This window comes from Pseudoalteromonas sp. PA2MD11 (assembly GCF_017808125.1).
In the GTDB taxonomy this organism is placed as follows: domain Bacteria; phylum Pseudomonadota; class Gammaproteobacteria; order Enterobacterales; family Alteromonadaceae; genus Pseudoalteromonas; species Pseudoalteromonas simplex.
This window is the reverse complement of sequence record NZ_JADKNF010000003.1, coordinates 242504-351932: the sequence shown is the minus strand read 5'-3', so window position 1 is coordinate 351932 and position 109429 is coordinate 242504. Positions and strand designations below refer to the sequence as shown.

General features: G+C 39.1%; 87 protein-coding genes, 1 tRNA gene, 1 other RNA gene and 5 pseudogenes (1 of these 94 only partly in view). 40 read left to right on the top strand and 54 right to left on the bottom strand.

Going from position 1 to position 109429, the window contains the following annotated elements:
• The first annotated feature begins 1 nt into the window (after position 1).
• The 4 genes from ISP07_RS06325 to ISP07_RS06310 all read left to right on the top strand — a co-directional run bounded on the left by ISP07_RS06325 (position 2) and on the right by ISP07_RS06310 (position 5548).
• Positions 2 to 77: transfer RNA gene (locus ISP07_RS06325), tRNA-Val, on the top strand.
• Positions 78 to 584: 507 nt separating this feature from the next.
• Positions 585 to 2219: a response regulator gene (locus tag ISP07_RS06320; RefSeq protein ID WP_209327123.1), complete on the top strand. Its 1635-nt coding sequence runs from the start codon at positions 585 to 587 to the stop codon at positions 2217 to 2219.
• A 21-nt stretch (positions 2220 to 2240) separates the two neighbouring features.
• Complete coding sequence (locus tag ISP07_RS06315; protein WP_138599981.1) at positions 2241 to 3602, top strand: extracellular solute-binding protein; 1362 nt, start codon at positions 2241 to 2243, stop codon at positions 3600 to 3602.
• The gene (locus tag ISP07_RS06310; RefSeq protein WP_054553708.1) at positions 3599 to 5548 is read left to right on the top strand and encodes an ATP-binding protein; all 1950 of its coding nucleotides are present in this window, start codon (positions 3599 to 3601) and stop codon (positions 5546 to 5548) included. Before ISP07_RS06315 ends, ISP07_RS06310 begins: the two co-directional genes overlap by 4 nt.
• 18 nt (positions 5549 to 5566) lie before the next feature.
• On the opposite strand, the gene msrB is transcribed toward ISP07_RS06310, so the two are convergent.
• The 11 genes from msrB to ISP07_RS06255 all read right to left on the bottom strand — a co-directional run bounded on the left by msrB (position 5567) and on the right by ISP07_RS06255 (position 16072).
• Complete coding sequence (msrB, locus tag ISP07_RS06305; protein WP_199529538.1) at positions 5567 to 6010, bottom strand: peptide-methionine (R)-S-oxide reductase MsrB; 444 nt, start codon at positions 6008 to 6010, stop codon at positions 5567 to 5569.
• 80 nt (positions 6011 to 6090) lie between these two features.
• The gene (locus ISP07_RS06300; RefSeq protein WP_138617750.1) at positions 6091 to 6543 is read right to left on the bottom strand and encodes a hypothetical protein; all 453 of its coding nucleotides are present in this window, start codon (positions 6541 to 6543) and stop codon (positions 6091 to 6093) included.
• Positions 6544 to 6552: 9 nt separating this feature from the next.
• Positions 6553 to 7041, bottom strand: a complete 489-nt coding sequence (locus ISP07_RS06295) for a DUF2919 domain-containing protein (RefSeq protein ID WP_054553711.1) — start codon at positions 7039 to 7041, stop codon at positions 6553 to 6555.
• Complete coding sequence (locus ISP07_RS06290) at positions 7038 to 7382, bottom strand: DUF3392 family protein (RefSeq protein ID WP_054553712.1); 345 nt, start codon at positions 7380 to 7382, stop codon at positions 7038 to 7040. Before ISP07_RS06290 ends, ISP07_RS06295 begins: the two co-directional genes overlap by 4 nt.
• Positions 7375 to 9396 carry an NAD-dependent DNA ligase LigA gene (gene ligA, locus ISP07_RS06285; RefSeq protein WP_166341481.1) on the bottom strand — a complete coding sequence of 674 codons (2022 nt, stop codon included), beginning with the start codon at positions 9394 to 9396 and terminating at the stop codon, positions 7375 to 7377. Before ligA ends, ISP07_RS06290 begins: the two co-directional genes overlap by 8 nt.
• Positions 9397 to 9478: 82 nt before the next feature.
• Positions 9479 to 10207 carry a cell division protein ZipA gene (gene zipA / locus ISP07_RS06280; RefSeq protein ID WP_166341483.1) on the bottom strand — a complete coding sequence of 243 codons (729 nt, stop codon included), beginning with the start codon at positions 10205 to 10207 and terminating at the stop codon, positions 9479 to 9481.
• 33 nt (positions 10208 to 10240) lie between these two features.
• Positions 10241 to 13639 carry a chromosome segregation SMC family protein gene (locus ISP07_RS06275; RefSeq protein WP_209327122.1) on the bottom strand — a complete coding sequence of 1133 codons (3399 nt, stop codon included), beginning with the start codon at positions 13637 to 13639 and terminating at the stop codon, positions 10241 to 10243.
• A gap of 60 nt (positions 13640 to 13699) precedes the next feature.
• A complete protein-coding gene (locus tag ISP07_RS06270) occupies positions 13700 to 14431 on the bottom strand; it encodes an RNA methyltransferase (RefSeq protein ID WP_209327121.1) in 732 nt (243 codons plus the stop codon).
• 118 nt (positions 14432 to 14549) lie between these two features.
• Complete coding sequence (locus ISP07_RS06265; protein WP_054553717.1) at positions 14550 to 14996, bottom strand: flavodoxin; 447 nt, start codon at positions 14994 to 14996, stop codon at positions 14550 to 14552.
• Entirely contained in the window at positions 14983 to 15756 is a 774-nt protein-coding gene (gene truC / locus ISP07_RS06260; RefSeq protein ID WP_055021913.1) for a tRNA pseudouridine(65) synthase TruC, read from the bottom strand. Before truC ends, ISP07_RS06265 begins: the two co-directional genes overlap by 14 nt.
• Before the next feature lies 1 nt (position 15757).
• Entirely contained in the window at positions 15758 to 16072 is a 315-nt protein-coding gene (locus ISP07_RS06255) for a YqcC family protein (RefSeq protein ID WP_138599991.1), read from the bottom strand.
• Between the two features lie 106 nt (positions 16073 to 16178).
• On the opposite strand from ISP07_RS06255, the gene ISP07_RS06250 reads away from it, so the two are divergent.
• Both ISP07_RS06250 and ISP07_RS06245 read left to right on the top strand, forming a co-directional pair.
• A complete protein-coding gene (locus ISP07_RS06250) occupies positions 16179 to 17207 on the top strand; it encodes a DUF3549 family protein (protein ID WP_209327120.1) in 1029 nt (342 codons plus the stop codon).
• Positions 17208 to 17507 (top strand): DUF3301 domain-containing protein, encoded by a 300-nt coding sequence (locus tag ISP07_RS06245; protein WP_054553721.1) that lies wholly within the window; start codon positions 17208 to 17210, stop codon positions 17505 to 17507.
• Positions 17508 to 18190: 683 nt separating this feature from the next.
• On the opposite strand, the gene ISP07_RS06240 is transcribed toward ISP07_RS06245, so the two are convergent.
• Complete coding sequence (locus tag ISP07_RS06240) at positions 18191 to 18838, bottom strand: GNAT family N-acetyltransferase (protein ID WP_209327119.1); 648 nt, start codon at positions 18836 to 18838, stop codon at positions 18191 to 18193.
• A 147-nt stretch (positions 18839 to 18985) separates the two neighbouring features.
• Here ISP07_RS06240 and ISP07_RS06235 point away from each other — a divergent pair, with 147 nt between their 5' ends.
• From ISP07_RS06235 to ISP07_RS06225, 3 genes are all read left to right on the top strand, one after another.
• Positions 18986 to 19216 (top strand): DUF2789 domain-containing protein, encoded by a 231-nt coding sequence (locus tag ISP07_RS06235; protein ID WP_036969581.1) that lies wholly within the window; start codon positions 18986 to 18988, stop codon positions 19214 to 19216.
• Between the two features lie 155 nt (positions 19217 to 19371).
• Positions 19372 to 19638, top strand: coding sequence for a hypothetical protein (locus tag ISP07_RS06230; protein ID WP_054553723.1), 267 nt, complete (start codon positions 19372 to 19374; stop codon positions 19636 to 19638).
• The gene (locus ISP07_RS06225) at positions 19638 to 20411 is read left to right on the top strand and encodes a Zn-ribbon-containing protein (protein WP_054553724.1); all 774 of its coding nucleotides are present in this window, start codon (positions 19638 to 19640) and stop codon (positions 20409 to 20411) included. Before ISP07_RS06230 ends, ISP07_RS06225 begins: the two co-directional genes overlap by 1 nt.
• Positions 20412 to 20467: 56 nt before the next feature.
• On the opposite strand, the gene syd is transcribed toward ISP07_RS06225, so the two are convergent.
• The gene (syd, locus tag ISP07_RS06220; RefSeq protein ID WP_054553725.1) at positions 20468 to 21007 is read right to left on the bottom strand and encodes a SecY-interacting protein; all 540 of its coding nucleotides are present in this window, start codon (positions 21005 to 21007) and stop codon (positions 20468 to 20470) included.
• Positions 21008 to 21066: 59 nt separating this feature from the next.
• Between syd and queF the strand changes: the two genes are divergently transcribed.
• Complete coding sequence (gene queF / locus ISP07_RS06215; protein ID WP_054553726.1) at positions 21067 to 21912, top strand: NADPH-dependent 7-cyano-7-deazaguanine reductase QueF; 846 nt, start codon at positions 21067 to 21069, stop codon at positions 21910 to 21912.
• A gap of 69 nt (positions 21913 to 21981) precedes the next feature.
• On the opposite strand, the gene ISP07_RS06210 is transcribed toward queF, so the two are convergent.
• Both ISP07_RS06210 and ISP07_RS06205 read right to left on the bottom strand, forming a co-directional pair.
• Positions 21982 to 22989 (bottom strand): isoaspartyl peptidase/L-asparaginase family protein, encoded by a 1008-nt coding sequence (locus ISP07_RS06210; protein ID WP_209327118.1) that lies wholly within the window; start codon positions 22987 to 22989, stop codon positions 21982 to 21984.
• A gap of 125 nt (positions 22990 to 23114) precedes the next feature.
• Positions 23115 to 23819 carry a SapC family protein gene (locus ISP07_RS06205; RefSeq protein WP_054563614.1) on the bottom strand — a complete coding sequence of 235 codons (705 nt, stop codon included), beginning with the start codon at positions 23817 to 23819 and terminating at the stop codon, positions 23115 to 23117.
• A 243-nt stretch (positions 23820 to 24062) separates the two neighbouring features.
• On the opposite strand from ISP07_RS06205, the gene ISP07_RS06200 reads away from it, so the two are divergent.
• Positions 24063 to 24773 carry a DUF6445 family protein gene (locus tag ISP07_RS06200; RefSeq protein WP_209327117.1) on the top strand — a complete coding sequence of 237 codons (711 nt, stop codon included), beginning with the start codon at positions 24063 to 24065 and terminating at the stop codon, positions 24771 to 24773.
• Positions 24774 to 24811: 38 nt separating this feature from the next.
• On the opposite strand, the gene ISP07_RS06195 is transcribed toward ISP07_RS06200, so the two are convergent.
• The 5 genes from ISP07_RS06195 to pgi all read right to left on the bottom strand — a co-directional run bounded on the left by ISP07_RS06195 (position 24812) and on the right by pgi (position 33922).
• On the bottom strand, positions 24812 to 26323 hold the full coding sequence (locus tag ISP07_RS06195; RefSeq protein WP_209327116.1) for a tryptophan halogenase family protein: 1512 nt from the start codon (positions 26321 to 26323) through the stop codon (positions 24812 to 24814).
• Positions 26324 to 26399: 76 nt separating this feature from the next.
• On the bottom strand, positions 26400 to 28997 hold the full coding sequence (locus ISP07_RS06190; protein WP_209327115.1) for a TonB-dependent receptor: 2598 nt from the start codon (positions 28995 to 28997) through the stop codon (positions 26400 to 26402).
• Positions 28998 to 29816: 819 nt separating this feature from the next.
• On the bottom strand, positions 29817 to 30527 hold the full coding sequence (pgl, locus tag ISP07_RS06185; RefSeq protein ID WP_138600000.1) for a 6-phosphogluconolactonase: 711 nt from the start codon (positions 30525 to 30527) through the stop codon (positions 29817 to 29819).
• 5 nt (positions 30528 to 30532) lie between these two features.
• Positions 30533 to 32005 carry a glucose-6-phosphate dehydrogenase gene (gene zwf, locus ISP07_RS06180; RefSeq protein WP_209327114.1) on the bottom strand — a complete coding sequence of 491 codons (1473 nt, stop codon included), beginning with the start codon at positions 32003 to 32005 and terminating at the stop codon, positions 30533 to 30535.
• 270 nt (positions 32006 to 32275) lie between these two features.
• A complete protein-coding gene (pgi, locus tag ISP07_RS06175; RefSeq protein ID WP_209327113.1) occupies positions 32276 to 33922 on the bottom strand; it encodes a glucose-6-phosphate isomerase in 1647 nt (548 codons plus the stop codon).
• 348 nt (positions 33923 to 34270) lie between these two features.
• Between pgi and ISP07_RS06170 the strand changes: the two genes are divergently transcribed.
• Positions 34271 to 35302, top strand: a complete 1032-nt coding sequence (locus ISP07_RS06170; RefSeq protein ID WP_138617776.1) for a LacI family DNA-binding transcriptional regulator — start codon at positions 34271 to 34273, stop codon at positions 35300 to 35302.
• 67 nt (positions 35303 to 35369) lie between these two features.
• On the opposite strand, the gene ISP07_RS06165 is transcribed toward ISP07_RS06170, so the two are convergent.
• The 3 genes from ISP07_RS06165 to ISP07_RS06155 form a co-directional block, all read right to left on the bottom strand.
• Entirely contained in the window at positions 35370 to 37625 is a 2256-nt protein-coding gene (locus ISP07_RS06165) for an aminotransferase class V-fold PLP-dependent enzyme (protein ID WP_209327112.1), read from the bottom strand.
• Between the two features lie 118 nt (positions 37626 to 37743).
• Positions 37744 to 38811, bottom strand: coding sequence for an AI-2E family transporter (locus ISP07_RS06160; RefSeq protein WP_054553734.1), 1068 nt, complete (start codon positions 38809 to 38811; stop codon positions 37744 to 37746).
• Entirely contained in the window at positions 38804 to 39022 is a 219-nt protein-coding gene (locus tag ISP07_RS06155; RefSeq protein ID WP_054553735.1) for a hypothetical protein, read from the bottom strand. The genes ISP07_RS06160 and ISP07_RS06155 overlap by 8 nt, the downstream gene beginning before the upstream one ends.
• Positions 39023 to 39177: 155 nt before the next feature.
• On the opposite strand from ISP07_RS06155, the gene ISP07_RS06150 reads away from it, so the two are divergent.
• Genes ISP07_RS06150 through ISP07_RS06130 form a run of 5 tightly spaced genes read left to right on the top strand, consistent with a single transcriptional unit; the run spans position 39178 to position 42713 of the window.
• Positions 39178 to 39843, top strand: coding sequence for a hypothetical protein (locus tag ISP07_RS06150; RefSeq protein WP_054553736.1), 666 nt, complete (start codon positions 39178 to 39180; stop codon positions 39841 to 39843).
• Position 39844: 1 nt separating this feature from the next.
• Positions 39845 to 41305 (top strand): M48 family metalloprotease, encoded by a 1461-nt coding sequence (locus tag ISP07_RS06145; RefSeq protein ID WP_187490484.1) that lies wholly within the window; start codon positions 39845 to 39847, stop codon positions 41303 to 41305.
• Between the two features lie 54 nt (positions 41306 to 41359).
• Entirely contained in the window at positions 41360 to 41707 is a 348-nt protein-coding gene (gene arsC / locus ISP07_RS06140) for an arsenate reductase (glutaredoxin) (RefSeq protein WP_209327111.1), read from the top strand.
• On the top strand, positions 41707 to 42261 hold the full coding sequence (gene wrbA, locus ISP07_RS06135; RefSeq protein WP_209327110.1) for an NAD(P)H:quinone oxidoreductase: 555 nt from the start codon (positions 41707 to 41709) through the stop codon (positions 42259 to 42261). Before arsC ends, wrbA begins: the two co-directional genes overlap by 1 nt.
• Positions 42258 to 42713 (top strand): DUF2069 domain-containing protein, encoded by a 456-nt coding sequence (locus tag ISP07_RS06130; RefSeq protein WP_209327109.1) that lies wholly within the window; start codon positions 42258 to 42260, stop codon positions 42711 to 42713. The genes wrbA and ISP07_RS06130 overlap by 4 nt, the downstream gene beginning before the upstream one ends.
• Before the next feature lie 84 nt (positions 42714 to 42797).
• On the opposite strand, the gene ISP07_RS06125 is transcribed toward ISP07_RS06130, so the two are convergent.
• Positions 42798 to 44135 (bottom strand): ankyrin repeat domain-containing protein, encoded by a 1338-nt coding sequence (locus ISP07_RS06125; RefSeq protein ID WP_209327108.1) that lies wholly within the window; start codon positions 44133 to 44135, stop codon positions 42798 to 42800.
• A 300-nt stretch (positions 44136 to 44435) separates the two neighbouring features.
• Positions 44436 to 45029: an MlaC/ttg2D family ABC transporter substrate-binding protein gene (locus ISP07_RS06120; RefSeq protein ID WP_138600008.1), complete on the bottom strand. Its 594-nt coding sequence runs from the start codon at positions 45027 to 45029 to the stop codon at positions 44436 to 44438.
• 234 nt (positions 45030 to 45263) lie between these two features.
• Between ISP07_RS06120 and ISP07_RS06115 the strand changes: the two genes are divergently transcribed.
• Both ISP07_RS06115 and ISP07_RS06110 read left to right on the top strand, forming a co-directional pair.
• On the top strand, positions 45264 to 45800 hold the full coding sequence (locus ISP07_RS06115; RefSeq protein WP_054553743.1) for an acyloxyacyl hydrolase: 537 nt from the start codon (positions 45264 to 45266) through the stop codon (positions 45798 to 45800).
• A 39-nt stretch (positions 45801 to 45839) separates the two neighbouring features.
• Positions 45840 to 45986, top strand: a complete 147-nt coding sequence (locus tag ISP07_RS06110) for a DUF2897 family protein (RefSeq protein ID WP_082389286.1) — start codon at positions 45840 to 45842, stop codon at positions 45984 to 45986.
• Positions 45987 to 46019: 33 nt separating this feature from the next.
• Here the strand turns inward: ISP07_RS06110 and ISP07_RS06105 are convergent, their stop codons facing one another.
• Both ISP07_RS06105 and bamC read right to left on the bottom strand, forming a co-directional pair.
• On the bottom strand, positions 46020 to 47387 hold the full coding sequence (locus tag ISP07_RS06105) for a YjiH family protein (RefSeq protein WP_138600010.1): 1368 nt from the start codon (positions 47385 to 47387) through the stop codon (positions 46020 to 46022).
• Positions 47388 to 47458: 71 nt separating this feature from the next.
• A complete protein-coding gene (gene bamC / locus ISP07_RS06100) occupies positions 47459 to 48520 on the bottom strand; it encodes an outer membrane protein assembly factor BamC (RefSeq protein WP_187490480.1) in 1062 nt (353 codons plus the stop codon).
• A 368-nt stretch (positions 48521 to 48888) separates the two neighbouring features.
• Here bamC and ISP07_RS06095 point away from each other — a divergent pair, with 368 nt between their 5' ends.
• The 9 genes and pseudogenes from ISP07_RS06095 (at position 48889) to bcp (ISP07_RS06055) (ending at position 59655) form a co-directional block, all read left to right on the top strand.
• Positions 48889 to 49422, top strand: coding sequence for a glycine cleavage system protein R (locus ISP07_RS06095; protein ID WP_054553746.1), 534 nt, complete (start codon positions 48889 to 48891; stop codon positions 49420 to 49422).
• A gap of 10 nt (positions 49423 to 49432) precedes the next feature.
• Positions 49433 to 49804 (top strand): annotated as a pseudogene (gene bcp / locus ISP07_RS06090) (thioredoxin-dependent thiol peroxidase); the annotation flags it as partial.
• Between the two features lie 117 nt (positions 49805 to 49921).
• Complete coding sequence (locus ISP07_RS06085) at positions 49922 to 51169, top strand: tyrosine-type recombinase/integrase (protein WP_209327107.1); 1248 nt, start codon at positions 49922 to 49924, stop codon at positions 51167 to 51169.
• Positions 51166 to 52977: a site-specific integrase gene (locus ISP07_RS06080; protein WP_209327106.1), complete on the top strand. Its 1812-nt coding sequence runs from the start codon at positions 51166 to 51168 to the stop codon at positions 52975 to 52977. Before ISP07_RS06085 ends, ISP07_RS06080 begins: the two co-directional genes overlap by 4 nt.
• A 9-nt stretch (positions 52978 to 52986) precedes the next feature.
• The gene (locus ISP07_RS06075) at positions 52987 to 55041 is read left to right on the top strand and encodes a site-specific integrase (RefSeq protein WP_209327105.1); all 2055 of its coding nucleotides are present in this window, start codon (positions 52987 to 52989) and stop codon (positions 55039 to 55041) included.
• Positions 55034 to 55504 carry a hypothetical protein gene (locus ISP07_RS06070; protein ID WP_209327104.1) on the top strand — a complete coding sequence of 157 codons (471 nt, stop codon included), beginning with the start codon at positions 55034 to 55036 and terminating at the stop codon, positions 55502 to 55504. The genes ISP07_RS06075 and ISP07_RS06070 overlap by 8 nt, the downstream gene beginning before the upstream one ends.
• A 78-nt stretch (positions 55505 to 55582) precedes the next feature.
• Positions 55583 to 57823: a retron Eco8 family effector endonuclease gene (locus tag ISP07_RS06065; protein WP_209327103.1), complete on the top strand. Its 2241-nt coding sequence runs from the start codon at positions 55583 to 55585 to the stop codon at positions 57821 to 57823.
• A gap of 121 nt (positions 57824 to 57944) precedes the next feature.
• A complete protein-coding gene (locus ISP07_RS06060) occupies positions 57945 to 59141 on the top strand; it encodes a reverse transcriptase family protein (protein ID WP_228290531.1) in 1197 nt (398 codons plus the stop codon).
• 55 nt (positions 59142 to 59196) lie between these two features.
• Positions 59197 to 59655, top strand: coding sequence for a thioredoxin-dependent thiol peroxidase (bcp, locus tag ISP07_RS06055; protein ID WP_209327102.1), 459 nt, complete (start codon positions 59197 to 59199; stop codon positions 59653 to 59655).
• A gap of 74 nt (positions 59656 to 59729) precedes the next feature.
• On the opposite strand, the gene ISP07_RS06050 is transcribed toward bcp (ISP07_RS06055), so the two are convergent.
• The gene (locus ISP07_RS06050; RefSeq protein WP_209327101.1) at positions 59730 to 65084 is read right to left on the bottom strand and encodes an RNA-directed DNA polymerase; all 5355 of its coding nucleotides are present in this window, start codon (positions 65082 to 65084) and stop codon (positions 59730 to 59732) included.
• A gap of 176 nt (positions 65085 to 65260) precedes the next feature.
• Complete coding sequence (locus ISP07_RS06045) at positions 65261 to 65764, bottom strand: hypothetical protein (protein ID WP_209327100.1); 504 nt, start codon at positions 65762 to 65764, stop codon at positions 65261 to 65263.
• A 151-nt stretch (positions 65765 to 65915) separates the two neighbouring features.
• Here ISP07_RS06045 and ISP07_RS06040 point away from each other — a divergent pair, with 151 nt between their 5' ends.
• Entirely contained in the window at positions 65916 to 66179 is a 264-nt protein-coding gene (locus ISP07_RS06040) for a helix-turn-helix domain-containing protein (RefSeq protein ID WP_229634567.1), read from the top strand.
• A gap of 127 nt (positions 66180 to 66306) precedes the next feature.
• Here the strand turns inward: ISP07_RS06040 and ISP07_RS06035 are convergent, their stop codons facing one another.
• Together ISP07_RS06035 and ISP07_RS06030 are read right to left on the bottom strand one after the other, a co-directional pair.
• Complete coding sequence (locus tag ISP07_RS06035) at positions 66307 to 67707, bottom strand: DUF4145 domain-containing protein (RefSeq protein WP_209327098.1); 1401 nt, start codon at positions 67705 to 67707, stop codon at positions 66307 to 66309.
• Positions 67708 to 67955: 248 nt separating this feature from the next.
• Positions 67956 to 68651, bottom strand: a complete 696-nt coding sequence (locus ISP07_RS06030; RefSeq protein ID WP_209327097.1) for a hypothetical protein — start codon at positions 68649 to 68651, stop codon at positions 67956 to 67958.
• 370 nt (positions 68652 to 69021) lie between these two features.
• Between ISP07_RS06030 and ISP07_RS06025 the strand changes: the two are divergent.
• A pseudogene (locus ISP07_RS06025) lies at positions 69022 to 69132 on the top strand (thioredoxin-dependent thiol peroxidase); the annotation flags it as partial.
• Positions 69133 to 69288: 156 nt separating this feature from the next.
• On the opposite strand, the gene queE reads toward ISP07_RS06025, so the two are convergent.
• Positions 69289 to 69954 (bottom strand): 7-carboxy-7-deazaguanine synthase QueE, encoded by a 666-nt coding sequence (gene queE / locus ISP07_RS06020; protein ID WP_209327096.1) that lies wholly within the window; start codon positions 69952 to 69954, stop codon positions 69289 to 69291.
• Between the two features lie 122 nt (positions 69955 to 70076).
• Here queE and queC point away from each other — a divergent pair, with 122 nt between their 5' ends.
• Positions 70077 to 70757 carry a 7-cyano-7-deazaguanine synthase QueC gene (queC, locus tag ISP07_RS06015; RefSeq protein WP_268795049.1) on the top strand — a complete coding sequence of 227 codons (681 nt, stop codon included), beginning with the start codon at positions 70077 to 70079 and terminating at the stop codon, positions 70755 to 70757.
• Positions 70758 to 70797: 40 nt separating this feature from the next.
• Here queC and ISP07_RS06010 read toward each other — a convergent pair whose 3' ends face one another.
• The 4 genes from ISP07_RS06010 to ISP07_RS05995 form a co-directional block, all read right to left on the bottom strand.
• Positions 70798 to 72972 (bottom strand): exonuclease domain-containing protein, encoded by a 2175-nt coding sequence (locus ISP07_RS06010; RefSeq protein WP_209327095.1) that lies wholly within the window; start codon positions 72970 to 72972, stop codon positions 70798 to 70800.
• A 66-nt stretch (positions 72973 to 73038) separates the two neighbouring features.
• Positions 73039 to 73227: a DUF3185 family protein gene (locus ISP07_RS06005; protein WP_054553751.1), complete on the bottom strand. Its 189-nt coding sequence runs from the start codon at positions 73225 to 73227 to the stop codon at positions 73039 to 73041.
• A gap of 75 nt (positions 73228 to 73302) precedes the next feature.
• The gene (locus ISP07_RS06000; RefSeq protein WP_209327094.1) at positions 73303 to 74709 is read right to left on the bottom strand and encodes a sensor histidine kinase; all 1407 of its coding nucleotides are present in this window, start codon (positions 74707 to 74709) and stop codon (positions 73303 to 73305) included.
• Positions 74709 to 75383 carry a response regulator transcription factor gene (locus ISP07_RS05995; RefSeq protein ID WP_138600015.1) on the bottom strand — a complete coding sequence of 225 codons (675 nt, stop codon included), beginning with the start codon at positions 75381 to 75383 and terminating at the stop codon, positions 74709 to 74711. Before ISP07_RS05995 ends, ISP07_RS06000 begins: the two co-directional genes overlap by 1 nt.
• Positions 75384 to 75558: 175 nt before the next feature.
• On the opposite strand from ISP07_RS05995, the gene ISP07_RS05990 reads away from it, so the two are divergent.
• From ISP07_RS05990 to ISP07_RS05980, 3 genes are read left to right on the top strand one after another with little or no spacing between them, the layout of a single operon-like run.
• Positions 75559 to 77502 (top strand): LTA synthase family protein, encoded by a 1944-nt coding sequence (locus tag ISP07_RS05990; protein WP_209327093.1) that lies wholly within the window; start codon positions 75559 to 75561, stop codon positions 77500 to 77502.
• A 15-nt stretch (positions 77503 to 77517) separates the two neighbouring features.
• Positions 77518 to 79143: a phosphoethanolamine transferase gene (locus tag ISP07_RS05985; RefSeq protein WP_228290530.1), complete on the top strand. Its 1626-nt coding sequence runs from the start codon at positions 77518 to 77520 to the stop codon at positions 79141 to 79143.
• Positions 79144 to 79163: 20 nt separating this feature from the next.
• The gene (locus tag ISP07_RS05980; protein WP_199529522.1) at positions 79164 to 79544 is read left to right on the top strand and encodes a diacylglycerol kinase; all 381 of its coding nucleotides are present in this window, start codon (positions 79164 to 79166) and stop codon (positions 79542 to 79544) included.
• On the opposite strand, the gene ISP07_RS05975 is transcribed toward ISP07_RS05980, so the two are convergent.
• The 9 genes and pseudogenes from ISP07_RS05975 to ISP07_RS05935 form a co-directional block, all read right to left on the bottom strand.
• Complete coding sequence (locus tag ISP07_RS05975) at positions 79541 to 79774, bottom strand: hypothetical protein (protein WP_209327092.1); 234 nt, start codon at positions 79772 to 79774, stop codon at positions 79541 to 79543. The genes ISP07_RS05980 and ISP07_RS05975 overlap by 4 nt on opposite strands.
• A 63-nt stretch (positions 79775 to 79837) precedes the next feature.
• Complete coding sequence (locus ISP07_RS05970) at positions 79838 to 80581, bottom strand: hypothetical protein (RefSeq protein WP_209327091.1); 744 nt, start codon at positions 80579 to 80581, stop codon at positions 79838 to 79840.
• Positions 80582 to 80652: 71 nt separating this feature from the next.
• Complete coding sequence (locus ISP07_RS05965; protein WP_228290529.1) at positions 80653 to 82095, bottom strand: glycoside hydrolase family 10 protein; 1443 nt, start codon at positions 82093 to 82095, stop codon at positions 80653 to 80655.
• 144 nt (positions 82096 to 82239) lie between these two features.
• Positions 82240 to 84858 carry a TonB-dependent receptor gene (locus ISP07_RS05960; RefSeq protein ID WP_209327089.1) on the bottom strand — a complete coding sequence of 873 codons (2619 nt, stop codon included), beginning with the start codon at positions 84856 to 84858 and terminating at the stop codon, positions 82240 to 82242.
• Positions 84859 to 85184: 326 nt separating this feature from the next.
• Complete coding sequence (locus tag ISP07_RS05955; protein ID WP_209327088.1) at positions 85185 to 85907, bottom strand: SIMPL domain-containing protein; 723 nt, start codon at positions 85905 to 85907, stop codon at positions 85185 to 85187.
• A gap of 167 nt (positions 85908 to 86074) precedes the next feature.
• Positions 86075 to 86374, bottom strand: a complete 300-nt coding sequence (locus ISP07_RS05950; RefSeq protein ID WP_209327087.1) for a hypothetical protein — start codon at positions 86372 to 86374, stop codon at positions 86075 to 86077.
• A gap of 137 nt (positions 86375 to 86511) precedes the next feature.
• Positions 86512 to 87339, bottom strand: a complete 828-nt coding sequence (locus tag ISP07_RS05945) for a DUF4437 domain-containing protein (RefSeq protein WP_209327086.1) — start codon at positions 87337 to 87339, stop codon at positions 86512 to 86514.
• Between the two features lie 70 nt (positions 87340 to 87409).
• Positions 87410 to 88258, bottom strand: a pseudogene (locus tag ISP07_RS05940) (enoyl-CoA hydratase/isomerase family protein).
• A gap of 56 nt (positions 88259 to 88314) precedes the next feature.
• Positions 88315 to 89130, bottom strand: a pseudogene (locus tag ISP07_RS05935) (SDR family NAD(P)-dependent oxidoreductase).
• Positions 89131 to 89374: 244 nt separating this feature from the next.
• On the opposite strand from ISP07_RS05935, the pseudogene ISP07_RS20775 reads away from it, so the two are divergent.
• The 3 genes and pseudogenes from ISP07_RS20775 to ISP07_RS05915 all read left to right on the top strand — a co-directional run bounded on the left by ISP07_RS20775 (position 89375) and on the right by ISP07_RS05915 (position 94138).
• A pseudogene (locus ISP07_RS20775) lies at positions 89375 to 90267 on the top strand (LysR substrate-binding domain-containing protein).
• A gap of 333 nt (positions 90268 to 90600) precedes the next feature.
• A complete protein-coding gene (locus tag ISP07_RS05920; protein WP_209327083.1) occupies positions 90601 to 92391 on the top strand; it encodes an ATP-binding protein in 1791 nt (596 codons plus the stop codon).
• Positions 92392 to 93163: 772 nt separating this feature from the next.
• Positions 93164 to 94138 (top strand): transposase, encoded by a 975-nt coding sequence (locus tag ISP07_RS05915; protein WP_209327082.1) that lies wholly within the window; start codon positions 93164 to 93166, stop codon positions 94136 to 94138.
• A 423-nt stretch (positions 94139 to 94561) separates the two neighbouring features.
• On the opposite strand, the gene ffs is transcribed toward ISP07_RS05915, so the two are convergent.
• An RNA gene (ffs, locus tag ISP07_RS05910) (signal recognition particle sRNA small type) lies at positions 94562 to 94658 on the bottom strand.
• 136 nt (positions 94659 to 94794) lie between these two features.
• Entirely contained in the window at positions 94795 to 95658 is an 864-nt protein-coding gene (locus tag ISP07_RS05905; protein ID WP_209327081.1) for a DUF3014 domain-containing protein, read from the bottom strand.
• A 133-nt stretch (positions 95659 to 95791) separates the two neighbouring features.
• Here ISP07_RS05905 and ISP07_RS05900 point away from each other — a divergent pair, with 133 nt between their 5' ends.
• A complete protein-coding gene (locus ISP07_RS05900) occupies positions 95792 to 96937 on the top strand; it encodes a patatin-like phospholipase family protein (RefSeq protein ID WP_138599329.1) in 1146 nt (381 codons plus the stop codon).
• 7 nt (positions 96938 to 96944) lie between these two features.
• Here the strand turns inward: ISP07_RS05900 and ISP07_RS05895 are convergent, their stop codons facing one another.
• On the bottom strand, positions 96945 to 98918 hold the full coding sequence (locus tag ISP07_RS05895; protein ID WP_209327080.1) for a monovalent cation:proton antiporter family protein: 1974 nt from the start codon (positions 98916 to 98918) through the stop codon (positions 96945 to 96947).
• A gap of 138 nt (positions 98919 to 99056) precedes the next feature.
• Here ISP07_RS05895 and ISP07_RS05890 point away from each other — a divergent pair, with 138 nt between their 5' ends.
• Positions 99057 to 99953 carry a GGDEF domain-containing protein gene (locus ISP07_RS05890; protein ID WP_209327079.1) on the top strand — a complete coding sequence of 299 codons (897 nt, stop codon included), beginning with the start codon at positions 99057 to 99059 and terminating at the stop codon, positions 99951 to 99953.
• A 25-nt stretch (positions 99954 to 99978) separates the two neighbouring features.
• Here the strand turns inward: ISP07_RS05890 and ISP07_RS05885 are convergent, their stop codons facing one another.
• The 6 genes from ISP07_RS05885 to lpxB all read right to left on the bottom strand — a co-directional run bounded on the left by ISP07_RS05885 (position 99979) and on the right by lpxB (position 107934).
• A complete protein-coding gene (locus ISP07_RS05885; protein ID WP_209327078.1) occupies positions 99979 to 100323 on the bottom strand; it encodes a hypothetical protein in 345 nt (114 codons plus the stop codon).
• The gene (tilS, locus tag ISP07_RS05880) at positions 100316 to 101626 is read right to left on the bottom strand and encodes a tRNA lysidine(34) synthetase TilS (RefSeq protein WP_209327077.1); all 1311 of its coding nucleotides are present in this window, start codon (positions 101624 to 101626) and stop codon (positions 100316 to 100318) included. The genes ISP07_RS05885 and tilS overlap by 8 nt, the downstream gene beginning before the upstream one ends.
• Before the next feature lie 91 nt (positions 101627 to 101717).
• Positions 101718 to 102674 (bottom strand): acetyl-CoA carboxylase carboxyl transferase subunit alpha, encoded by a 957-nt coding sequence (gene accA / locus ISP07_RS05875; protein WP_054553102.1) that lies wholly within the window; start codon positions 102672 to 102674, stop codon positions 101718 to 101720.
• A gap of 16 nt (positions 102675 to 102690) precedes the next feature.
• Positions 102691 to 106182: a DNA polymerase III subunit alpha gene (gene dnaE / locus ISP07_RS05870; RefSeq protein ID WP_054553103.1), complete on the bottom strand. Its 3492-nt coding sequence runs from the start codon at positions 106180 to 106182 to the stop codon at positions 102691 to 102693.
• A complete protein-coding gene (gene rnhB / locus ISP07_RS05865) occupies positions 106182 to 106787 on the bottom strand; it encodes a ribonuclease HII (protein ID WP_138599325.1) in 606 nt (201 codons plus the stop codon). The genes dnaE and rnhB overlap by 1 nt, the downstream gene beginning before the upstream one ends.
• Entirely contained in the window at positions 106777 to 107934 is a 1158-nt protein-coding gene (gene lpxB, locus ISP07_RS05860; protein ID WP_054553105.1) for a lipid-A-disaccharide synthase, read from the bottom strand. The genes rnhB and lpxB overlap by 11 nt, the downstream gene beginning before the upstream one ends.
• 421 nt (positions 107935 to 108355) lie before the next feature.
• On the opposite strand from lpxB, the gene ISP07_RS05855 reads away from it, so the two are divergent.
• A protein-coding gene (locus ISP07_RS05855; protein WP_054553106.1) for a cytochrome ubiquinol oxidase subunit I crosses the window boundary here: on the top strand, positions 108356 to 109429 show its 5' portion. Its footprint extends 513 nt past the window's final position; the window shows 1074 of its 1587 coding nt (coding positions 1-1074); the start codon lies at positions 108356 to 108358; its stop codon lies beyond the right edge, outside the window.

Sequence of the window (109429 nt, the reverse complement as noted above, 5' to 3'; positions counted from 1 at the left end):
TGGGTCGTTAGCTCAGTTGGGAGAGCATCGCCCTTACAAGGCGAGGGTCACTGGTTCAAGTCCAGTACGACCCACCACATATAAATACTTCATTAAATACTTCCTTGTTTTCTATCTAAATTAAAAAAGCATCGCCACTCTTTACAAAACACAGGCTCGATGGTTCAAGTCCAGTACGACCCACCACATATAAACACTTCATTAAATACTTTCTTTAAAGCTTCCTTGTTTTATCTCTAGTTTTCAAAAGCATCGCCACCCTTTACAAAACACAGGCTCGATGATTCAGGTCCAGTACGACCCACCACATATAGCATTTCATTTAATACTTCCTTGTTTTTTTCTAAATTAAAAAAGCATCGCCACTCTTTACAAAACACAGGCTCGATGGTTCAAGCCCAGTACGACCCACCACATATAACAATCACTTCGACTATCTAACTTCTAAAGTCTAATACTCACTTCTCACTTTATTGATATAGCCCAAAGCTAAACTTAAAATCGTTGCAAAAGCTGTAATTTGCCTTGTCAGCAGCTAGACTGTTTATTATAGTCACTGTTAACAATACTCGGTCGCAAGTCTAATGCCCGCAAAGATTTTTTCGAAAGCCAAAATATTAATAGTCGAAGAGCAAGCACTTGCTCAAAGCTATATGAAGCAGTCTCTAGAGGGATTGGGGTTTCGTCAGTTGCGATTTGCAGAACACGCTATTGCTGCCAAAGAACAGTGTCAAATAGAACAGTTTGATCTCATTGTTTGTTCTTTTAATCTAAGTAAACACCAGGATGGCTATCAGCTTTATGAAGAACTTAAAGTTAAACGCCTAATTAAAAACTCCACAGGTTTTATATTTATATCTGCAGAAACCAGTGGTTCTTTGGTTCATAGTGTTTTAGAGCTGCAGCCAGATGACTTTCTTGTTAAACCTTTTACTATTTACGACTTAAAAAATAGAATTGAAAAAGTTTTATTGCGAAAGCATCATCTAAAAAATATATACCAGTTGATTGATGATGAAAACGACTCAAAAGCTATAAAAAGCATTGATCAATTACTACAAAACAAATCGAATAGTTACAGTGCGATTTTATTGAGATTAAAAGGCGATGCCCTACTTCGTTTAAACAGAAATGAACAAGCCAAAGCATTTTTCAAATCTGTGCTCGATATTCAAAAATTTACATGGGCAAAAGTTGGCTTAGTGGAAGCTTTAATTGCAAATAATGAGCATACTCTCGCTCATAGAATGTTGAGGACTATGCTACAAAGGAGTGAAACACGCTTAATAGCTCTGGATTTACTCGGAAAGTTAGAAATAAAGCTCAATAAATTTGATGATGCACAGCTTTTTTTCAGCCAAGCTGTTGAAATTGCACCTCGCAATATCGAGAGGCAAAAAACGCTTAGCCATGTTTCATTACTTAATCATGACTACGAAAAAAATTATTTAACCCAAAAAGATATAGCTAGTTATGCTAAACACTCAATTCACGACAACCCTGATGTGTACCTAAATGCGGCTCGTGCAGGGATTGATTTTGCCTTAACGACGGATCAAACCGATCAAGTTAATCGCATTTCAAGACAAACAAATCAATATTTGAGTGATTTAAAAAAACAATTTCCGAATAGTAATAATCAAACACAAATTGATGTTCTTAACGCACGTTTACATTATTTAAAAGATGAACATCAAAAGGCTAAAGCACTTATCAATCAACTTGATGAAAGTGACACTCAAATTCGTTCTGTAGATGGAGCGCTCGATAAAGCGAAAGCGTTTCATGAGCTTGGTTTTCACCACAAAGCACAGATGCTGTTTAACCAAATAATAACTCACTGTGAACGCCACCCGTCAGTAAGCGATCCAGTGTATTTACGTTATATTCAACAACAGCAAACTGAGCGACGTGATATTAAGCTTGGCCCGAAAGAGCTCAATAACCACGCTGTAACGCAGTTTAATAAAGGCCAGCTCAATACTGCGCTTGAGGCATTCACACAAGCATTTAGAATTATGCCTAAAAATGCCAGTATTGCGTTAAATCTGCTACAGTGTTTATTTGACACAAACAGTCAAGGGCAGTCTTTCAACTTAATGCTTGCAAGAAAGTGCTACACCCTCTTAGCGTCTCAGTCTTTAGAAGATGAACAAGCTATGAGGTTTGATAAAATAAAAGCACAAGCTGCCAAGTTAAATATCAAGCTTTCTGAATAACCCTCTTCGTGGAGCATCTTTTTGAAATTAATAAAGCATCTCCTTATTGCATCTTTCATAATTACAAGCCCTATTTGTTCAGCTTCTGCAATGTTGCAATATTGGCAGCAAGCCAAAATAAACTGGCAAAGTGAGTCTGGTACACATATCAACATATTAGCAGATGAGCAGCCTGCATTTTTGGCCCTAAAACCATATATCCCTCTATTTGAAGAGTTAACAGGGATATCTGTAGGTTTTCATGCCTTAGAACAATCTCAAATGCGTGTTCGTCGCCACCAAGATTTAAGTATGCATACAGGCCTCTATGATGTACTGCCAATGGGTATAACCTTTTTAGGTGAAGCACAAAGTCGAGGTTGGATAGATCCCCTACAACCCTATATTGATAACCCAAAACTCACAGACAAAGCTTGGTATCAGTTAGAAGATATTAGCGAACGTAGCTTGGCTCTTTGTAAAATCAATGGCGCTTTATACTCGTTACCATTTGATTTTTCTGCACCGATTTATTTTTATCGTAAAGATCTGTTCGAGCACTTTAACTTAGCGGTACCCGACACGTACGAGCAACTACAAGAGACTAAGATTAAGCTTCAAAAGGCAATTGACCGCACCCCATCTTTAAATGGCATGCACGCATTTGCCTCCCGAACTCTGCCAGGTGCAGGATTAAACACTTGGACAGTGTTACCCATTATGCGTGCTTATGGTGCTGAAGTAATTGACGCGCAAGGTCAGTCTGTTTTTGATAGCCCTCAAACAGCACAAAGTCTGCAAGCATACCGAGACCTTGTAACGGGATTCGGCAATCCTGATAACAGTCGCTTGCTGCACTTTTATGAAATTCGTCGACTATTTAAAGAAGGTCAACTTGCTTCGGCGTTTTTAGCCTCTCATTTTTATAATGAAATAGATACCGCTGAAGAGTCAGATATTTGGAATAAATGGGAAGCCGCGCCGTTACCAGCCGGTCCAGTCGCCCGTGAAACATCTCCTTGGTCTTGGGCATTCGCAATTAATAACCAATCAAATCAAAAAAAGGCAGCGTGGTTATTTATTCAGTGGGCAACCAGTGAGCAGACCGCCGCACTACTTAGTACAGGAGGTTCACCGCCTAGACAAAAAGTGTGGCACGAGAAACTATTTACTCTCGTAAACAAACCAGGCTTTAATAAAGCCATGTTATGGGTATTTGAGCATGCTACTCCTGACCGTTTGCAAGCTGGGATGGTTGAGTTTCCAGTTGTCGGTGAGCTTATATCGCAAACATTTAGTCAAATTTTTTATGGAGCAGACATAAAGCAATCAATAAAAGCTACTGATGCAAAAATTAATGTTAATATGCGGGCATTACAGACAAGGAGTGAAAATAAACAATGAGAGTCAGTATTGCTCATAAAATCCTACTCATTATTGGGTTTACTATTACGTTGATTTTAGGGGTAAGTACAACTTTACATGTTATTGAGTTAAAAGAGCAAACCTTGCTGAATATGAGTGAAAAAGCTAATGCCATCGTTTCACCTATGCTCTCAGAGATAAAGACCCTTACAAAAGACAATACAGTAGGTAGTTGGGTTTTAAAAATTCAAGGCATCACTCTTAAAGGTATTCTGGCAAATAATACATTTGATGATTTAAAGACAATCTACTTTATCGATCAGAATAACTTTATTGCCGCTCACCCTGATTACAGCAAAGTCGATACCTTAGAAACAAATCAAACGATAATAAAGCAGCTCAATCCAAAACAAAATTCTATCATCACTTTAGATCAACAATATGCTGTAGCAGTTCCAATCAATAACGCCCAAGATGAAAATATTGGCTATGTTATTGTTAGTTTTTCAGATATTGATTTAACATTAAAAACTAAATCAATTATCAGCAATGCTGTATCACTGTTCGCAATTTACTTACTTACTGCATTACTCATTGCTTATATCATTATACGCCGAATTATTTTACAGCCTATTGAGCAATTAGTTGAGTTTTCGCATGCAGTTACCACTGGCGATCTAAATTGCCCAATAAATATTAAAAGTCGTGATGAAATTGGCACTCTTGCCAGTGGTTTTAAAATGATGCGTGCTGCCGTAAGACAACAAATAAACAGCATGCATGAGCAACATAGTCAATTAGAAGAAACCGTTGCAAAACGAACCCAAGAATACTTGGATGCCAAAGAGCAAGCTGAGCAATCAAATCAGGCTAAAAGTCGCTTTTTAGCGAATATGTCGCATGAGTTAAGAACTCCTCTCAATGCAGTGCTAGGCTTCAGCCAATTACTCCAAGACAGTGAAACTGATAAAAATAAACGCCGCTATTTAGAAGCCATTTCGATCTCTGGCAGCTCTCTGCTAAACGTCCTCAATGATATTCTTGATTTATCTAAAATTGATGCAGGAAAAATGCAGCTGGACATGGAAAGGGTCGAAATTCCGACGATGTGCCATGAACTAAGTATGATGTTTTTGCAGCTCAGCGCTCAAAAGGATCTAGATTTACAGATCACTTCACACCCTGAATTTAAAACCCCTGTTTTACTTGATAGCAATAAAGTTCGACAGGTACTGACAAACTTGATCAGTAATGCGATTAAATTTACCTCACATGGTAGCGTTAAAGTTCACTTTGACTTTGAAGAACGTGAAAATGATGGCCACATTAATATAAAAATTCATGTCAAAGATACTGGCAAGGGGATCCCAACCGATCAACAAGCGCTGATTTTTAATGATTTTGAGCAAGTTCAAGGGCAACGCAGTTCTGAATTTGGTGGCACTGGGCTCGGTTTAGCTATATCTCATCGCTTTATAAAATTGATGGGTGGTGAACTATCTGTAATTAGTGAAAAAGATAAAGGTAGCGAGTTTATTGTATTGCTACCAAATATAGAATTTGCCGAATCAAAAACAGAGGTTAAACATCGAAATTACCCTGCTATTTCTAGCTATCATTTTAATCCAGCTCGTATATTGATAGTTGATGATATTCCATACAACCGTGAGTACTTGGAGTCATTTCTATCACGCTGGAGCTTTACAATAGATACAGCAATAAACGGTGAAGAGGCCTTGAAAAAGGTAGAAGAGAACCAACCTGATCTGATCATTATGGATCTAAAGATGCCAGTGATGGGTGGATTAGAAGCAAGTCAGCTAATTCGTAGTGATGATCGCTTTAAGCATATTCCAATCATTGCGGTTACAGCATCGGTATTAAAAGACGATAAGGCGCAATCGAGTATTTTGACAGACTACATAATTAGTAAGCCAATTCACCGTGAGCACCTTATTTTCATCATTGCCCAGTACCTAGATTAAGTATGAGTTAAACACGCATTAGTCGCGTTTTTTCATCGCTATGGCATTCATGCAATAGCGTAAACCACTTGGCGGCGGGCCATCGGGGAATACATGCCCTAAATGTGCATCGCAAACATTACATACGGCTTCAATTCGCTGCATACCATGGCTAGAGTCCGCAATATAGGCAATGCTTTCAACACTGCTTGGCTGAGTAAATGACGGCCAGCCGGTGCCACTATCGAACTTTTCATCACCGTCAAATAGTAAGTTGTCACAACATATACATGCATATTGACCAGGTTCAAATATCGTACATGAATCAGAGCTGTGAGGACGTTCGGTGCCTTTTAAGCGGGTAACATAGAATACATCTTGTTCGAGCTCGGCTTGCCATTCAGATGGCGATTTTTCGACTCGACGTGGAGGTGTTGGGTTGCCGTTATGGGCAAACTCTAAAATATCTTGCCAAGTTAACATAGTGCTCCCTCAGGGTTGAATACAACAGTTGCACAGTACATCACAAGCCCTACTAAGGGCAAGCAGCACGCATCTAGTGATTAATGTGTTTGCAGCCGGATATCTATTTGTGCACGTTCACGCTCAGAAAGTAGCTGTGCTAAATGGCTATTAATTTGGCTGCTAGCAACACTCAATACTGCAGTTATTTGCTGGTCGTTGACATCCGTTACATGGATTATACCTTCGCCGATTTCAATCTGCTTAATTTGGCCAATTAAAACAAACTCAGCTTTGCGTTTAAAATCGAATAAACCAGCCAGACTTATCAGCGCTAGCTGATTTACATCACGCTTTAGTAAATCAGTAATGGGGTTACGCGCTACAAATAACGGAGTCACTCGATATAAGCTTGATAACGTAATAAAGCCCCATAACATCACAAACAACGAAAATGCAGCACTGTGCCAAAGTGGCGTAAATACCCATAAAGCAATTAATACCAGCGCGATAGTGAGTGAAATTTTTGCTAAAAGCTTATTAATTGCCAACATATTGCAGCCCTACTTTTTTTCAATTGGATCTGGCCAATCATTAAAAAAGACCGACAGATATCTGCTTTTTAATAAATATAACAGTACCCATAACACCAGTACCATTTGACAGGCTAAAAAAAACGAAAACTGATAATGACTGTGCGCAGCCTGATAGGTTAACCAACTTAAATCTGTGATGGCACACAAAATTAATGGCCAGCGCATAAAGCGCCATATAGACGCGAGACGTTTTGCACTTTCAGCATTTTCTTGAGGTCGGCGTAAACAAAAGATCACCGCCGGTAATAAGGCGATTGCAGCTATGGCAATGGCTGTAAAGAAATCGCTTTTCGACTTAAAAAACAGCGACATGATATCTAAATCAGGGCGACGGCTGAGCGCCGCCATAATCCATATAAAGTAACTGCGTAACAATACTAACAAAGTTAAATGAAACGCCACTGGGGTTCGATAAGCGCCATGTTTATCCCAGTATTCTGGCCCGTAGCGATTCATATTTGGTTCTTCTTATCAGCAATGATGCCAAGTACCAAAAACGCAGCTGTAAGTGTAAGCGCAAGCCATTTAACACCAAGTAGCATTAACAACTTACTTAAAAATGGAGTTACAAATACCACAAGTAAGCCCATACCAAACCCAGTAACCAGCACAAAGCAAAGCACGCGTATAATAAAGTGACGACGCGCGACAAAGCGCTTGGTCACTTTAATAATGTCGTTTGCATACAAGGATAAAAAGCACACCACCAGCAGTAATGAAATATTGTAAAGGTGTGGTTGCAGCCAGCTGCCGATTGTTAAAGCAACTGACGACAGTGCCTGCAAGAGACTATCCATTGTGCTCACTTAAAAGCGCAATAAGATCAGCCTCAGTTAACACATCAATGCCTAGGTCTTGTGCTTTGGTTAATTTTGAGCCCGCTTTTTCACCTGCAATCAGCGCATCTGTTTTCGCCGATACACTACCCGATACTTTTGCACCTAACGCTTGTAAACGCGCTTTTGCATCATTACGGTTAAGCTCGCTTAATGTGCCAGTCAGCACGTAAGTTAAGCCCGCTAATGGCTGCGCATCGGCACTTGGCGCGGTTAATTCTGGCCAGTGAATACCTTGCTCAACTAACGCATTTACAACTGCCATATTGTGCTCTTCGCTAAAGAAGCCACGTACATGCTTGGCAACGATCTCACCCACGTCGCTTACTTCAGTTAACGCATCAACGCTTGCTTGAGTGATTTTTTCTAGTGTTAAAAAGTGGTTTGCTAAGTTTTGCGCGGTTGCTTCACCCACTTCGCGAATACCTAACGAGTATAGGAATTTAGCTAAGGTTGTTTGCTTAGCATCTTGCAGCGCATTAACTAAGTTCTTAGCAGACTTTGGACCCATTCGCTCTAGTGATTCAAAATGCCCTTGTTTAAGGATAAATAAATCAGCAGGTGTTTTGATAAGCTCACGGTCAACGAGTTGATCAACAATTTTGTCGCCTAAACCATCAACATCAAGGGCTTTACGTGACGCAAAATGTTTAATTGCTTGCTTGCGCTGCGCTTGGCACACTAAACCACCGGTACAGCGGGCAACCGCTTCACCTTCAATGCGCTCCACATGTGAGTCACAAATTGGGCAGGTAGCAGGGAATTCAATGTCTTTCGCATCGTCAGGGCGACGCTCAAGGACAACTTGGGTAATTTGCGGAATAACATCACCCGCACGGCGAATAATCACCGTATCGCCAATTTTAACGCCTAAACGGGCAATTTCATCACCATTATGCAGCGTTGCGTTAGATACCGTTACGCCACCCACAAATACCGGCTCTAATCGTGCTACAGGGGTAATTGCGCCAGTGCGCCCTACCTGAAACTCAACATCAAGTAATTGGGTGATTTCTTCTTGCGCAGGGAATTTAAAAGCAATTGCCCAGCGCGGCGCACGTGCCACAAAGCCTAAACGCTCTTGGTGTTTTTTGTCGTTAACTTTTATTACCACACCGTCAATTTCGTAGGCAAGGCTACTTCGACGCGTCAATATATCTTGGTAATAATCAAGTGCAGCTTGCTGGCCTTCAACCAGTTTTGTTTCTGGGCAAAGTGGTAAACCCCAATCGGTCAGTTTAGCCAGTTGTTGATAGTGATCTTCTGGTAACTGCCCATCGGCAACAAGCCCAGTGCTGTAGGCATAAAACATCAGTGGACGTTTTGCTGTTACTTTAGAGTCAAGCTGTCGTAAGCTACCAGCCGCAGCATTACGCGGGTTAACAAAGACTTTGTCGCCACGTTTTTCGGCTTCACTGTTTAGTTTGGCAAAACCGGCGCTGTCCATAAATACTTCACCGCGCACTTCAAGCTCTGCTGGAAAGTCATCGCCACGTAACTTAAGCGGCACATTACGAATTGTTTTCACGTTTTGGGTGATGTTTTCACCTACCATGCCATCGCCACGGGTAGCTGCTTGAACTAAAACCCCATCACGGTAAATAATTGATACCGCTAAACCATCAAGCTTTGGCTCACAACAAAAAGTCAGCTCCTTGTTATCCATTAAACGCTCTTTGATACGGCGGTTAAATGCAGCAAACTCTTCTTCTGAAAAGGCATTATCAAGTGACAGCATGGGCACTTGGTGAGTGACTTGCTCAAACTTATCAAGTGCTGCGCCACCGACTTTTTGGCTTGGTGAGTCTGGGCTTTGAAACTCAGGATTAGCTTGCTCAAGGGCGCTTAATTCGCGCATTAAACGGTCATATTCAGCATCAGGAATGCTCGGTGCATCCAGCACATAATAATTATGGTTATGCTCTTCTAACTGGGCACGAAGTTGGCTAATTTGCTCAAAGATAGGGCTGGACATGAAAACCTCAAAAATCTACATAAAAAAGCCACTTAGACGACTTAACGCCAAGTGGCCTAATACTTATACTCTGTGTGTGCGATTATGATGAAAAGCAGCGAACTTTCTCAACATACTCACGAACGCTTTCAACCGTCATTTCTTCACGGTTGCTATCTAAAATCGTTGCACCAAATTCATCTGCTAGCTTTTTAGCTGCACTGTGCAACATGTTGAATGCACTTAGACCGTCGCCATCACATGGTAAGGTCATAAATAAGCTAACACCTGCCGTACTAAACTGTTCCATATTATCAATATCGAACGTGCCTGGGTTGTACATATTCACTAAACGGAATAACACCGGGCCTGTACCTGCTGGGTCTAAGTGACGGTTAAAGAAACCTTCTTCAGAATACTTAAAGCCTAACATATTAACAGCTGGCAATAATTGGCTGCCATCCATTGTTAAACCTTCTGGCATTTGTAAATGCACAATAATGAAATCGGTTGGAGCTTGTGCATCAGCAGGTTCTTCTTCAACTTCTTGTTGCTCAGCTTCAGGCTCTTCAACAACCTGTTCTGAAACAGCTGGTTCGTCGTGACTTTCTGCTGAAAAGCTTAAATCACCAAACTCTGGCTCATCACGTTCTTGCGGTTTTGCAGTTGCAGCCTCTTGAACCTCGCTGGTTGTTTCGTTCGGTTCAACCCGTTCAACTGAAGGCGTATCTGGGTTGTCCTTTTTACGCACCGACCATAAGCCGTGAATTAATAAACCACCAATGACAAATACACTGATTACGATTAAAGCCCATCTTAATTCTTCGGCCATCCCCTCACCTTTATTATTTGATATGCCTAAATTTTATGCATGTGCCATTTGCACAGCTTGTTCTATATCTACAGCGACCATACGTGATACACCTGGTTCGGCCATAGTTACACCGGTCAATCTGCCTGCCATTTCCATGGCAATCTTGTTATGACTGATATAAATAAATTGTACTGATTGTGACATCTCTTCTACCAAACGGCAAAAACGACCCACGTTCGCATCATCCAATGGCGCATCCACTTCATCTAGCATACAGAATGGAGCTGGATTGAGCCTGAATATTGAAAACACCAATGATAATGCGGTCAGCGCTTTTTCTCCACCACTAAGCAGGTGAATTGTCGAATTTTTCTTGCCTGGTGGCCTTGCCATGATGCTCACCCCACTTTCAAGTAGATCATCACTGGTCAATTCAAGGTAAGCACTACCGCCACCAAACACTTTTGGGAATAACTCCCCAAAGTCTGTATTTACTTGTTCAAAGGTCGCCTTGAAACGATTTTTTGTTTCTCGGTCGATTTTTTGAATCGCCCCTTCAAGGGTATTTAATGCTTGCGTTAAGTCATCAAGCTGCTGATTTAAATAATCGCTGCGCTGTTTAGCCTGCTCAAACTCATCTATTGCCGCTAAGTTCACCGCGCCAAGTTCATTTAATGCTTGCGTGGTTTTTGTAAGCCTCGTTTGCATGCTATTTAAATTGGCATTGTCAGGCAGTTCTTCAAGTACTGTTTTTAAATTTTGTTCCAGTTCTTCAAGTGGCTCTAACGCAGCTTGCGCCTTCACGATTAAACTTTGCTCATCCAGCGCCAATGCTTGCAACTGCTCTTGTAACGTCACCAACTCAGATTGCGATGATTTCAGTGCTGTTTGCTTATCAGCAAGCTCCTTTTTAGCTTGACTCAAGGCCGCTTGCAAGTTTTTCAGCTCAACGTCACTTTGTTGATGCTTTTCAAGCAATAGCATAATCTGCTCTGCTAATTCTTCAAGCGGGATCACTAGCTCTTCTAGTTGCTCGTTGAGCTCTAATACAGCTTCACTGGCAGCACTTTGGGCGGCATTTGCATGCTGAAGTTTGGTTTCGCTAAGTTGACACTCACTGCGAGCTTTTTGTTCAGTCAAATTAGCTTGATGGGCTTGCGTTTTATATTGCTCAAGCTGAGAAGCCACTTGGCGATAGTTGTTATTTGCCTCAGCTTGTTGGTGTTTTGCTTGCTCTAACTCAGTTTCAAGTTCTAATTGCTGCTCTATCAATTGCTCAAGTAAACACTGCTGCGTTTGTTGCTGTTCGTCAGCATTTTGCTTTTGCTCAGCCAGTAAGGTTTGACGCTGTTGCAACTTAATAAGCTGGTTTTGCCACTGGGTTTGCTGCTCTAATAGCATATCGCGTCGAGTGCTGGCAGATGCAATCTGCTGAGCCGCTTGGTGAATTCGCTCTCTGTATTGCTCTTTATCGGCGGTAAGTGTTTTTTTGTGAGCTAGATGCTCATTTAGCAATTGCTGCTTAGTTTCTAATTGCTCGTTGAGCTCTTCATCTAACTGCTGTGCATCACTAAGCTGAGCATGCTTTAAAAGCAAAGAATTGTCGGCGTCTTTATTAGCATCGGTATGAAAGTTACGACCATGCATACAGCCTTCTTCATCAATCACAGCCAGCCAATATGGATCCGCCAAAATAGCGTCATCAAAACAAGGTTGAAATGCAAAGCGGGCTAATAAGTCAGGGTAAGCACCCGATTCGATATAATTAGCTAATGACTCTTTTGGTAACTCATCATCAGATGCAGGCCAAACACTGTTAGGCTCTTTATGTTGACTGACCTTTAGATGCTCAAGGCCAAGTAGGGCTTGTTCAATTAGTGGCTCAAAGCCAGAAGCCACCTTTAACTGCGCCAATAGAGAGACACTTTCGCTATCGGTTTGCTCTGATAACAAAGAGTTAAGCGCAGCTATGCTGGCTCTATTTTCATTGCTGTGCTGCTGAACCCGCTTTAAATCCTGCTCTAAGTGCTGTTGTTCTTTATCCGCTTGTTCTAGGTTTTGAGTGAGTTTATTTAGCGCACTTTGTTGCTGCGCAAGCTCCTTCGTCAGTGTTTGAATATGCTGTTGTTGCTCTGTAATTTGCGCTGCAACTGGGGTCGCTTCGAGTTCACTAATTTCAGCGGCAAGTTGTGTCTGCTGAGACTCAAGTTGCGCAACAGTCTGGGCAAAGTGAGCCTGTTGATTCTTTGCAACATTAATATCACTGCTATGAGCTTGGCTTTTCTGTAAGGTACTTTGATATTGCTCATTGGCGCTTTGCGTTTGTTGCTGCTGTAGAGCAACTTGCTCTTCAACCTCTGCAACTTGCTCAGCGCACAGTAAACTTTGCTCAATCGCTTCTTGTAGCTGCTCTTGTAAAATGGCGGCTGAAGCGTGTTGCTCTTCTTGCAGCTCTTTATTTTGTAACTGCAGTTGTTGCTGTTTGATAAGGTTTTGGCTAAGTGTTTGCTGTTGCTGCTTTAAACTTATCTGTTGCTGTTCTTTGCGGGTTAACTCTGTATGAGTTTGATGCTGAGCCTGCTGGGCGTCTTGCAGTTTTTGCTGCTCAAGTTGCACCTGATTTTCAAGACTTGCTAAAACATCATCGTGGCCAGAGTGCGCTTCTCTAAAGAACTGAATTTGCTCTTTAAGTTTATTAATTTGCTCAGCTTTATCGATTTGTTGTTGGTGTAACTTCTGCCATTTTAAAACCGCAATTTGCCCTTTTAAGGTGCGCTCAGTGGCTTTTAGCTCTCGGTATTTTTTTGCATCGACTGATTGCACTGCAAGTTTATCGAGCTGTGTTTGCAACTCCTGCCTTACATCAAGCAATCGCTCAAGGTTTTCGCGGGTACTTTTAATGCGGGTTTGCGTTTCACGACGACGCTCTTTGTATTTTGAAACCCCCGCTGCTTCTTCTAAAAAAACACGTAAATCAGCCGGTTTACTCTCAATTAAACGCGAGATCATGCCCTGCTCAATAATCGCATAACTGCGCGGGCCAAGACCTGTGCCTAAAAAGATGTCGGTAATATCACGCTTACGGCATTTGCTGCCATTTAGAAAATAAATTGACTGGCCATCTCGAGTCACTAAGCGTTTGATCGCCACTTGGTTTCGATCAGCAAAGGTATTCGGTAAATGACCACTGGTGTTATCAAACACCAACTCAACAGAGGCTTGTGAAATTGGCTTTCGATTAGTTGAGCCGTTAAAAATAACATCGGTCATGGCATCGCCACGTAAGTTTTTAGCTGAGCTTTCACCTAGCACCCAACGCACTGCATCGATGACATTTGATTTGCCACAGCCGTTCGGGCCGACAACACACGTCATCTGATCAGGGAATGGGATCTTAGTGGGTTCAACAAACGATTTGAAACCCGCTAATTTTATGGTGCTTAAGCGCATCTAATTGTTTTACCGATTTTTATTGTTATTCTTCAATTTAACCCATTTTAGGGTAAAAGGTTAAGCGTGGCGCTTAAAATTATCTAAAATAATACCCGTTGCCATTGCAACATTAAGCGATTCTGCTTGGCCATAAGCCGGAATGGTTATTTTATCAGTAACGAAGCTTTCGCAATCAGCACGAATACCATGCGATTCACTGCCCATGAGTAATACGGCATCTTGTTTAAGAGCAGTTTTATGGATGTTCTCACCTTCTAAAAATGCACCATACACAGGGAGCTTTAGGCTTGGTAAGTAACTGGTTAAATCAGTTTGTGAGACACACACGCGAGCAAATGAACCCATGGTTGCGCTAATAGTTTTCGGATTATAAGCATCGGCACTGTCTGTGCTGGTAACAATATGCTTAATACCATACCAGTCAGCAACACGAATAATCGTGCCCAAATTACCCGGATCCGACACACCGTCAAGGGCTAAAATAAGCCCTGATGTGGGTAATGCTTGCTGGCTTGGCATATCAACAACAGCAATGGCCGCGTTGTTACTAACAAGCGTACTGGCTTTAGTTAGGCTGTCTTCATCTGCTTCAATGACTTGATGGGCTGCAAGCGCTGTTTGATGCGCTGAAATAAATGCTGGGGTCGCAAAAATATGAGCAATACTTAAACCACTGTTTAGTAATTCAAGTACATTTTTTTCGCCTTGAACAAGGTACTGGTTATATTGCTTACGGTATTTCTTTTGACCTAATGCACGAATTAGTTTCAGTTGGTTTTTTGAAATCATAACAGCCTCATAAAATGATGGTTTAGTATATCAGATTCTGTACTCGAAAAACCAAGGGGAAAGTGCCAATTGCTTATTCAATCAGCACTTTTAAGAGACACTTGCTAATTAATAGACATTAACTAATTTTCGTCAGCCATTCGTTTAACCATGGCTCAGTAACAGGCCAAGGTTCAAAATCTTCACAGGCATCAATTTCTAAACGATGACCGACAGGTTTTGCCTGTAAATCACGAAACAGCTCATCAAAACTGCGACCTGCACCACAAAACGTATCGCCATAGCTGCGGTCACCCATAGCAATAATGCCGTATTGCTTGCCTGTTAACAGTGGGAATTGATCATTTAATTGGCTATATAAAGCGATTAAGTTATCAGGAATATCGCCCTGACCCGTCGTTGAAGTGATCACTAAAATATGTGACGCAGCCAGCATGTCATCAACCGTGGCATTTTCAACTAATTGCGCTTGATGCTCAGACTTTTCAATGACTTCAATAACTTGTTCGCTTAAACGCTCAGCACCGCCGTAAACACTGCCGACAAAAATACTAATGGTTGCCATAATAATCCTTTTCTTCTGTTGGCCAGCCAAGTTGCTGGCAAATCGTTAACATTGCATCGCCTAAAGGCGCTCTAATTGTTATTGGTTGCTTGCTATAAGGGTGCACAAACTTTAATTCAGAGGCAAATAACATTAACCGACGAAGTTTAAAATGCTCTCTAAAAAATTGATTATGCTGATTATCACCATGATTTACATCACCAATAATTGGCAATGATAAATGTTTTAAATGACGGCGTATTTGATGTTTGCGGCCAGTTTTTGGAAAACACTCCACCAGCGAGTAACGAACTGTTGGGTATTTACCAATTGGAATAGGCAAGCTTGCTTGGTGCAAACAATGAAATTGCGTTTGTGCTTCTTGCGGTGCTTTATTTTGATCAGCAAACTTGTCGGCGATTTTATCAAGCTCTTCTTTTAAAGGTTTATCTAAGAAGATTGATTCGTTTAAAAAGCCTCTTACTAGAGCTAAATAACGCTTTTCAATTTGCCCATCAATAAATAACTGATTCATATCACGGGCTGCTTCTGAACTTAACGCAAACAGTAATACGCCTGAGGTTGGTCTATCTAACCGATGTACAGGAAACACATGTTGACCAATTTGGTCACGCAGCATTTGCATCGCAAATTGGGTTTCGTGTTTGTCTAAAAACGAACGGTGAACCAATAAACCAGATGGTTTATCAATCGCAATGTAATTTTCATCGCGGTACAGAATCGTTAACTCATCAAATTGTGGCTTAACACTCTCTTGCATCTTAGTCATCACTCAAAAGTTGATCGAGTTTTTGTAAAACGTTAATCACATCATTACCGCCGTTGTGTTGTGCCAACATCATTTCAGCCATAGGTGCAATTGCAAAATTACGGGGTAAAGGCTGGGCATGTGCAATGAGGGTATGCATTTTGTCAAGAAAAACAAATTGCAGCCATTGCTCAAAAGCCATGGTGTCATGACAAAACGGCACACTAGAATTGAGTGCACTTGGGTCAATCGGTGTTGTTTGCCAAAGTGAATGGCGTTGTAATGTGGATTCTAATTCGCGCAGCAGCGCCAAAGTCTGTTGATGCATTGTAAAACTCTTAATACCTTTGTGCTTAGTATACCCTGTTCCAAGGCGCCATGGTATGGCGTATAATTCGCGGTTGATATAGATTAATTACGGTAATTGAGATTTTATGACTGAGCAGATCGCCACTTTAGGGCAACTTCTGGATGCAGCAGGTACCACTTGGCGTGCCTTCGATATTGGCAGACACATCACGAAATTAGACAAAAAACAATTTCTTGCCATTGAAGAAACAAAAATCCCTTACCCATACCCGCTTGCAGGTCATGCTTGGCTTGCTATTCAATTTTGGGATGTAAAAGCGTCTAAAGAACCTTATGTATGGTTTTTAAAATTCCCACTAGATGAGCAAAGCCGTCTTGTAAGCGCAAGCCGCGATCATTTCGCAAACATGGTAATTGAAGCGCTTGGTACAGAAATTACCGGTGAAAATGCCGAAGGCAAATTAGACAACAACCCGTATGTATTTACGCCAAACGCCAACAAGCTAGCGGCATTTAATGCACAGGTTAAATGCTTACTTAAACAAAGTGCTTCACAGTATTACGAATATGCGCAGCTGTATTTTTCAGGCAAACTGGGATTTGATAATTGGCAAAATGTTGCAGTACAAGGTATTGCAGACTTTGCGATGCGTTTAGATAACGACAACAATTTAGCAAATCTACAAGCCGCTTGGGGGCAATTACCAGTCGAAGTATTACAGCCGCTTAGTGCAATGCTTGAACATGTTGCAATCGAACCTGTGTTTGCAGAACAATTGTTAGCCTATGGTTTAAACGCCATAGAGCATAAAGACGACATCGCCCTTGTAGCAGCCCTCAGAAGCTTATCAAAAACACCAGCACAAGGTTTAACTGCGCAACTTGTAGATGCTGTATTACGCTCTGATATGAACACCCAGTCAGATGTACTATTAACGATTGCAGGGCGTTGTTTTAGCACGCTTGAAGACCCAGAACGCTTACATGTGTTTTTGGATTGCTGTGCACACCACACTGAAATTGAACAACTGTTTGTGAGTATTTTCACCGATTTAGTTGCAATTCCTAGTATTCGCCCTCACCTACTAGGTTTATTAAGAAAAGAAAATCGTAGCGAAACTCTCGCTCGCGCAATTGGAAGGTTATTCTCGTAAATGGCAGGCTTGTGGACACTCATCATCATTGGCAGCATCATCTATTTTTTTTGGTTAAACAGAAAAGTAGCCGAAGCAGCTAATCTTCATGCACAAAGACAAATTGAGCAATTAAATGTGCAATTGATGAGTGTTGCTTGCAATAAACGCCGACTTGGTATTTTAAAAAGCGGCAAACCAGGTATCAAAAGCGAATTTATTTTTGAGTTTTCAAGTGATGGACAAAACGTGTATCAAGGCGTTTTGATCATGGAAAATGAATTACTTAAAAGTGTCGTAATACCGCCACATAAGATTTAAGTTGCGAGTTGCGAGTTGCGAGTTGCGAGTTGCGAGTTATACAAGAATAATTGCAAGTGCGAGAAGTGCAACCTCCAGAAAGAACTAAGGCGTAGCTAATAGCCACGCCCCAATCTTGCTACTTCCATGATTAAGTATCCTTACTTATGCCGAAGCTGCCTTTTTATCTTTCCCCTGAACGGGTATACATCCGATACACCCACCATGCTACTTCATGTAACATTTAACACATCCTAGTGCCGTCCTCTTGCCGTCAATGGCTATCCACTTCGTTTTCCAAACGCTCCTTTAGCTTCCTGCTAAAATCATCCTTTGGTCAGTCCTTTTCAATCGCTCCGCGATTGTACTGCATCCTGGCAGTGTCCTCGTTCTTCCTTGCTTCCCTAGCTCTTGTCCCTTTGCTTCCTGCTAAGCATCTTGCTTTGTTGCCATAATCCTAATCCTTGGCATCAGTTCATTCATTGAACCTGCGTCTTCTTGACATGATTAAGTTTAGAGAAATGCGGGTATCTTGGTAGGCATAAAAAGTAATTTTTTCTAAGTCATAAAAATGACAAAAATAATAAATCCTTTAAAATCATTACAATAAGCAATTATGGGTACAAATTTAAAGGCATTAAACTGATAAAACGCACAGCAATGTGAGACTTATCGCACATTGCTATTTCCAAAACGTCCTTTGCTTAATTTGCAGCTTTGAACATCAAGTCACCTTCAACTTGGTTAAAGCTTAATGCTTTGAACACCTCAAACCCTTCAGAGCTAAAGAATTCACGCTGTTCAGAGCGGGTAACAAATACTGCTAAACCACTTGCTTGATTGCTTGACTCAACTAAATCATCAAGCCCTCGTAGCAGATATCTGCCTAAACCTTGCCCCTGAAAATGTGGGTCAACGGCTATAAAGGCTAAAAACAGATAATGGCCTTTGCTTGAAAGCGCTTCGCGAATAGTACGCTCTTTTTCTATAAGCTGATTGGTTTGCAAGTAACCTGCACTGAGCATCAGTTTTAAGCGCCAATGCCAGTATCGCTCAGCTTGTAGTTCACTTGCCGAATCAAATACACAGGCAATGGCTTTTAATCTACTTTGTGAGTAAAGACCTATTAGAGGCTGTTTTTCTTGCCAGAAACTTGCTAGCTCTTCACGTACTAAAGCACGTAATTTAGTTTCATATTTACTTGGGTTATCTGGTTGAAAACCTAATACATTCTGAAGAACGGGATCATCATGATAGGCTTGATAAATAAGGCTTGCGGCAGTGCTGATATCTTCAGCACTCAGGTATTGCACACTTAAGGTTTCGGGTTCAGCAACTGTCAAAATACTCATCCTTTTATTTGTTTTATTATTTTCGTACTAGACTATAAGGTATATACCCAACGGTGATTAAAGACAAATTCAGCGTAAGTTAAACTGCGGTTCATCATCATTAAGTTCAAGCAGTAATAATTATCGCCATACACAAGGAGCAGAACTATGGATACGACAAAACATGATATTTCGACCCTATTTGCACAACTTGGTTTACCGAGCAAAGAAAGTGAAATAGATGCTTTTATAGCATCTCATCAACTGTCTGATACAACCCTATTGCAGGAAGCGCCTTTTTGGGATGAAGCTCAGCAACACTTTTTAGCAGAATCACTTGCAGAAGATGGTGCTTGGAGCGAGGTGATTGATGAATTAGACGCAAGGTTACGCCAGTAACGCCTGCGACCTAATTTACGAGCTTAAATAACATTCTTTTAGCTCGTTAATTAGGAAAATAATTTCACTCCACATCTATTATTGCTACCATACGCGCGCACTGCAGCCCATATACTGCGGTGCTTTTTAGTCTTTATAAAAGAGTTTATACAAAAATGAATGCCGTTGTATTTGATGCAATTAAAACCCTTCTTGATGAAGGTAAAACCCCAACAGTTGCCTTAACTAAAAGTAAGTTAACCCAACCTATGCCGATGCCTGTGATCATCGCTGCGGTTAGCCAATATAAAAACAATCCGGATTCAATTAATAATTTCATCAATAACCCGTCAAATGAACAACTGAGTACACCAAAAGAAAGCCAATTGGATCGTATTGAAGCTAAATTAGATAGGTTATTAGCACTGCTTGAGAAAAAATAATGTTTGTTGTCGATCTGACTTTTGATTGCTACCAAGATACTACCCTAGAGCTTGCTGAGCAGGCGATAAACCGCCTAGTGAATGCGCTTCGTTTTAACGGCCAAATAATTGGTGATGAATTTCCAACGGTTTTAAAAGATGGATTTTTCATTACTCGTGTAATGTGCCCAACCGAAGATGCGATGCATCCGCTCAACCATAGCCCGTTTGTAAAACATAGCATTGAGCAATTAAACACTGCAGGCTTACTGGCACCAAAAGTTAAAGTGGTCGGCCAAGACATTCACTCAAATGGCGCAGACATGTGTCATGATCCGTCGTGCTATATTTTGTATACCACGTACGTGCACACCTGTAGCCCGCTTTATTGTGGTGATGACTTTTTGCCTGTGCCGTTATTTCGCATTCCAGCCATTGCCAATGGCGATTACAAAACACTCATTAAATGGCAAGAAGACTGGCAAGCGTGCGATCAAATTCAGATCAATGGTGCAACCCGTTGTGAATTTCCTGCGCTTGAAGAGCTAACTAGCATCAAGAGTGACTTATACCGCCGTGGTCGTGATATCACGAAACGTATTAGTTTTCTAACCAAGAAGCCGGTTTATTACTATTTATACCGTGTAGGCGGCGTTGATAAAGAGTCAGAGCTTAAACGTCGTTGCCCAAGCTGCGATGGCGAGTGGAAATTACCAGAACCATGGTTTGGCTTATTTGATTTTCGTTGCGAGCCCTGTGGCATTGTTTCGAATATTTCGTGGGACTTTCAATAATTTAATAAAGGCAATAATACACGAAAGGGGCAACCGCCCCTTTTTACTTTTTAAGCTTACACCGTTACTTTGTCTAAAAACTCACTGATGCTTTTCGCTAGCACATGATGTGGTTTTTTACCCACATACTCTAAGCAAACCTCACCGCTTTCGACTAATACAGTGATCAGCAGATCATCTTGCTCTGTAAGACCAATAAATACGGTTTCTGGCTGCTTTAGCTTGCGCTTCATTAATACGTGACCGGTAATATTTTGCTGTAAGCGGCTAAAATCATCTTCATTCCATGCTTGTAGCAACTCAATGTGATGATCATCAACACTCAATAACAAATTACCCGCATAGACATGACCAAACAATGGGCTTAAATCTTCAGGAAACGATAGCTCTAGCGCCTTGGCTAAGTCTTCTAAACTGCCAGCAGGTTGTTGTGGGGTTGCACACCACTGAATAAGCCCTTGCTCATCGACTTCGCCCTGCTCACAGGGACTTGGCCATGCTGTATCATGTTCAATAACAGGAAGCTTTCCTGTGCGTTCGAGGCATTTTTCACTAAATGCTTGATGTAACTTATCTAATTTTGTAGAAACAGACATACTGCGAAACTCATTGGCTTTAGGTATAATGCCGCCATTGTAACTACAAAAGTGTAAAGATGACAGATTACAGCAACTCACCCGAACTGAAAAACAGTGTTCTTGGTAAAAGCACAGAGTATGTAGATACCTACACACCCAGTTTACTGTTTCCTATTGCCCGTAAATTAAACCGTGATGCATTAGGTGTTAGCGAAGATAACTTACCGTTTAAAGGCCAAGATATTTGGACTGGCTATGAATTATCGTGGCTAAATAGCAAGGGTAAGCCAATGGTCGCTGTGGCAACGTTTGTATTTCCTTGTCAAAGCAGTCACATCATTGAGTCAAAGTCATTCAAATTGTACCTAAACAGCTTTAATCAAACACGTTTTGAGACGCCAGATGACGTACATCAAGCACTGAGCAAAGACTTATCCGATGCGGTAAATGCACCGGTGATCGTTACTTTATACCAAGCTGATGATTTCAATTGTTTGCCATTTTCAGCGTTACCGGGCGAATGTATTGATGATCTGGATATCGAAATCACTAGCTATGATATTGATGCCAGCTCACTTCGCCATAATGGTGATGAGATTGTCTCAGAAACCCTACATAGTCACTTACTAAAATCGAACTGTTTGATCACCTCACAGCCTGATTGGGCGAGTGTGATTATTCGTTATAAAGGCCAAGCGATTTGCCATGAAGCCTTATTAAAATATTTAATTTCGTTTAGAACTCACAACGAATTTCATGAACAATGTGTGGAGCGTATTTACTGCGATTTAATGCAGCAGTTAAACCTCGAAGAGCTTGAAGTGTATGCCCGTTATACACGCCGTGGCGGTTTAGATATCAACCCTTATCGCTCAACGAATCAAGATGAAACACCTTTCAAGGTAAAAATTAATCGCCAATAACTTTGGTGGCAATAAAAAACCGAGTTGTGAAACTCGGTTTTTTATTGCCTGAAGATTCGTTACAGGTAATTATTCGTCTTTAAAAATACCCACATACGTTGGTGATGTATTCGATTTACTCGCACGATACATACCAACGGTGTTAAACGGCAAGCTGATGTTACCTTTAGCATCAATGATGATCACACCACCAGTTCCCCCTACAGGCATTAATACATCGTGGATCACTTCGTTCCCTGCTTCCACAATGGTTTTACCTTGGTATTTTACGCGAGCACAAATATCAGCTGCCACATTGTAGCGAATAAAGTACTCGCCATGGCCTGTCGCAGATACTGCACATGATTCATTTTCAGCAAAGGTTCCTGCACCAATCACAGGTGAATCACCCACACGACCAAAACGTTTTGCTGTCATACCACCTGTAGAGGTACCTGCGGCGATATTACCGTTTTTATCAAGTGCAACCGCTCCAACAGTGCCCATTTTGTAATTAACTGGCAGGGCTTTGTGTGCAGCTTGGTAGTCTTTGCTGGTGACTTTTTGTTTATCGAGCTTTTCTTTTGCTTTTAATAACGCTTTGTAGCGATTTTCAGTATCGAAAAGATTGTTTTCAACCAGCGGCATACCTTGACCGCTGAGCATAACATGCACTGATTTTTCCATCACTAAGCGCGCCAAGTTAATTGGGTTTTCAATGTGTTTAACCCCAGCAACAGCTCCTGCTTGGCGTGTACGACCATCCATAATCGATGCGTCAAGCTCATGTGCACCGTCATAAGTATATACAGCACCGCGACCAGCGTTGAAATACGGCGAGTTCTCAAGCACATTAATTGCCGCAGTAATGGCATCTAGGCTCTCACCGCCTTTTTCGAGCACAGCATAGCCTGTTTCAACGGCTTCTTTTAGTTTTGCACGGTAAGCTTTTTCTTGCTCTGGCGTGAAGCGGCTTTTTTCAATTGTTCCAGCACCACCATGAATAGCAATAGCGAAAGGTTGATCACTACTATGGCTGAAAGTACTAAATGATAATGCGCTAAGCGCAATGGCTGAGGTGAGTAATGTTTTTAACATAGGGGCACTTATATTTATTTTAGTTTGTAAGCCCAATGTGAATAATTCGTCGCTGGTTTTCAAGCTTTAACAGACGAAAGAAACAAAAAAAGCGCCTAATGGCGCTTTTTTTCAGCAGTTTAAAATTAAGCTTGAGCTGCTTTTAAACGTGCTAAACGTGCTACTTGATGAGTAGACGTTAAGAAAGAGTAGATAGGTGCTAGGTAGCCGCGCTTACGAAGGTCTAAGAACTCTTCATCGCTTAGTGAGTTTAGTTTTTTCTCGTCAACAAGGTAGATACCGTTGATGTCTTTTTTCTCACCTTTGATTTCTACCGTTAGCGTTTGAGCTACTAGTAGTTCTTTGTCTGCAAGGTACTTAGTGAATGCTTCAGTTACCTGAGAGAACTCGATGAAAGAAACAAGTGCTTCTTTACGACGCTTAAGGTATTCAGTTTCTTCACCGTTTTCGAAAAGTGCATTACCTGTCTCTTCACTTACAAGCGGGCTTGCTTCGTCGATTACGATACCAAATTGGTCAGCTTCAGGGTGCTTAACAAGACCAAGTGGGTAACGAGTCATAGACATAGGTGCAAATGCAGCTGTCCATTTGTCGTCTTGAATGAAAAGGTTCTCGCCTGGCTCTAGACCAAATAAAGCAACTGCTTGGAATTGACCTGATTCGTTGTTTTTAACAAATGCCATTGGGAATTCATTTGCGATGCGTGCAAATTCGTGTGCAACCACAGGTACTAAGTGCTGAGTTTTCATGAACTCAATGTTGATGCCATTTTGAATTTTAGTGTTGGCATGTTTTTCGTTATGTAAAGGCTGTACTTGTTGCTCCGCCATGATACTGCTCCATTAATTTTATAATATGTTTTTGCTGTTAGTGCCCAAAGCCTATAGGTTTTGGCAACAAAAAGGAAGTGAAAATTTTGTGGCAGTTTGTACATTATAAATTAACAAATTTACCCACATTACCAATCAACCTCAAATGATGAAAAAACAAGCTATAAGCAAGTAAATATTATCACGCATAAGCCACTATTTTTGTTAGTATATTCAACTATTATGGAAAGACTGAGGCAAACAATGGAAGGCTATCAATTAAATAAAGACTATAAAGTAAGCAGCGTTTTCATTGCTGAAATTAATGAGACTGTCATTATTGTTGATGACTTTTTACACAGCCTTGAGCCTATTTATCAATTTGCTACACAGACAGCCTATTTCCAGCCTTTTGGCAGCGATGGCACACTTTACCCAGGCAAACGAGATGAAATGCCTGCGCCTTACTACCGAGCTTGTGAGCGGCTACTTAATGAGCTTTTAGAGCAAGAAATCATTACAAGCGGTGAAAATAATTTATATCTTCACCGCTGTAAGCTTTCATTAGTTACTCAAAATGCGGATGAATTAAATACCTTGCAGCGAATGCCACATATTGATTCAACGGATGATAAAACATTTGCTGCAGTGCATTATTTGTCTCCTAAAGAATGGGGCGGCACAGGCATATACAAATACCTGCCTGAGAATATTATTAAAGTGACAGCTGATAACCAAAATAGCGTGCATAACATGATTGCTGATACAGAAAAACACAGCGCAACTCATCAAGGCTATTTGAATGAAACAACAGCGCTTTTTGAAAAAGTGGTGGATATTGAAGCGAAGGTAAATAGGCTCGTAATTTATAAGAGCAACCTATTGCATAGCGCAGCTCTTTTTAATCACAAAGAGTACAGCAATGATCTAAGCAACAGCCGTTTATCTATCTCTTCGTTTTTTAGAATTAGCTAAGCTGGCTAATACTTTTTTAGCCAGCTCAGTTAATAAAATTAGTACTTCTGTAAGCCAAATTTCTTTATTTTATCTAACAGTTCTCTGTGCTTAGGTAGCTCGCTTAATAGCTGATTGACGCGCTGCTGTTTAAATTCAGTAACTTGTTGGTTGTCGCTCTGTTTAGATTGCTGCTTGGTGGGTACATAATGCATACCAAACAATACATATAAGTAGTTTTCTAAGTCGAACAAATCGAACTTACTGGCAAAGTCTTCTCGTACTGGTGTAAAACGCTGCCAGCGTGCTAGGTTATTTTTTAGTTTTTCTGATAACTGGTCGGTTTTTTTGTTATCACACCAAAAAGCCGAATCAGTTCTATCAGAAATACAGTAATGCATTTTTATAAAATCGAACGTTTGTTGCCATACATAATTCACTTGCTGATTATAATCATCAGCAACTAAGTTAATGTCATCTCGGGTACGCGGAAAACGCTTTGCTAATAAACCCGCAGAAAAGTCTGCAATTAAGATGGCAGTTGCTTCAAGTGGCTCAACAAATCCTTGCGACAACCCGATAGCCACACAGTTTTTGTGCCACATTTTTTCTCTGTGCCCTACTTTCATCGGGATCTTTCGTGGCGTTAAGTGCTCAAATTTATTACCTAAATAATGATGCAATTTAGCGTGCGCTTGCTCATCGCTCATATACTTAGATGAGTAAACAAACCCCACCCCTCTTCGCTCTGTGAGTGCAATATCCCAGATCCAACCAGCTTGGTGTGCCGTAGCAATAGTATAAGGTGGTATTTCATCATCGCTTTGTGTCGGCACTTGCAATGTAATTGCAGTATCAGTTAATAAACTATCTGACTTATCAACAAAGCCCACCCCTAGTTTTTGCCCAATAAAGGCAGCCGAAAAACCAGAGCAATCAATAATAAAGTCAAACTCTAATGCGTTACCTTCTGAGTCGATTAGGTGTGTAATAAAACCTTGCTCATCACAGCTGACATCTTTAATTTCTGCAAACAGGTGTTTTACAGCAAAATGTTGCGTGGCATGACTACCTAAGAATGCAGCAAACTTTTTAGCATCAAAATGATAAGCATAACCATTGATACCTGCATATTGTGGTGTTGCGATTGTTTTGGGTGCTAGGTTATTTTCACAACACGCATGTTGCTTAGAAACAAAGTCTGCGTAATCATTACCGTTACCCTCAGTAAGCCACTGCTGCGTTAACTCCTCACCGAATATATGTGGGTGATCAAATAAATGATGGTAAAAGTTAGCACCATGTTTGTGTTTATCTAGCCAATTTACAAACTTGATTGACTGCTTAAAAGTAACATCACATTCATTGATGAAGTCACTTTCACTGATACCAAACTTTTGCAAAGAGTTGCGCATCGAAGGAACAGTACCTTCACCGACACCTATGCTGGCAATATTAGGTGACTCGATTAACGTGATCTCAATGCCACTTTGCAAAAGCGCATGACCCAAATGGTTAGCGGCTAACCAACCTGCTGTTCCACCACCAACAATTGCGATTTTTTTTATCATTTTTACTCGCCCACTTTTTACTCACAAAAAAGCCCAGTACGAGCTGGGCTTTCTTAATTTCGTTATCTAAATCAAATTAGAAACGTAGTGATACACCTAGCTTGTAGCGTGCTTCACCTTCAAAGCTCCATGCTGGGTAGCCGTTACGAAGCTCAGGTTTAACATCTGCATCACCTGAGGCAGTACCAATTTGAATACTGTCTTCTTCAGTAATGTTAACCGCTTCAAATGTTAAGTCTAGATAGTCTGTTACTGAATACTTAGCCGTTAGGTCAAGTGTACCGTAGTCTTGATGCTCACGGTTACCATAGAAACCTGGTGCTTCACGAACCATGTACTCTGAACGCCAGTTATATGCTAAACGTACGCTGTAGAAATCAGCCTCATAGTAACCAACTAAGTTAACCGTATGCTCTGAAGAGTCAGAGAATAATTCAATACGGTCAGGGAAGTTTTCTGCAGGAGCTTCTGAATCGACGTAAGTATAATTAGCTTGGTAGCCGAAACCATTGTCAAAACCATCTTGAATTTGTAGCTCGATACCTTTAATCTCACCACCTGAGCCCGTCCCCTTAGAAGCAACTGTCCAGTCATCCTTTCCAGTGTTAGGGTCTGTTATACCAATACTTTGATTAGTCACTTCATCTACCTTAGTAAATGATGAGATATCTTTGATGAAGTAAGTAGCACTAACCATGCCGTCACCATCAAAGTAGTATTCAATACCAAAATCAGCTTGTGTTGCTTTGAATGGCTCCAGACCGATATTACCAGTAGTGATAACTTCATTACCATCTACATCATCTTCATAACCCGCTAATGATGAAGATGCAAACATGTCAGTGTAGTTAGCACGTGACATTACTTGCGCTGCTGAGAAACGTAGAATCATATCTTCAGTTAAATCAAATGCCACGTTAACACTTGGTAATACTTCGCTGTAATCAGCTTTATCAGTGCTTAGGCTGTTTGCGTAGTTACCATTCGCATCTAGTGCGAAGTAATCAGATGATGCATCTGTAGAGGTATAACGTAGGCCAAAGTTACCACGTATGCCTTCAGCAGAAAAATCAGCCATTGCGTAAAGTGAAAAATTCTCTTCATTTACTGTACCATAGCCAGCCTTATAAGCGATTGATGTATTATCAAAGCTAGTAATCGCTGCGTAACCATCAGAGAGCATTTGATCAAGGTTAGGTTTAGGTATAGTGAAACCCGCCCCTGAGGATACTGTGCCTGAATAATAATGAGATGCATCGTATGCCGCGATTGAGTCAACTAAATTCGCAGTATAAGTCTCTTGTTTAACATCGTGATCTGCCCAACGGAAACCTGTTTTGATTGCAGTAATTGCACCAAAATCAACAGGGAATGTTAAATCAAACTGTGCGTATGTTTCTTCATCAGAGTTAGGTTGCTTTTTGAGTGCCCAACCAGCTGAAGATAGTTGCCCTTGGAAGTCATCAGCAGTAAACGACTTATTCGCAATATCAATATCAATTACGTCACCTGTCGCATCGTATGTGCCTGCATAATCTGCAGGAGTACCTAACCAAAAACCATAGTTCGCAGTGAGGTCCGTACCACCTTCTGATTGTGTGTTACCAACTCGGCCTTTAAGCTCAAAATTATCACCAGCGTATTTGAATTCAAAATCAACCGTATCCGAAGTCATTGAACCTGCACGAGCCCACGTTTGTGCCCAGCCTGGGTTTGCACCTTCACCTGAACGACGGTAGAAAGTACACGTACCATCTACATTAACTTGTTCACAAGCTGCATCTTTATCGTCAGGGAATATTAAAAATAGAGAAGTATTTGCGTTATCAGCTGAAAGATCTAGGCTCATAACATTAAGACCTAGCTCTAAACTATCAGTTGGGCGATATTGGAAAACGGCATTGATAGCAGTACGTTCACGTTGTTGTTGGAATGTAGAAGGAACAATGTCACCCCAACCTACTAAAGATTCAATACCATTGCGCTGATAATTTGTTTCAGAAAATGCTGCTGAGACTAGTGCACCAAAGGTTTCTTCATCATTTTTCCAGCTATAAAGACCAGAGATTTCAGGATCTGTTTCTTCAGAGATCGTGCCGTAGTCAGCTTTCACACTTCCAAAAAGGGTATTCGCGTCAAGATCTAAAGGCTTACGAGTGTTTACGATTACCGTACCACCGATACCACCTTCGACAAGGTTTGCCTGAGATGATTTATAAACCTCAATACCACCAACCATTTCTGGTGGAAGTAATGTGTAGTTGAAGCTACGGTCGATTGACTGTTGGTCATACCAACCTGTTGAAGCGACTGAGTGCCCATTCAGTAAAGTACGCGTTAACTGTGCAGATGCACCACGAATAGACACTTGTTGACCCTGACCAAATGCGCGGTTAACAGCAATACCTGAAATACGGCCAAGCGCTTCACCTACATCGCTATCGGGAAACTTACCGACATCTTCTGCAGATACAGCATCGACAACGCTGTCAGCAAAGCGCTTAGTATTCATTGAAGCTTCAAGTGAACGGCGAATACCGCGAACCTCAATTACTTCAACATCTTCTTGAACTTTTGTTTCATCTGCTGCGTACGCAGCGCCAGTGAACCCAGCACTCATTACGAGGCCGATATTAACTGCTAATAAGCTTTTCTTAAAATTTTTAGCTAACACAGGATTCCCCTTGAATCATTTTGTTGGTTTTTTATATCACTTCTGCCCAGTGATGATGACAACGCTGTCATCTAGTAACAAACCATACACTCTAAATTACATTTGTGCTACATCTTTTTGGTTAATTTGTGCAAAAAATTTACAACGAAATAATCAAGTAATTGATATAACTAATATTTAATATTGAGTTTTTAAGAATTGTTACAAATAAACGGCGCAAATATAGCATGAGTGATATTGCAGATGAAAAGACCAAAAGGATGAGTTTTTGAAATTTGCTAAAAATTACATGTGTTTTTGTAAGCTTTAGTTTCCATTGGGCGTTTATTAACCATAACTAAAAGTTATATAAAACCTGTTATCTAACAATAAATTAGCTTAAAAAACTAACGTGTTTCTAAAAGCGCGCTGTCATGTACAAATTATTTTTAACTTTTTCTGGGCAGAATGAGTTAAAGGGAACATTGAGAATAACAATCAACAACAATGACAGCGCTGTCATTTTTAATTATATAGAGCCCTTTTGTACTTGTCTAACACTTTATCGGCTATTTAAAGAAAGTGTATTTATTCAATACTGTTTGTTATACCAATTCGCTTAATTAAGTGACCTATTTTGAGGCAATAAAACCTCGTTGATAACAAGGCAAAAATTTCGTTATTTAGTTGTTCTAAATCAGAAATTTTTAACGCCGTTAGCGACAGGTTTAATCCCTCAAAATGATGAAGTATTATTGCGGATTGGTATTCAAGGTGAGTATTTAAAAACAAAAAAACGAGCATAATAGCTCGCTTTTGGCATAGAGTTTTATTGGGCGATTAAGGTGCCCAATAAACTTCAATATTGATATGTGGGTGATTCAATACAGCACGTAAAGGCATGTCAGCAACTGCACCGCCCTCTTTCGCTTGCTTGTAAACAGCGAGTTTTTCTTCACCACTAATTAAAAGCTTCACAACTTTAGAATCTGCAATCGCAGATAAGGTTAACGTCATACGCTCAGTGATTTTACCTGTTACATCGCTTTCAATGGCATTAATTGCACATACTAAATCATCTGTTGCTAGACCGTGTTCAAGACCTTCGGCATGAGGGAAAAGAGAAGCCGTATGACCATCAGGGCCCATGCCTAAAATCGTCACATCAAAAGGACGCTTTAATGCTTTGTATGCAGCTTCACATTCAGCTACACCGTTTTGCGCCGTTAATGCGTCATTTTTCATTGTCACGAAATTAGCAGCTGCGCCATGGTTTTGTAATAGCGTGCTTTTGATAAATGCTTCATTACTTTTTTCATGATCAGCATCAACCCAACGCTCATCAACCATAGCAACATCAATGCTTGCCCAATCAAGTTCAAGGTTTGATAAGTGCTTATAAGCAGGTGCTGGCGATGAGCCACCCGACACCATCAATACAGCACGGCCATCTTCTTTAATACCAGCAACAAGGCTTTGTTCAAGGCTTGAAGAAAGTTCAGCTGTTAATTCGTCTTTGTTTGCAAAGAATTTTTCAACAATTGTTGCCATCTTAATTACGCCTTATCGCCTGTGTTAAACCAAACGTGGTTGTTTTCTTCTAAAAGCTCATCTGCATCTTCAGGGCCCCACGTACCTGCACGGTATAACGATGGTGCACCTTTTTCTTGCCAACGCTCAATGATTGGGTCAATCCATTTCCATGCTTGACGCACTTCATCACGGTGAATAAACAGCGACGGGTTGTTTGCTGCGGCATCTAACATTAAGCGCTTATAGGCATCTGAATGAAAACCATTACTGTACGCTTGCGATAACTCAATGTTCATGGTTACTGGTTCTAATTGCATCTCAAGGTTATCAAGGCGCTTAGACATCAGTGTTAATTGAATTGTTTCTTCTGGTTGCAGACGAATAACAAGACGATTTGGCTCAATGTTACCTACGTTGTCTGTATAAACATTGTGAGACACTTTTTTGTATTCAACAACGATTTCAGCACAACGCTTTTTCATACGTTTACCTGTACGAAGATAGAAAGGCACGCCAGCCCAGCGCCAGTTATCGATGTGCGCACGAATAGCAACAAAAGTTTCTGTTTTACTCGCACCTTCGTTTAATTCTTCTAAGTAACCAGGGACGATTTTACCGTCTAAGTTACCTGGTACGTACTGACCACGTACAATGTTTGCATCAACATCTTCAGCCACTAACGGACGTAACGACTCAAGTACTTTTAGTTTTTCAGTACGGATGCTGTTTGCGTTTAGTTTATTTGGTGATTCCATTGCCACTAAACAAAGTAATTGTAGCAAGTGGTTTTGTACCATATCGCGTAATGCACCCGCTTTATCGTAGAAACCAGCACGGCTTTCTAGGCCCACTGTTTCCGATAAGCTAATTTGGATGTTATCGATTGATTTTGCATCCCACAGGTTTTCAAACAATGAGTTTGAAAAACGTAGTGCCATTAAGTTTTGTACTGTTTCTTTACCTAAGTAATGGTCAATACGGAATACTTGCTCTTCTTTGAAGTATTCAGCAATTTTTGCATTGATTGCTTCAGCAGATTCACCACAGTAACCAATCGGTTTTTCAACAACAACACGAGATGTTTCTGTGATTAGACCTTTCTTTGATAAGATTTCACAGCAGCTACCATACACTGCAGGTGGTAAAGAAAGGTAAAAAACACGAGACTTGTCAGCGTCGTGTTCATCAAGAATATCTCTTAATTTGTCCCAGTCATCATCTGCTTCAGTCACATTTGATACAACTGGCACAAGGTAAGCTGAAAACGCTTTCCAATCTTTTGCGTTGTACTCACCTTTACCTAAAAAGTCTTGTAACGCTTTATGTGCTGTTTCGATGTATTCTTTACATTTGCTTTCTTCACGTACCGTAGGAAGGATACGAGAACCTTGAGGAAGGTTGCCCTCTTGATAAGCGCGATACATTGCAGGAAGTAACTTACGTAACGCAAGATCACCGCCGCCCCCAAAAATTACGATATCAAATGGATTTAACATATATCACTCTCTACATTGGCAATGCCATGTTCATCCAATTCATGCAATATGGCAGTGCGTGTTGTTATCTGGTTGATGTGGCCTGTTAGACAATATCCTTTAACAAAGCCTGTTGAATTTGTTTGTAAGTAGCTTACTCATTCTTTTTATGTTGGCTGAAGTAAATGAGTCTTAGGGGCTCTGTAAATCCTCTCACAAAAATACAGGCCCTAAGAACTCCAGCGCTACCCGTTCAAAGGTATTCGGTTTGCAGCTAATACTGCGAATCTTTTACTGCTTACGATGTGTCTTATAGTAAGCGATCAGTCCATTGGTTGAACTATCATGTGGATGACTGACTTCATCATCAAATAATTCAGCTTCAATTTTAGAGGCAAGTCCCTTACCTAGCTCTACACCCCATTGGTCAAATGAACAGATTTCTAAAATAATGCCTTGGCAGAAGATCTTGTGCTCATAAAGCGCAATTAATCGTCCTACCGTTTTCGCATCAACTTTATCTAATAACATTGACGTTGTTGGGCGATTGCCTTGGTGAATCTTGTGATTCAATAATTCTGAGATTTCTGCTTCAGATTTACCTTTCGCGGTTAAATCTGCAGTTACTTGCTCTGCATCAACACCGGCCATCATCGCTTCGGTTTGTGCAAAGAAGTTTGATAATAAAATATCATGATGCTTGCCTACATTGACTTGCGGCTCAATTGAAGCAATAAAGTCAGCAGGTACAATTACATTACCTTGGTGTAGACATTGGTAAAAAGCATGTTGACCATTGATACCTGTCATACCCCAAATAATTGGAACCGTCGTGTAAGGAACCGTTTCACCTGCAAAAGTAACATGCTTACCGTTACTTTCCATCTCACCTTGCTGTAAATACGCGGGTAACATGTGTAGTGCTTGGTCATACGGTAAAATAGCTTGCGCTGTATAACCTAAAAAGCTTGTGTTCCAAACACTTAAAAGCGCCATTAATAATGGTACGTTATTTTCAAATTCAGCATTTTTAAAATGCTCATCAATTTCAAACGCACCTTCTAGGATCTCTTCGAACGCGTCGAAGCCTAAGTACAGGGCGATTGGTAATCCTATCGCACTCCATAAAGAAAATCGACCGCCTACCCAATCCCACATTGTGAATACGTTTTCATCAGCGATACCAAAGGCCGCTGTTTTTTCTAAATTGGTGCTTACAGCTACAAAGTGCTTAGCAATGTGCTCTTGCGCTTGTGCCGTTTGTAAAAACCACTCAACAGCCGATTTAGCGTTAGTCATGGTTTCTGAGGTGGTAAACGTTTTTGACGAGATAACAAATAACGTTGTCTCAACGTCTAAACCTTGTAAAACAGATGCAATCTGAACACCATCAACATTTGATACATAATGCACATTTAATGTGCCATCAGCATAAGCAGCAAGCGCTTCTGTTGCCATTTGTGGGCCTAGATTTGAACCACCGACACCAATTGCAACCACATCTTTTACTGCTTTTCCTGTGTAGCCTAACCACTCACCACTGCGTACCTTACCAACAAAGGCTTTCATTTTAGCAAGCTCAGCGTTAACAGCATCTGTTACGTTTTCGCCATCAACCATTACAGCTGTGTTAGCGCGGTTACGTAAAGCAGTATGAAGTACAGCACGGTCTTCAGTAATGTTAATTTTCTCACCACTGAACATTTTTTCGCGCCATGCGCTAATATCACACTCTTTCGCTAAAGCAATTAATTGTTCAAAAACAGTTTTATCAATTTGTTGTTTCGAGTAATCGAATAATACACCCAGGATCTGAGCAGAGAATTGCTCGAAACGCGTGCTATTTTTGGCAAATAAATCTTTAAGATGAATTTGTTTCATCTTCTTGGCACTTTCAGATAGTGCTTGCCAACTAGCTAATTGCGAACGGCTGCTCATATATTTAATCCCCTTCAAAACTTGCAACAAACTGATTCTTAACTATCTTTTTATTATATTGAATAAAGACAGCAATTAAAAACACGGTGTGAAATCAACACTAAGTTAAAATGACAACGCTGTCAATGTTCTACTTTTACATTTTATAGTCGAGATAATAGCGCAATTTTTCTCTTTTGACACCGGTATCATAAAAATTATCTCAATTATTTTACTGCTAATTTGGTAGAACATTAGATACACTAACTAACTTATATTAAATATTGATGTACATATAAGAAAAAGCGTCTGGTGAATACCTGGCCAATAATATTATAATACAAATATAACCAACTATAAAGCAACAGTATGAAAGTAACCATTAATGATGTAGCCAAGCTCGCAGGTGTTTCAATGAAAACCGTTTCACGAGTGATTAATAAAGAGCCATCGGTCAGAAAAAAAACGTACGATATAGTGATGGACGCTGTTAACACGTTAAACTATCAACCAAACCTTGCTGCTCGAAACCTAGCAGGCACATCGTCTTTTACTGTTGGTTTAGTTTATGACAACCCGAATGCTTATTATGTCATCGACATGCAAAACGGTGTGTTATCGCGTTGTAAAGAAGAAGGCTATGAGCTGGTTATTCATCCATGTAACTATCTGGATGGCAACATGGAAGAAGACTTTAAAACCATGATCAAGCGCTCTCGCTTAGCTGGCCTTGTATTAACGCCACCGCTGTCAGAGCAAAATAGCATTATTGATATGCTAGATGAGATGGGCATTCATTATGTTCGCGTACTCTCTGGCCGCCCTACTGAAGAAGACCAAGACACTTGTATCTATGTGAACGATTACGCAGCTGCGTACGAAATCACCTCTCACCTACTGTCGCTTGGCCATAAAAATATTGGTTTTTTATGCGGTGACAAAGAGCATAAATCAACAACTGAACGTTTAGAGGGTTATCAGGCCGCGTTAAAAGATCACAGCATTCCATTGCATGACGCGCTGATCTACGAAGGCCAGTATTCTTTTGAATCAGGTGTAGAAGGCGCAAAAGCATTGTTAGGTGAGAATAACCCGAAAAACATCACAGCCCTACTTGGCGGTAACGATGAAATGGCAGCGGGCGCGTTATTCGCCTCACGCTTAATGGGTATCGAAATTCCACAGCAGCTATCAATTACGGGCTTCGAAGACTCACCGTTCTCGCGTCAAACTTGGCCTAAACTAACCACAGCACATCAGGCGAATGATGTAATTTCGCAGCATGCAGCCCGTTTACTGTTTAGAAAAACCCGTGGTGCACGTAATCAAGATAAAGACATCATCACGACCTTTACCCCTTCATTAGTGGTACGGGAAAGCTCAGGCCCTACAACGGCCTAATTTATACAAGTTACGAAAAAGCCGCTCTATAGCGGCTTTTTTTAATTAAGCGAATTGGAATTGCTTGTTAAAGCAATGCTAAACCACCATTTAAGTTATAAACATTTTCAAACCCTAACTGCGACAAATTGTTAGCCGCTTGTTTTGAACGATTACCACTTCGGCAAACCAAAATGTAGCTATGCGCTTTATCAAGCTGCCCTTGCACGATGGCGTTTGCCATGCGACTGAGTGGAATGTTAATCACTTTGCTCTCAGCAACAGTGAATAACTCTGCTAAATTATTCGCTCCATGCTCATACGGTTCACGTGTATCAATTAGGTAAGTTGCCTTATCATCTAACATTGATTTCGCATCGGTTGCGACTAGCTGTTTCATCGGCGCACTTTCAAGTGTTTCAACATAGCCACATAGAGAATGACTTACAGTATGCTTTTGCTCATCAGCTTGTTGCTTTAATTCAACAAACTCATCATCTGATACTAGCTCACTTAATAGTTGCGCAAGTAACGGCGTCGTTGCTTTTTGCGCATGCCAATCCATAGCAAAACACTGCTGATAATCATGACCAGAACAAACCACCGTTGAATCTTGTATTACCATAGCAAGCTGCTTTAAAGACTGAGCCATTTTCACAGCATCACCACCGCTAATTGCAGTGTTACCTAAGCCGCCTGGTAAGATTAAATCACCACAGAAGCAATAGCTGATATCACCGCTTTGCGTATCTGATAATAAATAGCTAACACTATCGTCACTGTGACCTGGTGTTGCTACTTTAGTTAAGCGCGCATCGCTTAATTCGATGGTTGCTGAATCTTTTGGCCAGCCAAGTTCGTCTATCTCATTAGCAACATAACGTTCTGCGAGCTCTTTTGATAATAAACAACGGGCCGATAAACGTTCTTGGTGGTTATGGGTATCGATAATCGCTTTTACTGTTAAACCTTGTGTCGCGACAATTTTCGCCATACGTGGAATAAGCTCAATGATAGGATCAATCACCACAGCGCTTTTATCACTGTCGACATAAAGCCAGCAGCACGCTGCTTGATGGCGAAGTTGTGTTAAGCCAATAGCACAAACTTCGTGTTGCGGCGATGTACTATCAGATACCACTAAGCAGTTTGCTTCTAGAATCGGCTTTAAAGAACGGATTTTGTCGCAAGCAAAATCAATCTCTTGTTGGTTAACCGCAGGGCCAAACGACATACGTATCGCGTTTTCACTTTGCCAATCACTGGCTCCCATCGCATCTAAAACAAAACTACGATTTGCACCTGAGCTGCATGCCGAGCCGCCACTTACACGGATACCCGCAGCATCAAATAAATCCATCACTTCTTTACTGGTTAATTCGTTCACCGCAAAATTCAACGTTGTTGGCACCGAATGCTCAAAACTGTGATTGAACGTGATGCTACCAAAGGTGTCTGTTAATGCAGCTAATAATTGCTCGCGAAAAGTATGTAGCTGCTCAATTGGCTTAAAAGTCTGGTTTTGTTTATCAAGTAATAACGAGAACAACTTATTCAAACCGGCAATGCCCGGTAAATTTTCGGTACCAGATCGCATACCACTTTCTTGGCCGCCGCCAGCAATAAATGGCGTATATGCACTGCCTTTACGAATATAAAGTACACCAATGCCTTTAGGCGCATACAATTTATGGCCAGAAAATGGGGCGTAATCAATGGTTGTTTGGCTTAGTGCTAAGTTGGTTTTGCCTAATGCTTGTACACAGTCAACCATCCAAGCCACATTATTGTTTTCACTACGAATAACTTGCTCAATAGCGCTTAAATCTTGGAATACACCGGTTTCGTTGTTTACTGCCATAGTACAAATCATCAGTGCATTCGCAGCATGTTTACGAATAAACTCGTGACCTAAAATACCGTTTTTATCTACTGGAATAGCTAATACCTGCGCGTTGATATCAAGTACGCTGTTCCAATGCTTTAGGGTATTTGGCACCGCTTTATGCTCTGTTGCCCCATAAAGTAATACCGGATTCTCGATTTGATGATTTTTTGCAGCAATAAGCGTAGAAACAACCGCTGTTTGAATACCTTCTGTTGCACCCGAGGTAAATAAAATATCGCCGTCGGTAGCGCCAATGACTTCACGTGCTTTGTTACGTGTTTGTTCTAATAAGTGTTTTGCTTGAATACCCGTAATATGAGAGCTTGATGGATTACCAAAACAGACTTGCATCGTGTGCGAAACCACATCGGCAATTTCAGGAAGTACAGGAGTCGTTGCATTCGCATCTAAATAAATTTGCTGATTAGCATCGTCAGGAAGGTAAAAATTTGCCATGAAAAACGCACCATATTACTAAAAGATATATCTTATAACCTATTTTACATTTTTCACGGCTAAATTATAATAATCAATTAGTCAGTAAAGTGCGTTTTCTATACTTTTTAAGACTAAGCTAATTTTCTATTAGCTCAACCTGCTTAGAAGACCAGGCATTGATAAGTGCTTTTACTAAAGAAGCCAGCGGTATTGCGAAAAACACGCCCCAAAAGCCCCATAAACCGCCAAAAAACAATACTGCAACGATGATGAACACTGGGTTTAAATCTACCGCTTCAGAGAACAATAACGGCACTAACACATTGCCATCAAGTGCTTGGATCACGCCATAGATGATTAATATGGTCCAAAATTGTGTTTCTAAACCAAACTGGAATAACGCCACTGCAGCGACAGGAATGGTCACCAATGCCGCCCCTACAAATGGAATAAGCACAGACAAGCCAACTAATACGCCTAGTAAAGCCGCATAGCGAAGGTCAAGCACTGCAAAAGCAATAAAAGATGCTGTACCAACAATTAAAATTTCAAATACCTTACCGCGGATATAATTCATGATTTGCTGATTCATTTCTTGCCAAACTTGAATGATCAAGCGACGTTGCTTAGGCAATAAACGCTCAGCACTTTGCGTGAGCTCTAATTTATCTTTAAGCATAAAGAACACTAAGAGCGGCACTAAAATAAGATAAATCAGCCAAGCTGCAACGTCTTTTATCGAAGTTAATGATACCGATAGCACCAACTGACCAAACTCAATCGCTTTGGTCTCAACACTGGTAACAATTGATTTAACCTGATCTTCAGTAATCAAACTTGGGTAATCTTCAGGAAGATGTAACAGCAGTGCTTTACCTTTTTCGATCATATAAGGCGTTTCTTGAACTAGATTGCTGGTTTGCTGCCAAAGCACAGGCCCCATGCCGACAATAATCATAATCATCAAGCCACTGAATACCAGCATAACTAGAATCGTTGCGGTAAACCGTTTCAAACCCAGCTTTTCTAAGTGAGCAACAGGCCAATCTAGTAAATAGGCAATTACCAAGGCAACTAAGACAGGCACGATTAACGAACCAAAAAAGTAGAAAAATGCAAAGGTTGCAATAAGCAATAACAACAAGGTTACTGAATGGGGATCAGAAAATTTATTTTCGTACCAGGCTTTTACATACTCAAACACGAATGGGCTCCACTGTTAGCACACCTAATTCTAGGTCAATTTTAAAATGGTAATGATGTTTTTCTAAAAATCGCTGCATATCGTCCGTTGCCTCAGCAGCATTAAATGTAAAAGTCACGGCTTGTTGAGCCGATACTGCCTTATTCAACCCTAATTTAAACTGAATAAATTGTTGAGGGCACTTATAGTCCCTTAAATCAACCGTTAACATAGCGAATCAACTGCGTTATTAATATGAATAATAAGTATAAGATGTAGGCACCTTGCTAAAATAAGTCTTTATAATGAGAAACAACTCATTTTTTTCTTAAAACACGCAAAACAATAGTTTATCCTTATTCAATAACTGGTAGTAAAGGAAACCTGATGCCTGGCTCGCATAATAAAGCGCAATTACCTGCGAATCCAACTCTTAAAGAGATAAACTGGTATAAAAAACAAATAAACTGGGGCGAGCTGCCGCCTTTTTATCATATGGTCGCATCATCGGTTAGCGAATCTGAAGGGATTTTAGACCACGGTTTTGATAATGCCGTTAAACAATTAATTGACCCACGCAACTGGAACCTTGATTTATTAGGTGGCCATGAAACCGATATGGGCGAAATTGTCTGTGAGCAAAAACCGCGCATTGCTTTGCATCAAAGCTTTACGGACCGAGGTTTTGAATTATGGGCCTACCCTTATGCAAAAGATGTGACGGTAGACCAATACATCAAAGACAACCGCTTTATGGAATTTAAGGTGTGGGATCCGCACACCATGAAAAACCTTATTCGTTTTAACCAGCTTCATAAATTCATCGCTTTTTACTTTGAAAGAGGTGACAAAGCTGACAAAGCCTTAATTCTGCATGCTCATAAAGTAGCGCATAAAATCATAACTTTTTTACAACGAGAGTTGAACGTTGTTAAGCTAGATGGAGTCACAATAAAAGATTTCTATCAATTGTGCGAAAAAGACAGCCGAGCATGCAGCGACGAAATAGATTTAGCAAAAGTCATGTTAGGTGAGCAAATCAACAAGGAATAAGATGCGACTAAAATTAGCCTTTATTACACTGTGTAGTGCATTACTGACATTTTCGATATTGCACAGTGAGCCGTTGAAGGCACAAACTAACTTTAAGCTGCCCGATTTAGGGACCTCGGCATTACAAGCCTTACCGATTGAAAAAGAACAAGCAATCGGTGAAGTGATGATGATGCAAATTCGTGGCTCATCACCCGTTGTCAATGACCCTGTTCTTGATGAGTATCTGACCACTTTGGGCCGCCGTTTAGTCGCAAACGCCAACGATGTTCGTTTTCCATTTTCTTTTTTCTGGGTTAATAACCCTGAAATCAACGCTTTTGCGTTCTATGGTGGTCATGTAGGTGTGCATACAGGGCTCATGGCACAAGCCGATAACGAAAGTCAATTTGCCTCAGTACTTGGGCACGAAATTGCCCACGTAACACAACGCCATTTAGCGCGTCGTATTCAACAACAGCAAGATAACAGCGCGTTAACCATCGCTGGTATGATTGCTGGTATTTTAGCTACCGTTGTTGCACCTGATGCCGGTATTGCTATTATCTCTGCAAACCAGACTCAAGCGGCATTTAGTCAATTAACTCATAGCCGTGCTGCTGAACAAGAAGCAGACCGAATTGGTATGCAGACCTTAAATAATGCTGGGTTTGATCCTCGCCAATCGAGTGAATTTTTAACTAAACTTGCTGCACAAATTCGCTACAAATATAAGCCGCCCGCATTTTTGCTGACTCACCCATTGCCAGAAAGCCGTGTCTCTGATGTGCGCTTACGTGCCGAGCAGTATCCAAAAAGGCACTACTCCGATAGCCTAGAGTTTAACTTAGCTAAGAGCCGTGTTATTGCTCGCTATCAGCAAAAGTCAAAAGCCGCGGAAGATTTATTTCGTAAATTAATGCGTGAAAATACCGTTCATAACGACACTGCACTTAAATATGGTTTGGGTATTAGCTTGTTGGATCAAAAAAAGCTTGATGAAGCAGCCAGCATTTTGAACCCATTGCTTGAGCAAGATCCAAAGAACTTATTTTATATAGACACACACACCGACTTACTCATTGCGCAAGGTAAAGCGAATGAAGCAGTAGAGTTTTTAGCTAAGCTAGATATCGATAGACCTAACAATCAGGTAATTGCCTTAAACTATGCAAATGCTGCGATGGAAGCAAAACAATTTGACCTTGCTGAACGTATTTTAAAATCTTACTTGTTAGCAAAACCTGAGAACAACCTTGCCAAAGAGCTGATTGCTGATGTCTACAAAAAGCAAGAGAATATGGCTTCTTATCATGAAGCGCATGCCAATGTACTGGCCCAGTATGGTGCTTATTTAAAGGCAGCTGATGAAATTCAAAAAGCACTAAACTTTGTTGAGCCTGAAGAATTAGTTAAACAACAACGTTTAAAAGCCCTACTCACGCAATACCGTCAATTACAAAAAGAGCTTGCGAGACTTTAAGTCTCGCGGCGCTTGCCCTAAAATAAGCCAAATTATTAAATGTGAGAACACACTATGTCTGTTACTATTTATCATAATCCACGTTGTTCAAAATCGCGTGAAACACTTGCCCTATTAGAAAGCAATAACGTACAACCAAGTATTGTTGAATACCTAAAAACACCGCTTAATGAACAACAAATCTCGACTTTAATTAGCCAACTGGGCTTTACTTCAGCGCGTGAATTAATGCGTACTAAAGAAGACATTTACAAAGAGCTTGAGCTTAAAAACGAACAAAACGAAGACAAATTAATTGCTGCAATGGCTGCCAATCCAAAGCTAATCGAGCGCCCAATTGTTGAAAATAACGGCAAAGCTGCTCTTGGTCGTCCACCAGAAAACGTATTAAGCGTACTTTAATGGCTATAAACATTGTTGTGCTATACCACTCAAGCCATGGCTCTGTAGAAGCAATGGCTCATGAGATAGCCGAGTCGATTGAGCAACAAGGTGCAACAGCTTTATTGCGCACGTTCGTTAAACGTCAGCCACACGATATTGTGATCAGTAAAGATGATCTAATTAATTGTGATGGCTTAGCCTTTGGCACCCCTACTCGATTTGGCATGATGGCCTCACAAGCTAAGAGCTTTTGGGAGACCACCAGTGATCTGTGGCTTAAAGGTCAGCTGATAGATAAACCTGCTTGCGTATTTTCGTCATCGAGCAGTATGCACGGTGGTAACGAAGCCACCTTATTGAATCTATCACTGCCGTTGTTACATCACGGCATGATGTTGCTTGGCGTGCCTTATGAGGTACCTGAGTTATTAGCAACTGAAACCGGTGGTACGCCATACGGTGCGACTCATGTGGCCGGTAGCAATAACAGCAATGTGTTAAGTAAAGACGAAATTAAAATTTGCCAAAGTGTTGGAAAACGCTTGGCACTGATTACGAGTAAATTACAATGAGCTTGGAACCAAAGCTAAATCAGCCTGTTGCCAAAAAGCCAATTACTAAACGATTCCAACGTTTTGCACTGATTGGTTATATCGGCTTATTAATTTTAATGCCAATTTGGTTGTTTTTAATTGCCCCAAGAGAAGGCCACAGTAACGGCTTTATCTTTGTTTTTTATATACTCCCTCTTCTATTACCACTGAAAGGGATTATTCAAGATAAGCCTTACACCTACGCGTGGGCAAACTTTATCGTGATGTTCTATTTTATCCATGGTTTTACATTACTATGGGTCGCACAAGAACAGCTGATTTGGGTATTACTTGAGTTAATCTTTGCCAGTCTGATGTTTATTGGTTGCACTTATTATGCTCGCCATCGCGGGCAAGAGCTTGGCCTTAAGATTCGTAAATTAAAAGAAGAGCTGGCCGAAGAAAAAGCGGCACATGAGCACGATAAATAAGCACTTTCGTTTAGCTTAATTAACACAAAAAACGGCAATCAAGGTTGCCGTTTTTTTATGTCACTTTATTTAGTTTTTATGCGTTCACACCAACTCTGCTAAGGTGGCTAGCGCGACAATACTTGCCAGACCCACTTGGCCAATTAAGCTAAATAGTGAAAACAGTCTTAAAATAAACAGCCCCCATGGGTGACGAATATGCGGGTATAGCGCACAGCGTTTTAAACTTGTAGCAAAGAAAAAGCATAAGATAGAAACTAATGTAAAGCCCAGCGTTAACTCACTTTTAATGGCAATGCTATCATCAAAAAAGAAGAACAACTGCACAGGTAGTAACACAGTTACAATCGCGTGGAGTAAGTGCACTTTTTTAACGCGATCAAACTGCCCTTCTGGCGAAAGCTCTTTAATGCCAAAGTCATGTTCAAGGCACTTCACTAAGTTATCTGCTTTAATGCTAACTGCTAATCGGTAGCAGCTTAGACCGTCTTTGTTACGAACCCTAAAGTCATAGCCCGCTTTTAAAAGCAACACCAGTAAAGGTCCATTCTCGGCTAATACGGCGTAATGTAATGCTGTATTCCCTTTATTGTCTTGGGCTTTTTTATCTTGATGTTCAAGTATTGTCTCAACCACATTCACATAGCCTTTTTCGGTTGCCCACATAAAGGCTGTTTTACCGTTTTCGTCAGCTAATGCACCTGTTGCGCCTTGCTCAATAAAACGCTTTGCCATGGTTTGTTTTGCATTTTCGTGGCTCAAGTGGGCAAGTAAAGCTTGTTCAAGTAACGATGCTGAGTCAACATCAGGTGATACAAGTTTTAGTAAGGTGAAGTAATCTTCACCGTGAGCAACTTTTTCAGCTGCAAGCGCCGTTAATGATTCAAGATCAGCCACTGAATCAGGGATAAAACCACTAAAGCGCTCTCTAAAGTCAACTTCGGTCCACAGTTCTAATACATCGTCCGCAGACATTTTCGCACCGTGATTAAGCACATGTTCAATCACAGTGAAATAGCGCCGATTAAATAACTGGTGAATCAAAGTTATAGGTGTTTTAACAGCCGATTGAGCAAATGCGCTAGCGTATTTCTCTAAGCGCTGGCATAACATTAAAACAAGACTCTCTGGGGTGTAGTCGTTTTCTAAAAAGTGCGCTTTCATAGCATTAATATAATGCAGCGCAGCTTCATCAAATTCAGAGATGTGTTGGAAATAACACTCTTCAAACGGTTCAAGAGGAGTCAACCAAGTAAGGTAGTAAATAGGCGGAAGAACCGTCGTACACACACCGTCATCTTCATTAGTAGAACGACATGCCGGCCAAGCTTCTAAAGCGTCTAAAATATAAGCCCCGTTTTGCTCAGCTAATCCTTTGATCAGTAACGGGTATTCCTTTGGCCAAATCAGTACATTTTCCATTAAAAAAACACAACTCCGCTGCACATTATTCGATGTCTAATTAAGCACTTAGTTATAGCAAAATTTACCTGACAGTTTGCTTAATATTGTCATCAATAACACAGTATCTGACAGATACTCTGGTAAACAAGAAAAGTAGTATGATTCTACCACAGAGGGTTACAGGTGCTAGCGCAAAGTAGGTGATTTTTAAAGAAAATAGAAAAGCAGCGGCACATGGACGGTACTCACTGCTTGGTTGGAGACTGAAAGTAACTAAAAAGCCCGATGAGGTGAAGGTAATCGCGCTTTTTAGCTGACTTACTTACTTGCTAATTCATGTGTCACTTCATCAATGCCAACTTGGCTAATGCGCTGCAGCACTTCTTTTTGCTTTGCACTTAACAGTGAGATACCTTCAGCAACAATATCGTATACTTTCCACTGCTTGTCTTTGCCTTGGCGTAATTTAAAGTGCAAATCTATAGCTGGCGCATTGTCATCAACAATTTGTGTCTTAACAGTTGCATAACCATCGTCGATTAGTTGTGATTGATCAAAAATTACTTTTTGGCCTGTGTATTTCATTAGCGCGCCAGCATAAGTCACTGTTAAGTAATGCTCAACCGCAGCAATAAAATCAACGGCTTGTTCACGGCGCAGCCCTTTAATATGCTTACCTAAAAGCTTGTACGATACAAACTTAATATCCATATGTGGTAATAAGCGTTTTTCAACAATATTCGCCATTGCTTCTGAGCTTGCATCACCTTTCGCATTCACATTTGCGATATCAACAAATAAATCAGCAGTGACTGATTCTAATAATTGCTTAGGCGAGCGGTCTTCACTGGCAAAAGCAGATGCAGCAAAAAATGCTGCAATTAGCAAAAATGAGTTAACTAGTTTGGTCATCGTGTTCACCTCTAAACGAAAATTTTCGCTAATATACCGATATTAAATCCACAAAAAAAGAAACAATCTGACATTGTTTTAATGCCAATTAAGCACCAATCGATTTTTTCCATAGTTTTCAGCTAATTGCTAAAAAATATGAGAATGTGCACAGCTTCTGTGTTTTTTTGCACATTGAAAAGCCCCTAACACCGCCTTATTTACTTGCTCATCGACATAATGAGAAGTACCGAAATGAAATTTAAAAAGCCATTAAAAGCACTTATTTTGAGTGCAGCTGCTCTTTTAGCAGCACCAAGTTATTCAGCTTCAAATCATGGTTATGCCATTGATTACATTCAAGGTGAAGGTGATGTAAAAGGTCTAAAGCTGGCCTATCAGTACCATGTACCCAATGAAAAGTTGCCCTTGCAACACGCCCGCTTGTACTTCGAATCTAGTTTTAATATTTGGCAGTATGGCAAAGACAACAAACATCAAACTAATATCGTGTTAGCTATGTCTCCGGTGATCCAATACCCTGTGTTTAATGTGAAAAACATGCCTGTTTATGTGGAGTTTGGGATTGGCGTTTCACTGTTGGACGACACCCGTTTTGCAGGCAAAAACGTTAGTACTCACTATCAGTTTGAAGATAGATTGGGTCTAGTTGCAGATTTAGGTGACGACTCAACCTTAGCACTTAGATATTTACATTACTCAAATGCGGGTTTCAAGAGCCCTAACCCTGGCCTTGATTTTATTTCACTGTCTTATGCAAGACGATTTTAAGTGCTACTATATCGCTGTGTATATCGGCAGGATTTCAAGATGGAAACTTGGCAAATTATAGCCATTGTTGTTGCTGTGTTTGGTGTAGTAATTGGTAACCTTATGTTGCTAAAACATGCAGCAAAAATGGACTTCAAAGTACCTAAAAGCGATGATAATGAAGATAAAAAAAGCCCTGATGAATAATCAGGGCTTTTCTATTTAATGCTTTAGCTAAGATTAAACTAACCAATGTGCCATTAAGACAATCACCGGTAATGTCACTAAAGTTCTTAAAATAAAGATGAAGAACAATTCGATAATATTAACCGGAATTTTACTACCTAAAAGCAGTGCTCCCACTTCCGACATATAAATCAATTGCGTCACACTCATTGCTGCGATAATAAACCGTGTTACATCACTTTCAATACTACCCGCTGCAAGAATTGACGGAATAAACATATCAGCAAATCCAACCATAATTGTTTGTGCCGCGGCCTCAGCTTCAGGTACTTGTAATAGCTCTAAAAATGGCACAAACGGCTTGCCCATATATTCAAAAATTGGCGTATATTCAGCAATAATCAAGGCAAATGTGCCCACAGCCATAACGACAGGTAACACAGCGAATACCATATCAAAGGCGTTATGTAGACCTTCTTTCACTGTACCAGCAAAACCCGGTGCAGTGCGTGCTTTAGCAAGCGCCACATCAAGTGAATGAGAGACTAATGTTTTACCTTCAGGCACTGATTCTGCGTCTTTATCTGGCTCTGAGCCATCAAAATATAGGTCTTTTTTGAAGCGTAATGGTGGTAAGCGAGGCACAATTAATGCCGCAACAAAACCCGCCAAACACACTGTTAAATAAAACGGTGCAAACAAGTGTTCAAGCTTTACTTGGCCAATAACAACTAAACAAAAGGTGATTGATACTGCAGAGAAAGTAGTACCAATAATGGCCGCTTCGCGTTGTGTATAGTGTTTATCTTCATACTGACGAGCGGTCATCAAAATACCCACACTACCATCACCTAACCAAGATGCTACACAGTTAACCGCACTGCGACCTGGCACACCAAAAAGTGGACGCATCACTTTAGTTAATAAGGTACCGACTAGCTCTAACAAGCCGAAGTTTAATAATAACGGTAATAGTAAGCCCGCTAAAACAAACACAGAAAACAACACTGGCAACAAGTCGTTTAAAACCAGTGCACCGGTATTACCGGAAATAATCATTTCTGGCCCTTGTTTTGTGTAGGTCAAAACGATAAAAACCATGCCTAATAAACGAACACTCAACCACAACCAACTAACATCAAATAAATGTTTAATTATAAAGAACTTAAGTAATGGCTGGGGTTTAAACAACTTTATCACTAAAGATAAAATACCGGTAATGCAAACAATGCTCGTAATTAAACCAAGCGCGAAAGGAGCTATCCACGCCTGCACAGCTTTTGCCATAACAGCAATCGGAATGGTCATTGCCTCACCTATGGGTACCGGCGTCATAAACAAGAAGACACCTATAAGTGAGGGAACGAAAAAGGTAAACAAGGTTCGCAAGTCACTGCGATGGGCTGTGTTTAAGTTAGACATATTTTCAACCTGTAAAAACCACAAAAAGAGCGGCTAAGCTCTTTTTGTGGTGGTTTTAACTATTATAATTATTAAATATTAATACCGCGCTGACGCAGTGCATTCTCTAATGCTTGCTGGAGATCATTCATTGTTCCTGGCTCAAGAATTGTGCCTGCAGAATCCATCCACGTTAAGCTTGTGCCACCTTCTTTAGTGCGACTAACAAGAATTTGATATTGGCCATCTTCAATTGGCAGCTCAGCTAACTCTTCACCCCAAATTGAGTCCCATACGCTTGATTCTGGCTTTTTATAATCAGCCGTGATCAAGCCACGATCTTGGTCAATTTCTACAATAGTGAAAGATAAGCGCTCTAAGAAACCTGAAAAACGCTCAAACACAGCAAAATAGTCCTGCTCAGTCACTAAAGCTGCATTCCCTTTGTCATCAAACCCCATCTCTAACGAGATAACACCTTGCTTTTTGCGCATTTCAACTTCAAGTTGACGATAGCGATAATCAAATTCAGCGACAACTTGGTTTAACGCACGCACTTCTAACTGTTGCTGTAAAAGCGGTGTAAGAGGTTGACTATCGCTTTTATAATCTACTAACTTAGCATTTAATGACGCAGTACGTTGGTGCGATTTTTCTTCAATAGTAAATAAGAAACGTTGTTGTGATACTTCGGTTTCGCTTTCCCAAAACCAACCATCTTCTGGCTTTATAATTGTGTACCAATCTGTTTCAACACTTCCTAAAAGCTTATCTTCTTTTATTGCAGAAGTATTTTTTTCGTTCAACACGGCGTGGATCGAGTCCCAAATAAACTCGTCTAAATCAACAATACCGTCGTTTTTATCAAAATAAACACGCGCATCTTTGTCACCCTCTTCGACCCAACTACCTTGAGCAATGGTAATAACCTGTGCTGGCGGACGGTAGTTTTTCGCTTCAGGGTTATTGTCGTATTGCGCAACGTCCATTTTATATGTCGGATCTTGAGCCGGTTGCGCTAAACCTTCAGGTGCTTTGACTGGTTGATTAGCACGATAATTGCGTTTGTGGTGCGCTTCGTCGGTAAATACACCGCACCCAGTTAAACTTACCATTACGCTTACAGCAAGCGCCTTTGAGATCCAATACTGCACAGATATTTCTCCTTAGCAAACCCTTAATTCTTTTAACAAATATATGAGTGGGTAATACCGATTTGGTTCACTGTAAAATCACTTTTAACTTTACATTTCTTGTTTTTATGCAAAAAACCCGAATAGATTGGGCTAGCGTAACGTGTTTGAATGCTTATCGCCTTGCAAAATTTTAACTATGGTACTTTCTGATGCCCCTAAAAACAAGAAAGAGCGCACTTTATTCACGGCTTAATTAATCGTCGCTATCGTTAACTAAGCAAATTATGTTAAACTTCGCCGCCGTGCGGTATTAAACTCACGTGAAATTAAAGCTTAATCAAGCTTATATCCATTGGTATTGTTAATTACTAGGTATTTAAAATTCCATGACTGCTTTTACAAATCATCAGATAGTACTCACTGCGATTGGCGAAGATAGACCCGGTATCGTCAGCGAATTAACTCAGTTAGTGAGTGATTGCCATTGCAATATAATTGACAGTCGCATTGCTATTTTGGGCAACGAGTTCACCTTTATCATGCTACTAGCAGGTGATATGTCGGCAATTAGCCGCATTGAACATACTTTGCCAACTAAAGGAATGGAACTAGGCCTTTTAACCATGATGAAACGCACTGCAAGTCATGTTGCATGTGAATTTTGTGCCGGTTACACCCTCGAATACACAGGTATTGATACACCAGGAACATTAAGTAAAGTTACACGCTTTTTTGCTGATAACAACATCAGCATTTGTTCTCTTAAATCGGACACTTATGATGAAGATGACGAGCTTAAAATGCGCTGTGAACTTGAGTTTAATATTCCTGTTGAAGTCGATATTGATAACTTTAAAGTGAGCTTTGAAGATCTTTCTCGTAGTTTGAACGTAGATTATATTTTCAGACGCATTCGCTAAGGAGCAAAGCATGAAAACAATTAATCCATTACAAGCAGGCGACACAGCCCCAGCTTTTAGTTTACAAAATCAAAATGACGAAACTATCGTACTCGCTGATCTTTTAAAAGAGCAGCAAGTACTGGTTTATTTCTACCCTAAAGCATCAACACCAGGTTGCACTGTGCAAGCAGAAAACTTACGTGATGAAAAAGCTGAGCTAGCTAAATTAAATACACGTGTTGTGGGTATCAGCCCTGATCCAATCAAGCGTTTAAAGAATTTTGAAACCAAAAAAGAGCTTAACTTTGATTTATTAGCCGACGAAGATCACGCGATTGCTGATGCCTTTGGTATTTGGGGTTACAAGAAGTTTATGGGTAAAGAATACGAAGGAATTCATTTATACCCCCATTAAATAGTTGCACACTTCACTATAAAAATTAAATCATCACCTATCCAATCATCTCATTTACTACTACATTTATAACTTGCACAGTTCTATTGGAAGTAGAATGTTATGGTCGAGTTTTTTTACTCACATTCATCTTATAAGGAAGAGTTAGATCTTTCTGAATCATTATTGAATGAGGAGGAAAAAGTTTGGATGTCAAAAAAGGTTGTGAGTACCGGAGTCTTGGTATTTGATAATGATTTTAGAGTCCTCCCTTTAATTTCAGAGTTTCTATCCACAAGTTTAAGAAATAACAAAATAAGCCAACATACAGCTAAGACCTATTCAAAAAACCTTATCTATTTCCTAACTTACCTTAAGCAACGGCCTGAGTTCAAAAACACTACTCTTGATGAGGCGTTTCTTACTGTAACAAAGTTTGTTATTGAGGAATATTTAGCCGATTTAAGAAATAACTCTAACCTATCAACAGCAACAGTTAGAAATAGAGACTCTACATTACAAGCGTTTATTCATAAGTTTCTATACCAGAACCAAGAGCTTCGTGACGCATACATAGACAAGAGCCCTTATGAAAATGGCTTAATTAGTGGTCCAGTCAAACAAAAGCTTGTTGTGTCATGCTCAATTGACGAACTTACAATCTTAATAGAGCAAAGCCCACATGAAAGAGAAAGGTTGATTCTGCAATTTATCTTTGATTCTGGGATTAGGAGATCTGAGTTACAAAATATTACTAAGCAAGACATAATGAATGCGAGTGAATTCAATAGCCAGAAGCTAATTTCCCGAAGAAATGATCTCCCAACTACTTCACCTTATGCACCTCTATCTGTCGAGGGTGTAAAAGGCCGGCATAACAACTCTAAACAACGAATGACCCTTGTGAGTCGACCTGTCTTAGGTCGTATAATTAAATACCACGCCTCACCACTATATAAAAAATACGCTAGAAAGTACTCTTCACCAGAGCAAACACCAGCTTTTTTTAATGGAGATGGAAAACCAATAACACCTAAGTGTTTATCTAAGTTATTAGAGCGACTGTCTAATCGCGCGATAAAAAAAGGAGCCATATCTTATCCTATTTCTCCCCATAAACTCAGGCATGGATATGCGTATGACCTACTTCAATCACCAGATATAGGTCAAACCTATGTTGACAGACTTGCCGTAGTTCAAAAATCTTTAGGGCATGCTTACTTAAGTAGCACAGAGGTCTATACTAAAATTCCAATAGAGTTATATAAAAAAATTACTGATAGCGATGGTCATTTGATTACAAAAGCAGAACGAATGGAACGTTTAGCTAACAAAACACATTTAAAGATAAATTTGAAGGATAAGAGATGAAAAAGGTGAAGCGCTTTTTCACGGAATGGGAAGAGCTACTATCAACGCCATTAAATAGTTTTAATGACTTGGCAAAACCCAACAAATCAAATCCGCATCGCCAGCTTATGCACCTATTCACATCAGTTTATAAAGTCAAAACAAGTACATCATATAAAAGCGACATTAAGTCGGCTTTCAATTATGTGTCTGCACTGATGGAAGAACAGTTTCATCGAGAACCTATTTATCTAAACAAAATACTAAATGAATTTTCATTAAATGAATTTCATTCTTACTTAAAACGTTGCATGCAGAGTGAAAAAATACATAATCGTCATGCAAATGTTTTACAAAGTGCTTATAAAACCGTTCTGAATAAAGCAATTGAAATTAAAGTTCCTAACTTTGATAGATTCTATTTACCAAGCCCGTTTTGTTATCAAACTAGGGTAACCGAGCGATACAAACCTTATAGTCTAAGTGACAGAAAACAAATTGAAGAAGCTATCGAAATTGAAATAGCTCGTGTAACGAGTCTCCTTAGCCCCTATGAAAAAACAGGTAAAGGAAGAGCTATACTCGATGAAAACTGTGCGCTTAAAAGAGGCATTAAAAACCTAACATTAGATGATGCGCGTTGGATTTTTGAAAATAAAATGGACTGCGAACCAATTCTTCACAGCTCGAATTTCCAAAGCACACGTGCAGGAAGAATTTTCTACAAGATTGTTAAGAAAAATAATGCTAACTATCGAGACGTTTATGAGTCCTGGGGAGTGTTAAGTAAGGTTACTATTAATCACCTAATACCGTTCCTACTTAAATTATTAAAAATCACAGGAATGAATGTAGAATCAATTTATAACCTAGAAATTAATGACCTAGTAGAGTCACACCCAGCAACAGGGAAACCTTGCTTAAGATATTGGAAAAACCGTTCAGATGGGCAGAAATTATATCACTTAGATATATTTAAAGCTGACCTTCAATGGTTAACTCAAAGCCAAGGCCAGCAAGTCCGAGCTATTTTTAATTGTATTTTGCAGTTAACTTCAAGGTTAAGGTCGGTAGCGCCTTTAAAGCATAAAAATCAACTATGGCTGTATGAAACACATGTAGGCCTAATTAAAAGCTTACCTAACACCTATATGGTCTCAATGGCTATAAAAACCTTTTCAAAAAAGTGTGGGCTTTTAAGGAAAGATAAGAAAAGCTCAATCATAGAGACAACAAGATTTAGGCCTACTTTTGTTAGCGACTTAGTAGCGCAAGGTGTATCAATTAGAGAGATTCAACTACTAATGGGGCATAAAAATCTATACACAACAATGCGCTATTTAGATATACATGACTTCGGACAAGCCTCAAGAGAAAGAATTAAAGAAAAATTGACAGAAATTCACATCAACTCACTTTCATCTAAAGGAAGAAATACAAAAACCGACACATCACTATCCAAAAAGAACATAGCGCCTATATCAACCCCCTTTGCAACATGTAAAAATATATTTAATCCTCCAGAGTCAGTTAAGAGCCTGCCCTCATACACAAAAGGGAAGCCTTGTAGCACATACAATATGTGCCTCAGCTGCCCGAATGTAATTATTACTAAAACGGATTTACCTAAACTCTTTGCTATGAAGCGAGATTATCTAACCAAAATCCAAAATAGTAGGGTTTTAGACACACCTTTCGGAAATGTAATAACTGACAACCTTGCATTACTCAACTCAATTTTAGATAGTCAGGACTCTGAATTTAGCAATCAGGAGCTAGAAGAGGCAGAAGGGTTTTCGCTATATATTGAAACAACTGAGCTTATTTAAGGGCACTTAATGGAAAGCCAACTAGAACAACTTAGTATTTTAAGAGCTGTTGCTCAGTTAAAAAAGTACAAATATAATTTTGAAAAGAGTAAATTCGATGAAGTTCTGAACGAAGGTAACACAGCGTACTTCACAAAATTACTTAGCCTACCAGTTTCACATTACTCTCATTTTTCAGATAATGAGTGGGACTTTAATTTTGAAAACCCTAATGCCTCAGCAAATATTATAGGCAGCAAACTTAAAATTAACTTCAGTAAATATAAGAACATTCCAGCTGTTGTAGTTATTGAGATTAAATGTTTACTTATGAGTGTTATGTTGACACCAGAAGTTTTTATCAATAATCGTAGAAAAGCTAAGAAAAGGTCAATTAGAAAGCTTGCAACTAGCACAATAATGGCTCACTTTAAGGCCGGCCTGCGATTTTTAGATGCCGTTTTTAACAAGTTAAAAGCTAAATTAGGGAATGAACATGTAGAAAAAAGTTATTCTTCAATAACACAAGTTCAAGCTGATGAATATCGACAGACAGCAAGGCTGTATTGTATTAATTATAATGATGATTTAAAGCAGTTTTTTTCTTACCTGCAGAACCCTTTCACATCAGAAAATATTCTTGCTGAAAAAGTTCCAGCTTTTGACACTGAACTATTTATTTGGAAAAAACGATATACAAAAAAGGTATCTAACCAAGTAATGCCTAATTGGGCATTCGATAAACTAATCAGAAGTGCGTCTGTAATTATACATGATTTTCTTCATACTATGGGACATGATGTATCAGACTCTTATGTAAGTCGATATGCGCAGCCAAACCAATTTAACTACTGTCATAATGCGGGAGTCACAATATATACTTTCCGCATATATAGGGCTTTTCGCCTTTTAAATGCCGGTTACTCTGAAAGTTATGTTGACTCAAACTATGGTATACCGAAAAGTTTAAAGAACTCCAAAGGAAAATACAATTCAAAGGATATGACTAATTTTCTTTCAAAGAGTCTAAAAACTAACTTATCGCTCTCGGCAGTTAATAACCATTTAGGACTAATAGCTGGAGCAGCAAGGTATATCATCGGTCAATATACAGGAATGCGACCATCCGAGTTAGCAGTAATAAAAATAAAAACTTGCATAACTGAAGAAAACGGGGTAAAGCTTCTTAATTCAAAAGTATTCAAGGGAAAGAATAGCTTATCCAAAGGTCTTTTTGATGACAAATGGGTTGTTATCCCCATCATTAACGATGCTATTGATTCGTTAAAAATATTGAGTTCAATTACACAAAGGGATTTACTATTCAGTTCTACACACACAAAAAAACCTCAAGAAAAGGAAAAGCCACAGACTTCTGTAACAATATGCTCTCATATAAAAGCGTTTATAAATTTTGCATTGCCTAAAGTTGACCTCGGCTTTAGTAACTATATGATGAGACATACGCTTGCATATCAACTTTACAGACTAGAAGCAGGCTTACCTCTAATTTCATTCCAACTAAAACATTTGGTCAATACCGTAGATAAGTTTCTATCAAGAGGATCTACAAGTGATGTCACAATGGGCTATGGTGGGATTGCAGACAGTTTAGTTGAAAGCCAAACTGCACAAAGACTTAGAAAACAGTCTGAAATTGAAGTAATTAAAGCGACTGCTGACCCAGATGGAAATTACCTCGGAGGCAAAGCAACCGAGCATAAAGAGAGGTTACGAAATGCTTTTAAAGGCTATATGGCAAGCGGGTATTCAAAGGATGAGATATTTGAAGCTATGGCTGAGCAAGGGCTCGGTGTAATCAATGTAGGGTTAGGTTATTGTTATGGCTCAGAAAATACAAATGAGAGCCTCCCCTGTATAGGATCACTCAGGTGTAATCCAAACAGGTGCTCAAATGCAATTGTAAGTGAAGCTAATGCACCATACTGGCGAGAGGTCTATTCAACGAATTTAGCCAACCTCAATAACCCCATTTATGCAGATAACGCAGATCAAATAAAAGAAGTTATTAGCGAAGCAAAAGAAGTTTTAAAGCTCCTTGGCCATGAGGTAAAGGATGAGTAATTATTTTGATGAAAAGAATAAACGTATTTTCGATGAAAATACTGAAAAGCTAGTATCAGCAATAGATAAAATAAAAAACACCCCCTCTCGACCAGCAACTATTGCCGAACTATCTAGATTAACTAATTTACATCGTAATGCTATTAGTAACAGAGGCTGGCCCTCTTTAAAATTGAAAGAAATCAAGAAACAAAGGCTTATACAAATTAAAGCAAACCCTGAGGCTGACCTTAATCATGATCCTTTAAAAGTTCTTGAAAAAAAGTTAGATAACGCTAAAAGTGAACTACTATATTGGTTCAATAAAAATCTTGATAATGAGAAGCAAATTAAGCAGCTAGAAATAAACTTAGAGCGAATGTCATTAGCGCGCAATGACTATGAAACTATGCTTAAAAATGAGAGGATGAAAAGTATGGAGCTAACTAAACAATTAGAGCAACTAAAAAATTTAATTTCATAAATCTCCAATAATCTAGCGATAACTTATCGTTTCCCATACTTTTATAATGATTACATTTTTACGGATCGAAATTGCAATATGGCCATCAAGTCAATAAGAATAAAAAACATACTTTCTTTCAGAGACTTTAAACTTCAAAACCTAGCAGACATAAACTGTTTAATTGGGAAAAACAACTCCGGGAAATCCAACTTATTAAAAGCTATAGATTTTTATTATAAGTCTCTCAATGATGAACCAGTAAACAACTTAAACTTACTATCCAGCTACTCGAATCATGGAGAGATAGAAATAACATTTGATACAAATAGACTAGAAGATGTCATTAGGACAAAAAAAGAAAATAGTTCTTACCAAAAACATATGTATAAGACAATGTTCAAGAGTGAATTAAGCGAGTGGGAATATTTGTATAAAAAAAGTGACAATAAAAAACAATATACTCTGACACTTAAAATTCATAAAAATAACTCCATATCATGGTCTAACCAAGATAAAAATATTAGAGAAATTATTCATCGAATTTATCCATTCTTTTCAATTGATACACGTAGAATAGACCTATATGACTGGAAGTATCTATGGAACATAATTACTAAGCTAAAGTTTCTTAACACATCAAACCTACCTAGAGAAGAGCTCATAAGTTTTATTGATAGTAAGATATCGTCAAAGAGTAATTCGTATAAAGAGTATGTAGAAAAAATTAATGATATTACTGATACAAGCCAGTACGATTATCAAGAGATGTTACTCAATTACATCAAAGTAGGCTTAAAGGGCCACACTTTTCTTATTGATGGATTTGATCTCACAAAACAGTCTGATGGAACTAATTCTTACAACTTCATTGAGATATTTCTTCATCTAGTTATCTCATTAACTAGGCGTGAGTTCATAACCCCAACAGTCTTTATTGATGAACCAGAAATAGGTTTACATCCAAAAAAAGCTGAACAACTAATTGATAGCCTACACATAATATACTCAAATTTTAAAAGCACTAGTGAAAAATGGGAAAAAGGTAAATATAAAACCCCCAACCCTAAATTCATATTTAGTACACATAACCCTTCAATACTAAAAACGACTGTTAAGCTTTTTAATAAAAAGGATGAACATAAAGTTTACCATTTGACATGCAAAAAAAACAAACACCATGCTGTAACTTCATGTTCTACAATGAACTCATACTTTGACGATGACAGATTTGTAAATGTTTTTGACGATAATGAGGCTAAACTTTTCTTTAGTAATTTTATACTATTTGTAGAAGGTGAGACTGAACTAGAGCTTTTTGGAAACCTATCTTTAAAAAGAATTTTCCCAGCATTAAATAAGATCGATGTATACAAAACAAATGAAGTGATGCTGAAAGCAATAAACCCAACAAAGTCAAATGTAGCAATACCATTCTTAATTTTATATGATGCTGACAAGATGATTAATGTAGACCTTAAAAATGGCGCCATTAATTTTTTATCAAAAGAAGTGGATATGTTTAAAATAAGAAATAGTCTTAAATACAGCTTCTGGGGCTCAAAAAATGCTTACTTACATAAAAGGTTGGGAAGCATATTAAAACTTAACGGAGTTAAGAATCACTTAACCGATAACAAATTAGCATTTAAGAAAAGGAATATTTCAGATCTTATTGAGAAAATAAATACAATTCTTCTCGAAAAAGAATGCATTCTTTTAGCACCTAACACAATCGAAGGGTTTCTGATAAGCTCTCGAAGCCAAAGAATTTTTATTAAGTGGATAAAAATAGAGTTTTTAAAAAACTCAGCCCCTGGATCCAAAGGTGATGTAAATGTAATAATCGAGAAGTATAAAAACACAATTTTAGATAAAACTAATTTAGAAAGATGCTTCCTATCAATATTTACTGGTTGGAATAGCAGCAAAGAAATATCTCAAGATAATATGATATTTGCTCATAAGATCAGAGCTATGATGCTAAATCATATCGTCAGTAAGTTTAAAGAAAGCCAAATAACAAAGTCTGAACGCTTAATTATTTTTAGAATGTTATTAAAAGGTAAATCTGACACACTATGTAGTATTGAAAACAATAATTACAACTATATTAGTAAAGAGACTAAAGAATTAATCAAATTTTTAGATAAAAATGTGATTAAGTTTATTCCTTCATGTAATTCGAAGACTGGTGGTTGGGTATCTAGCTTCCTTAACTTTTCGATTGAGGAGTTAAGAGGAACTACTACAAGCCCAGCAGAGCTTGAAAAAGCTTTCGCTTTTACATTCCCTCAAATATCCCGTATAATTGAAAATGTTTCTTCTTCGATAGATTAGGGGATTCTACATTTAGAATAAAGCCTAGTGCTTTCTAGCTCCTTTATTTACTTGCTTGGCGCCTTGTATCTCCTGTTGCCGCTTTTAAAGCACGTAAACGTGAAAAGATGTTCTTTGTGTCATGGAAGAAATAGAAATGAAAAAGATTACTTTATCTAAAACTGTATTTGATATATTAGATGATTATTCATTTTTCGATAAAGCTAAGGGGCTCACGCCCCTTAGCTTCGAAAATGTACATGAATTTAAAATTGGTAATAAATTTACATACACCCCAGAAAGAAATTTAAAAGCGCTCCACCAAAAATTATCTCGTTTTATTCTTAATAACTATCTATCACATATACCACTTAACCAATCTTCTATCGCATACCAAACTAAAAAGTCATATTTTGATTTTATTGAGCCGCATAGGAATAACTACTTTTTTATACGCATTGATCTAAAGAACTTTTTTCATTCAATTTCACCAGCTATTATAAAATCTAATTTCCTAAATCACTTTTCTGATGACCCGATATCAGAGTCTTGCCCTCAGTCTCACGCAGAACTAATGTATAATTTGATCACATTGAAACTTGATCACAATAGCAAAAATAAAACTTTCATGAACGAAGAAATACTACCTATGGGTTTTCCATTATCGCCGGTAGTATCAAATATCATATTCAGAAAAATAGATATTCTTATAGAAAAATTCTGTGATATTCATCACATCAAATATACTCGATATGCTGATGATATGCTCTTCTCTTCTAAAGGCTCTTTGATACCAAAGCCAATATTTGAGCCCATAGTCATGGGTCGAAAAGCAGTAACAAAAAGCTATAAACCTCACTTTATTCACTCCGAAAGATTTTTAGAGGAAATATCCATACTTTTAAATTTAGATGGGTTCAAATTAAACAGAAAAAAGACAACGAAAGCTGTGAACACTTTATCTCTAAATGGCTATACAATTACTGGTAGTAACTTTCCTGATAAAAACGGAACAATTAGAATATCAAATAAAAAAACTAAGTTAATATCTAAGCTGATACATGAGCTAAATTCTGAGGAACCCAAAACAGATGTAGAAATTTTCAAGCTTTGTTTTAGGCACGAATTCCCAAAAGCCAAATATAAGAAAAATGCAGGGAAATTTATAGAATCATTTTGTATTAACCAGATTAACAACAAGCTAATTGGTTACGTATCATATCTAAAGTCTATCATTTATTACCACGATGACCATAACTGTCTAAGTAATGAGTCTATTGATAAATACAGTAAAATTATAAATGAACTCAATACAATTATTTCTAAAAGAGTTAAGTAGCATAGCTTAAAATGGTAGGATAATGTCCTTACAAACAATAGTAGGAACTGCAAAAATGTTACATGAAGGTCAAAAAGCCCCTGATTTTACGTTACAAGATCAATACGATGAATCTGTATCACTTGCCTCTTTTAAAGGCAAAAAGGTATTAGTGTATTTTTACCCAAGAGCATCAACTCCAGGCTGTACAGTTCAAGCATGTGCATTGAGAGACTCTAAAGCAGAGCTTGACGAATTAAACGTCGTTGTTTTGGGTATTAGCCCCGACACACCAAAAAAACTAACTAATTTCACAAATAAACAAGACCTTAATTTCACTTTGCTTGCCGATGAAGATCATGCTGTTTGCGAAGCTTATGGTGTTTGGCAACTGAAGAAGTTCATGGGCCGTGAAAATATGGGCGTAGTTCGTACTTCATTTTTAGTAAATGAGAATGGTGATATAGAGCATGTTTTCAATAAATTCAAAACTAAAGACCATCATGAGGTAGTTTTAGAATATCTTAAAAGCTAATTAATTATTGAAACCTAACCCTTTGATGTTAGGTTTCAATCTTACTTAAGTTAATTTAAATCATTAATTGCAGATCAATCAAGTTCAGGAATAATTTCAAATGGCTTGCAATTGTGATCTGCTTTTAAGCCTACTTTCAATACACCAAAAGACATTTTAGGCAGGGACTTATACCTTGTTACTAAATCAAGTTCATCAATTTCCGTAATACTTAAAGGTAGTGGTGCTTGTCCGTTAAAGTGAAAGTGGTCATATAAATCAGACAGCTCATCTTTATTTGTAAAAATTTTCCTAATATTTGACTTGTTTTTTTCAGATAGCTTCTGACTAGAACCAAAATACGCATTTTCGCTAATTTCTCTCCCATACAAAACATTAAGAGTGATATTATTATTAAGAATAGCGCGTAACTTTAGTTGAATTCGCTCTATTCCTTCCTTTGTGTATAATACTGTATAAATATCTAATGTATCTAGACTCTTAAGAAAATCAAATAATGCATTGCGCTCACTTTCTGTATATTTAAAGTGGTTTAAAGATGAAGAAAAACTCACCTCTTTTGTTAAGTAATGCAAAAATGCATTGCTAACTTGAGAACCTGATAATATTAAATCTGCAATAAGCGTTGCACGTTTATGATTATAGTTTAATTTAAATGGATTAAACTTTTTTACCTTCCTCCCAAGTTGGGGGTTTTTATATAGAATCCTTTGAGTCCCATTAAAATCTTCCATAGACTTCATTAAAAAAATGTTGTCTTTTTGGCAATCTAATGAATCTACTTTCTTAATAAAATTATCTACCTCCTCCAACTTCATGTATTCATGTGCTTGTATAAGATTAATTAATGGCTCTCGAAACTTTTCAGGTATATGAAGAAGCCACTTAGCTAAAACATTTTCAGCATCTGCTTCAAGGAAATCTCTATGGTGGCTAATAACTTTTACAGCCTTTGAAAAGCCATCTATATACTTAATCGAATTTACAATGCTATCAGAACTTATTTCAGGATAGCTTTGAGTTCTTTTCTGTATATCAATAATTTCTTCATATCGTTTCTTAACACTAAAAAACATAGTGCTTATATGAGAATTCATTGTAATCAAGTATACAACACCAGGGGATGGCGAATTGCTATATATATGGTCAGAAGTATTTATTAAGCTAAGATTCGCAATTGTAAAAGGAGTAATCTCCATACTTTTTAAGTTAATTATTTTAACGTCTTCGAAGGAATATGATTCTGAATTAATTTTAACCTGCCTTGCCGTAAGCTGAGCACTTACTTCTGACAGCTCAAAACTTTCCACTCCACTAGTAATAATTTTAAGGTCACTATTATCAATTACTTCTTCGATTAAAGCTAAATAAGCTTCTATATTTTTGTCTAAATAAAACGGTGATTCTGGATGTGAGACCTTCCGACTCATAGATAGGGAATCAATGATAGTTTCGAGTAGAGCTTTTGGGTTTTGATCACTAATAACCATTCCTTTTCGAACTCCGAAAATATGCATTTTATCAACATCTTCGACGCCGAGGCTAAAGAACTTCTGGTATTGATTCATGAAGGCTTCAACCTGTCTAACTTTGCTTAAATCAAGATAGTTCAAGAATAATGCTGAAGCCATTGCCATGTCTTGATAATAACAACTACTTTCTTCTTCAGAAAGGATCAAGTTTGAATTAAACTTAGTTATCAGTTTAACTTTATCAATGTCCTTATCTAGCTTATTAAAGTAACGCTCTAGCAATACAGAAAAGTCACCATCAAAGTCAGAAAAATAGATAAAAAAGCAAGTAATTAAATTTTCTTTATTATTATCAAATGTGATAATTTCATTACCGCCTCTTTCAACTATCAATTTAGAGTGATAAGTTAACTCATTAGAAAAAACATTAAATTTTTCTTTACATAAAACTCTCTCTGGTAAAAAAATCATAGGTATATTATTGCCATTATTATAATCAGCTAATAACTTTATTAAATATGAAATTTTGCCCTTCATAGTAGCGTCTTTTAAATGCTCTCTAAGCTCAATCAAGTCAACCTTGTTGTATGTACATTTAAGTTCAGAAAAACCATTTTCACTATCATTAACAGGAGAAGTATTAAGAAAATCGTTGCTTTCTTTTCTAATTAGAACTACATTATCTTTTTTTAGCGCAGTAACTCCATTTTCAATAATATTTCTTTCAAACCATTTCTTATTATCGGGGAAAAACTTTACATCTTCAGGTTCTATTAACCATTTATAAAATTCTGATTTTTCTTTAAGTAAATTAAGCTTTTCTTCAATTTCTTTATTATTTGATTTCCAGCATTGATCATTAAGAGCTAAATAAACAAGAAAAGAATTATGATAATTCTCGAACACTTTCAAATTATCACTTTCACCTCGAAATATACAGCCATCAACAATCGAAGACACAATCCAGTTTGCACGCTGCATATCTAAACTAACAAGACTCAACTTATCTAGCCAATTAGGTCTAATAAAGTTTACAGGTACATTTTCATTTTTATTAAACAAGGAAACACAATATTTCCAAGAGCCAGAAATAACATCTTCCGATACATCTATATTTGATGAAGAGAATATACAAAGAAGAAAATAGAACTTACTAGTCGTCTCTAAATCAACTATCCCTCCAAATACTTTATCATGTTCAAAGTTACTATTAGCCATTTCAAGGCTCATCTTGGCAAAAAACATAGAAGTAATTTTTTCCAAACCATCTTTTGTAACCTTATCACTAAAGCTAAAGTAATATATTACTTTAACAAAATCAGTAAAAGACTTAATTCCATTAATATATGTATTCAAGTATGGGAGAAGTTCATTACTTATTTCTGCAACATTATGATCCGAAGATACGGCTACTTTTATAAAACACATTGGTGATATATCGTTAAATGGTATTTCACAACCATATTTGACTATCAAACTAGCAACGTGCTCTTCAACTAAATCAGTAAAAGTTAGCTGAGGTTGAACTTTTATTGCGACCTCAAGAAGTTGCTCTTTTTTATCTTTATTTAACTCTAATGCAGTTATTAAGCTTGAAGTTAAAACTTCAGACTGCAAGGCATCGTATTTAGGAACTTCATAAATAACTTCCCAACCTTGATTAAACTCGAATATAAAATTAAATAAATTTTTATAAAGGCTTCCTCTTCCAACTCCTTTGGTTAATGCCGGCAGAATTTTCTCGGTTTTAAGATCATCTAATTCCCTAACACCATCCAGGTGGGAAAATATAAAAGATAGGTCATCTTGGCATGAGTCTGCCTCCATTAGTGTAACAAACTCATTTATTGCTGAATTTTTCTTTTTATCACTGGAAGTATCGTACGACTTTGAAACTTGATCAATAGTATATTTTGATTGAGATCTATACTCATTAAAATCTTGATAGAATGAAGATATTTTAGATACGATTGTTTTCTCTTCGTTTATATTAAGACTTAGTATTTCTAACTTACTTTTTAGTATTGCTAGGAATTTTTCAGCTTCTGACTTTGACTTTGCAATAAAAAATATATCGTCAACATACCTCTGGTATAAATACACATCCCCTTTTGAGTAAAAGTCAATAAAGTCTCTATCAATAGAGTTTAAATATAACTCTGCAAAATAACGAGCATATGCAGGACCTTGAGGAAGTCCAACATTTTTTCCTACAATATCTTCAGTTAGGTTAAACATAAAATCGATACATTTTTTATACTTTGCTCGACAAGAGTCACTCATTGTTAAAATTTTAGACTTTATATCCCCCTCGCTACCACCAAGTAGAACCCTTTTTAAGGTGTCATGTGGTATTTTATCATAAAATTTTTCAATATCAGTTTTAACTATGTAGTAATCATAGAAGCATTCATCTTCTATAGCTTCTGTAATATTTTTAATAAATTTAAGCCAAAGGTATAACCATTGTTTAAATATATAACCACCTGAATATCCTTGACTTATTTGATAGCCATGTGAAAAGTCATTATTTTTAATATCTAAGAAATATGCAATTTGCTTCAATATAGTTGAGGTGCACACTCTGGTTGATGCAGAAAGAGTAACAAGCTCTCTTTCCTTGTTATCTTCATTCCTTAAGTGCTTATAGAAACTCCAATTTCTATGGCCTTTCAAAAACGCTTCTAACTCTTTTGAAAACTCCATTGAGCTTTTTAATGATAATTCATCAATAACGACCTTACATTGAACTTCATCATTCAAATATAGATATTGAAGCTCAGCGGCACGGGTTACTTCTACATCTCTAATAGAATAGTCAAAATTTGCCGACTCATATTCATGTACATTAGGTATACACTTTTTAATTAATATATCTAGAGATAATGAAGAGCCAAACTTTGCCTTTACTATATTTTCAATCTGTTCTTGACTTGGAAAGTTAAAGCCTTTAAATGATGCAATTGCTTTACTCGTTAGTTCTCGATTGTAGTTATCAAAGCTACTAAATATTTTATGAAGGATATCTTCTGCAAATGTTTTTGACTTCTTTGAGCTTATATTTCCAAAAATACCAACTAATAAAACTCGTTCTAGATTATTTAAACTTTCCTTCCTATTTATTTTTAATGCTAACTCTTGTAAAGGCTTTGATTCTTCCCAAAGAGTTAAAACATCCTCTAAATCAAAACCTTTATTATGGATCGATATAGACTTTACTCTATTATATTGAATTGACTCTGATTCACAAAACTCAAAAAAAACTTCTAACTGCCGACCTAGTTCAGCTTGGCTTGTTGAGTTATGCTGTTCTAAAACCTCTATATTAGACTGTATAAGATCATCATTTAGCTCATTGTAATTTTTTGTGTTTTTTACTTCTTTAATGTCTGATAAAAGGTAGGAATAATTTCCAGATACTTTATGTTTAGAAAGAGGTATCTTTACGCCTTTTCCAAGCCCGCCTGAGGGGGAAGCTGATTGTGGGAACAGATCTAAACCAACTAGGTTTGAGTCAAAATCGACTGAAGCATGACTCAATATTGCTTGTTGAATTTTATACCCTGCCTGATAGCTGATCGGCTTTTCGAAAGTTACCCAAATATGAAATCCCCTTCTCCCTGAGTACTCTATCAAAAATGGAATTTCTAATTTTTTTATGCTCCCTACAAATAAAGAAACAACTCTTTCTAATTCTGCTTCACCTTTTTTAGTATTATTACTTTCAATGCACTTTTTCAGAATATCAAAATCAAAGCAGATCCAGTTTATTTTAGAATCTATATTTTTTTGATATATGGCAATTGAGTCTTTATTTTTAAGTACATTCTCAATAAATTTAGGGTTCACAAAACCAGCTTTTTTTAGATATGAGCCATCACTTTGTTGCGCAACATAGTGGTGTTGGTCTGTCGCCAAAAATTTACAGATCAAATTTCCATATTTTTTAAATAACATTAGAATTCCTGATAGCAAGGATACTTAGACTAAAACATCATTGTATTAAGTTTAAATTTTTACTCTATCATATATTTCTGATGGTTATAACGATGGCAACTCTCTAAATAGAAAAATGGAAATACAATTAAAAAGTTTTTGCTTCAGAAAAGTAAGAGTACACAATGTATTTCCTATTATTTATTGCACTTATCTAAAATGTTTTCAAGTGCATTGAGCCTACCTAAACTTTGATATTTTTTTGCGCGAGCTAAAACCAGTTTTGTACTCAAAATTTCTCCCAAAAACGGGTAGCTCTGGATATATCGCTCATATTCCTCAACCTCTGCGGAGCTTGAAATTACTCGCTGTTCATAGTTTTCAAGCCGATTTGCTAAGCTAATAAGATTAATCTTTTCAAGTTCAGTATCAAGTACTAAATATTCACAATTGAAGTCCTGTCTAAACAGCTCAGTTCTTATATATCTGACTTTTTGAGTGTTTTTTTTACCTTCTTTAATTAGGTACCCTTTCTTTGTTAAAGAAAGTAATTGCCTATGGACATAACTTCGAAGACCCCTCCTGCTACAACAATCTGTATTACATTGATAATTATAGGCTTGCATAAACTCATTTACTGTAAAGTTATTTAGCTTTCTCAACACTAAGAGAAAGTGCTTATCTTTGAATATGCTTTTCATTTAAATTGTGACCCGCACAAACTTAGGATTACTAAGTATACAGTTATAGCATAAACTTAGAAAATCTAAGTACTGAAAAATGAATTAAGATGAATTATTGGAATTTACAAATTACCCGCTACCTAAGCGAATCAGGCAAGCAAGAACTTATATGGAACTTTCTCAGAAAGAACTCGGTATTAGAATTGGCCTTGACCCAAGTTCTGCGAGTAGCCGAATGAATCACTATGAAAAAGGTAGGCATACGCCTGACATTCCAACACTTAAAAGAATTGCTGAAGAGTTAGGTAAACCTTTAGCTTATTTTTTATGTGAGTCTGAAAGCACTGCAGAGTTAATTTGCCTCATAGAGAACTTATCTGAAACTGATAAAAAGCTTTTAATCCAAAGCCTAAAACAAGGCATTACTCCTTAACATGGCAAACATAATAATTTTTATTAACAATTGAAGTTTCATCGAAGTCAACTAAATATAACCATTTAAATGACTTCTAATTTACAACCGTATTTGATTGCAAAAAATTGAACCTACAATAATTAATTTATATCCAAGGAAGATGTATCTCAGAGCCTTTCTTTGAAACGCCGTTCTTGCAACACTTCTTGTATTTTAATTTAGAACCGCACGGGCATAATGAATTGGGTGGAATTTTTCCCTCAGCTCTGAAAGGTTTTGGTTTTCTTTCTTCAATAATTTTTAGAAGACTTTCACCAAATTTTGAAGCTTCTCCAGCTACTTTCTTAGCTAGGTTATTAAAATGAAGTATCATATAGTTCTTACCAATAATACTTCCTGCGATTATGGATTTCTCTAACAGCTCCCTTGCCTTAATGTCATTTTTATCCACCAAACTTCCCTTATGATACTCTATACCTAATAACGCTTCACAATCGGCATTACCTAGCTCCATACCACGTAGAAGAAAGCTTAATGCTTTTTCTATATTCGTATCACAGGCTTTTCCCTCAGAATAATAATAAAATAAATATCTAAGAGCTAATGGCTCCTCTTGATCTCCAGCTTTTATCAGATAACTTATTGCATGACTATATTCCCCCTCAGCGTAATAGTACGTGCCTAAAAATGCTTGTGCAGGAACAAACCCTCGCTCTGCTGATGATTTAAGTCTATTCAAAGATAAGGTTTTATCTATTAAACCCTCTTTACCTAAAGATAACGAAGCAAATCTGAAAAGAGCTTCTACATCGCTTTTATTTTGAATTATTTTCTCTTTATCTTTTAAATCACTACCAAGCCGAAACTGCAAGTCAAAATTTGCCGACATGCTACAGGCTGAATCATAAAACTGGATTGCATGGTTTTCTATGCCTTTAAGCTGTAAAGCTAATGACTCTGAAACAATTAAAGGGGAATCAGCATAGATCTCATTATATATTGATTCGCACATCACCCCTGCGTTAAGTTTTGTCTTGTAACAGTCTGTCATTAATGCACTATAGATAAGGTCTTTGAACTCTTGCTGCCCTGCAGCTACTGCTTCTGTTTCTTTTGCAGCAATACAACCATAAATAGAAAAGTAAACGTTTTCAAACGCTGATATTAAACACTTCCTAGCTTCGAAAGCTTTTTCTGTTAGTATTTGCTTCCTCTCTTTAATAAAACTACCACCATTAGAATTTTCATTGGAATAATGTACTGCTTTATTTCCAAGTTTCCTTATTTCATGAAGCTGGTTTTGGAGTGGGTTACTAATGATTTGGCATACACTAAGGTTTTTGATGCGCTCTTGTAAGTTTTTGGTAACAAGCTCAAGGTGGTTTTTTTTCTCAAGCATTGAAACTAACATTTCAACTATTTCTCTAAATTTTTGAAGAGCATAGTCAGGGTTTGCAGTTATAAACTCTAAACCTGTGATATAAGACTCTTGGATTTCATTCGAAAGCTTTAGACTAAGCACCAAATCTGTAATTTTTTCTTGCATATGAACTTATTCTTGATGTGAGTTAATGAAACCATAAAGTTTGAAAGCTCTTATTGAATGATATTCTTCCATTGCAAACATTACTTCAAACAATATCCTTATAATGATTTTTTGGTGCTGCATTTTGTAAACACTTCTAAATACTCTCAAGGTTCTACGTACCTCTTCCAGAACTATAAATTTATTGTTGAAGTATCTAAACAGAAAACCTTGAATTAAGTTAACTTGAAATAAACAGCTCACTTAAATTACATCTGATCTATATCCTCTTTACGAGAAGCGACAGTAATCATGCCAATAGAACTTTCACCCTTTCCTTTACTACTGTCCAAATTAATATGATGCTGATAACTATATATTAGAGACGCTCTTAAAGCGTATATGAAAGTCTCTTTTATTTCATTCATGATTTCATTTACTCTTGCATGTATTAAATCATCATTACTAGACTTGGATTCAGGAACTAATAAAAAAATATTCACAATTGCGAGCCCTTCTAAATCTAACTTTGTAGACTGCAATATTTCGTCCTGCTCAATTTGCTCTAGCTGATCGCTCGCTTCTTTCAACTTGTCTCTGATTTTATTTGTAATAGTTGTAGTATGGCCAAATAGCTTAACTCTACTAGCTTTTAACTCAATCAATTCAATATGCTTTTTTCCAATCAAAGCCAAATCTAAGCGGCCTTTACTGTTACCTCTATTGACTTGTATCTCTGCTGATGGAATATAACTAATCTTTTTTGCCGAATAAGCCTCAAAGGCTGCATGGTAAAACAAAGGGGTAATTGAAATTTCTCTACCTGATGTTGGTAACAAACAACATGGGATTTTAGTATTTTTTATGTATGTTTCTTCAATTGTCTCCAGTACATTTTTGATTAAAGGTCTGATGTAACTGAGTTCTGAGTAATATGGTGCAGTTATCGTAATTATTCCGCTCATAAGCCTTTCCTTCAAATTTTATCTATCCATAAATTAAAGTGCTAAATTTCACAGTACAGACATAGCCAGGTTTCACAGTGTGAAACCATTAAACCTACCCTATAGATACAGTAACAATTTTTAGGAGGTTAATATGACTGTTATTTCTTTAGATATTTTTATAAGCAATTTTTCCATTGAGCCCATCTTCAAATACCTATTTCTACAAGCAACATTTCTTAAAATATGCGTACTCTTAGAAGTTCAAGTTAAATGGAAATTTCTTAGTTGTGAAATAAAAGTGTGCTTAAATTAACCTGCACACACAATTAAATCTAGCCATATGCAAAGATTTTAGTTAAGTGTGCATTTTATGAGGGGTATAAATCAACATCGTATTAGCTTCCTTGTAGGCCAAGACGGTAAAATCAAACATGTGTTTGATAAGTTCAAAACCAAAGACCATCATCAGGTGGTGTTGGACTATTTAGCGCAGAATTGATAGTTACGAGTTACAAGAACATAGTATAAAAGCGTTGCCATGGTGCAACGCTTTTTTGTTTTTAACTAGAAATATTAAACCCCGTGTCTACTTTATCGGGGTCAGATCAGACGGCTGACGGCTGACGGCTGACGGCTGACGGCTGACGGCTAAACCCTAACTAATTCCTAAATATTTATGTACTTGAACCGATAAACGCCAGTTCTTTGCAATACAGGTTTCAATGGCAAGTTTAGTTGCTGAGATCTTTTGGCTAATTGGTTGTAGATACACTAAACGTGGATTCACACCTGTTTTTAAGAATAAGTCTTCGAGCTCTTCCACATGCTTTTGCATTGCCACTGGGTGTTTAATCTCATCAGCGCGCTGCATTGCACTGCGTAATACTTTATAGCCACCACGCATATTAATTTTTGGGGATACAGTCACCCATGTCTGCTCAGGGACTAAAATCTCAAATGTACCGCTGGTTTCAATTTGAGTCGAATAGCCATTTGCATGTAATAATTCACACACTGGATTTAAGTCGTACATGCAAGGCTCACCACCGGTGATCACCACATGTTTTGCGTTGTAGTCACGTTCTTTAAATAGCGCTAACACTTGCTCCGCTGTTGCTTCTGCCCAATGATCTGAGTCTGCTTTTTTCTCAACGGTGTCATCAAGTGACACTTTATACACATTATCAACGTCCCATGTTTGCTTTGTATCACACCAAGCACAACCCACAGGGCAGCCTTGTAAACGTAAAAAGATTGAAGGTGTACCCGTAAAACTCGCTTCACCTTGAATTGTTTCAAACACTTCGTTAATTTTGTACAAAAGACATCTCACTTACGACGCAACGGTATAAAATACATACCATCAAAAAAACCAAAAACACGCGCAAAAATTGTTATTTAGGCCCGAGCCGTGTAGTATATCGCGCCCTGAAGTAAACCTCTATCAAAAGTAAGAGCAAAACAGATATGACGCAAAAAGTAGTTGTGATTTATTCCGGCGGTATGGACTCATTTACCGTATTAAATAAAGCCCTGCAACAAGGCCATGAAGTATATGCCCTGTCTTTCGACTACGGCCAGCGTCATGTTAAAGAGCTTAAAGTAGCTGCTCAAGTATGTGAAAAGTTAGGTGTTTCTCACAAGATTGTTGATATTTCAGCAATCAACCAATTGATTGGTGGCTCATCACTAACTGATGATATCGAAGTACCAGAAGGTCACTACGAAGAAGAAAGCATGAAGAGCACAATTGTGCCTAACCGCAACATGATTTTACTCTCACTGGCTGTGGGTTATGCGGTGTCTTTAAAAGCTAGTAAAGTTTATTACGGTGCCCATTCAGGCGATCATGCAATTTATCCAGACTGTCGCCCTGAGTTCGTACAAAAAATGGATGATGTTTGCCGTATTGCCAACTACGACGCTGTTGAAATTTTCAGCCCATACTTAAACAATACCAAAATCGACATTTTGACAGACGGTTTGAAAATGGGCCTTGATTATAGCCAAACGTGGACCTGTTATAACGGTCGTGACAAGGCCTGTGGTAAATGTGGTGCTTGCCAAGAGCGCTTAGAAGCCTTTGCTTTAAATAACGTTACCGACCCTATCGAATACGAATAACCTAATTTAGAATGGGACAGTTTAAGTTTAAAAGGCGAGTTTAACTCGCCTTTTTTGATTGTGTTTGTTGAATCAGATTTAACAGCTCTGCTGTGGCGGTTGCATCAGCTAACGCTCTATGATGATTTGTTAAACTCAATTCAAAATGTGCTGCTAAGTTACCGAGCGAATATGACTTAAGCTTTGGAAATACTTTGCGAGATTCAACTACGGTACAGAGCTTTGGCATTTTAAAGCCTTGCCCGATTGCAGCGTATTCTTTGCGAATAAAGCCGTAATCAAAATTCACATTATGGGCAACAAATACACTGCCTTTTAATAGTGAGCGTAGTGTATCGGCAATCTCTTCAAAGCGAGGCGCATCACGTACCATAGCGGCATTTATCCCAGTTAACTTGGTGATAAAAGCAGGAATACTACGCTCAGGATTGATTAAACTCGCCCATTGATTGATTACTTCACCCGCTTGTAACTGCACAACCGCTATTTCGGTAATTTTATTATTACCTTGTACGCCGCCGGTGGTTTCTATATCCACCACACTATAAATACGATTCGGATCATTAAACCAATTTACCGCAACGATATTTACTGCAAAACCATGTTGCTTTAATACCTCAATACTGACAAGTTGGTTGCGTCTTAGTTTGTCGCCAGGGGCTTTCACTTCTTCAAAGGTGAGTGTATCCCCCTTTAGCACCATCAAGTCTGGGTAGCCATCTTTGAGCTGCTTAAAGGTTTTTGTCATTTGTAGTAAATGCGCTTTTAAATTTGTCAGCGGGCTGTGTTTTATTAATACCTCTAGCGGCTCTAACATATCGCTGTGCCACATAAACACAGCGTTAGGCGCTTCATAAAACTGCCCTGCGTTTTTGCAAATATATTTATATAAAGCTTCATTACTAGTGAATTTTGCCAGCTTTTGCTCAATTTGTGTTTGTTGCACTGTGTAAAAACAATCAGCCAGCAACACCTTTGGATAAAGATCAAATTCATTACACGGCGGGTGCGGGGTCTCTATAAAGAGCTCTTGCCAAAACGTTAAGGTAAAGAAGCTCAACCAAAGATTATTCTCGGTAAAAAATACCGTATTACCAAGCTGTTGATAATGCTCACACACTCCTTGCTCTACATCGCCACGGTAAATATCATCAACCTCTAATTGATGCTCTGTATCAATGAGCATTTGTGTTAAACGTGAGCGTTGTCGCTTATTATATTTACGCTGTAAAAAGTCCTCTGCAAAATACAAAATGCCATCATCAAGTGGGTCTTGAATAATTTGCTCAAGCTTTTGTTCAACCCAGCTTTTATCACCTTGTTTGTAACGCTGGCGAATTACAAGCTCTTGCGCTTCACTACAGCCTTCACTGTGCTCAAGTAATTCAAATGCAAATGCTAAGTCATGCTCTTTAAGCTGCTTATACAAGCGGATCAGTAACTTGTTTTTGATACTCTGGGCTAATTCATCTTCGCAGCTAATGGCTAAAAGCGCTTGGGCTAAATTTTGATACTGTGATTCTGAGTCACTTTCTTTGAACTGCATTCGCAGCTTATTTAATTGATAATGCGTTTGTGCTTCGGCTAGCGTTTGAAAACGAGAGATGCTCTCACTCACATCACCACGCACTTTTGCAATCCCTAAATCACGCATCACAAAACGATTTTGATGATTGATATCGCCGCCACTTAGTCGGCCGCTATGTAAAAACTCAAAGTATTCATAGTACTGGCTACGACTATTGACCACGAACTGACTAAACAACGCCTCTAATTCACTGTGGTTGCGATCAATATGCTCTTTACACAGTTGGGTCAAGCGCTGTTTACTGGCTGACTTTTTGTGATCAGGTTTAGTCGCCATTAACTCATCATTTGCTAATAAGGTTAACAGGGTTGGCTTGGTTAAATGCTCAAGCAATAGATCTAATTCGTCACTACTAGGATGTGCCACCAGCCCTTGCTGTTTTAGATTAAAGATAGCACCGTGCAGGTTGGGGATCTCTTCATAATTTAAAGATGACAACGCAACGATTTTTGGCTTTCGAGAAAAAATACGCAGCAAAGTACATAAGCTTTGCTCATCAAGCTGAAGGAGTTTTTCAAGAAATAACTGCTGCTCTGCTAGAAGCAGATGCTTGCACTGAGATTGTATAAATTCAGCAAGCTCAAAGAAGTGACTTAAATAATATTTTGCTGGTAATTGTGTTTTCATAGCCAAACCCGACACTGTATATAAAAACAGTATCAGGTATTAGCTAATTGATTTCAATGTTTGCGGTTATTTAACTTTTAAAATACCCACAATTGCGCAAATTGCGCCCCCGACCATACCGAGCCAAGCTTCAATTGGTGTATCACCACTAAAAGTACGGCTAATTTGCGCACTTGCAGAGTCATACACGTTATATCCCCATACGGCGAGCGCCACACCAATAACGATTAAAGCAATACCTATAATTTTTCCCATCGTGTTGTTCCTTATTGTTATTAATTTCTTTTTGATAACGTTAGTGTTGCACACATATTAAACGCCTGCAAAGCCTTAAGAAATAATCAAACTAAAGGTTATGTTTTGCCCACTTAACGACACCTGAAGTTCAGCATCAATTGCTTTACTTAACGATTTGGCAATAGATAAGCCTAACCCAAAGTTATCATTAGAGGTTCTGGCACTGTCTTTTTGCCAGAGTGGATCAAATAACTGGCTCAAATCATCTTCTGTTAATGGGACTTTTAATTCATTTGTAACAGAGAATTGCAACTTATCATCTTTACTAAATAGCGTGCTTACAGTCACGATGCTCTCATCGGGGCTGTATTGTTTTGCGTTATTTACAAGATTGGTGATAATTGATTCAAGGGCAAATAAGTTACTGACAATGGCAGGAATATCATCTTGAAACTCAAACTTAATTCGCTCTAAATCATATTTTTTTAAGGTACGTAAAATAACCTGATTTAAATCACATGCATCTTGCTTTGGGAGTGCTTCATCACTGTACTTATGCAGTAGTAATAAGTTCGACACAATACTCTTTAAGCGCTGGCTAATTTTTAGCACTTCGGGTTTGAAGTCTGCCTCAAGCTCTTTTTCATTTGGGAAACGAATGACCACTTCAGCCATATTTATAAGCTCAGCAATCGGCGTTTTTAACTCATGAGCAATATCTGAGGTTAAGCGTTTTTCTCGAAAATAAAGCTGGCGGTTTTCTTGGATAAAAGCATTTAAGCTATCAACAATGGGTTGCAACTCTTTGACAGGTTCTTCTATCGCGATTACAGCATTTTTATCGGCAATACTCAGCTGGCTAATATCCCGGTTTAGTTTATTCAGCGGCGCTAGAGAACTGTCGACTGATTTACGCACAAATAGACGAATGAATACAATTACCGACACAGTAGAAACAACAAAAATAACGTCGATTAGCCATAAAACAAAATCAACTTCTTCTGATGAAGCCGCATAAGCTAACGTAATGGGTTGTTGCAAAGAGGTGTTAACACCTTCAGTGAGGTCTTCATCATCTAGGTCTAAAGGCGGTATAAAGCGAGTATAAATAACTCGACCATTTCGACCATCTGGTAACTCGATATTGATGATTTTTGTCTCGCCCAGTTTAATTTTTTCTAAAGGTAAGCTTTTTTGTGAGAAAAGATCCAAACTTTCTGAACGCGCGAACACGCCAGACTGCGACCAAAGTTGAAAATACTCAGTTTCTGTATTGCCAGAAAACTCAGGCATAAACAGCCCTGAAAAATCAAAATCAATTCCTTCTTCGTCAATATCAATCAATGACATAAGCATACCGGCTTTGGATTTCATGCCACGATTAAATTCGTTATCAATCCAACTATCAACGGCGATATCAGTAGCAACTAAAATACTCAGCACTAGCCCCGTTATAGTAATCGATAATGTGGTTACTAACCTACTGCGAATTGACTTCATTATTTTCCTTGAATGATATAACCAAAACCACGCTTAGTTTGAATAGGTAGTTCACTACCTGCTGCCCTCACCTTTTTACGCGCTGAGGATAAATGCGCTTCAATAGAGTTTTTTGAAACTAGGTCATATTGCCCTGCAATATAAGTACTTAACTTTTCAGCAGTGATCACTTTATTTTGGTTACTAAACAAACACTCGACTATTTTATATTCGTTGGGGGTTAAATCGATTACAGTCTCATCAACTTGCAAGAGTTTTAATTGTAAATTTAAAGCCAAGTTATCGATGCGGATCACATCACTGATTGTTTTCAGGCCGCCGCGACGCATTAAATTTAATAACCTTGCGTGCAGCTCATCAAACGAAAATGGCTTGGTCAGGTAATCATCGGCCCCAGTGAGTAACCCTTTCACTCTGTCTTCTGGTTCTTGCTTGGCAGATAAAATTAGCACACGCACATCAAGCTGTTTTGCTCTTATGGTTTGTAATAACGTAATACCATCAATACTGGGTAACATAATATCGAGTATGATTAATTCGTACTCACCTGTCATTGCCATACTCAAACCTTCAGCACCATCGCCGGTTTCATCAATAGTAAAACCTAGGTTCTCAAGGCCAATTCGTAGACTACGTCTTAATGACACCGAGTCTTCTATAATCAACAATTTCATAAGTTACTCATTTAGGTAAAAACCGCTTTAGCGTCATCAGGTTACGCTTTTAATCTTAAGGTTCACTTAAGATTTACTGAAGTTTTTCTAGTTTAGAAAATATTAAGATTACCATCAGGGTTTCTTAAGTTTCGACTCCTAGTATTGCCGTAGTTTCGATTAAGTAAGTACGACTATGACAGCAAAACTCTCTGTTTTAAAACCTTTGTTCCGTTTTTCATTAATTTTAATGTCAGTTTTTATACTGTCGAGAATAGTCTTGCTTTTATGGCAACACCAAAGGTTAGCTGATGGCGATTGCCTTGCCGTTTTATTTGGCGGATTAAGAGTCGACTTAAGTAGTTTAGGCTACTTGTCAGCCTTGGCTGTTTTGATGTTACTCGCTGATCTGCTTGTGCGAAGCAAAACCGCTTTTTTTCAGCATGTTTTTACTCTTTATAGCAGCATAGTTGTGACTTTAATCGTGGTTGTTGAGGCTTCGACCCCCGCGTTTATTATCCAATACGATGTACGACCAAATCGTTTATTTGTTGAATACCTAGACTACCCTCAAGAAGTCTTTTCTATGCTATTACATGGCCACCTGTTTGCCATGATAAGCACTTTAATTATTGCAACGCTTAGCTGTGTACTTGCGTACCGTTATATAAATACAGCATTTAGCAAACAGCAAAATGCTAAAACGGTTGGCCAAGTGGTAATACTGGTTACCACTTTATTAGTTTGCTTAATTAGCGCAAGGGGCACAGTAAGCCATCGCCCATTAAATCCTGCGTTAGTGTACTTTTCAAGTGACTCACTGGTTAACTCCTTAGCCCTTAATTCAACTTACAGTGTCGCATTTGCTATTAAGAATATGGGCAATGAAAAAAATGCCAGTAGTTTATACGGCACCATGCCACGTGATGAGATTTTACAAACGGTTAAGCAAGCAGCCTATAAACAGCAGTTTATCACTGGAACTATTCCTACTCTTGCCAACAACACACCTTTTAACACAGGCAAACAAAAGAATTTAGTGATTATTTTAGAAGAAAGCTTAGGCGCACGCTTTGTTGGTGAACTAGGTGGCATTGGTGTGACTCCTGAACTAGATAAGCTTTATCAACAAGGCTGGGGGTTTGATAACTTATATGCCACTGGCACACGCTCTGTTCGAGGGATTGAAGCGATAACAACCGGGTTTACCCCGTCTCCTTCGCGCTCGGTGGTCAAACTTTCTAAATCTCAGCGTAACTTTTTCTCTCTTGCTGATGTATTAGCCCGTACAGGCTATACCACCCAGTTTATTTATGGCGGTGAAAGCCATTTCGATAATATGAAAAGCTTTTTCTTAGGGAATGGCTTTAGCGATATTGTAGATATTAATGACATACAAAGCCCAGAGTTTATCTCATCTTGGGGGGCAAGCGACGAAGACTTGTTTAATCAAGCTGATATAGAGCTAAGTGAGCTAAATAAATCAAGCAAACCATTTTTCAGCCTTGTGTTTACCTCAAGTAACCACGACCCATTCGATATTCCAGAGAGTAAAGTAACACTGCCTGAAGGCCACGACCCAGAAAACTACAAACGCGACCTAGCAATCAAATATGCTGACTATGCACTCGGTAAGTTCATCGCAAAGGCAAAAACGCAAGATTACTGGCAAGACACCGTCTTTTTAGTGGTTGCAGATCATGATGTGCGCGTGTTTGGTTCAGAGCCTGTGCCGCTTAAATCTTTCCATATCCCTGCTGTGATCTTAAATAGTGAAATGGATGCAAAGCGCGATACTCGCTTAGTCAGCCAAATTGATTTACCTGTAACTTTGTTGTCGTTATTAGGCGTTGAGCAAGCAACCCCTATGCTTGGTTATGATTTAACGAAACAATACCCTGTTGAGCGCGCCATGATGCAGTACTACGACAACTTTGCTTACGTAGAAAATGGTCAAGCCGTGATCCTGATGCCAAACCAAAAAGTGAGCTATTGGCGCTATGACCCTACAAGTAAAACCCAAGTTGCCATCGATAACACAGGTAGCAGTGTTGGGCTTGCCAAAAAAGCCTTAGCGCACGTCTTATTTAGCAATTTAGCTTATACCGAACAGTTGTATCGCTTACCAAATAAATCGTAGCGATGAGGAATCATTATGATCATGCAAATTAAACAACTCCTTACTAAAAAATGGCACGTTAGCTACAGCCAATTTGTCTGGTTGGTATCGTTGTACTTGGTGATTGCATTTAATGGCCTGTTTTTATTTAACACACTTGAAGAAGCCAGCAAACCTGAACATGTCAATTGGTTATTTATAGCAAGCGTGCCGTTTTTCTTATTAGCACTGACGGCAATGGTGTTAAGTTGGTTATCGTTAATCACCTTCGTAAAACCCGTGCTTTTAACAAGCATCGTGGTTTCATCATTGTTGTTTTATGCAACCTTAAATTACGGTGTTATCTTTGATAAAAGCATGCTGCAAAATATCTTAGAGACAAATACAGGCGAAGCATTCTCATATATTAATGTACAAGTTATCGCTTTTATTACTGTGCTAGGCGTACTGCCTGCTTACTTGTTTTGTCGCTTTAAAATTGTCGGAAACTTTCGTGTTCGCCTTAAAAGCTTTACGCTTCTTAACGTTACAGCGTTTATTGCTGTAGCTGTTATTGCCGTCCCATTTTATAAAGATTACGCCTCTGTAGGGCGTAATAATCGCCAATTAACCAGCTACATTACCCCTTTTGCATTTTATACTGCGGACTATAAGTACCTGCGCGATAATTATTTTTATCCACCTTTACCATTTAAAGTCTTAGATAAAACACCACACCTATTAGCTAAGCAACAAAGTTCACTGACGATTATGGTGGTAGGTGAAACTGCCCGTGCAGCAAATTTCTCACTGCAAGGTTACGACAAGCCAACTAATCAATATACCCCTAAACTTGGCGTTAAATATTTCAGTGATGTAAGTTCATGTGGCACCGCAACGGCCATTTCAGTGCCTTGCATGTTCTCGCGCTTAGACCGCAATCACTATGATTCGCGCATCGCGCAAAGCCAAGAAAATGCTCTAGATATCATTCAACGCAGTGGTGTCGAAGTAACGTGGATTGATAACAATAGCAGCTGTAAAGGTGTTTGCGCACGAGTAAACTCACAAACGGTAGAACCCACAAAGAGCAACCCACTTTGTGACGGACGTTATTGTTTTGATGAAGTATTGGTTGAAGCATTAGCTGCAAAGCTTGCCAAAAGTAGTGCAAAGTACCAACTAATAGTGTTACATATGATAGGTTCACACGGGCCAACCTACTATCGTCGCTATCCAGAAAAAGACAGTAAATTTTTGCCGGACTGCCCACGTAGCGATATTCAAAATTGTAACATTGAGCAACTGACAAACACGTATGACAATACCATTGCTTATACCGACCTAGTGCTGAGTAAGCTTATTAAATTACTGCAAAACAGTCCGGCGGATGACAAAGCTCTGCTGTATGTTTCTGATCATGGTGAATCACTGGGTGAAAAAGGCTTGTACTTACATGGCTTCCCATATGCATTAGCGCCTAAAGAGCAAACCCATGTGCCTATGCTATTTTGGAGTAATAAACTGGCCAATACCCGCTTTAATCAATGTATCGAACAATTGCGTAACCATGCTTTTTCACACGATAACATTTTTGACACCCTACTTGGCTTAACTCATATACAAAGCACTGAATATCGCCCAGAGCAAGATATTTTTAATACTTGCTCAACACAAAGCTAACGAAATAGAGATTTCAAACTATGCAATTTGATAGCACTAACAAACCCATTGGCATTAAACGTATTCGCCTCGCATTCAAAAACTCCCAACGAGCATTCACGTGGTTGGCAAAGCATGAGTCTGCTTTTAAACAAGAGCTGATACTGTTGGTCCTTGCCATAGCAGTGGTTTTTGTCTGGCAGATCAGCCTGTATGAGAAAATAATGCTGCTTGTATCAGTGCTATTTGTGATGTTTGCTGAAGTCGTCAATACGGCAATTGAAGCCGCCATAGACCGAATAGGCCTTGAAATTCATCCATTATCAGGCCTAGCTAAAGACTTAGGATCCGCAGCCGTACTGATTGCTCTAACAATTTGTGTGTTGGTCTGGGGCGGCGTGTTTATTAATAACCTAAGTTAGCTTACTTTTTTATCATCAGGGGTGTCATTACAAAGTGCACAGTAGCGCCCTTTTGATGAATGATATAAACGGGTTGCAATAAAAATGGCCGTGGCAATAAAAGACCAAAGTAGCGCAAAACCTAACGCGCTGAGTGTCTCGTGACCTTTTAGAATTTCTATCATAAATAATAAAATAGACACCAGCGTAAAAACTTTAGCGGCTCTGATCACCCAGAATTTTGTACCCATAACTTACTCCTTTAGAAAAACTCCTTTGGAAGAATAAGTGTAGTGCAAAATAAGAAGAACATACTAATAACTTAAAACAGGCTCAGACAATATCTGTACATTATTTTTAAACACCTCTAACAGCCCTGATGGCGAGTGTTCGGTACCAAGCGCAGTAACATGACAGACATAACGATAACCGTTGTTAGTAAAGGTATAAAAATGATTCCCTCCACTGCCATCAAAGCTTAATGTGCCCCCTGTGATCACCAGGCTTGGCTCATCTTGCATTGATTGATCCCTATTCCATGCCGCATAGCGGTATTGCTGATCAGCCAGTTCATCAATACGAATTAAATGCTTTTTTGTTTGCCACGTTAATATCGGCTTTGTGAATTCACGCAGGCTTTTGTGCAATGCTTGTTTTTGCTCGTCAATTAGCGCTTCGCGTTGTGCTTTTTCTGTCTCTGATTCATAGGGCACAGCCCAAATAGAGCCATCAAAATCCAGCCACAGTTTACCTGAATCAAACATAATGCCGCGCCAGCCCATCATTTCCCAATCATGGCGAATGTTGGAGTTAGCTATTTCTTCAACAAACTGTTTATCGAAAATTTGCTCAAACTTTTCTATAAACATTTGCTCATTTTCAATAGCTTGCAACGGCGCTTTGCGCTTTAGCGGGTAATGGACTCTTTTAGCAATGGTCGCTTTATCACCCGCCTTAAACGCAGCAACCACAGGTTTGACAATACTTATGTGCTTTGTTGCGGCAGCTGTTGAAAATGAGATAAAGCAACCTAAGAAAATGACCGCAAAATACTTCATTGTGTTCACTTTTATGTTTAAAAATTTGATTATTCAAAGCGTAACAAATTTTTGTATTTGCAGTACAGGTGCTATTTGATTAACAACTCAATCTCATCACTTTGGTTACCGAGCCTATCAATAGCAATTACCTTAATTGCCTCTAATGGTCGTTGTCCTTCAGAGGCCGCAACAGAAATTACACTCTCCTCACTTGAGTAGATATGGTATTGCCACTGCTGTGCATATTTTAGATAGACAAGTAACTGTGATACTTGCTCAGAATTAGAATGGCTCCAAGTAAGCTGGATGTCTTCGCCAACATAATTCATATCAACATTAACAGCCGCTAAGTGCGGCGCAGCTATCCACGAAGTTTCTGGTATTAATGCTTGATGCTGATAAACGCCTTGTGCAATCACATCACTCATCGATTGGCTGCCATCAAGTGCTGCTACATTCCAAAACACTGTACCGGGTGATGTTGATAAAAAACCACGATTAATCATGATTTGATTCACGACTTCATCAACGCCGGCCTCATCAAATGAGCGTAACGCATTAATACCAGGCCATAGATGCCGTTTATGCGTATTCTGAGATTGCCACCAACTTAATAAGAGCGGGTAACTTTGTGCATACTGGTTTATTGGCCAATAAAGTTGCGGCGAAAAATAGTCAAGCCATCCTTCATTAAGCCAAAGCTTAGCATCAGCAAACAGCTTGTCATATTGATCCATCCCGCGAATAGTTTCAGGTTTACCTGGTCTATAGATACCAAATGGGCTGATACCAACAAGAACATGAGGCTTCGATTGCTTTACTCGTTGATATAAGCGTTTAACGAACTGATTTACAGCTTCACGACGCCAATCACCTATCGATAGTGCCCCGCCTTCAGCCACATATTGCCTGTATTGTTCAGCATCAGGAAAATCTTCATCGTTGTTGTAAGAAGGGTAAGGATAAAAATAGTCATCGTAATGAATACCATCTAAATCATAGCTATCTACAAGTTCGGTTAATACATTTAATGTATGTGAAACCACGGCTTGATCGGTTGGTAAAAACCAATAGGTCTCATTATTGAGTTTTACTACCTTATCATTCATTTTTTCAACAACTGAGTGTTCTGAAATTGGGCCCCCTATATGATGATGAGCACGATAAGGGTTTATCCATGCATGCAACTTTAAACCTCGTTTATGTGCTTGCTCTATCCAAAATTTTAATGGGTCATAAAACGGCTCAGGCGCTTTACCTTGCTCACCAGAAAGGTAATAAGACCAAGGTTCGTAAGAGCTTTGATACAGACTATCGGCTTGCGGTCGAACCTGAAAAATAACCGTATTAAAGTTATGTTTTTGAAGTGAATTAAGAATTTGAATAGCTTGTTCTTTTTGCTCTATCACTGACAGCCCGGGCTCATTAGGCCAGTTAATATTGGCAACAGTAGCAACCCATGCCGCACGAAACTCCCTTGCAACATGATCTTGATGGATGTTACCTAACAACTGCTTTTCAGTATTAGACATCTCCTTTATTTGTACGAAACTGCACGCACTCAAAACAAAGCATATTATCAAAGAGAAAACGTTTTTAAAGTACATTGTATACCCCACAAAAAAGGCACAACAAAGACTTGCTGTGCCTACATGTATCAAATTCAAAAGGAAAAATTAAAACTTCATTTGTGCGCCAAGTAAGAAACGACGACCATAATCGTGTATCGCTAATGGGCGATTAGCATCTGACATGCCAGTGCTATTGCCCGACGTTGCTTCTTGCTCTTCATCCGTGAGGTTAATTGCTTGGAATACAAGGTTTAAATCTTCAGTAACATTGTAACTAATATTAAGATCATACTGACCAAAACCATCTTTATATTGGTTCAAACCAAGATAGTTAGTGTAGAAATACTCTGAACGATAAGTATAAGAAACACGGGCACTAAAGGTTGTGTTTTCATAATATACTGTCGCGTTAAAGGTATCTTCTGAATTATTAGGTAAAACGGCTTCTTCACCCGCCTCTTTTTGTTCCGCAGTTTGTTTTAACTGTGCATCTGAATAGGTGTAATTTGTCTGTACTCCAAATCCGTAAGGAAGTTTCTGCGTATAGTTAACTTCAAAACCTGAGTTCTCACCGCCTAAACCGTTCAGAGGCTGGGTCACTAAAAAATCACGAACTTCTTCCACGCCTGTATCAGGATCTGTCCAGGCCCATTGTTTTTCAATAGTGGCATTGGTTATGTATGAGTCGATATCTTTATAAAAATAAGCAAACGATAAAATAGATGATTCATTAAAGTACCACTCAGCAGATAAGTCATATTGAGTCGCACGGTAAGGCTTCAGGTTCGGGTTACCCTCAGAGCCTTTACAGCCTGTAGCTGCAGCACAATAACCACTTTTGCGGGCAGATAAGAAGTCATAATCCGGGCGAGACATGACTTTTGCCGCAGCAAAACGCACAACCACATCATCTGTAAAGTCGTAGTTGATATTCACACTCGGCAAAATATCATCGTAGCTATTAGAGCTATTGATATCTTGAATATTTTCAGGTGCAAAGCTGCGCCCTGTGTATTCAACAGAACGAGAATCTAGCTCTGTTTTCACAGCTCGAACCCCAAAATTACCGCGCCACTTATTATGATCGAACACCGCTTTTACATACCCTGCGGTGACGGTTTCTTCTAAATCAAATGTGTAATCAAGGTGTTCATATGGCGCTGTAGAAGGTGTTGTTGATGATATCCAATCAGCATATTTTGAATTATCAAACTGCCATAAAATTGCATTATCTGTCGAATCGCTTGCGAACATGCCTAAGTTAAATTGTTCACCATCTGATGATACTTTTGGATAATTCGCTTTTATTAAACTTGCAGCTTTTGAATGCTCTCGGTACTTAACCCCAGCCTTGATTGCTTTGAAGAAGTCACCATCTAATAGATACTCAAAATCTAGCTGCCCGTAAACTTCCTTTGAGTCGTTGTATATGTCATTTTTATGGTTGTAGTCTAAGCGATAATCATCAGCGCTTAAATCAGCGTCTAATGTTACATCTGGCGTTCCATTGTCTAATGTAAATGATGCGCTTGTATTTGCGTAATATTCTGAGTAAACATCACTTACTTCACCATCAGCCTTGCTATAACCTAGCTGACCTGTAACAGTGTAATTGTCTGCTTTATATGTCACTTTTAGATCGTGCGCTTGAGTTTTAAACTCCCCCTCATAACCTGCATTGCCATAATATCCTAAGTTATTATGGGCCGGCAGATCGCCCGAAATTAAAGTACCATCAACAATGACTGGATTTTCTACATTTGCAATGTTTTGCAAAATAAAGCCGCTTGAGTAAGTTCCGTATGACTCATGCTCAGATTTTGAATATAAGTTATTAAAAACAAAATCTATGTTGTCATTTGCTGCATATTGAAACGTCAAAGTTGCGGTATCTAAATCACTATCACTTGCGTATCGGTTATAGCCTACCGCGCCTGGATAAAACTCTGCGTTGCCATCTTGATCTGCATCGGTACTGCGATAGCCGAATCGAACTTCTTTGCTATCACGTTGGGTCGCAGTTTCTTTATGAACAAATCCTAGATTAAAACCAAAATCTTGTGCTTCATTTTTCCACGAATACAAACCAGAAAGGTACGGTTTAGTTTCTTCAGCATTTTCAAAATGATAAGCCTTAACAGAGGCCGCTGCGTAATTCGCTTCACTATCGAGCGGTTTACGAGTTTTTACAACAACGGTACCACCTATAGAGCCCTCATCAATGTCTGCTTCTGCCGACTTATATACTTCAAGCGTATCTACTAATTCAGCTGGTAGCAGCGAGTAGTTAAACCCTCGTGAAGGACGCGTAATTGAAGCTGAAGCAGTTGCTGAAGCAACGTTTTGCCCGTTTAACAAGGTAATATTTAAATGCGGTGCAGTACCACGAATACTAACTCGGTCGCTTTCACCACCTAGGTCTTTTTCAACTTGTACACCCGGAATGCGCTGTAGTGCATCAGCGACAGTTTGATCTGGAAATTTACCAATATCTTCAGCAGAAACGGCATCAACTACACTGTTTGAAAAGCGCTTCATATTAATGCTTTTCTCAACTGATGCAGCATAACTTCTTACTTCAATCTGCTCGATATCTTCTTTAGTTGCTTTTTTCTTTTCTGGCAGTTGACCCGCTGCATAAACAGATACTGATGTACTTAAAACTAAAGTAGGAATAAGTGCTTTTTTAACACCAGCCGCTAGCGCTGAGAATTTTTTATTCATGGAACTGTAACCTTATAGTTTTTGTAAAGTGAGAGATTTTGTGACTACAAACTACATAAATGCTCTTAAGAACAACAATTGGTAACAACTTTATTGTTACAATGCGGCTGCAATATTAGTAATAAACTATAAAATCAAGATATTTTATTCTAAAAAACACACGCGTGTTAAAATATTTAATTCTCAATTTTTAAGAGCTCACCACCCATAAAGAGATAAACTAAATACAATCAATACCTTGTTAGCAATGAAAAGAGAAGAAACAAAATCAAAGCTGCTTTTAAAGATTCATAGGCTGTCTTGATGTTTTAAAAACAGAGAATTAATTATTCCAAAACTAAATCAAACACAACATTGACACTTGCTCTGAAGGTAATCGATTCTTGTAAATACTTACCTTCTGGGACTGTATTAATACGTGAGCCCGTTACCATGATTCGTTCAATATTTGTGTTGCTGCCATAGCCAAAGTGGCTACCTACCTGTTGTGATTGAATACTATACACCCGACCAAGTTTCGCTTCGAATGCGCTAGCAAGGCTACTTCCCTGCTGTTTGGCATTCGCAACTGCTTTATCAAGAGCGGCTTGCTCGTAATCTGAGGCTTTGCTTGATAAAAGTTGAATTTGCTCGATTTGATTGACACCCACTTTAAGCGCAAAGTTTAAAAAGCCATCCAGAAGGGAGAGTTGTTTAAGGCTGACTTTGACCTTGCGGGTAGCGCGAAAACCATCTTTAACTTGGTTATCGTTTTCGTCATAGCGCATGTTCGGCTCTACGAAAATTCGCCCCGCAGAGATACTTTTTTCGTCTATTGAGAAATTATTTAAGCCCGCAAGGAGTTTATTTACTTGTTCATCGACTTGCTGCTTAGCCTGCACGCTTTCAGCTTTAACAGTTTCAAACTCTAACGTGATGTCAGCCCTGTCGGGGGCTGTAAGCACAACAGCCTCACCTTTAACAACAATATGACGATTATCCGGCAGACTTGTTGCAGCTATTGCAGAACTGGTACATAAAACCAGTGGTAACAAAGATTTAAGCATCATAACCTCTCCTTATAAAAAGTTATGATGCCTTGCTAGGGTGTGAATGTATAGCAATGTATGCTGTTTTTAAGTGTAAATAGTTGCGAAGAAAGGAAATTAATTAATGAAAAGCTAACACGGCATATTATGACAAGTTGCTAAAATATGCCGTCTTTTTGAAGATTTGCTTAGTGAGCTAGTACGCTTAGCCACTCATCTGGGTTTGCTAAAATGAACTCAAATATATCGTTGTTATTTAAAGTTATGCGAATTCCATCTGCTGTGATTGGCAAAATACCCGCGCCTTTACCTGAACACTTACCAACGTTATTGATTTGCGCTCGTGAAAATGTGTATGGGCCTAAGCCTAGCTCTTTATTAAACGGTTCAAAAACAATGTCTTGTTCAGTAACTACAAGCTTACCATCCGCTTTTGCGACACCCGATTGAATAGTTGCTGTTGACTCTTTAACTGTGTGTGCGTGCATATCCTTTACTCCACTTAACATATGAGTGTTAGTCTACACTCAATGAAACCTTAAAATTGCGTACCAACTTAAGATACAGCAAGTACAAAAAAAGTACAGTAGAGTTAGTTAATTTAAAACATTATCTTTTGAAATAGTTATTGTTCACTGATCTGTAGTTTATTGTTAAATCGCACATAAACGATTGCTCCACCCTCAGTCTTTAGCTGATGTTTAAAACCGGCAACTGACGAGAAGTAACTACCAGCCTCAATTTGTTTTGCTTCACTATGTTCAACAGATCGGTAGTTAAGCTCGCCGCTGATCAAAACTGCGCGTAATGAACCTCTTTCACTTGTTAATTGCCCATTAAAACCCGCATCAAGTTTAACTAAAACACCTTGTTGATTTTGTTTTTGCCAAAGAGGGGTAAGGGTAACCTTTTTAGAGTCTAATGACGTTAACTCATCACTATTGAACCATACCATGTTGTCTGAATGAAGATTGAGTGAGTGCTCGCCATTATTAAACTGCGCCTTAGAAGGCTTAACCAAATAAGGCCCTTCATCGATTTCAAGGTATATGAGATTGGTCTCAGCCTTAGCAGCTGTTATGTGATTTTGCCCTGCAGGTTGCGTCCAAAATGACCCTGTTGACATCCAATCCAATTCCGCATTTGGGTCATCATTATGCATCAGTCCTTTAATGACAATGCCGCGGTATGAAATATTATGAATATGCGCAGGAGATGAAAAGCCCGGTTTAAAGCGCACTAGCATACCGGTTGCAAAATCTATTGTTCTGTCGCCCCATAAGTTTGCTGCGCCAGGGCTTTTGTCACCACGTAGCGGGTTTAAATATCCCCAGTTTACGGACTCTACGGGGACAAGTTCAGACTGGGGATTATCCAACCTTTTTTCATTAGCATCGGCTAAAAATACAGCAATAAGTACTACACTTGTTGTTAGTGATGATAGCTTTAACATATTAAATTTCCTCTAATAGCAAACCCAAGAGAACTCTCTTGGGGTTACAAATCTTGTTGTTAGCACAGTACTAATTTATTTCTTGTACCTTCATCACTAACTCCGGCCAATTACGCTGATTTTTTATGTCATGCTCAAGGCCTTGCTCATCGGCAATAGTGAAGCGCTTAATTGCAGATGTTTTACTGGTTGCTTGATATAACCAATATGCTTCTGCTTATAATGCCTCCGCAATTGGCTTATCAATTGATTCATATACCATTTGTTTGCATGCATTAATTGATTCAGCAGGAAACTGAGCAATTCGGTTTGCTAGCGTATCAACGTATTCATCAATCTCATCGGGGTTAAGCGCTTTATTAATGGTACCCATGCGCTCAGCCTCATCTGTATCAAAATCACGGGCACTCAAAATAATTTCTAAAGCACGACCTAAACCTGTCTGGCGAGCCATTCTTGAAGCACCGCCACCACAGGGTAAAATACCCATACCAACTTCCATTTGCATAAATTTCAACTTACCACGAGCTGCAAATCGCATATCAAGCGCTAGCGCTAGTTCATGGCCACCACCGCGTGCAAAACCTTCTAGTTTTGCTATTGTTGCCTGCGGCACTTTACTTAAGCGCTCACAAATTGATTGTAAGTCCAGCAGCTTCGCTTCATCGCGTGAAACAACTTCAACTGACATATCTTTCAATAGTTCAGTATCATAGTGGCAAACCCAAGTTTCAGGGTTTGCTGATTGAAAAATAACAACTTTAGTGTTTTTATCTCGCTCTAAACGCATCGCTAAACTATTTAAATCAGCAAGCATTTCTTAGCCCTGAACATTAACTGGCCCAAAATCAAACGTAACAGTTAATACGCCACCAGACTGAATGGTCGTGAATGTTGTAAATCCTTCGTATTTCTTAATTATCCCTAGTGTTTTTATTGGTTGCGGCTGTAAAAAAGCTATCGTAAAAATAAACTCTAAATTTTTACATCTAGACGAGTTAAAACTTCGTCCATCGCCATAATCAAAGTAGTATTTTTTGCTGTATCAAACGCATCTGGATGTGGGTTCGAAAATGCACCAATATCATTATCAAAATAACGGCCAGTCATACCTGTAAATTGGTCACTTAACGCAGCCTTAACTAAAATATCAGCCCCTATAGTCAAATTTTTTCCTTGTGAACCATATGCTTCCTTAACCATTTTGCTTCCTAAAAAAGAGGCTGGATTAACTGCCACTAAAGAAGGAGTATTGTCTGCCCATTGTTTTGCCAATTGTAGCGTCCACATAGTTAGCGCTAATTTACTTTGCGCATAAGCACTGCTATCAGACAATGCTTGCAAACCTTTAAGTGCTGCAATACTAACCGGTGCTTGCGCCGCTGAAGATAGGTTCACTATGCGACTATTTTCATTCATGAAAGCAGATAAAGTTTTGGTCAAAATATAAGGCGCAATCGTGTTTACTAAAAAGCGTACATCTAGACCACCCTCGCCTAGGTTATTTGCTATTTTAAAAACGCCAGCATTATTGATCAGTACATCAATATGTGAATATTTAGCTTTGATCTGATTGGCTAATTCAACCACCTGTTTTAGCTCTGATAAGTCAGCTAAAAACATATCAATTTTTGCACTGCTATAAAGCGCCTCTATCAACTCTTTTGCTTGTTAAAGCTTTTGCTGGCTACGACCATGAAGCAAAAGCGTATGACCAAATGAAGCAAGTTTTTTTGCCGTCTCTAGGCCAATGCCATCTGTAGCGCCTGTTAATAGAATTGTTTTAGGCATACATAATGATTCCTTTTAAAAAGGGGTCAGTGAAGTTAGTCAAAGAAATAAATTCATCACTGCTATGCAGCTGATAAATAAGGCTTACTTTCACATATGAAACTCTCCCCTTTAGTTGCATTTGTCATGTTTAGTTTTACAAATAAAGCTTAAGGCTTTGGGTAAAACGAATAAATAACGTATAAAAAGAATCAGAATTCTGATTTTCTAGATAATTGATGGACACTAATTGCATTAAACTCTTGTGTTAGCGGCTGAGACACTCAACATTAGTGCTGCAGGCAAGCAGTTGGGCCTTACTCCATCTGTAGCAAGTGCTTGGTTAGCCAAATTAGAAATGCAAGTTGAAGCAGACCTATTCCACAGAATGACAAGGAAAGTAACTTTATCACTTGCTGGCATGGAGTTTTTACCTTATGCCAAAGAGATCCTTGCTCAACAAGAAGCCGCGCTTGCAACCTTAGGACAAGGTAACCTTAATATTAGCGGAACATTGAGGTTTGCTGCATCAAGTACGTTTGCGCAGCGCTTTATCATGCCTATTTTGCCAGAATTCCTAGACCGCTACCCAGATATAAACCTTGAACTCATGCTCTCAGTTGGCCAAGTTAAATTAATTGAAGGAGGGTTTGATCTAGCACTGAGAAACCTCGCTGTGGAAGATAGTAGCTTGATTTGCAGACGCCTTGCCAAAGACACTCGGATATTGTGGCCTCACCAGACTACTTGGCTCGTAATGGCATTCCGAGGAATCCTGAAGAGCTTATCCGACATCAATTATTAGTGTTTTTAAATACCAAACCCCGCAAGTTAATTACCCCTAATTGCAGCGATCATTTTAGTTTTCCACCTGAAAAAAGTAAGCCACGCATTTTGTGTGATGATGGCGCAAGTATGCGTATGGCAGCAAAAGCTGGCGTGGGTATCTGTATGAGTTCATTGTGGAATATTCATACTGAGCTAGAAGCAGGTTCTTTAATTCGAGTTTTACCTGATTATCAAATAAGTGATAACAGCGCTATCTGGCTTGTATACCCGAAATCAAATGTACTTACGGCTAAAGTAAGAGTTCTTATAGATTTCTTAGTCGAAAAAATAGGTGACTCGCCAGAGTGGGAAACGATAAATAAAAAATGATTACTCTATTATGAGCACCCTGCACGATTTAATAGCAAAAACTAATACCTATGCGCTTAATTAGGTAGACTATTTTGAGGCAATAAAACCTCGTTGATAACAAAGCAAAAATTTCGTTATTTAGTTATTTTCGGCAATTGCTCCCGCATTGCTCTCCCTTCTGTATCCATGCAGTCGAAAATCAGAAACTCTTAACACAGATAGCAATAGCCTTACATAAAACATAATTAAGTATTGTTAAATAATGATATAGATAAAACTTAAGCAATAAAAATCACGGATTGTCTTTTTAAATGCTATGCTTAGAATTACTAATTAGTAGGTACAAGACTCATGACTCAATCGCTAAAGAAAACTCAAACAAGGCTGAGAGTAAACGCGGTAATTGTGATTATATTAGTCATTCTGCTAACAGTGACTTCATTATTCTTTTACAAGCATGTTGATAACCAATGGCGTGATTATTCCAATACTGCAAGCAACGTTTATGTTTTACATGACACCTTGGTGCAAAGGTTAGGATATGGTGGCTTTATACACCACTTTAAAAATCTAATTTTAAGAAAAAATGTTGATCTTTACCTCCCTAGTATAAAAAAAGAAATTTACGAAATAAAAGTAATACTAGAAAAGCTAGAAGCTGTAGAAAATTACGACAAGCAAGCTCTCGGCGGTGTAAGAACGACCCTAGCTAATTATGAGGAAAAGCTTGATTTAGCGCTCAAAATGATTGAACAAGGCGCTTCTAGTGAAGCTATTGACGACATTGTAAAAGTTGATGATGCGAAAGCCCTTGCAGCCCTATCTGACTTTGAAAGCCACGTAAACACCATGCTTAAGAAAAAGAGTGTGGCGATAAATGAAAACTTTAAATTTGCATATACAGTTCATATTCTAACGATTGTACTTTTGGCTGGTATTTTGCTCTTTTACTTTAAAAAGCTATCTACCTCATATAAAGAGCAACAAGCTTTAACTGATCAAGCATTAGAAGGGGCAAGAATTAAATCAGAATTTCTTGCTAATATGAGTCATGAAATTAGAACCCCCTTAAATGGTATTATGGGTTTACTACAAATCCTGCAACCTAATGTTCAAAAGCCACAAAACATAGAAATTGTCTCAAAAGCTCTTTTTTCATGCCGATCATTACTTACTATTATTAATGATATTTTAGACTTTTCTAAAATGGAAGCGAACGAGCTTACAATCGAAAATGTTAACTTTTCTTTGATAAAAATAGTTGAATCTATAAATTCTGATTTTTTACCTATCTGTAACGAAAAGTCTATCGAGCTAAACATTGATATAGACAAAAATGTCGAAAATATATGGATTGGTGATCCTGTTCGTATTAGGCAAATAATTTTAAACCTAGTTTCTAACGCTGTGAAATTCACAGAGCAAGGTGGTATACAAGTTATTGTAAAGAAAAAAGTAAAAAACTTAATCCCAGGTATCGAGTTACAAGTATTAGACACAGGAATAGGTATGAGTGAAGAAGGTTTGGCAAATCTTTTTCAACGCTTTCAACAGGCTGATAATAGTATTACACGCCGCTTTGGCGGCACAGGCCTTGGCATGTCAATAACAACAAACTTAATTAAACGGATGGGAGGTACTATAGACGTTGATAGTAAATTAGGTGAAGGCACACGCTTTACCATATTTTTACCGCTAGAAATAGCAGAGCAGCAGCAAATCATAGAAAGCTCCCATATAACTGATGTTCCCAATCTTGAAGGTAAAACAGTTCTAATTGCTGAAGATAACCCACTTAATACTATGGTCATTCAATCCTTAATGGCCGAAACAAATGCCAATGTTCAGTTTGCCAAAGATGGTCTAGAGGCTATAGATTTATTTAAAAAAATAAACCCTATGCTCGTCCTGATGGATATCCAAATGCCAAAAATGGGGGGGATTGAAGCCTGTGCACACATTCGAGCATTAAACCCTACGACTCCGGTAATCGCGTTAACAGCAAATGTCATGAAAGAAAATATTATTGAATACAAGAACTGTGGTTTTTACTGCCATGTTGGTAAGCCCGTTGAAAAACATCTGCTCTTTGAAGCCTTGAATAATGCCATTTCACAGCACAGCCAAAACTTATCTGATTAATAAAAACGGCCCCATAATTAGAGCACATGACTCCAGCACTAACAGTTTAAATCCCAACAGCTAGTGTCTGAGAAATGATAAAAAGACACCCATATTAAAAGATAATTAATCACCTACTTTAGAGAGGACTAGAGACATCACGTAATTAGACACCCACTTTTGGTAAAATTAGCATCACGTAATTAGACACCCACTTTTGGTGAAATTAGCATATCAATTGCATTTGACTTAGCGAAAAAGATCGCTCATAGTCGAAAAAATCATCAATACACATAAAATCTAATAATAAACACATCTAATTTGCTTGTAATGAAACTATATAGAGGAAGCTTGCAATGCCTTTCCTCAACAAAACCAAGCTTTAACAAATTAGAGAGTAGCAATTTATTATAAAATGCTATGCAAATGTGGGGAGTGCATTATGAATCGCAAGTCAAAATTAATTTATCGTATTATGTTAGCCTCAAAAGTTAACAACTCTAATAAAGAAATTTCTATTGATAACCTAAAACAGAACTGCTGTCTTTCTGAAACCGAACTACTCAACATACTAAAAGAGCTAGAAATAAAGAAACTTATATGTTGGGATTCTGGCAAGTCAACATTTATGATTTCGAGTTAACTTACTAGTTTTTAAAGTATAATCAACCTAAGATTACTTGCGAAACAAATTGTCAATTGTTTAACGAAAAAGTGAATAAACTACTTTCTGTTTCTCACTCTTTAGAATTACAGCTAAGCTTATAGTGTTCAACTCATGGAGGAGAAGAGCATGGCAACCCCTCGTAGAAACTTAATTAGCGTTTCAAACACGCCTTACTATCACTGTATTTCACGCTGCGTTCGTCGCGCTTATTTGTGCGGGCAAGACCCACTAACAGGTCGTTCGTATGAACACCGGCGCGATTGGGTTGAAAAGAAACTACTTCAACTTGGTCGTATATTTTGTATTGATATTTGCGCCTACGCGGTTATGAGTAACCATACTCATCTAGTACTTCATATTGATATAGCAAAAGCAAAGCGTTTGAATAATAAAGCGATTCTGATTAGATGGCACAAGTTATTTAAAAGTACATTCCTTTGCCAACGATTCTTAAATGGCGAATTGCTAACACAAACCGAGCTCGCTGCGGTTAATGCCAGAGTAAATTTATATCGAGAACGGCTCAGCAGTATTAGTTGGTTTATGCGCGTTCTTAATGAGAGTATTGCACGACAAGCAAATCAAGAAGATGAGTGCAAAGGACGCTTTTGGGAAGGTCGCTTTAAATCACAAGCTTTACTTGATGAAGCAGCTCTTGCAGCTTGCCTTGCTTATGTAGATTTAAATCCTGTTAGAGCAAAAGCGGCTGATTTACCTGAGCAATCTGACTACACCAGTATTAAATCTAGAATTAATGCAGCTCAAAATAATAAGCAACCGAAATCACTTATGCGCTTTGCAGGTAAACCACGTAAACATATGCCTAAGGGACTACCATTTGAGCTCAAGACATATCTGCAACTTGTAGATTGGACAGGCCGTTCAATACGAGAAGATAAGCCAGAGAACATCCCAGAAAATGCGTTACCAATACTTGAAAGACTAGATATTTGTACTGACAACTGGCTTACACTCACCACTTCCTTTACTCGCTCGTTTAAAAATACGGCTGGTAAAGAGCAAGCAATCACAGCTTACACAAATCACATGAAACGAAAACGAAGAAGCTCTATTAGCACTAGTCGTGCACTATTTACCTAAACCGAAACTCGAAAATGTTTAAAGTAGCCTGCCTTTGAGCTAAGCTTGCCCAAATCAGGCGCTAATCAGACAATGTCTACAGAATCACCTAAACATAACATTTATCTGTAAATTAATTTAGAACGACTAAGCAAGTCGGCTTTAAAATTAGTTATTAAAATACCTACAAAAGTGGGTGTCCGAATAACTTTATTACCTGTACCTAACCAGCTGTGTCATCTTCAATCAAATCATCAACATTGAGCCTGAATTTATATTGTTTAACTTGGGTGTATAGATAACCTTAAAATGGATGTCTTGATAACTTAAGAAATAAAAAGCTCAAAGAAAGTTAGATTAATACAAGAATAAAAGATTGGTTCTAAAAAAATTTAAAAGGAATTTAAATGAAATAAGTCACCCAAATAGAATTTTGGGTGGCAGTCTTACCAGCCGCATCTCGGCACACACATCACACGCTGTGGCTGCTCCCTTCCGGGCCTGACCAGATTCACCTGCTAGTGTTGCGAGAGGACCAATAAGACTACCATTGAGGGCCTTGTTTGGCGCGGGAGGGATTATCTCTACTTTTAGCCAGTTATTCAAGGGGTATTCGAAAAAGAAAGTGCGATTGCATACTTGGTATACAATCGCACTGTCATTAAGGGGGTTATCGCTTACTTTTCAAGTTCAGCTTTAATGTTGCGCAGCGCGGCTTTCACTTTCTTCATATTTTCTGGGCCCATACGCAGCAGTTGTTTTTGCGCATCGGGTAAGTTTTCCCACTCAGAGTAAGCATATTGATAAGTAACTGAGTTACGAACGAGTGGCATATCACCTTTTGGCTCTGGCGTATCAAGCAGTACATCAATCGCTTCTTCTAACGTGCCTGTGAATGCATCACCTTCGTAACCAATTTCTGCATAAGCTTCACTGATAAGGGGTTTATATTCATCATACATACGAATAACTTGAGCAGCGCTTAAGCTAGTAAATAGTTTTACGTAAGGTGTATAGCGCTCATAGCTATTTGGGTCGATTGTTAAAATATCGCCCTCAATAACTTTAAACGACTCTTTAGGGCGTTCTACAGGTGCATGGCTAACTGCCACTTTACCTTTTGCGATGTTATCAACGTACACAACACCACGGCGAATAAGGTCATCAGTCACCATTAAGCTCATCACTTGGTCGCTTAGTAACTCATCCATACGAGCAACAACCACTTCATCGCTTTCACTTAACGTTGGTAATGGCTCAACTTCTGGAACTGGCTCTGGAGTGCGCTCTGGTGCAGTATCTACAACAACGGGCTCTGGCTCAGGCTCTGTCACTTCAGGTTCTGGTTCAGGCTCTTGGTATTCAACAACAGGTACTTGTTCGACAACAATATCTTCAACTACTTGAACTGGTTTATCTTCAGGCTTCAATAAAATAAACGCTGCCACACCCGCAACAAGGATAAGCACAACCACCGCAAAAATCAGGTTGTTATTTGATGAACCCTTTTGTACTTCAGGTTCTGACGAATGCTCTGACATAGACACTCCCTTAAAAATAAAACAGATAAAATACGAAAAAACCATTTAGCCTTAAGCTAATCTTTGCTTCTTCTAGCTTAAAGACTTACAGTTGATAAATAAAGTAAAGACGCACAACTATTTAAATGCAACCATGAGCAGTAAGTTAAAAAAAACACAGCACTCTAAAATCGCTTTATTACTAACAGGTGGTGGCGCGCGAGCGGCTTATCAAGTTGGTGTGCTTAAAGCGATAACGCAAAGCATGCCTCGTACAGCACCGCTGCCCTTTACTATTATTAATGGGACATCAGCTGGCGCAATTAATTCCGCTGCATTAGCATGTTATGCATCGTGTGCGCATTTAGCATGCAAAAAACTTGAATGGGTGTGGAAGAATTTTTCGACCTCTCAGGTTTATAAAAGCGACTTTTTAAGTGTGTTTTTGCATATTACCCGCAACATGCTTACAAGTTTTCAATCTGAACATATAAATCACCCACCAGCGAGTTTACTGAACAATAAGCCGCTGCGAAAACTGCTACACGAAATACTCGATTTATCACGTATCGAACGAAACCTGCATAAAAACTACCTAGATGCAGTGTCGATTACTGCTTCGAGCTATACCACAGGTGACTCTGTGGCATTTTTTCAGTCACTTACACAAAAGCCGTGGCGCAGAGCAAAACGTGAAGGACAAGCAACCCGCATAAATGTTGAGCACTTAATGGCGTCGAGTGCCATACCTATGGTGTTCCCAAGTGTGAATGTGTATAACCACTATTTCGGCGACGGCTCTATTCACCAACTTTCGCCACTGAGTCCGTCGGTTCATTTAGGTGCTGAAAAAATCTTTATTATTGGTGTTGATGAACCAAAAGAACTGCATCCGCCGGGTTATCAGCCTCATTACCCTGGCCTTTCCAATATTGCTGGTCACTTACTCGATAGCGTCTTTACCGACACACTTCAGTCTGATTTAGAACGTTTACAACGTATCAATCGCACGCTGAGCCTATTACCTGCACGCGACAAACACCAAGAGCTTAAACAAATCGAAACTTGCGTGATCAATCCATCGCAAAACTTTAATGCAATCGCAGCTCAGTTTTATGATGACATGCCCATGGCAATTAAGGTGTTACTACGTATGATTGGTGTTAAGAAACGTTCGCAATCGAGTTTAACAAGCTACTTACTGTTTGAAAAACGTTATACCCAAAAGCTCATAGAAATTGGCTACCAAGATGGCCTTAAAAAGCTACCTGAAATTCGTAAATTTTTAGAGTTGGAGTAGCTAATCGCTACTCCATACCGTCGAGTAAAAACCGTTCGACCCGCTCTACTCGGCGAGGCTTACCTTGCAACACTAAAATATCACCTGCCAATAAAATAGTTTGTGATGAAGGTGCGTCAATTTCACGGTCTTGTCGGCGCAGCGCTCTAACCGACACACGGCGCTGCTCAAGCTTAAGCTCACTAATTTTCTGATTAACCGCATAAGCGTGTTCTGGCAGAGCTATAACATGTAAATACTCAAGCCTATCTGAACTTGCCTCTTCGCCATCAAGTTTATCACCCGTGAAAAAGCCATTTAAAAATTTATAACGATTGCGCCGCTCTTTACTGACTCGGCGTATGATCCGTGTCATCGGCACACCAGACATATAAAGTACATGCGAAACTAACATTAAACTTGCTTCAAGGGTTTCTGGTACCACCTCAGTAACACCGAGTTCTTTAAGCGTTTCCATTTCGGTATCATCGCGCATTCGTACCAATATCTTTACATCAGGTGCTATTTGTTTGATGGCATCAACAACTATTTGCGTTTGCTCAAAATCGGTAAAGGTAATAATCACCAACCTTGCACGCTCAACGCCCGCTGATTTTAAAATATCTTTTTGATTCACATGGCCAAATATAACCGGTTCACCAGCAGCTTTCGCTTCTTGCAATAAGATAGGGTTACTTTCGACCGCGACGTATTCAATTGCTTCTGGCTTTAAAAAGCGCGCAACAGTTTGCCCTACACGGGAGAAACCACAAATAACGACATGATTTTGATACAAAGGGCTACTTGTCGCGGGCTGTTGCCAGTACTGTCCTGCATGGCTTAAAAGGCCAAGTTTTTTGAGAATAAGTGGTGTTTTTTCAATTAAGTAAGGCGTTAGCGCCATCGAAAGCACGCCAACTGCAATTAAAAACGAAGCTTGCTCTGAGCTTATCAGCAAATGCTGCGAAGCAAGTGCAATTAATACAAAGCCAAATTCTCCCATTTGCCAAAGCATAATACCCGCTGATACCGCATCTTGCTTACGCTCCCCCATCACTTGCGCAGCAATCGCAAGCACCGCAATTTTAAATAGCAATAAGCCAATTAATACCGCGATGATCCAGTACCAGCTATTAAATACATAAAGTACATCTAGCTGCATACCAACAGTCACAAAGAATAGCCCCATTAATATATCGCGAAACGGTCTAATATCGGCTTCTAGTTGGTGACGATAATGGCTTTCTCCTAACATCATGCCGGCTAAAAAGGCGCCTAACGCCATCGATAAACCAAATAGGTAAGTCAGGCCTGCGGCAAACAAGGCAACCAATAAAGTCGTTAGCATAAATAGCTCATCGGTTCTTACCAGCGCTATTTCGCTAAACACTTTAGGCAAAATCCATTTACCTATGCCGAACAATAAAAGACACACTAAAGCACCTTTAGTAAGTGCAAAAGCCAATGCACCGGCAATTTCTTCAGAGCCACTTTGGGCTAGCAAGGGGTAAACAATGAGCAGAGGGACAACAGCAATATCTTGAAACAGCAACACCCCTATTGCCAACTGGCCGCGGCGCTGGTTTAAATCTCCAGATTCTTTAAGTAGCTTCACCACCACCGCCGTTGAAGACAGCGCCATTAAACTAGCAATAGTAAAACTGTTTAAAAGGCTGTGCTCTAGCAGCAGTAAAATTAGCATAAACACTATGCTGGTTACCACGACCTGTAAGGAGCCAAGACCAAATACAATATTGCGCATCGCCATTAAACGCGGCAATGAAAACTCAAGCCCTAAGCTAAACAGTAAAAATACAATGCCGAGCTCAGCAACAAAGTGCATTTCATGGCTTTGCGCCATCCAGCCAATACCATGACTCCCCGCCAGTACACCTGTCGCAAGATAAGCAAGAATGGGTGGTAAACCAATTCGCTTGAAAAACCAAACAAATAATACGGCAGCGACAAGCAAGCCAAACACTTGGATCAGCACATTTTGCAAGCAATCAACTCCCTAGACTTAGTGACAAAACTGGTTTCTCTTTTAAATATAGCAACCTTCTGTTTTTCGGCCAGTTTAAAAATATGGCACAAATCTCGCTACATGGGAGTATCTAAACACTCCGGGGGGAGAATTATCATGGAAAATGTCCATATTTTGACGCAGCGGGTGTCTGCGCGAGGCGAGTTTCTGCCGTTTTCGGCAGAGCATTACCGAATAAATGAAACAAATAGTCCACACGATTTGGTCGCAAAGTTACAAACCACGTTATCAATCGAAGAAATTTTGACTATTTTTGCCGAGCACGCAAAGCAACTAATCAATTTATCTGGCTTACAGTTCCAATCTGCACTCGGAGTGTCACAAAGCGCAGGCAGCGATACCAGCCAAACACCGTACTCTTTTGATTTAGATATCGAAAGTGAACGCTTAGGGCAGCTTATTTACTTTAGCCAGTTCCCTATGGGTAAAGCGATTGAGGCAAAATTAAAGCAGCTTCATACAGCACTCGTTTACCCATTACGTAATGCGCTTATGTACACCCGCGTATTACGTTTAGCGACTAAAGATGCGCTAACAGGCTTAAATAATCGTAGTCAATTTAATGACAGCTTGGCACAAAAGCTAGAACGTTGCCGCCGTCAACATCGCCCATTTAGCTTAATGTTGCTTGATTTAGATAATTTTAAACAAGTAAACGATAACTTTGGTCATAAAATTGGCGATGATGTGTTACAAGAATTTTCTAACGTACTGCGCAGTAGTGTGCGCGGCACTGACTCGATTTTCCGCTTTGGTGGAGATGAGTTTGCATTATTAATCGACGACCCTGAGTTTACCACCAATAAGGTGATAGCTGATCGCATTATGAGCTTAGTTGCTAACTCAGGGTTGATGGCTCAATATGATGTAACATCAAGCATTGGTTATACGCTAGCCAACAACCAAGACTGCGAAAACGAAGTGTTTGCCCGTGCTGACAAGGGCCTTTATAAGGCAAAAGCAGCAGGAAGAAACTGCGCAAGAGCTTACTAATTGAGTAAAAGCCTAGCATCCCCCGCTAGGCTTTTTTGTTTATAAGTTTATAACCAAGTAATACTAACCAAAAACCAGCGAAGAAGCCGCTTAATAAGTAAAGCAAGGCAGCCATGGTGGTAAGGGGCGATACCATCACTAAAGCCAGCGGTGTAAGTACGCCCAGAATAAAGAAAATACCGCCTTTGCCTGACCAGTAACCTAGCAGCAATAATGAGCAAACTAAGCCGCCAGCTAGCGCATAAAAAAGTGTATTTATTGTCAGCTCTGCATAAGCAAAACCAGCAACTACAGCTACTAGCACCGACAACGCAAAGCCAAGTGGTGCCTTATTCACTAGTGATAAACCAACATGTGGTTGTTCACTCATAGAGTGTCTCCCAAAAAATTCCATCTTCAACACTGTGCTGCTCACTAACAAAGTAGCCAACAACTTGCACAAGTTGATCGTTATAAAAAATAAGCGGTGTCTGCGCACGTAACCAAGGAGCTACTTTGGTATCTTTAAACCAATGTTTTAAAGTATTTGAACCGGGTTTATGCAAAGGTTTTATACGCGCTTGTGGCTTATTAAATTCAACCCTTACTTGCTCATCCGGCTTTGGTTTTCTAATACCCTTACCCGCTTTCACTATTAGTTTTCGGCCATCAGTCAGTTCAATGCCCTGCAAAGTTATATCCATCGCCTCAGGTATTGCCTGCTCCTTCACAAAGTACCAATGCTGCTGATGCCGACGAACATCACCGCTTTGCAAACAAATTTTTAGCTGCGCATCGGCTTTTGCCGTTAAACCTTGCTCAATAATTTGCTGTAGCTGATTCTCAGAAGGTAGTTGATGGGTAAACTGGTTAAGCCACGCACGCACAAGGTTTGCTTGTCTGGGCTGGCTAAAGGACGAAATTGCCTGGCAACTTAAGCCACCCTGCGAATTTTGGCAATGCGCAAGGTCGCTTTGCGTATATTCATCGAGCAGTGATTGCTGTTGCTGTAAAAGCCGAATACTGCGCGCTGCGCTTTTTTCAAACCCTTGAAAACGCTCCGTTAAAATAGGCATAACCTGATGACGTAAAAAATTACGGTCAAAGCGCTCATCAACATTTGAATCATCGGTGATATGGGTAATAGCAAATTCATCGGCAAATTGTTCAATTTGCTCACGAGTGATATTAATCAAGGGTCTAAAACATACTCGCCCAGACGCTAATAATCGCGTTTTTGGCATTGATGCTAAGCCCTGCAAGCCCGAACCGCGTTTTAGACGAAGTAAGAAGGTCTCAAGTTGATCATTCAAGTGCTGGCCAAGCAGTATTACACTACCTGACATACCGTTTTCGTCGAGTGCTTGGTATCGTGCCTCTCGTGCTTGTGCCTCAAGCGATGTACGCGAGCGCTGATGAATTTCAACGTGCACAGCTTTGAATGAGACATCGAGCTCTTCACATAGCGATTGACAAAACCCTTGCCAGTCCTCAGCATACTTGCTCAAACCATGATTAACATACACAGCTTCAAGTTTAAGTTCTGAGTGCTGCTGTTGAGCTTGCTTCATTAAATGTAACAATACAACCGAATCTACACCGCCAGATAAGGCAACGCTAAAGCAAGTTTGCTGAGCGTTCAGCAAAGGCTGCAATTGTGCTAAAAAATGGTGGTATAAATCTGATGTTTGCATTAAAAACCAATGAGTATACAAGCGTCTTTGTTATCGGCATTATAAAACAAAAAAAGCCGCAAAAGCGGCTTTTTTCAATTTTAAGCTGTGTTTAGCAATAGCCAAACGACATTAAACGTTTGTAACGCTGATCAAGCATTTCATCTAGTGAAAGGCCTTGTAAATCAGCAAGGTCACGTTTAAGTTGGTTTTTGAGATTACGCGCCATCGCATCGTAATTCCGATGTGCGCCACCTAGCGGCTCATCAATGACGTTGTTAATTAAATCAAGCTCTTTAACACGTGCAGCTGTTACACCCATGGCTTCTGCAGCTAATGGTGCCTTGTCTGCGCTTTTCCATAAGATTGATGCACAACCTTCTGGCGAAATTACAGAGTAAGTGCTGTATTGCAACATGTTAACGCGGTCGCCCACACCAATAGCTAATGCACCACCAGAACCACCCTCACCAATTACAGTACAAATAGTGGGTACTTTTAACGCAGCCATTACTTTAAGATTACGCGCAATTGCTTCGCTCTGACCACGCTCTTCAGCGCCAACACCTGGATATGCACCTGGGGTATCGATAAATGTCATGATTGGCATTTTGAAACGCTCAGCCATTTCCATTAAGCGTAATGCTTTACGGTAACCTTCTGGCTTTGGCATACCAAAGTTGCGTTTAATTTTTTCAGCCGTGTCACGCCCTTTTTGTTGGCCAATAACCATTACTGGTTGACCTTCAAAACGTGCAACACCACCTAAAATAGCTGGGTCGTTAGCAAAAGTACGGTCACCTGCTAGTTCGTCAAATTCCGTGAAAATGCGCTCGATGTAATCACGAGTATAAGGACGCAACGGATGACGGGCTAACTGAGAAACCTGCCAAGCACCTAATTCAGAGAAAATTTTCTCTTTCATTTCAGCGCTTTTCTCTTTTAATCGACTGACTTCCTCTTCTAATCCAAGGTCTAATTCGCCAGCGCGGCTTACATTTTGTAATTCTTCAATTTTTGCTTCTAATTCTGCGATTGGAAGCTCAAAATCAAGATAATTGAGGCTCATGCTCTAAACTACCTAATTAGTTAAATTCTAGTTCTACATCTTGCGCCGCCATCAGCGATAACTTGTGAATTAAGTCATCACTCGGCGTAACACACCATTCGGTTCCTAAAGTAATCTCAGCCAACGCATCCGGACGTTGATAGAATACTTTAATAGGACAAGTACCAAACTTATAAGGTTCCAGCACTTTTTGTAAATTATCGAAGAAGTTCGCCTCGATCTGCACCATATTCAAGGTCATTTTAATCGCTTTTATACGTTTTTCTCGCGCCTGTGCGATGGTGCATATGTCTCTAGCGGTCATTGTAATGCCACCAGAGAAGTTATCAAAGCTGACCTGTCCAGATATTACCAAGATATTGTTTACTTGCAGCAAATCTTGGTACATTTCAAACTGTTCTGGGAATAAGCGTACATCAATACGGGCACTCTTGTCATCTAAAGTTACAAGACCCCATCGATTTCCCTTTTTGTTTATCAAGGTACGAGCAGAGATCACTAAGCCTGCAGCCGTTGACTGCACATCGCGGTTAGTGGGTTGTAAATCGACCAGCCTTCCTGATGTATAATGCTTTAACTCTTTACGATACTGATTAATTGGGTGGCCAGTTAAGTACAGCCCTAAAGTTTCTTTCTCACCGTCTAGCCACTCATTGTCGGTTAAATCTGTGGCTTTAATAAATGCTTGTTCAACTTCATCTGGCTCTGTAGCAAGTAATCCAAATAAATCTGCCTGCCCAAGTGACTCAGCCTTATGGTGCTGATCGGCCGCCCGCATGGCATCTTTTAAGCTTGCGAGTAAGGTTGCACGGCCAGGCTGGGTTTTATCTGGGCCAAGTTGGTCGAGCGCTCCGGCATAAATAAGCTTTTCAACAACACGCTTGTTTAAACGCTTTAAGTCAACACGGGCACAAAAATCAAATAAGTCCTTAAACGGGCCACCTTCGCTACGAGCTTCTAAAATAGCTTCAACAGGCGCCTCACCAACTCCTTTAATGGCACCGATACCGTAAACAATTTCACCTTGTAGATTAACCGTAAACTTGTACTCACCGGCATTAACATCTGGCGGTAACAAGGTCAGTTTCATGTTTTCACATTCATCTACCAAGGTAACAATTTTATCGGTGTTATCCATATCTGCCGACATTACCGCAGCCATAAACTCTGCTGGGTAGTGGGTTTTCATCCACAGCGTTTGGTACGATACTAAGGCATAAGCAGCTGAGTGAGATTTATTGAAGCCATAACCTGCGAACTTCTCTACCAAGTCGAAGATTTTCATTGCAAGTTCGCCGTCAACTCCGTTTTTAACAGCGCCTTCTTCGAAGGTTGAACGTTGCTTTGCCATCTCCTCTGGCTTTTTCTTACCCATAGCACGACGCAGCATATCAGCGCCACCTAGCGTATAACCAGCCAGTACCTGGGCAATCTGCATTACTTGTTCTTGATAAAGAATGATACCGTAGGTTGGCTCAAGGATTGGTTGCAAGCTATCGTGTTGCCACTGCGCATCTGGGTAAGATAACTCTTCGCGGCCATGCTTACGGTCGATAAAGTTATCTACCATGCCTGATTGCAATGGACCTGGGCGAAATAGTGCTACCAGTGCGATCATATCCTCGAAGCAGTCGGGCTTTAGACGACGAATAAGATCTTTCATACCTCGGGATTCGAGCTGGAATACCGCGGTGGTTTCGGCGCGTAGCAATAACTCAATACTTGGCTTATCATCAAGTGGAATAGCGTTGATATCAACGGGCTTTTTACCCTCACGAGCTAAGCGTTCGTTAGTCATATCAAGTGCCCACTGCAAGATGGTAAGTGTTCTAAGACCTAAGAAGTCAAACTTAACTAAGCCTGCCGTCTCAACGTCGTTTTTATCAAATTGCGTTACTGGGAATTTACCTTCATCATCACAATAAAGAGCGGCAAAGTCAGTGATTGTGGTGGGTGATATTACAACACCACCAGCGTGCTTACCCGCGTTACGTGTACAGCCTTCAAGGATGCGACACATATCAATAAGCTCTTTGACCTCTTCATCACCGTCGTAGGCTTCTTGTAAACGCGGCTCAACATCAAACGCTTTAGCCAAGGTCATGCCCGGATCGCCCGGTACTAGTTTAGAAATACGATCAACAAAGCCGTAAGGGTGACCAAGTACACGGCCTACGTCACGGATAACCGCTTTTGCAGCCATAGTACCAAAGGTAATGATCTGAGATACCGCGTCACGACCATAAAGCGCCGCTACGTGATCAATTACCTCATCACGCCTATCCATACAGAAATCGACGTCGAAATCGGGCATTGAGATACGTTCTGGGTTCAAGAAACGTTCGAATAGTAAGTCAAATTCGAGTGGATCGAGGTCGGTGATCTTCAGTGCATAAGCAACCAATGAACCAGCACCAGAACCACGCCCTGGACCTACCGGAATATTGTTATCTTTACTCCACTGAATGAACTCCATTACGATCAAGAAGTAACCTGGGAAACCCATTTGGTTGATTACGTCGAGCTCTATTTTCAGACGCTCATCATACTCGCCACGTTTTTCTTTTCGTTCTTGCTCATCTGGGAATAAAAACTGTAAACGCTCTTCAAGACCATCTTCAGAGACCTTAACCAAGAAGTCTTCAATTTTTAGCGAACCGGTTGGGTAATCTGGTAAGAAGTAAGTCCCGAGCTGCACGGTCACATTACAGCGCTTAGCAATTTCAACAGTGTTTTCTAGCGCTTCAGGAATATCGCTAAATAGCTCAGCCATTTGCTCAGCCGTTTTAAGGTATTGCTGCTCAGAAAAACGTTTTGGTCTACGTTTATCTTCTAATGTGTAACCGTCATGGATTGCTACGCGGATTTCATGGGCTTCAAAGTTTTCTGGCTTTAAAAATACCACTTCGTTAGTTGCCACTACAGGTAACTGCTCTTTTGCAGCAAGCTCAACAGCTAGGTGTAAATAGTCTTCTTCTAAAGCACGTTCCGTACGAATTAGCTCAATGTAATAATGATCGCTAAAATGTTGCTTATAAAAGCTAACGACCGATTCAATAAGCCCAGGGTTACCTTTTAATAATGCTTTACCTAAGTCGCCATCTTTAGCGCCAGATAATAAAATTAGGCCGCTTTTGTGCTCCACTAGCCATTCACGGTCTACTACCGGGCGGTGAAATAAATGTCCGCGTTGGTACGCTTTAGAGATCAACAAGGTGAGGTTTTTATAACCTTCGTTATCTTTCGCTAAGATGGTGATTCGGCTAGGTTCATCTTCAAATTCAGGGCTTCTGAGCCAAAAATCTGCGCCGACAATAGGCTTAATACCTGCGCCATGGGCAGCACCATAAAAACGCACCAAACCACATAAGTTCATCTGATCGGTGATAGCCAACGCAGGCATTTGCAGCTCTTCTGCTTTAGCGACAATCGGCTTAGTTTTAGCTAGGCCATCCACCATGGAGAAATCTGAGTGAACACGTAAGTGAACAAATTGCGGCGCAGGCATTACAGTTGCTCTCCTTTTAACGCCAAAATGCGCTGAACAGGTTTAAAGCTTTTACGATGCTCTGCAATTGCCCCGTATTGTTCGAGTGCTGCAAAGTGTGCTTTAGTTGGGTAACCTTTATGGCCTGCAAAACCATAGTCAGGATAACGCTTATCAAGCTCAATCATTTCTTCATCGCGGGCAACTTTCGCTAAAATAGATGCCGCCGAAATCTCTTCGACTAGGCTATCGCCTTTTACTACCGCCTGTGCTGGCACAGTTAATTGACTAGGCACACGATTACCATCAATAAAAACAAACTCAGGCTTTACACTTAAGCCTTCAACCGCGCGACTCATCGCGAGCATGGTGGCATGTAAAATATTTAGCTCATCAATCTCAGTTGGGCTACAACGGCCAATAGCATAGCACAGGGCTTTTTCTTTTATTTCTGCCGCTAATAATTGACGTTTTTTGTCTGATAACTTTTTAGAATCGGCTAACCCTGCAATTGGCTGATTTGGGTCCAGTATTACCGCAGCAGTAACAACATCACCGACCAATGGACCACGGCCAACTTCATCTACACCAGCAATATAATTAACATTCGGTCGTTCAATTTGCATTTAGTAACTCCGCGACTGCTGCTGCAGCTTGTTCATTGGCATTTAATCTAATGTTTTTATGTATGGCTAAAAAGCGCGCCTTTAGTTCGCTGTTATCGGTATTAAGCATAGGTGTTAGCGCAGCCGATAGGTTTTCAACATTACACTCAGTTTGTAGGTACTCTGGGACGAGTTCTTCATCGGCTAATAAATTAGGCAACGAGAAATACTTAATGTTAAAAGTGAATAAGGTTTTGAAAATCCAGTAACTCAATGGCTTAATTTTATAACCCACAACCATCGGCTTTTTATACAGCATACCTTCAAGTGTTGCGGTTCCTGAGGCAAGCAAAATGGCATCAGCGGCTTGCATTGCAAGATTTGACTGACCATCCAATAATTGCAGTTTTAGATCAGGGGCTGTTTTTTCTAAAATCTCACAAAACTGTGCTTTTCGTTTTTCATTGACTAACGGCACCACAATTTTAAGGTCAGGATTTTGCGCTTGTAATTTCGCCGCTGTTTCAATGTAAGTTTCGCTTAAAAGCCCGACTTCAGAACCTCGACTACCAGGTAGTAATGCAAGCACTTTATCAGTTTGTGCCAATCCAAGTTGATTACGAGCCTCTGTTTGGTCGTGCTCAAGAGCAATATCATCAGCCAGAGTATGACCCACAAACGTACAAGGTACATCGTGCTTATCATAAAAGGCTTTTTCGAACGGCAATAATGCCAACACTAAGTTAGTGGCGGCACTGATTTTATGAATGCGTTTTTCGCGCCACGCCCACACTGACGGGCTAACATATTGTACTGTTTTAATACCCGCCTCTTTTAGCGGCTTTTCAACACGTAAGTTAAAGTCAGGGGCATCTATACCAATAAATACATCTGGTGGGTTATCGATAAAATGCTGCACCAATTGTTTGCGTATTTTTAGTAGGCGCGGTAATCGGCCAAGTACTTCAACTAAGCCCATTACAGATAATTCGTCCATATCGAATAATGTTTTACAGCCAGCCGCTTGCATACGCGGGCCTGCAATCCCCTCAAATATGGCATCTGGAAAACGGCGTTTAAGTGCTTTTACTAGCCCTTCACCTAAAATATCACCTGATAACTCACCTGCCACCAAGGCAATACGTAACGGCTTTGTTTGTTCTTTCATTCGTTGATAATTCGCAACTTTTGGCACTAATAAAAATGAGTTTACCGTGTTTTAGCAGTCGGATAAATGTCACACGAGTAATTAATACTAGAATTTAAATAAGTGCTTATTCATTAACCTAGGTAACCAGCTAAGAAAGTAAACAATTAATTTTTTAGCCGAGAGAATACCTATAAGTGAGTAATCTTTTTGTTCTATAAAAACTGGCTAAAAGTTTTTGATAAGGTAATTAATCGATTGAAAAGTTAAGCTTTAATCTCTAGTCTGTAGAAATGATGAACAATTATTTAATCTTATTTTCTTATTTTTCTATTGACTAAAATGGATACAAGGTTAATATTCACAAAGTTTCAATAATTACTGAAACTTCATAACCAATAATTTGTCGTGTCTACCGCACTCGCTAACAAGGAGCTAAACAATGATAGATGAAACATTTGTGGATCTATCGCGATTGCAGTTTGCAATCACTGCCCTCTTTCACTTCCTATTTGTTCCCCTTACTTTAGGTATGACGTGGATTTTGGTGATCATGGAATCCGTTTACGTGATGACTGGTCGCGAAATTTATCGTGATATGACTAAATTCTGGGGTAAGTTATTTGGTATTAACTTTGCGATTGGTGTGGCGACAGGTCTAACCATGGAGTTCGAGTTTGGTACCAACTGGTCTTACTACTCTCACTACGTGGGCGATATTTTTGGCGCTCCACTGGCGATTGAAGGCTTAATGGCATTCTTTTTAGAGTCAACCTTTGTCGGTATGTTCTTTTTAGGTTGGGAGCGACTAACAAAACGTCAGCATTTAGCTGCAACTTTCCTTATGGCTCTAGGTACTAACCTATCAGCTTTATGGATTTTGATTGCCAATGGTTGGATGCAAAACCCTGTAGGGGCTGAGTTTAATTATCAAACCATGCGCATGGAAATGACCAGCTTTGCTGAACTGGTATTCAACCCCGTCGCACAAGTTAAGTTTATTCATACCGTTTCGGCAGGGTATGTTGCAGCATCTATGTTTGTACTGGGCATTAGTAGCTGGTACATCCTAAAAGGTCGCGATCTTGCTTTTGCTAAACGCTCGTTTTCGGTTGCTTCTGGGTTTGGTTTAGCGTCTATCCTTTGTGTTATTTTACTTGGTGATGAATCTGGCTACGAAGTTGGCGAGGTACAAAAAGTTAAACTCGCAACCATTGAAGCTGAGTGGCACACCGAAGAAGCCCCTGCTGCATTCACTCTGGTCGGTATTCCTGATTCAGAAGAGCAAGTCACCCACGCTGCTGTTAAAATACCTTATGCACTGGGCATTATTGCTACTCGCTCTATTGATGAACAGGTAACGGGTATTAAAGATCTAGAAAAGCAACACGAAGTACGAATTCGTAATGGCATGGTTGCATACGAATACTTAGAGAAGCTTCGAGGTGGTGAAGACACTCCAGAAAACATTGCAAAATTCGATAGCTTAAAAGACGACCTTGGCTATGGTTTACTA

What these genes read in the sequence shown, in the direction of transcription:
- zwf (WP_209327114.1), bottom strand. Translation starts at nt 32,005, where the DNA reads ATGTTAAATCCATTTGATATCGTAATTTTTGGGGGCGGCGGTGATCTT.
- ISP07_RS06195 (WP_209327116.1), bottom strand. Translation starts at nt 26,323, where the DNA reads ATGATAAAAAAAATCGCAATTGTTGGTGGTGGAACAGCAGGTTGGTTA.
- ISP07_RS05985 (WP_228290530.1), top strand. Translation starts at nt 77,518, where the DNA reads ATGATCATGCAAATTAAACAACTCCTTACTAAAAAATGGCACGTTAGC.
- ISP07_RS06205 (WP_054563614.1), bottom strand. Translation starts at nt 23,819, where the DNA reads ATGGCGGAGCAACAAGTACAGCCTTTACATAACGAAAAACATGCCAAC.
- ISP07_RS06150 (WP_054553736.1), top strand. Translation starts at nt 39,178, where the DNA reads ATGCCTGGCTCGCATAATAAAGCGCAATTACCTGCGAATCCAACTCTT.
- truC (WP_055021913.1), bottom strand. Translation starts at nt 15,756, where the DNA reads ATGCAAGAGAGTGTTAAGCCACAATTTGATGAGTTAACGATTCTGTAC.
- ISP07_RS06225 (WP_054553724.1), top strand. Translation starts at nt 19,638, where the DNA reads ATGTTTGTTGTCGATCTGACTTTTGATTGCTACCAAGATACTACCCTA.
- ISP07_RS06080 (WP_209327106.1), top strand. Translation starts at nt 51,166, where the DNA reads ATGAAAAAGGTGAAGCGCTTTTTCACGGAATGGGAAGAGCTACTATCA.
- ISP07_RS06005 (WP_054553751.1), bottom strand. Translation starts at nt 73,227, where the DNA reads ATGGGAAAAATTATAGGTATTGCTTTAATCGTTATTGGTGTGGCGCTC.
- ISP07_RS06295 (WP_054553711.1), bottom strand. Translation starts at nt 7,041, where the DNA reads ATGAATCGCTACGGGCCAGAATACTGGGATAAACATGGCGCTTATCGA.
- rnhB (WP_138599325.1), bottom strand. Translation starts at nt 106,787, where the DNA reads ATGCAAATTGAACGACCGAATGTTAATTATATTGCTGGTGTAGATGAA.
- ISP07_RS06200 (WP_209327117.1), top strand. Translation starts at nt 24,063, where the DNA reads ATGGAAGGCTATCAATTAAATAAAGACTATAAAGTAAGCAGCGTTTTC.
- ISP07_RS05950 (WP_209327087.1), bottom strand. Translation starts at nt 86,374, where the DNA reads ATGCACGCACACACAGTTAAAGAGTCAACAGCAACTATTCAATCGGGT.
- ISP07_RS06165 (WP_209327112.1), bottom strand. Translation starts at nt 37,625, where the DNA reads ATGGCAAATTTTTACCTTCCTGACGATGCTAATCAGCAAATTTATTTA.
- pgi (WP_209327113.1), bottom strand. Translation starts at nt 33,922, where the DNA reads ATGAGCAGCCGTTCGCAATTAGCTAGTTGGCAAGCACTATCTGAAAGT.
- ISP07_RS06170 (WP_138617776.1), top strand. Translation starts at nt 34,271, where the DNA reads ATGAAAGTAACCATTAATGATGTAGCCAAGCTCGCAGGTGTTTCAATG.
- ISP07_RS05905 (WP_209327081.1), bottom strand. Translation starts at nt 95,658, where the DNA reads ATGTCAGAGCATTCGTCAGAACCTGAAGTACAAAAGGGTTCATCAAAT.
- ISP07_RS06255 (WP_138599991.1), bottom strand. Translation starts at nt 16,072, where the DNA reads ATGCATCAACAGACTTTGGCGCTGCTGCGCGAATTAGAATCCACATTA.
- accA (WP_054553102.1), bottom strand. Translation starts at nt 102,674, where the DNA reads ATGAGCCTCAATTATCTTGATTTTGAGCTTCCAATCGCAGAATTAGAA.
- ISP07_RS06045 (WP_209327100.1), bottom strand. Translation starts at nt 65,764, where the DNA reads ATGAAAAGCATATTCAAAGATAAGCACTTTCTCTTAGTGTTGAGAAAG.
- ISP07_RS05945 (WP_209327086.1), bottom strand. Translation starts at nt 87,339, where the DNA reads ATGTTAAAGCTATCATCACTAACAACAAGTGTAGTACTTATTGCTGTA.
- ISP07_RS06120 (WP_138600008.1), bottom strand. Translation starts at nt 45,029, where the DNA reads ATGACCAAACTAGTTAACTCATTTTTGCTAATTGCAGCATTTTTTGCT.
- ISP07_RS05990 (WP_209327093.1), top strand. Translation starts at nt 75,559, where the DNA reads ATGACAGCAAAACTCTCTGTTTTAAAACCTTTGTTCCGTTTTTCATTA.
- ISP07_RS06040 (WP_229634567.1), top strand. Translation starts at nt 65,916, where the DNA reads ATGGAACTTTCTCAGAAAGAACTCGGTATTAGAATTGGCCTTGACCCA.
- ISP07_RS06110 (WP_082389286.1), top strand. Translation starts at nt 45,840, where the DNA reads ATGGAAACTTGGCAAATTATAGCCATTGTTGTTGCTGTGTTTGGTGTA.
- zipA (WP_166341483.1), bottom strand. Translation starts at nt 10,207, where the DNA reads ATGGCCGAAGAATTAAGATGGGCTTTAATCGTAATCAGTGTATTTGTC.
- ISP07_RS06270 (WP_209327121.1), bottom strand. Translation starts at nt 14,431, where the DNA reads ATGATTTCAAAAAACCAACTGAAACTAATTCGTGCATTAGGTCAAAAG.
- ISP07_RS06010 (WP_209327095.1), bottom strand. Translation starts at nt 72,972, where the DNA reads ATGAAAACACAATTACCAGCAAAATATTATTTAAGTCACTTCTTTGAG.
- ISP07_RS06105 (WP_138600010.1), bottom strand. Translation starts at nt 47,387, where the DNA reads ATGTCTAACTTAAACACAGCCCATCGCAGTGACTTGCGAACCTTGTTT.
- arsC (WP_209327111.1), top strand. Translation starts at nt 41,360, where the DNA reads ATGTCTGTTACTATTTATCATAATCCACGTTGTTCAAAATCGCGTGAA.
- ISP07_RS05890 (WP_209327079.1), top strand. Translation starts at nt 99,057, where the DNA reads ATGGAAAATGTCCATATTTTGACGCAGCGGGTGTCTGCGCGAGGCGAG.
- ISP07_RS05915 (WP_209327082.1), top strand. Translation starts at nt 93,164, where the DNA reads ATGGCAACCCCTCGTAGAAACTTAATTAGCGTTTCAAACACGCCTTAC.
- ISP07_RS06240 (WP_209327119.1), bottom strand. Translation starts at nt 18,838, where the DNA reads ATGAGTATTTTGACAGTTGCTGAACCCGAAACCTTAAGTGTGCAATAC.
- ISP07_RS05920 (WP_209327083.1), top strand. Translation starts at nt 90,601, where the DNA reads ATGACTCAATCGCTAAAGAAAACTCAAACAAGGCTGAGAGTAAACGCG.
- ISP07_RS06065 (WP_209327103.1), top strand. Translation starts at nt 55,583, where the DNA reads ATGGCCATCAAGTCAATAAGAATAAAAAACATACTTTCTTTCAGAGAC.
- ISP07_RS05965 (WP_228290529.1), bottom strand. Translation starts at nt 82,095, where the DNA reads ATGTCTAATACTGAAAAGCAGTTGTTAGGTAACATCCATCAAGATCAT.
- queF (WP_054553726.1), top strand. Translation starts at nt 21,067, where the DNA reads ATGACAGATTACAGCAACTCACCCGAACTGAAAAACAGTGTTCTTGGT.
- ISP07_RS06265 (WP_054553717.1), bottom strand. Translation starts at nt 14,996, where the DNA reads ATGGCAACCATTAGTATTTTTGTCGGCAGTGTTTACGGCGGTGCTGAG.
- ISP07_RS06130 (WP_209327109.1), top strand. Translation starts at nt 42,258, where the DNA reads ATGAGCTTGGAACCAAAGCTAAATCAGCCTGTTGCCAAAAAGCCAATT.
- ISP07_RS05975 (WP_209327092.1), bottom strand. Translation starts at nt 79,774, where the DNA reads ATGGGTACAAAATTCTGGGTGATCAGAGCCGCTAAAGTTTTTACGCTG.
- ISP07_RS06300 (WP_138617750.1), bottom strand. Translation starts at nt 6,543, where the DNA reads ATGTTGGCAATTAATAAGCTTTTAGCAAAAATTTCACTCACTATCGCG.
- ISP07_RS06210 (WP_209327118.1), bottom strand. Translation starts at nt 22,989, where the DNA reads ATGTTAAAAACATTACTCACCTCAGCCATTGCGCTTAGCGCATTATCA.
- ISP07_RS06145 (WP_187490484.1), top strand. Translation starts at nt 39,845, where the DNA reads ATGCGACTAAAATTAGCCTTTATTACACTGTGTAGTGCATTACTGACA.
- ISP07_RS05995 (WP_138600015.1), bottom strand. Translation starts at nt 75,383, where the DNA reads ATGAAATTGTTGATTATAGAAGACTCGGTGTCATTAAGACGTAGTCTA.
- lpxB (WP_054553105.1), bottom strand. Translation starts at nt 107,934, where the DNA reads ATGAAAGAACAAACAAAGCCGTTACGTATTGCCTTGGTGGCAGGTGAG.
- ISP07_RS06000 (WP_209327094.1), bottom strand. Translation starts at nt 74,709, where the DNA reads ATGAAGTCAATTCGCAGTAGGTTAGTAACCACATTATCGATTACTATA.
- ISP07_RS06275 (WP_209327122.1), bottom strand. Translation starts at nt 13,639, where the DNA reads ATGCGCTTAAGCACCATAAAATTAGCGGGTTTCAAATCGTTTGTTGAA.
- ISP07_RS05955 (WP_209327088.1), bottom strand. Translation starts at nt 85,907, where the DNA reads ATGATGCTTAAATCTTTGTTACCACTGGTTTTATGTACCAGTTCTGCA.
- ISP07_RS05960 (WP_209327089.1), bottom strand. Translation starts at nt 84,858, where the DNA reads ATGAATAAAAAATTCTCAGCGCTAGCGGCTGGTGTTAAAAAAGCACTT.
- ISP07_RS05970 (WP_209327091.1), bottom strand. Translation starts at nt 80,581, where the DNA reads ATGAAGTATTTTGCGGTCATTTTCTTAGGTTGCTTTATCTCATTTTCA.
- dnaE (WP_054553103.1), bottom strand. Translation starts at nt 106,182, where the DNA reads ATGCCTGCGCCGCAATTTGTTCACTTACGTGTTCACTCAGATTTCTCC.
- bcp (WP_209327102.1), top strand. Translation starts at nt 59,197, where the DNA reads ATGTTACATGAAGGTCAAAAAGCCCCTGATTTTACGTTACAAGATCAA.
- ISP07_RS06060 (WP_228290531.1), top strand. Translation starts at nt 57,945, where the DNA reads ATGGAAGAAATAGAAATGAAAAAGATTACTTTATCTAAAACTGTATTT.
- ISP07_RS06230 (WP_054553723.1), top strand. Translation starts at nt 19,372, where the DNA reads ATGAATGCCGTTGTATTTGATGCAATTAAAACCCTTCTTGATGAAGGT.
- ISP07_RS06030 (WP_209327097.1), bottom strand. Translation starts at nt 68,651, where the DNA reads ATGAGCGGAATAATTACGATAACTGCACCATATTACTCAGAACTCAGT.
- wrbA (WP_209327110.1), top strand. Translation starts at nt 41,707, where the DNA reads ATGGCTATAAACATTGTTGTGCTATACCACTCAAGCCATGGCTCTGTA.
- ligA (WP_166341481.1), bottom strand. Translation starts at nt 9,396, where the DNA reads ATGTCCAGCCCTATCTTTGAGCAAATTAGCCAACTTCGTGCCCAGTTA.
- ISP07_RS06115 (WP_054553743.1), top strand. Translation starts at nt 45,264, where the DNA reads ATGAAATTTAAAAAGCCATTAAAAGCACTTATTTTGAGTGCAGCTGCT.
- ISP07_RS06035 (WP_209327098.1), bottom strand. Translation starts at nt 67,707, where the DNA reads ATGCAAGAAAAAATTACAGATTTGGTGCTTAGTCTAAAGCTTTCGAAT.
- ISP07_RS06310 (WP_054553708.1), top strand. Translation starts at nt 3,599, where the DNA reads ATGAGAGTCAGTATTGCTCATAAAATCCTACTCATTATTGGGTTTACT.
- ISP07_RS06070 (WP_209327104.1), top strand. Translation starts at nt 55,034, where the DNA reads ATGAGTAATTATTTTGATGAAAAGAATAAACGTATTTTCGATGAAAAT.
- ISP07_RS06050 (WP_209327101.1), bottom strand. Translation starts at nt 65,084, where the DNA reads ATGTTATTTAAAAAATATGGAAATTTGATCTGTAAATTTTTGGCGACA.
- pgl (WP_138600000.1), bottom strand. Translation starts at nt 30,527, where the DNA reads ATGGCAACAATTGTTGAAAAATTCTTTGCAAACAAAGACGAATTAACA.
- ISP07_RS05885 (WP_209327078.1), bottom strand. Translation starts at nt 100,323, where the DNA reads ATGAGTGAACAACCACATGTTGGTTTATCACTAGTGAATAAGGCACCA.
- tilS (WP_209327077.1), bottom strand. Translation starts at nt 101,626, where the DNA reads ATGCAAACATCAGATTTATACCACCATTTTTTAGCACAATTGCAGCCT.
- ISP07_RS06290 (WP_054553712.1), bottom strand. Translation starts at nt 7,382, where the DNA reads ATGGATAGTCTCTTGCAGGCACTGTCGTCAGTTGCTTTAACAATCGGC.
- ISP07_RS06235 (WP_036969581.1), top strand. Translation starts at nt 18,986, where the DNA reads ATGGATACGACAAAACATGATATTTCGACCCTATTTGCACAACTTGGT.
- ISP07_RS06075 (WP_209327105.1), top strand. Translation starts at nt 52,987, where the DNA reads ATGGAAAGCCAACTAGAACAACTTAGTATTTTAAGAGCTGTTGCTCAG.
- ISP07_RS06250 (WP_209327120.1), top strand. Translation starts at nt 16,179, where the DNA reads ATGACTGAGCAGATCGCCACTTTAGGGCAACTTCTGGATGCAGCAGGT.
- ISP07_RS06245 (WP_054553721.1), top strand. Translation starts at nt 17,208, where the DNA reads ATGGCAGGCTTGTGGACACTCATCATCATTGGCAGCATCATCTATTTT.
- ISP07_RS06320 (WP_209327123.1), top strand. Translation starts at nt 585, where the DNA reads ATGCCCGCAAAGATTTTTTCGAAAGCCAAAATATTAATAGTCGAAGAG.
- ISP07_RS06125 (WP_209327108.1), bottom strand. Translation starts at nt 44,135, where the DNA reads ATGGAAAATGTACTGATTTGGCCAAAGGAATACCCGTTACTGATCAAA.
- ISP07_RS06155 (WP_054553735.1), bottom strand. Translation starts at nt 39,022, where the DNA reads ATGTTAACGGTTGATTTAAGGGACTATAAGTGCCCTCAACAATTTATT.
- ISP07_RS05900 (WP_138599329.1), top strand. Translation starts at nt 95,792, where the DNA reads ATGAGCAGTAAGTTAAAAAAAACACAGCACTCTAAAATCGCTTTATTA.
- ISP07_RS05980 (WP_199529522.1), top strand. Translation starts at nt 79,164, where the DNA reads ATGCAATTTGATAGCACTAACAAACCCATTGGCATTAAACGTATTCGC.
- ISP07_RS06095 (WP_054553746.1), top strand. Translation starts at nt 48,889, where the DNA reads ATGACTGCTTTTACAAATCATCAGATAGTACTCACTGCGATTGGCGAA.
- msrB (WP_199529538.1), bottom strand. Translation starts at nt 6,010, where the DNA reads ATGTTAACTTGGCAAGATATTTTAGAGTTTGCCCATAACGGCAACCCA.
- ISP07_RS06085 (WP_209327107.1), top strand. Translation starts at nt 49,922, where the DNA reads ATGGTCGAGTTTTTTTACTCACATTCATCTTATAAGGAAGAGTTAGAT.
- syd (WP_054553725.1), bottom strand. Translation starts at nt 21,007, where the DNA reads ATGTCTGTTTCTACAAAATTAGATAAGTTACATCAAGCATTTAGTGAA.